Below are 85,779 nucleotides of genomic sequence, written 5' to 3'. Positions count from 1 at the left end.
ACGCCCCAGTCGATACCGATGGCCCGGCCGGTCTCCGGCAGGGCCTCGGTCACCGTGGGGACGACGAACGACGCGTACCAGTGGCCGAGGCTGTCCCGGTACACGCGCACCGAGGACGGAGGCTCGGGCAGGTCCCGCGACCACACCACCGTCAGGGCGATCCCGCCGGCCAGGTGCAGTCGGCCGTCCTTGAGGCGGAAGCCACGGGTCGTGTAGTTCAGCGACGGCGCGGCCTCGCGCTTCTTCTTCGGGCGCGGCATCCCGGCCCGCTGCCGCATCGGCAGCTTCGCCTTGATGTCCTTGAGCGCCTTCGCCCTCGACTTGGCGAAGTCCCGGATGATCTGCTGCTGCGGAACCGAAGCACCCTCACGCAGCCACGCCATCGAATGCCGGGCCCCGGTCAGCATCTTGTCGAGCTGCGCCGGACCACACGTCGACTTCGCCCCGGCGTCCTTGTTGAGCCGGTGGACCTTGCGGGACATCGCCACGCACTCGTTCCACACCCACCTGCACCGCCCCCACTCCGCTTCCAGAGCGGTACGGGCGGTGGACGACACACGCAGCCGGTAGGTGTACCGGGCGTGCCCGGCCACCGTCTCGGCCATCGCTGCTGTCGTCATGATCCGCAACCTAACAGCCCCCACTGACAACGAAAGAGAGCGCAGGTCAGAACAGATGCGCAGCGAACTCCGCCGCTCCGCGGCCCCGCCCCAAGGACCCATTCCTCCCCGCCCCAAAGGACGGGGCATCCTGGGAGAAATCAGGTGACCGAGCACACGAAGCACCCCGGGCAGCCCGGGAAGCCCCACCCCCGGCAGCCGGAACCACGGGAGATCCTTACCCGCCCGGACGGCACCCCGGTCGTCACGTACGTGCCCGGGGAGCGCGAGGGGCGGCCGTGGGCGGACCTGCTGGAGGTGGTGGGACCGGACCCGGTACCGCTGATCATGGCGGAGCTGTCCGGGTGGGTGGTGTCGGGCTCCGTGGAACTGGGAGGGGAACTCGTACGCCGGGGGGCGACCGTACTGCGGCACGCCCACACGATGCGCCTCGACCTCACCGGCGGGCACCCGGACCCGCGGGCGGGGGACGATCTGGCGCAGGGGCTGCGCGCCGTACCGTGCGACCTCGGACCCGAGGCGCTGTTCCCCGCCTGGCGGGCCGCCTTCCCGGCCGGTCACCCCGACCACGTGCCCGGCACCGACGCCGAGGCCATGGAGGCCATCCTGCTGCCGGTGATGGAGGGCAGCCGGCTCGGGCCGCTGCTGCCCTGCAGCCGCCTGGCCGTGGACGGAGCCGGGCGCGTCGTCGCGGGGGTCCTGGTCACCGGTCGCGACGGACTGCCCTGGATCGGCTCGGCCTTCCGCGATCCGGCGCAGCCCTACCCGGGCCTGGGCCGGGACCTGCTGCACTGCGCCCTGTCCGCGGCGGCCGGACCCGGACTCACCGCCGTGGGGCTGGCGGTGACGGCCACGAACCCGGCCGTACGGCTCTACCGTTCGCTCGGCTTCCGGATCACCAGGACCGCGCTCACGGTCATCGTGCCCTGACCCGGGGCGGGGACGGTCGGCGAGAAGGGCCCTGGGGGGTACGGGCCGGACGGCCGCCGCAGGACACCCGCACCCGTCCCCCGCCCGTCAGTCGCAGGCGCGCAGCGCGAAGGCCTCCAGGGCCAGGCTGCGGCCGGTGGTGCCCAGGGTGATCGCGGCGCCGCGGGTACGGGGCTGCCAGCCGGCGTTCTGGACGTGGGCGCGGCCCGCGACCGTGCCCCGGGCGGTGCGCAGTTCGAGGGCTTCCAGGCGCAGCGAGCGGCCGGTGGTGCCGACCTCCGCCGTGCCTCCGTCCGGTACGGCGACCCACGGCTGCCAGCCGATGTCCTGCACGTGCGCGCGTACCCACAGGCCGCCGGTGCCGGCCGGGGAGATCCGTACGGCCTCGACCGCGCGGCCCTGCCCGGTGGTGCCCGCGCCGGCCCCGTCGGCCGCACCGGCCGGCTGCCAGCCGGTGCCGCGCAGGTGGGCCTCGTACCGGAGGGTGCGGCCGGGCGGGACGGGGGTGCCCTCGGGATCGCCGCAGGCGTCCTGCCGGGGGACGTCGTTGAGCGCGACGACGGTGCGCTGGATCTCGCCCGCCGCCACCCCGGCGCCGTTCTGGTTGACGTCGTCGGTCATGACGATGTTGAACTGGTCCACGGCCGGGTGCTGCTGCCAGGGGCCCCTGAGGTGGCTGAGCAGCCGGGCGTTGAGGCCGTGGGCGAGGTGGAGCATGTAGGCGTCGGCGACCTCGCGCGGAACCACGCCGATCGCCGCGCCCCACTGGGCGAGGACGGCGCCGGGCACGGTGACGTCGGGGGTGACGATGCCGCTGAGCGCGAAGAGGCCCGGCGGGCGGGAGGCCTGCGGCCAGTTGAGGGCGTTGTCGTTGAGGGTGAGGGCCGAGGCGTACGTGCTCTCGGCGGCGCGGCCCCCGTCGAAGAGCGCGCCGAGGTAGTCGTACCAGCTCAGCGAGGCGTACGCGTAGCTGCCGCGGTCCTCGGCGACGGACCGCGGCCACAGCAGCCCGCTCTGGTCCGCGCGGCCGTCGGCCATCACGACGACGGTGCGGCCGGAATCGACGAACCGGCCGTACGGGGTGCGCGGGTCGTACGAGGCCGACGGGGCGACGCGGTCCCGGCCGAGCGCGTCCACGAGCAGGTCCGCGGCGGCGCCGCGGGCGGCGTCGAGTTCGCCGGGCGGGGCGGTGACGGACAGTTTGACGAGGACCACCTCGGCCGGGTGGGACCGTACCCAGTCGGCGAGTCCCGCGACCTCGCCGCGGCGGCCGTCGGCGTCGAAGAACAGCGCGCCGAGCGGGGAGCCGTGGTAGGTGTACCACCTGCCGTTCTCCTTGCAGAGCCGCAGGTCCAGGACCCGGCTGCCGCCGTCGAGCTGGTCGGTCAGCGAACCGCTCTGGGTGCGCGCCATGCTGGCCGCCACGGCCGGGTAGAGCCGCGCCACGTCGTAGGCGTCGCCCGAGGTGCACAGCCCGCTGCCGGGGCGGATGCTCCAGCTGGCGGCGTCGTGGCTGCCGGGCATGGCGATGGCGTTCAGCGGCCGGTCGCGGAGCCGGGCGGCCCGCTGGCCCATCCAGTGCTCCAGGTCGGTCTGGAGGGTCTGGGAGGGCTGGAGCAGCTGGACGGTGGCCCGGGCGGGCAGGGGCGCGGCTGCGGCCGGTCCCGCGGCGGCTCCGGCGCCGAGCGCCAGGGCGAGCGCCAGGACCAGGCGGCCGGCCGCCCGGGCCTGCGGCCGTAAGACGGGCGGGACGGGTCTCCTCATGGGGGCCTCCGGGCGGGGACGGGAACGGCGACGGACGGGCGGGCAACGACCCTGCCAGGAAGCCATGTACATGCCAATACGCCGAACCGGCCAACAGCGCGGCCTCCGCACCCGCCCCGGAGATCGGCCCGGAGCCCGGCGGGCGGCAGTTCATGACCGTCGACCACGGACAGCAGGACGTCCCTCCTTCCACCAGCACCCCGCGAGGGCTACTCGACGAGGTAGGAGAGGCCGTCCGCCACGTGGGGGCCGTGGCCGAAGGCTGCGCTCAGGGTGGTGAGGCGCTCGTAGGAAGCGGTGGTCAGGGCTGGCGCGGACTGGTTGAGCGCGCCGAGCAGGAAGCGGAAGGCGAGCTCCGGACAGACGGCGGTGGCGCACTCGCGCACTGCCGAGCGGGTGAGGCCGGCGGGGACCAGGAGCCGGGCCCGGCCGGAGCCCATGAGGCCGGTCAGCTCCAGGACTTCGGGGGCGAGGCTCCGGTGGGCGGGCGCGGCCCCGGCGGTCCCGTCGGGGAGGCACCGGGGCCGGTCCGTGCAGTCCCGCTGCGAGGCGCCGCGGGCGCGGGCCAGGGCCGTGACGGCCGCCAGGAGGCGTTCGAGCCAGGCCCGTTCGGCCCCTTCGATGTCCGGGGCCCCGCCGTAGACCGGTCCCGCGGCACGCCAGAGCGCGTGGAGCCGGTCCCCGTCGAGCCCGGAGTCCCGCAGCAGCAGCAGGTCCTCGACGACGAGGAGGACGGGCGTCGGGTCGCCCTCCTCACCGAGGTAGGCGCGGACGTGCGCGAGCTCGTCGGGCGCGGTGAGGCACCAGTCGGCGTGGAAGGAGGCGCCGAGCGCCGTGAGGCCGAAGTTGAAGGTGGTCCAGTCCTGCTGTGCTGCGGGGGCGTGCACGGCGCTGCTCCTGACGTGGTGGGGTGCCGCCGACGCGGCAGCGGGCACCCCGGAGGGCGGCGGCGGCCGGTGCCTGGACACCTGCCACCGCCGCCCGGACGGGGCGCCGGCTACGGGACCACCGGGTAGGCCGTCCTCACGTAGTAGCCGCCCGGCTTGGCGTGCTTGTCGGCGATGATGAGGATCTTGTACTTGTTGCTCGTCGTCGGATGGTAGACACCGCGATGATCGACATAGTCCCCCAGGGAGTCTCTTCCGTGCGCGCCGTCGAGCAGGATCTCTCTGGGGTAGCCGGGCTTGCCGGAGTCCTCGACGAACTTCTTGATCTTGCGGTAGTTCTTCTCGATCGCTTCGTTCACCACCTTCTGGGCGAGCTCCTGGCTCGACCAGCGGGAGTTGGGCGTCGGATAGCCGCTGCGCTGGGTCTTCTCCGCTGCCAGGCGCCGCATGTCGTCGATGTCGACGTCGACGTGGTGCCTGAGCGTGTGGGCGTTCTCCCCGAACTTCGCCGCGGCCCGCACCAGATCGCCGCAGTTGTGGACCAGGACGGGGGTCTGGCGCGCCAGCACGTAGTAGGAGTGCAGGCCGTTGACCGTCAGGTCGTACGCGGGCTGGAACTTCCGGCGGTGGAAGACCCCGGCGATCTTCGCGGTGCCGCCGGACGGGGTCCGCAGGGTGTCGCCGGGTTCCAGCTCCTCCGCGGCCGTCCACGCGCGGCGGTTCTCCGCCCAGAACGGGTGGTGGCCGGTCGCGGTGAGGGAGCCGCCGCCCGCCGCGGAGTCGAGGGTGATGTCGGTGAACTCGGTGTCGTCGGGGGTGTGGATGGTCGCGTCCACCCGGCGCGCGCCGGTGACGCCCGTGACGGGGTCCGTGGCCCGGACCACGTCCCCGGCCCTGACGGTGTCGATGGGGCGGGAGGTGCCGTCGCCCATGAGGACGGGGGTACCGGCGGGGAAGCTGTGCTTGCTCTCCCGGCAGACCAGGGCTTCGTCGATCTTCCTGCCGAAGAGCTTGAGCTTCTCCCACAGGTTCTCGGCCTTGCCGAACCAGGACTTGCCCTTGACCAGGAGCGCGCCCCAGCCCAGGATCGGCACGGCCGCGGCGCAGGACCACTTGGCGTCGCCGTACTTGCTCCCGTCACCGAGGAGGAAGCCCTCGAGGGCGTACACGCCGCAGTTGTAGCCGTCGGTGAGTTCGCCGAACACCGGGATCCCTCCGAGGCCGTCGGCCGCGAGGTGCGCGAACTCGAGCTTGAGCCGGAGGGCGTCCTCCTGTGACATCTGGGCGAGCCAGACGAGGGTCTGCCGGCTGGCCTCGCTGATGAAGTCGGCGGTGTAGCCGAGCCCGTCCTCGATGGCCTTCCTGAGGTCGCGGTACTTGCCGTGGGCCTTCTCCCACCAGGTCTTCTCGTTCTCGCGGGCCTGCTCGGCGAGGTAGGCCCCCAGGTGCTGGCGGTAGACGGCCGCGGCGGCCCTGGCGTCGGCGCCCGCGTTGACGGCGGACTGGCGGGCGGCGTCGGCGGCGGCGAACGCCTCGGCCGCGTAGCCGCGGGCCAGGCTCGCGCTGGCCTCGGCCCAGGCCGCGGAGGCGTTGGCATTGCTGACGCTGACCGCGGCCTGGCGCTCGGCGTCACGGGCGGTGGCGGCGTGCCGGGCGGCCTGCCGTGCGGAGGTCTCGGCCCGCACGGCCGAGGCGTCGGCGTCCTTGGCGTAGCCCGCGGCCTCGGCGGCGTACACCTTCGCCCGGTCGGCGTGCTCCTGGGCCTCCTGCGAGGCGTCCAGTGCGGTGGCTGCCGTGGTCAGAGCCTCGGAAGCCCGCTGCTGGGCGGCGGCGGCCACCTGGGCGGAGCCAGCGATGACGGTCTGGATCCGGGCCACGTGGGCGGTGTTGACCTCGTCGCGGCGGGCCGCCCGGTACTGCCCGGTCTCCACGAAGGCGCGCAGGGCGGCCGCCGGGCCCTCCAGCGCGATGTCGGCGTACGCCTTCACCTCGGGTCCGGCGTTCTCCGCCAGCGCGGCGGCAGTGGCCTGGTCGTCGCTGCGGCGGGCGGTGTGCTGGGTGGTGAGCAGGAAGTCGAGCAGGGCCCGGTAGCCGGTGGCGTTGAGGGCGGTGGCGGCGGCCCGCTTGACGGCGTCGCCGCCCGCCTCGGCGATGCGGGCGGCCTGGATCCGGTACTCGGGGGCCGCTGCCACGTGCTGGCCGTCCTTCAGGAAGGCGTGCACCGCGGCGGCGTCGCCCGCCAGTGCGGTCGCGGCCGCCTTGGCGACCGCCTCGTACGGCGAGTCCTCCTGGAGCCTGAGCGCCTGGTCGCGCTCGTCGCGCTCACTAGCGGCCCGCCAGCCCTCGCGGGCGTACTCCACGACGACCTCGTCGGGGGCGGCGAGGGCGCTCTCGGCCGCGGCGCGCGCCCAGGGTCCCTCGGTGCGGACGGCGGCGAGGGCCATCCTGCGTCCCGTGGCGGCGATCGCGGCGGGGTCGGCGTCCGGGCGGGCGGCGTCCTGGGCGAGCCGGAGGAACTCCGCGCGGAGCGCGTCGGAGTCCGCCGAGGCCTTCTGCTCGTCGGCCCGGGCCTTGTCGTGGGCGGCCTTGAGGTCCTTGGCCTGGTTGACGCTGTCGGCCTTGCGGGCCGCGAGCTCCGCGGCTTCGGCCCTGCGCGCCTCGTCGTGGATGCCCTTGGCCTTCTGTACGGCGGCGAAGGCCTCGTTGGCGCGCTGGAGTGCGGCGTCCGCGTGGGCCTTGGACTGCAGGGCCGCCTCCCGGGAGCCGGCCGCGTGCTCTCCGGCCTTCATGGCGGCGTCGGCGGCGTTGCGGGCGTGCCGGGCGGCGGAGCGGGCGGCGTCCCGGGCCTCGCGGGCCTGCCGGGCCGCGTCCGCGGCGTGGGCGGCGGCGGCGTTCGCGGCGCGGGTGGCCTCCGCCCCGTGCCGCCGGGCGGCGGCCGCTGCGGCGCGGGCCTGGGCGTTGGCCTCGTCCGCCTCGCCGTTGTAGCCGGCCGCCTCCTCGGCGGCCGCGGCGGCCGCGTCCGAGTTGGTGATGGAGGAGGCGGCGGCCCGGGCGGCGACGGCGGCCGCGTCGCCGGAGAGGGCCGCGCGCTCGGCGGCCGTGGCGGCGCCGTCGGCTGCGTCGGCGGCCTGCCGGGCGAAGGCGGCGAGCTTCTCGTCGCGGTCGCCCGCGGCGGCGTGGGTGAGGGCCTTCGTCGCGGCGTTCGCGGCCCCCGAGGCGGCGCGGGCCGCGGCTCCGGCGGCGGTCGCGGCGACCTGGGCCGCGGCGTTCGCGGCGCGGGCCGCGGCGACCGCGGACTGGGCCGCCTGGGCGGCGCGCCGGGTGGATTCGGCGGCCCGGCGGGCGGCTTCGGCGGCCCGGGCGGCGTCGTTCTTCGCGAGGGCGGCCTCCTGGCGGGCCCGCTCGGTCTCCTCCTTGGCCAGGCGGGCCAGCGCGACCGCCTTGTCGGCGGCCTCCTTGGCCGCCTTGCTCTCGCGTTCCGCCGCGTCCCCGGCCTCGTCGGCCTGCCGGGCGAGTTCCGTGACGGAGGCGTGCTCCTGGTCCTGCGCCCGTGCCACGTACTGACCGAAGGCGAGGAACTCGCGTACGTCGTCGATGGACCCGTTGAGGGCCGCGGTGGCGGCGGCACGGACCTTCGGGCCGCCTGCCGTCTCGAGCTGCGCCACGCGGACGCGTGCGTCGGAGTCGCGCTTCTTGAACTGGCCCTCGCTCAGGAAGGCGCGGACCGCTTCGATGTCGCCGTTCAGCGCCTGGTCGGCGGCCTCCTTGACGGTCCTGCCGCCCGCCTCTCCGATCCGGGCCGCCTCGACCCGCTGGTCCTGTGCCAGGGGGGCCTTCCAGCCCTCCTTCAAGAAGGCGTCGAGCTGTTCCGCCGAACCCTCCAGGGCCAGTTCCGCGGCCCTGCGGACGGCGGGGCCGGCCTCCGCGACGACCTGGAGGGCGGCCTCCCGGTCGTCGAGGTTCTCGGCCAGGGCGCGGCCCTTCTCGAGGAAGGCGCGTATGTCCGCGTCCGTACCGGTCAGGGCGGCGCCCGCGGCGGCCCGGACGGCCGGGCCGCCCGCCTTCCAGAAGGCGAAGGCCTGTCCCCGGTCGCTGGCCTGGGGGCCGGTCTCGGCGGCTGCCGGCGCCGCGGACACCAGTGTCGACAGGAGGGCGAGCGGCAGGGCCCCGCTGATCAGCAAGCGTGCCGCGGACCCCCTCCCCTGCCTGCGGTGCGGTGGGCCTGTTCTGTGACGCACGAGTTCTCCTGTCCGCTGCGACCCGCTCCTGCTGGGGCCGAGGTGCGTGAAACCCGGCGGTGCCGGGGTTAGGTGAGGACCCGTCAGGGACGGGCGGTCCGGTGGCGTGTCCCGCCGGGATCCGGCAGGGACGGCCCGGGGCTCCGCACGGGCGGGTGGGGGCGCGGGCGGGGCGGAAGCGGGCCGGGCCGGACCCTCCGGGGCCCGGCCAGCGGATCTTACGAGCCGGACCGCGCCAATTTCAACCGGAGTTGATTAGCAATCACCTTTGGTTGATAACTCGTCGGGAACTGGCTACCGTTCCCCTGCGGCGGGCCACGGCCCCGGGGGCCCCTGCCTCCGCGGTCGTCGGCACGGGCCCCTCACCGGGCGGTCCCCGCCCGCTCCCGCCCGGCTCCGCCCCGCACCCAGGACCCGCCGCCCCGCGGCGCCGCCTCCCGGCCGGGACACGGCACGAGCGCCCACCACGAACCCCACCCGCCCCCGCCGGGGCGGGCACGACGAAAGTGACCTTCATGGCATCGCGTACACGCCGGTGGCTCCCCGCCGCCGCCACCGCAGCGGTCTTCCTGGGGACCGCGACCCCCCTGGCCGCGGCCACCGGGGAACCGGGCGGGAGCCCCGGCGCCCCGCACGCCGTCGAGGACGGGACCTACCCCGGCAGCGACGACATCCTCGCCGACACCGGCGCGAAGCTGATCCGCGGCGACGGCGGGATCACGCACACCTCCTGCAACGACCCCTACCAGATCAAGGTCTGGGCCCGGGACCTCAAGCTCCCCGACGAGCGCATGTGCTTCGCCGCCCCCCGCGGCTCCGGCTTCCTCACGGTCTCGATCCCGGGCGCGTACCGGATCCAGACGTACGGCCGCGACGTCGAGGCGGGCATCTCCGTCAAGGGCGAGACCAAGGACCTGGAGATCCCCGGCAACACCAGCAAGGGCTTCGGGGAGGCGGGCGCCGACCCCTCCGCCGCCGTGCTGCTGCGCCTCCGGGTCACGGGGGTGACGGGCGACAAGCCGCCCGTCGGCATCCACCCCCCGGATGCGGAGGGCCTTGCCTTCAACACCAAGCTGGTGATGGGTGACGGCAGCCGCTCCTGCTCCGGCGCCCTCGTGGACCCGCAGTGGGTGCTCACCGCCAAGAGCTGCTTCGCCGAGGACCCCTCCGCACCCGGGACGGTGGCCGCGGGCGCCCCCAGGGACGCGACCACCGCGGTCGTCGGCAGGTCCGCGCTGTTCCTGCTCGGCGGCCACACCAGCGCCGTGGACCGGATCGTCCCCCACCCGGACCGCGACCTCGTGATGGCCCGCCTGGCCAAGCCCGCCGAACGCATCACCCCCGTCGCCCTGGCGACCGCGGCGCCGACGGCCGGCCAGGACCTGACCGTCGCGGGCTTCGGCCGCACCCGCACCACCTGGGTCCCCCAGACCCGCCACGAGGCCGTGTTCACCGCGGGCGAGGTGACCGCCGGCGGTTTCGCCCTCGCGGCCAAGTCCCCTGCCGACGCCACCGTCTGCAAGGGCGACGCCAGCGGGGCCGCGTTCCGCAAGGAGAACGGCGCATGGGTCCTGGCCGGGATCACCGGCACCGGCTGGCAGGGCGGCTGCCTCGGCACGCCGGCCTCCGAGACGCGCGGCGGCGCCTTCGGCACCCGCGTGGACGACGTCCGGGACTGGGTCCTGCGCGCCCGCACCCAGGGCACGGGCTGGCAGACCCAGGCCGTGGTGCGCTCCGGCTCCGGCACCTACCAGAGCACCCGTCTGGCCGACGGCTCCTGGACCCCGTTCGACGACGTACAGCAGCAGGCCCCCGTCCCCGGCGGGATCCGCACGACGGCGGCCGCCGGCATCAACGGCGACACGCACGTCCTCGCCGTCAGCAACGACGGCGGCCTCTTCCACACCGTCCGCAAGGCGGACGGCACCTGGACCGGCGCCGGTGACGTCTTCTCCGTCGCCAACCGGCTGGGCGGCCTCACGCACGTGAGCGCCGGCAGCGCCGGCCACGACCTGCACGTCGTCGCCGTCGCCGACGGCAAGGTCTTCCACACCGTCCGCAACTCCACCGGGCACTGGACCCCGTTCCGCGACGTGACCCGCACCCTCGGCACCGTGACGTCCGCGGCGACCGCCGTGGTCCGGGGCGAGCTCCAGGTCACCGCCGTGAGCGGCGGCAAGGCGTACCACACGATCCGGCAGACCAGCGGCAACTGGCTCGGCTGGGGCGACGTCGCCCAGGCTGCGGGCACGACGGGCCCCGTCACCTCCCTCGCCACGGTGGGCACCGGGGACGAGACCCACGTGGTCGTCGCCACCGACGGCGGCTCCCGCCAGTACCACGCGATCCGCCAGTTCGACGGCAGCTGGAGCCCGCTGACCGAGCTCAAGGACGTACTCGGCAGCACCACCGCCACCTCCGTCGCAGCCGCAGCCGTCGCCGGTGAGCTGCAGCTCGCCGTCACCACCGCCGACGGCAAGCTGCTCCACACCGTCCGCCACACCGACCGCACCTGGGCCGCCACCGGGGCCGTGGCGCTCCGGGGCCTTCCGGCCGCCCCGGGCCCCCTCGCCCTGACGGGCACCTGGAACGGCTGACGCGCAACGGGTGCCGTGCGGCCGCCGACGGCCGCACGGCACCTGCGCGTACCTGCTGCGAGACCCTCTGCGCCGGGTACGGCGTGCTGCCGACCGGTCTCAGTTCAGGTCGAGTCGGTGCGCGGGTCCACGGCCCAGTGGTCGGCCCGCAGGACGCGCCCGGCGAACGGCACGCCCTGCTCGCCCAGGAAGCGGGAGCCAGCGGCGCGGAAGATGCCGTTGGACGTGACGCCGGACCTTCGCCTCCATGCCTACGCGAGGCAGCGGTCCGCCCAGTTCGGCCCTCATCACCCGGTCGCACCGCATGCGGACGTCCCCACCGCAGGTCAGCCGCGCCACCGGGCCTCGACGGCCTGGTCGACGCGGAAGAGCGCACCGCACTCGGCGCAGTGGGCACTGCCGAAGACGTAGGTCAGACTGCTCGCGACGGCGTGCTGGCCGTCGGCGAGCGCACGGGCGTGGAGCCGCTTGCCGAGCCCTTCCAAGGAGGAGGGGTCCGCGGGCAGCAACTCCCTGCGGTCCCCCGCGTCCTTGTTCATGTAGAAGCCGTCAGCGGTCGTGAAACAGCCGTGTTCGCCGAACACCACGTAGATGTCGGCCCCGCATGCGGGGCAGGGGACTTCGTACTCCTCTTCGCTGAGCCCGTGCAGCTCCTCCCCCCACACCTCCTCCCCCTCGAACGCCAGCAGGGCTTCCAGCAGTTCCACGTACAGACCCGGACTGCCGGTCAGCGACGGATCGCGCAGTGCCCGCTCCGCCAGCCCGGTCAGCTCGGCGATCTGCGCGGCGTGGGCGTCCTCCGGACGGGGCGTCCCCTGGGGCCGGTCGATGCCGGCGACGATGGAAGCGGCCAGCAGCAGGGGCATGGCCCGGTCCGCGGCCGTCCACCGGCGGGCCATACCCGTGAGCGCGGGCAGGGCGGCGTAGCTCGCGGGGTAGACCGACCCCTGGTGGCACAGGCGGGACCAGAGCTCGCTCCACGCGGGATCCTGCGGATCGGGCCCGACCGCCTCCAGGAGACCTGGAACGTCTTCGGCGGTGCCGTAGGCATGGGTGAGCTGAGACCAGTCCGTCATACGGGTGACGCCGGGGTGGCGGGAGCGCCGGCCGTCAGGGCCGCGAGGTCCAGCGACCGCAGCATCGCGTCCCGGTCCGCCGGAACGTACTCCTGCCCGGCGGCGGCCGCGTCCAGCAGCTCCCGGATCTCGGCGGGCGTGAGGCTGCGCGCCTCGGCCGCGGCCAGCAGGGCGTCCGCCCGGGACCGGGGCAGTCCGCGCTCCGAGGCGATCAGGTCCTGGAGCGCCTCCGCGCGGACCGCGTAACGGCTCATTCCGCAGTCGAGGCCGTCGTCGTCGAGCTCGTCGGGGTACGGCGCGCGGGCCCAGGCGCCGTTCTCGTACCAGTACACGCAGCCCAGCTCCCAGCCTTCGAGCAGCTCCCGCAGGTGCGCGTACGGCAGCCAGTCCGGACCCTGCGCCAGCATGTCGATCGCGGGCTCGTGCCACTTCACGGCGCTGGACTCGTCCTCGCCGTAGAGCAGGTAGCGGCCCCCGCCGAGCTGCTGGAACGTCCACCAGGTGCAGCCGCGGTCGTCGAGGTGCAGGCCCCGGTCGTCGATCCAGCTGCCGGTACGCCGCCCGCCCCGGTCCTCCGCCGCGGCCGTGGCCTCCAGTACGGCGACCAGCGCCCACCGCGCCCACAGCACCTCGGCCGCCGGCAGGTCCTCCGGCCGCCCCGGCCTCCCGATCGCCATCCCGTCCCCCAGTCCGTCGAGCCCGTACGGCGTCCCGCATGATCGCCGGGTCTGATCGTAGACCAGCGCCGGGGGCCCCTCGCTGCCCGTCACCGGCGCCGGGCAGTCGGGGTGCGGTCCCCCACCGCGTTCAGGACCCGGAGGGCGGCGGGGAGGTGTGGGCCTGCCAGTCGGCCCGGCCGCCCTGGCCCAGGACGCCGGAGGGCGAGGCCAGGTCTTCGTGGGGGGCGGCGAGTTCACGGCGGGCGGCGCGGGCGACGAGCGCCGGGAAGAGCGGGCGCAGGGGCTGGCACCAGCGCAGCCACGGAGGGGCGTACACGGAGTGCGCGCGGCGTTCGATGCCGGTGGCGAGCCACTGGGCGACCTGCTCGGGGCTGTGGACGCGGCGGGCGAAGGCCGGCTGGTTGCGGCGCAGGGCGTGCAGGACGGGCTGGTCGTCCAGGCCGTTGATCATGTCGGTGCCCGTCCAGTGGAGGTAGGCGATGCCGACCCCCACCCCGGTGGGGACCGTCTCGTTGCGCAGGGCCTGGGCGAAGGACTCGACGCCGGCTTTGGAAGCGCAGTAGGCGCTCATCAGCGGCGCGGAGCCGAAGGCGGCGGTGGAGGCGATCTGCAGGAAATAGCCGCGGGTGCGGTGCAGCTGGGGCAGGAAGGCGCGGGCGGTGTTCGCGGATCCGGTGAGGTTCACGTCGATGACGCGCTGCCACAACTCCGCATCCGTACGCTCGAAGGGGCCTCCCACCGCGATCCCGGCGTTGGCCACCACGACGGCGGCCGGCCCCAGGCGGTCCTCGACGTGCCGGGCCGCCCGGCGCAGCGCGTCGACATCGGTCACGTCGGCCTCGAAGCAGGTGCTCTCGTGGGGCAGCAGCGCAGCGGTGCGGTGCAGGCGCTCGGCCTCACGCCCCAGCAGCGCCACGCGCATGCCCGCTCCGGACAGCTCCCGCGCCAGCGCCGCGCCGATGCCGCGCGCCGCCCCGGTGACGACCGCGACGCGTCCCCTCAGCGGCGAGCCGGGGTCCTTCGCTGTGCGCATGTCGCAACCCTCCGTACGGCAACCGGGACACCCGTCCATGGTCCGCGCACCCGGGCCCGTCCGCATCCGGCCCGGACCCGGGGGCCGCCGACGACGCCTGGCGATGACAGACGACATTGGCCGTATCTCGTCTGCCGTCCCGCGACCCGCAGAGGCTTAATGATGCTCCCGCGCCACGCACTGCGGGGGTGGTGGTGACGACACGGGGGGGGCCATGGACCACACAGGCGGCATCGGCGTACCGCCTCCCGGGCCTCCGCCGCAGCTTCCGCCCGGGCGCCCGTCCCAGCCGCCTCCTGAGCCTCCTCAGATACCGCCGATGCCGCTGCCTCCCCGGCGGGGAAGGCCGCTGGAACTCCGGGTCCAGCGGCAGATCCTGTGGGTGGGGGCGGCGGCCGTGCCGTTGCGCAACGTCAGTTGGGTCGAAGTGTTCAGGCTGAGGCCCGCCTGGGGCAGGGCCGGGGTCTACCTCCTGGTGTTGGCGGCCTTCGCCTTCCTGCTCTCCGACCGGCTCGGCTCCACGGACGGGGGCGGCGGCCCCGCTGCGGGCATCCTGGCCGTGATCACCCTGATCGTCGTCTGCGCCGTCCTGCTCTGGTCGAGGAAGCCGGTGCTGGTCGTCGAGCTGAACAGCGGTTCCCGGGTGGTTCTGACCCTGCCGGACATGGATCAACTGCGGGCGGTCGCCGGGCAGGTCGTGTACGCGATCGACCACCCGGAGTTCGAGTTCTCCGCGGTTCTGGAACAGCACAACACCACGAACAACTTCGGTTCCGTCGTCCACATGAACGGCGGCCGGGGAAACACGGGGATCAAACTGTGAGCGACACGTCGAACCACTGACCTGCGTGAGCGCGGCACGGTCCCCTGGGTGCGGGCGGGCGCCCGGTCACGGGGCGGGAGGGGAGGCCGGTTTGGCGCGCTGGGGGTGGAGGGTCTCGTGCCGGGCCAGCATCGCGGTGTACTCGGCGATCTTCCGGGCGCGCGTCTCGGGCCGCTTGACGGATTCGACCCGGTTGATGAGGGCGAAGCGGTTGGTCTTGGTGAGCACCTCGAACATGGCCTGTGCCGCCGGGTCGGCGGCGATCGCGGCCCGCAGGTCGTCCGGCACCTGCGCTTCGGACGAAGACGCGTAGGCCGCCGCCCACCGCCCGTCCGCCTTCGCGGCCTCCACAGCGGCCCGGCCCGCGGGGTGCATCAGGCCGGCCTCCTCCAGCCGGGCCACGTTGGCGACGTTGCGCCGGGACCACACGCTGCGGGGGCGGCGCGGGGTGAGCCGCCTCCAGGAGCTCTCCTCGTCGCGCTTGCGGGCCTGGCCGTCGATCCAGCCGAAGCACAGGGCCTCGTCGACCGCCTGCTCCCAGGTCAGCGTGGTGACGGTGCCGCCCTTCCTGGTCAGGGCGAGCCATACGCCGGGAGACGTGGTGTGGTGGGCCAGCAGCCAGGCGCGCAGCGCGGCGCCGTCGGCGACGATCAGCTCGTCCAGGTCGGTTCCGGTCATCCCGCAAGGGTACGGGCCGCCGCCTACCCCTTGGGCAGGCGCCGGCGCACCTCACACCCCTGTCGCTCCGGTGCCCGGCGGGGCGGTGCGGCTCACCACCACGGGCCGCAGTAGCTGCCCTCTCCGACGGCCCGGCCGCAGGCGCGGAAGCGGGTGTCGGGGTCGGGGCTGGTCGCGTGGGCGGGGGTCCACGGGGTCATGCCGGCCGTATGGATCTGGAACGGGCCGCACTGCGTCCAGCTGGCTCCGCCGTTGCGGGTCACATCCATCCAGTACTGGTCCCCCGGCTTGGTGTATCCGGCGATGCGGGTCCAGCCCTGCTGGACCCCGTCCAGGTTGCCGACCCGCAGCTCCACCCTGCGGCGGTTGAACGGGGAGGTGTAGCCGGTGTTCAGCGGGACGGTGTGGACGGTCCAGGCGCCGGTGGCCGAGGCCGGGTTGGGCCAGCTCTGGCAGTCCCCGGTGGAGGCCGCGGCCTGCGGGGCGGCGAGGACTCCGGACAGCGTGACCAGCGCGAGTCCGGACAGCAGGACGGTCCACCTGCGGCGCGCGGACGCGGCGGCCGGCTCTCGTACGGGAGAAGAAGACATGCGGGATCGGTCCTTCGGCTTGAGGAGGGGACGGGAAGGGTGCGGCAGGGGGTGCGGGAGGTACGGGGGTCAGAGGCCGCCGACGCCCGGGCCGCACATGGGGACGCCGGGGATGGGCTCCCAGTCGCCGCCGTACGTCACGGCGTTGGCGGGCAGCCAGCCCCAGCCGTTGCGGGAGAGGGCGGTGTCCGCCTGGGTGTAGAGCCAGTAGTTGTTGACCCCGGTGCCGTTCCTGGGGTTCATCACGCCCATGCGCTGGCACACGACCCAGTTCGTCCCCGCGTACAGGGTGCCGACGCTCTGCCGGCTGCCCACCGGGTCGAGGAGGACCGCGGAGTTGGTCCAGGTCGGGCAGGTGGAGGTGCGGAAGCGGCCGCCGAGGAAGTCGGTGACGACCGGGCCGTTCCAGCAGCTGCCGGCGGCGGCCCGGGCCGGGGCGGCGGGAGCGGCGGCGAGTCCGAGGGCGAGGAGGGCGGTCGCGGCGACGGCCGCCGGGCCCGTCACGCGGGCGGGCAGGAGAGCGGAGGTGCGGACGCGGCGGAACATGGGGGTGGCACCCCTTTCGGGTCGGTGGGCGGAGCGCCGGGGGCCCTGCCGGGCCGTCCGGTCGTACCGCCGGGACCGACAGCGTCGGGGAGGGTGCCCGCGGCCCTCAAACCGCTTCGCTCCACCCTTAAAACCCCAGTTCAGGGGAGGCTGCCCGCCAGCTGGGCGCCGAGCGGCGTGAGGGTGTGCACCACCGAGCAGCCGCTGCGGGTGGTCCGGGCGAGCCCGGCCTCCCGGAGGACCGTGGCGTGCTGGCTGGCGGCGGCGGCCGATACGCCGAGGCGCCGCGAGAGCTCCGTCGTCGTGCAGCCCAGGGCCAGGGCGTCGAGCGCGGCGGCGCGCGTCCGGCCCATGAGGGCCGCGAGCCGGTGCGCCTGGGGGTGGGGCGGCGCCGTCCCCGCGGGCTGCAGTACCTGCGCCGCGCCGCCTGCCCGCTGCGCCGGGTAGACCAGCACGGCCGGGCCCTCCGCCTGCGGCTCGGGCAGGAAGAGCTGCGGCCTGCCGCAGAAGAACGAGGCGGAGACGAGCAGCCCCCGGCCGCCGAGCCGGATCTCGGCCCGCGTCCAGCCGGGCAGCTCGAGGACGGGCGAGGACCACCGCACGGCCGGGTGCAGCTGTCCCAGGACCCGGTCGAGCCCGCCCTCCAGGAAGGCCCGCCCGGACAGGGCGTGCTCGGTGTCGGCGTGCCCGCGGATCCGGGACCAGTACGGCGCGACGGCCGCGGCGTGGGCGCCGGCCGTCAGCTGCGCCAGCCGGCGGCGTCCGTCCCGGCGCCCCTCCGCCAGGTCGGCCAGCCACCCGGGCGCCCCGGGGCGCCGGGCGGGGCCCAGCTCCTCGGCGAGCAGTTCGCGGGGCAGGGCCGTGAAGGCCTCCACGGCGGAGTCGAGGCCGTCCGCGGCGCCCACGGTGGAGAAGACGTCGACGGGCGGCCTGCGTACCGGGGCCAGCACCGCCAGTTCGGCCGTCTGCCGGTGCAGCAGCGGCCGCGTCGCGGCACGCCAGGGGTCGAGCAGGGCGGGGCGGTCGCGCAGTTGGAGGGCCTGGAGCGCGAAGACGGTCTCGGCGAGCGGGCCCAGCGTGGGGACCAGGCGGACGCGGGCCAGGTCCTCGGCGGTCAGGTGTACGCGCGGCACGACAGCTCCTCCCCGGCCTTCGGCGGCCGCGGCTCGACCCGGCGGTACGGCGGGGCGACCCGTCGGATCCGGCCCGCCCACCAGCACCTTTTAAGGCGGGGTCGAACAGCATCGCAGGACGGCCCCCGATCGAACAAGCTTTCCCCGCCGGCCGGTCGGAGGCCGGATGCGAAGCAGTACGCAGCAGACGGCACACAGCACACACAGCAGGGGGAACCAACCCTGAAGTCGACCAGGAGCAGGTTCATGCGGGCCGCCACCTCGATGGCGGTCGTCGTCGCGGGCGCAGGTCTGAGCGTGGCGGTCACCGCACCGGCCGCCCAGGCGTGCGTCATCGACCCGGACACCAGCCAGTGCATCCCGAACATCCCGTACGCGAAGACGCTCAACCACCAGGCGCAGGGGCAGCACCAGGGCCACTACTGCGGCCCGGCCTCCACCCGGATCGCCCTGACCGTGCGCGGCCGCTACCCGAGCCAGGAGCACCTCGCCGACGGCAACAACCTCAAGACGGACATCTACAACGGTACGAACAGTTCCTGGGACGTGCGCCGCGTACTGAACGCGCAGGCCGGCACCACCTGGTACGACGCGAAGGTGCGCAGCGGCCCGAACGCCACCTACGGCCACTACAACCAGGCGGACTGGGCCGCGCTCCTGAAGTCGGACGTGCGCTTCGACATCAACCGCGGCTACGCCCTGGTCGTCAACGTGGTCGGCTCCGCCTCCACCGGCTCGGGCACCCGCTCGTACCCGAACGGCCACTACCTGACGGTCGTCGGCTACGACAACTACGGAAGCCGGGCCTACGTGGTGGACACCGGCTACCACGACGGCCGCAGGGACGCGGACGGGTTCGGGTACTCCGCGTACTGGATCGACACGGCGAAGCTGGCCGCCTGGAGCTACAACAGGGGCTACGCGGCCTGAGCCCCGCGCTGCGCCCGGGCCCGGTGCCCGGGCGCAGCGGTGGCGGGTGCGCCTGCGCCGTACGTGCCGGCGGTCCGGGTGTCAGGCCTCGCGCGCGCCCTCGTACATGGCGGCGACGAGGTCCGCGTACGTGCGCTCGACGACGGGGCGCTTCACCTTGAGGCTGGGGGTGAGCTCGCCGTGTTCGACGTCGAGGTCGCGGGGCAGGACGGTGAACTTCTTGACGGTCTGCCAGCGCTGGAGGCCGCCGTTGACCTCCTGGACGAAGCCGTCGACGAGTGCGTGGACCTCCGGGGAGGTGACGACGTCGGCGTACGTGCGTCCGGCGAGGCCGTTCGAGGCGGCCCAGGGCATGATCACGCTCTCGTCGAGGGTGACGAGGGCGGTGCAGTAGTTGCGGCCGTTGCCGATGACGAGCATGTTGGAGGCGAAGGGGCAGGCGGCCTTGAAGCGGCCCTCGATCTCGCTGGGGGCCACGTACTTGCCGCCGGAGGTCTTGAAGAGGTCCTTCTTGCGGTCCGTGATCCGGACGTAGCCGTCGCCGTCTACCTCGCCGATGTCCCCGGTCCGCAGCCAGCCGTCGTCCTCCAGCACTTCGGCCGTCGCCTCGGGGAGGTTGTGGTAGCCGCGCATGACGCCGGGGCCGCGGACGAGGACCTCGCCGTCCCCGGCGATGCGGATCTCGGTGCCGGGCAGGGGTTTGCCGACCGTGCCCACGCGGCAGTCCTCGGCCGGGTTCACGGTGCACGCGGCGCTGGTCTCGGTGAGGCCGTAGCCCTCGAGCACGTTGACGCCGGCGCCCGCGAAGAAGTAGCCGATGTCGGGGGCGAGCGCCGCGCTGCCGGAGGCGCTGCCGCGCAGTGCCCCGCCGAAGGCCGCCCTGATCTTTCCGTAGACCAGCCGGTCGGCGACGGCGTGCCGCGCCCTGAGGGACAGGGGCGGCCTGCGCCGCCCCGGGGCCGCCCGCTGCTCCTGCGCGGTCCGGGCGTACTCGCGGGCGACCCCGGCCGCCCACAGGAAGATCCGGTACTTGACCCCGCCCTCGGCGCGCGCCCGGGCGGCGATGCCGTTGTAGACCTTCTCGAACACGCGGGGGGCGGAGGCCATGATGGTCGGCCGGACCACGGGGAGGTTGGCGACGATGCGGTCGATGCGGCCGTCCACGGCCATGACGTGGCCGGACTGCACCTGCCCGGAGATGAGGGCCTTGCCGAAGACGTGGGACAGCGGGAGCCACAGGAACTGCACGTCGTCGGGGAGCACGAGTCCCGTGGCCTCCTGGGCGACCCCCTGGTACGACCAGCAGTCGTGCACCAGGCGCACGCCCTTGGGGCGCCCGGTGGTGCCCGAGGTGTAGATCAGGGTGGCCAGCTGCTCGGGGGCGATCGCCCGGACCGCCTCCTCTACGGCGCCGGGGTGCCCGGCCAGGTGGGCGGCGCCGCGCCGCTCCAGTTCGGCGAGGGTGAGCACCTCCAGGCCCTCGGCGGCCGGCGCGTCCGGCGCCGGATCGAAGAGGACCGCGTACTCCAGTCCCGGCAGGTCCTTCTTGTGCGCCACGACCTTGGCCAGCTGCCCGGCGTCCTCGACGAAGACCGCGCGGCTGCCGGAGTCGGCGAGGATGTACGCCGTCTCCTCGCCGTTGGTGCTCGGGTAGACGGCCGTCGCCGCCACTGCCGCGCACATCGCGCCCATGTCGGCGAGGATCCACTCCACCCGCGTCGAGGAGATGATCGCGACCCGCTCCTCGGTCCGCAGGCCCAGGTTCAGCAGTCCGGCCGCGACCGCCTTCACCCGCTCGGCGGTCTGCGCCCAGGTCAGCGACCGCCACTCCTCGGCCCCGCCCTCCCCGGCCCCGTCCCCGACGGGGGCGGGGTAGCGGTACGCCTCCCGGTCGGGGGTGGCGGCGGCGCGCGACAGGAACAGGTGCGCCACGGACGGCGGCCGGTCCTCGAGCAGGTGCTGTGCAGAAGTCACGTCGGCCTCCGGGCCCCAGGGCAGCCGCCGCACACGGGCGAACTGGCGGGTAACTTGCGGACGTTCCCGAGGCTAGGGCCCGTACCCGCCACTGCGTAAGGGAGTTGACCGATGATTACGGCGGCGCGGGGGGCGCCGCGGCCTCATCCGGCCGGGGCGAGGGGGCCTCCGTAGCGGACGGGCAGGGTGGTCAGGCCGCGGGCGCGGAGGGAGGGGCGCCAGGGGGCGGGGGCGGGCGGAGCGGCTGCTTCGAGGTGCGGGTAGCGGGCGAGCAGGGCGGCGAGGGCGATCTCGGTCTCGGCGCGGGCCAGCGGGGCGCCCAGGCAGTAGTGGATGCCGTGGCCCAGTGCCAGGTGGCCGCCGGTGTCGCGGTCGAAGTCGAGGGTGTCGGGGCGGGGGAAGCGGGCGGGGTCGCGGTTGGCGGCGGCGAGGGAGAGCAGTACGGTCTCGCCGGCGGGGACGGTGACGCCGGCGATGGTGACGTCCTCGGTGGGGAAGCGGCGGACGGCGAGGGCCGCGGGGCCCTCGTAGCGGGCGAACTCCTCGACGGCGGCCGGGATCCGGGCGGGGTCCCTGCGGAGCAGGGCCAGCTGTCCGGGCTGCTGCAGGAGGGCGTGGACGGCGTTGCCGATCAGGTGCACCGTGTTCTCGTAGCCGGCGAACAGGACGAGGAAGGCGACCGAGGTCAGTTCGTCCTCGCTCAGCCGGTCGCCGTCGGCTTCGCGGACCGCGGTGAGGTCAGACAGGAGGTCGTCGGCGGGCCGTTCGCGCTTGTGGGCGATGAGCTCCGCGAGGAAGCCCAGCATGGCGGCGACCGCCCCGCGGGCGTCCTGCGGGCGCGCCGGGTCCGGGGAGACCAGGGCGTCGGTCCAGGACCGGAAGTCCCGGCGGCGGTCCTCCGGGACGCCGAGGACCTCGCAGATGACGGTGATGGGCAGCGGGGCGGCGTACGCGGTCAGCAGGTCGGCGGTGCCCGCCGGGCCGAGCCGGTCGAGGAGGCGCTCGGCCGTCGCGCGGATCGGCAGGCGCAGCTGCTCGACGCGGCGCGGGGTGAAGGCGCGGCCGACGAGCCTGCGGATGCGGGTGTGGTCGGGCGGGTCCATGTTGAGCAGGTTGGCGTCGAGCGCCGGAGGCAGTGACAGGCCGCGGTAGTTGCCCTCCGCGGCGTGCGACTTGTCCAGCGAGAGCCGGGGGTCGGCGAGGGCTGCGCGTACGTCGGCGTAGCGGGTCACCAGCCAGGCCGGCATCCCGTCGGTGCCCGATATCCGGCAGACGGGCGCCTCGGTGCGCAGGCGGTCGTAGACGGCGTAGGGGTCGGCGGCCAGTTGCTGGTGGAGGTCCATGCGGCCGACCCTAAGGGAACGTCAGAGACCGCTGTCGGCGGCCGGGGGCGGCGGGCGGGACCAGCCGGGTGCGGCCGGACCCCGCGCCGACCCCCACCCGCGCCACACCGCACCGCACCGCACCGCCACAATTTCGAAGAGTTCTTTCAAATCGACCTGCGCTTTACCACACGTTGACCGCAGAAAAATCCCGCAAAACCGCTGATCGCACATCAGATAACCGTCGGGTAACTTACCGGTTAAGAATTGAAGATCGCGAATTTATCTGCGTAAGGTTCGGGGCCATTTCGATCAAGTGAAGAAGGATCCCCATGCCCACTCCGCCGATAAGGCAAAGAAGCGGTGTGTCCTATCGGCGCACACTCACGGCCGGCCTGGCCGCGGTCCTCGGACTCGCCACCCTGCCCTCGCTGGTGCCCGCGGCCACCGCCGACGGTCCCGCCGCCCCGGCGAAGACCGGTACCGCCGTCGCGCTCGAGAAGGCGCGCGCGACGGGCGAGCGCGTGGAGATCGTCAGCGAGCGCAGCGAGACCGCCGAGGTGTTCGCGAACCCCGACGGCACCCTCACCGAGGACCGGCACTTCCTCCCGGTCCGCGTGCGGCAGGGCGGCAAGCTGGTCGACGTCGACACCACCCTGCGCACGGAAGGTGACGGCTCCGTCTCCCCCCGGGCCACGGCCATGGACGTGACCTTCTCCGGCGGCGGCACCGGCCCGATGGCCACCCTGGTCGAGGACGGCCGCAGCTTCTCGCTGTCCTGGCCGGACCCGCTGCCCGCCCCCGTGCTCGACGGCGACGTGGCGACGTACCGCGAGGTGCTGCCCGGGGTCGACCTCCGGCTCAAGGCGGGCGTCGACGGGTTCCAGCAGCTGCTCGTCGTGAAGTCCGCGAAGGCCGCGAAGAACCCCCGGCTCGCCCAGGTGCGCTACGGGCTGGACGCCGAGGGCGTCGAGGTGTCGGCCGACGAGCACGGCAACCTGACCGCCGTCGACCCCTCCGGGGCCGAGGTCTTCGCCGGGCCCACGCCCCAGATGTGGGACAGCTCCAGCGCCACCGCCGACTCCCCGCTGGCCCCCCGCAAGCCCGGCGCGGCCGCGGGCGAGGCGACCGACACCGAGGACCCGGCCTTTGACCCGGCCCTCGGCGCCAACGACGCCGCGATGAAGACCGAGGTCACCGACTCGGCCCTGGCCATCACGCCCGACCGCGCCCTGCTGACGGACCCCGACACCGAGTACCCCGTCTACATCGACCCGTGGGTGTCCGGCAGCCGCGAGGCCTGGGTCCGCGTCTACAAGCGGTACCCGGACACGGCGTACATGGGCGACGAGACGGTCGCGCGCGTCGGCTACGAGTCCGACACCGGCGGGCTCTCGCGGTCCTTCTTCCAGATGAACTCCAAGAACCTCTGGGACACCAACAAGCAGATCGTCAAGTCGACTTTCCGGATCAAGAACACCTGGTCCTGGTCCTGCTCGGCCCGCGCGGTCGAGCTGTGGGACACCGGCCGGATCGCCTCCACCACCACGTGGAACAACCAGCCGGGCTGGATCAAGAAGCTCGCCTCGGTCAACGCGGCGAAGGGCTGGTCCGCCGACTGCCCGGCCGGCGACCTGGAGTTCGACACCACCTCCATGGCCAAGGAGGCGGCCGCGAAGAAGTGGGCCGACATGACGGTGGGCCTGCGCTCGGCGTCGGAGACGGACACCTTCGGCTGGAAGAAGTTCGACCCGGCTACCGCGGTGCTGTCCACCGAGTACAACACCCCGCCCGCGCTCCCCACCGGCATGCAGAGCACCCCGGCGCCGAACGCGTCCGGCTACATCGGCAAGACCAACGCGGCCACCGGCATCCACCTGCGCGCGAAGATCACCGACGGTGACGGCGGCAACCTCAAGGCCCGCTTCCGCCTCCAGCCCGCGGGCGGCACCGCCACCGAGGGCGTCGTGGACGTGGCCAGCGGCGCGGTCGCCGACTGGCGGATCCCCGGCACCCCGGCGGACGGCGCCTACACCTGGCAGGTACGCGCGGAGGACGCCCACGGCGCCACCGCGTGGACCACGGCGGCGGCGTTCACCCTCAAGCAGACGGCGCCGGTGGCGCCCACCGTCGCGGTCGACCCGGCCACCGGCCTCGCCACCTTCTCCGTGGACGGCCCCACCGGCGGCGCGCACATCGCCTCGTACCGCTTCGGGGTCAACGCCGACCAGCCCACGCAGCGGGTGACCGCCTTCCAGGGCCGGGCCACCGTCCTGCTCCCGAAGCTCCCCGAGGGCCGCTACACCGTGAAGGCGTACGCCACCGACCTGGCGGGCAACGACTCCGAGGCCGCCGACAGCAGCGGCGTGCTGTGGGAGAGCGGCCTCGCCGCCACCTCCCTCGCGGACGCGGCGACCACGTCGGGCAACCAGCTGCTGGCCGTGGCCGGCGGCAGGGTCTGGCACGGTATGACGGGCGCCGGGATGAACGACACCACCGCCACCGTGGGCGAACTGGCCGACGTACGCCAGGTCGCCTCCGCCGCGACCGGCGCCGACCTCCAGGTCCTGGCCGTCAGCGGCGAGCAGCTCCACCACGCCGTCCGGGCCGAGAACGGCTCGTGGCAGCGCTGGGGCACGGTGACCGCGGCCGGAGCGGCCGGACCGCTGCCCGGCGTCCAGCGGGTGGCGGCCGCCGCCAACGGCACCGCGCTCGTCGTGGCCGCCGTCGCCGGGGACAAGGTGTACACGACCGTCCGCGCCGCCGACGGCAGCTGGTCGGCCTGGACCGCGGTCGCCGGTACGCCCGCGGGCATCGAACAGCTCGCCGTGGCCCAGGCGGGCGGGGCGTCCCACCTCGTCACGCTGGCGGGCGGGCAGCTCGCCCAGTTCGCCCAGGCCGCCGGGGGTGCGTGGCAGCCGGTGGCCCTGACCCCGGCCGGAGGCCCGCTGACCGGCGTGTCCTCGCTCGCCATGGCCGGGACGGGCACCGAGCTGCAGCTCGCGGCCACCGTCGAGGGCCGCGTCCACCACATCATGCGGTCCACCGCCGGCGCCTGGGGCGCCTGGGGTGACGTGACCGCACAGGTCGGCGACCTGGGCCGGGTCCACACCCTGCTCGCCACGCCGGTCACCGGCGGGTTCCGGCTGACGGCCGTGACCGACGACGCGATCAGCCAGACCACCCGGGCGGCCAACGGCACCTGGACCCCGTGGAAGGGCATCTACCAGCCCTGACACGGCCTCCGGTACGGGTCCGGTGCCGCCCCTGCGCCGGCAGGGGCGGCACCGGCGGGCCGCGCACGCCCTGCGCGACGTACACAGGCCTCCGTGTGCGCACGCGGGTCTGCGCGTGCGTACGCGCACCCGCCCGCGCCTCCGTACCCGCGGGGTTGCGCGTACCCGACGGCTTCACGCCCCCGTAAGGCCGTGCGGAAACACGTTTTTGACGGTCTTTCACGCCGATTGCACACAAGGGCAGTTCAGGAATCACCCGGGGAATTGTTAAGTGGATCACCATTTCCCCAAAGGAACCTCTGCAGCTTTACCCCCGCTTTAAATCCGCTTTACTCTCATCGCGGCTCCGATCCATCCGATCAGCCGAATTCCACACGAGAGAGCGCGGAGACAGGCGTGACCCATTCGACGAATCATCCGTCGAGAGAGCCCCATTGGAGCTCACTGGACGTGTGGCGCTGGCCGAGACCGGTGCGCCGTTCCGTCCAGGGCCTGGCCGCCGTCATCAGCGGCGCCCTGCTGGCCACCGCGGTCCCGGCCGGCGCGGCCGTCGCCGCCGGCAGCGACTTCACCGTGCGCGGCCTCCAGGGCGAGCGGCTGGTCGACGGCAAGCCCGTGAAGGCCAAGAAGCCGCCGGTGAGCGAGACCACCCGGCGCGCGCTCAAGGCCGCGCCCGCAGCCGACTGGCCCGACGCCGCGGCCAAGACCGTCGACCTGCCGCCCGCCGAGCCGGCGAAGTCGGCCAAGACGGCGAAGACCGCAAAGACCGCTGCCACCGCCCGGTCCGGGCGCGCCGCGGCGGCCCCGGTCCGCACCGAGGTCGGCGGCCTTCCCCTCACCCTCACGCCCCGGGGCGCCGCCGGCGCGAAGGACGGCGCCGACCGGCTCACCGTAGAGGTGAAGCCCCAGGCCGCCGCCGCGAAGGCGGGCGTCAACGGGGTCCTGATGACCCTGAAGCCCGCCGCCGCCGGGGCCCCGGTTCCCGAGCGGGTCTCGCTCGGACTCGACTACTCCGCCTTCGCTGGCGCTTACGGCGCCGACTGGGGTTCGCGCCTGCGCCTGGTCCGCCTGCCGGGCTGCGCGCTGACCACCCCGGACAAGCCGGAGTGCCGTACGGCCACCCCGCTGGCCGCATCCGGCAACGACGACGCGCAGCAGCGCCTGACCGGCGAGGTCACCCTCCGCCCGGAGTCCGCGAAGACGGCCGCAGCAGCCCGGACGCTGGCCGCCCCGGCGCCGGTGGTCCTGGCCGCCGAGGCCGCCGCGGGAGGCGACAAGGGCGACTACGCCGCCACCCCCCTGGCCCCCAGCGGCGCCTGGCAGGCCGGCGGCTCCAGCGGCGACTTCACCTGGTCGTACGTGTTCGACGTGCCCGACGTACCCGGCGACCTGTCCCCCGACCTGGGCCTGGCCTACTCCGCGCAGAGCGTGGACGGCCGGACCGCGGCCACCAACAACCAGCCCTCCCAGGTCGGCGACGGCTGGGAGATGGCCTCGGGCGGCTTCATCGACCGCCGCTACCAGCCCTGTGCGGAGGTGCCCGGCTCCGGCGTCACGCACAAGGACCTCAAGGGCGACCTCTGCGAGGCCTCGGACAATGCGGTCCTGACCCTCAACGGCAGCACCACCGAGCTGGTCCGCGACGACGACACCGGCGTGTGGAAGCCCGCCAAGGACGACGGCTCCAAGGTCGAGCTGCTCACCGGCGCCGACAACGGCGACGCCGACGGCAGGCACTGGAAGCTGACCTCCGTCGACGGCACCCAGTTCTTCTTCGGACTGAACAAGCTGCCCGGCTGGACCAGCGGCAAGGACACCACCGAGTCCGCCTGGACCGTCCCCCTGTACGGCAAGACCGGCGGCGGCAGGCAGCACGCCTGGCGCTGGCAGCTCGACCAGGTCGTCGACACGCACGGCAACGCCATGGCGTACTTCTACACGAAGGAGGCCAACCGCTACGGCGCCCTCGGCAAGCCCGCGGGCGTGGGCTACACCCGCGGCGGCCACCTCTCGCGCATCGAGTACGGCCACCGGGCCGGCGCCGTCTACGGCGCCCCCGCACCGGCCAAGGTCACCTTCGACACGGCCGAGCGCTGCCTGCCCGGGGCCGACTGCTCGGATGCGAAGTTCACCAAGGCCAACGCCAAGAACTGGCCCGACGTCCCGGTGGACCAGTACTGCGCCCCCGGCGCCGAGTGCAAGGACCAGCTGTCCCCGACGTTCTGGACCCGCAAGCGCATCACCGGCGTCAGCACCCACGTGCTGACCGGCGGCGCGTACAAGCCCGTCGACCACTGGGGCATGGAGCACTCCTTCCCCTCCAGCGGCGACGGCACCGCGGCCGCGCTGTGGCTCCAGTCGGTCAAGCACACCGGCAGGGCGGGCGGCTCCCTGGAGCTGCCCGAGATCACCTTCGGCGGCCAGCAGCTGGCCAACCGCGTCGACGGCCAGGACGGCCTGGCGCCGTTCGTCCGCTACCGCCTGAACTCCATCACCACCGAGACCGGCGGCCAGATCGGCGTCGGCTACTCCGCCCCGGAGTGCTCGGTCACCTCCACCCCCAAGGTCCTGCCGGCGGCGGACGACGCCAACACGCTGCGCTGTTTCCCGGTCAACTGGTACGCCCCCGGGCAGCCGATCGGCACCGACGGCCGGCCCAAGCCCCTCAAGGACTGGTTCCACAAGTACGTCGTCACCCAGATCCTGGAGACGGACCTGGTCGGCGGCGCACCCGCGGCGACCACCAGCTACGAGTACGTCGGCGCTCCCGCCTGGCGCTACGACACCTCCGAGTTCTCCCGTGACGTGGAGCGCACCTGGAACCAGTGGCGCGGCTACGGCAAGGTCCGCACCCGCGGGGGCGGCGGCAGCGACGCCAGGACCCTCTCCGAGGACGTGTTCTTCCGCGGGATGCACGGCGACAGGCTGCTCGCCGGCGGCACCCGCAGCGTCCAGGTCGCCGACTCGGAGGGCAACGCCCTCACCGACCACGACGCGTTCGCGGGGCTGACCCGCGAGGAGCTCACCTACAACGGCGACGGCGGCGCCCTGATCTCCGCCGAGACCACCGAACCGCAGGTCACGGCCGCGAGCGCGACCCGCCAGCGGACCGGCACCGTCCCGCTCACCGCCCAGACGGTCAACGTGGCCGCGGAGGCCACCCGCACGGCCGTCGAGGGCGGCACCTGGCGCCGTACCAGGACCACGACGTCCTACGACGGGTACGGCCTGCCCGTGCAGGTCGACGACCAGGGCGACACCGGCACCACCGCGGACGACCTGTGCACCCGCACCGAGTACGCCCGCAACCCCGCGATCCACCTGCTGGACCAGGTCAGCCGCGAGGAGACCGTGTCCGTCGCGTGCGGTGCCGAGGCCAAGCGCCCCGAGCACGTCGTCGCCGACGACCGCACCCACTACGACGGGAAGGGCTTCGGCGCCGCCCCGGTCAAGGGCGACCCGACCCGCGCCGAGGAGCTCGCCTCCTACGAGGGCGGGCAGCCCCGCTACGTGAGCGCGGGCACCGAGGTCTTCGACGTCTACGGGCGCAGCACCGAGCAGGTCGACCCGCTCGGCGGGAAGACCACCACCGCGTACACCCCGGCGACCGGCGAGGCCCCCACCAAGGTCACGACCACCAACGCGCTGGGGCACACCGAGACCGACGTCCAGGACCCGACCCGCGGCCTGACCACCACGGAGACCGACGCCAACGGCCGGCAGGTCCACCACGAGTACGACCCGCTGGGCCGCCTGGTCCGGGCCTGGGAGCCCGGCCGCGGCAAGGAGCTGGCACCGGACTACGAGTACGCCTACCTGATCCGCCGCGACGGCCCCGCCGTCACGACGAGCAGGTCCCTCCAGGACAACGGCAAGTACACGGTCGTCAACGAGTTCTTCGACGGCCTGCTGCGCCCGCGCCAGACCCAGGCCACCCGCTCCGACCTCGGCGAGAGCGCCCAGGCGGCCGCCGGGCGCGTCGTGACCGACACGGTCTACGACTCGCGCGGTCTGGTGGTCAAGGAGTCGGGCCCGTTCCTCAACGGCACCGACCCGAACACCGTCCTGCTGTCCGCACCGGACAACCAGATCATCCGGCAGAGCAGCTACCTGTACGACGGGGCGGGCCGCCAGACGGCCGCGCTGTTCTCCAGCCTGGGCAGCGAGAAGTGGCGCACCACCACCGCGCACGGCGGTGACCGCGTCCACACCGTCCCGCCGGCCGGCGACACCGTCACCACCCGCATCAGCGACGGCCGGGGACGGCTGACCGAACTGCGCCAGTACAAGGCCCGTACGGCCACGGGCGAGTTCGACGCCACCCGCTACGGCTACACGCCCGGCGGCGAACTGGCCTCGGTGCACGACGCCGAGGGCAACCGGTGGACCTTCGAGTACGACCTGCGCGGCCGCAAGGTGAAGGACTCCGACCCGGACCGCGGGCCCACCTCCTACACCTACGACGACGCCGACCAGCTGCTCACGTCGACCGACGCGCGCGAGAAGACCGTCGCGACGGTCTACGACGCGCTGGGCCGCCCCGTCTCCACCCACGAGGGGTCCCCGGCCGGCACGAAGCTGGCGGAGTGGACGTACGACACCCTCGCCAAGGGCGAGCTGAGCGAGGCCAAGCGCTTCACCGGCGGCCAGGCGTACGTGCAGTCGGTCCTCGGCTACGACGGCGCCGGGCGCCCCACCGGCTCCCGGGTCACCGTCCCGCAGTCCGAGGGGAAGCTGGCCGGCACCTACGAGTTCACCGGCACCTACACCGCCACCGGGGAGGTCGCAACCAGCGAGCTGCCCGCGGCGGGCGGACTGCCGGCCGAGAAGCTGACGCACGGCTACAACGCCACCGGCCTGCCCAGCACCCTCAAGGGCGCGGCCGACTACGTCACCACCTCCAAGCACACCCCCTTCGGTGAGCTGCAGCAGTACCAGCAGGGTGCGGCCGGCAAGCGCCTGGTGCACACCAACGTCTTCGACGACTCCACCCGGCGGGTCAACAAGTCCTACCTGGACCGCGAGGTGAGCCCCGGCGCGCTGTCGGAGACGGACTACTCCTACGACCCGGCGGGCAACGTCACGAAGATCAGCGAGCTGCGGGAGGGCAAGACCCGCGACACGCAGTGCTTCGCCTTCGACCACCTGCGCCGCATGACGAGCGCGTGGACCGCCAAGACCGACTGCTCCGGCGCCCCGTCGCTGACCACCGTCGGCGGTGTGGACCCGTACTGGCACTCCTACGCCTACGACAAGACGGGCAACCGGGTCTCCGACACCCGGCACGCCACCGTCGCCGGGGGCAAGGACGACAAGCGCACCCACACCTACCCGGCCGCGGGGTCGGCGCAGCGGCACACGCTGAGCCGGACCGAGGTCGACGGCCCCGCCGGGCAGCGCACCGACACGTACGCCTACGACAAGTCCGGGAACACCACGTCCCGGAAGATCGGAGCCACGGAGCAGAAGTTCGAGTGGGACGCCGAGGGCAACCTGACCAAGGTCACCGAAGGCGCCAAGACCACCGAGTACCTGTACAACGCCAACGGCGAGCGGCTGCTGCGCAGGGACCCCACGGGGACCACCCTGTACCTGGGCGGCACCGAGCTGACCGTGGCCAGGGCCGACGGGAAGCTGTCGGGCACCCGCAGCTACGACCACGGGGACGGCACCGTCGCGGTGCGCAGCTCCGCGGGGCAGCTGACGTACCTGTCCGCCGACCACCACAACACCAACACCCTCGCGGTCGCCGCCGACGGCGCGATGACGGCGACGCGCCGCACCCTCACGCTGTTCGGTGAGGAGCGGGGCGCCCGGCCCGCGGCCTGGCCCGACCAGAAGGGCTTCGTCGGCGGCACCGTCGACGCCTCCACGGGGCTCACCCAGCTGGGCGCGCGCACGTACGACGCGGCCACCGGCCGCTTCCTGTCCGTGGACCCGCAGCTCGACGTGTCCGACCCGCAGTCCATGAACGGGTACGCGTACGCGAACAACAACCCGGTCAGCATGACGGACCCGGACGGCGAGGCCTTCTGGATCCCGGCCATCATCGCCGCCCGCATCGCCTACCAGCTGTGGAAGGCGAAGCAGGCCGCCGAGCGCATCAAGAAGCTCAAGCAGCTCAAGGAGCTCGCGGACCGGCTGAAGAAGGAGGAGGCCGCGCGGAAGAAGGCGGCCGAGGCCAAGAAGGCCGCCGAGGCCAAGAAGAAGGCCGACGACGCGGCCAAGGCCAAGAAGGCCCAGGACGCCGCCAAGGCGAAGAAGGCGGCCGAGGCCCGCAAGAAGGCCGCGCAGAAGCCGCCGAAGAAGCAGCCGCCGCGCAAGGTCGTCCAGGCCAAGAAGAGCCCGGCGGTCAAGAAGGCCGCGGCGCCGAAGAAGGCGATCACCGCGAAGCCGCCGCGCAAGGCCATCACGGCCGCGCCGAAGCGCAAGGAGCTCACGGCGGCGCGGAAGCCGGACTTCGTGGCCGACGCGAAGGGCAACGTCGTGCCGATGAACCGCAACCGGCTGGAGCGGGGGCTGCAGAACCTGCCCGGTTCCAACCCGACGGCGACGAAGTCGGCGGGCATGCAGTACACGCTCCCCGACGGGAACCTGGTCCGCATCATGCAGCCCACCCAGCACGCCGGGCTGCGCGCCTCCTTCACCAGCGGCAACCACGCGCCGGTGAGCCCCTTCACGGGCAAGACGCCCAGTCCGCCGAAGGGCTTCAAGGGCAAGGCCAAGGCGTGGGTCATGGAGCGGACACACATCTCGCTCTGGTAGCGGAGCGGGACGCTCCCCCCACAATGGTGGCGCCGAGCCACCGCACGAGGGTGGCGCACGTCCTGCGGGACGTGCGCCGCCCGGCACCGACACCTCTGCAAGGGATGTACCGATGACCGTTGAGCACCTGCCGGGAAAGCTGGTCGTGGAGGTGGGTGAGCGCCAGGCCTGGCCCTTCCTCACCTTCCTCGACACCGGGAGCGACCCGGAGCGCGAGGTGCGGCTCTACCTGGACACCGTATGGCGGGTCACGGAGCCCGGGGACCCGGACACGGACACGGACCCGTCCGCGGACCCGGAGAACCCGCTCCCGGAACTGGCCCGTCTGAACAACCGGTACGTGGAGACGGCCGTCCAGCACGCCGACGACTCCCTGGACATCACGTTCGACAACGACCTGACCCTGCGCATCTCGGGCGAACCCACCGAGACCACGGCGGGCGAGGCCTGGTGGCTCTCCCCGTGGCTCAGGGAGCCTGAGGGCCGGTAGGCCGGCCCTTCCGGATCCCGGCGGCGGGAGGCCGGGCCGCAGCAGCTGCGGCCCGGCCTCGCCGGCGTGCCGGATCAGTCCTGGCGGCTGGTGACCTCGACCAGGTGCATCCCGAACTGGGTCTTCACCGGTCCCTGGACCTCGCCCACCGGGGCGGAGAAGACGACGCGGTCGAACTCGGGGACCATCTGGCCCGGGCCGAACGAGCCGAGGCTGCCGCCGTCGCGGGCGGAGGGGCACGAGGAGTGCTTCTTGGCGAGCTCGGCGAAGTCGGCGCCGCCCTCGATCTGCTCCTTCAGCTGGAGCGCTTCGCTCTCGGTCTTCACCAGGATGTGCCGTGCGCTGGCGCTGGGCATGGGTGGAATCCTTCCGTGGGAAACGTGGAAACGTGGAAACGACGCAACGTCGCAACGTCGCAAACAAAAGGCCATCTTCGCACCCCGCCCGGGCCGCGGGGACGGGGTACGGGTGCGTCGAAACCGTTGACAGGAGTTGAACGCAGACCCAGTCTGAGAGCGCTCTCATGTGCAAGAGGTCCCCTCCGGACCCGCCTCGCCCCCCACGCTAGGAGGAAGAGAGTGTTCCGAATATCCAGAGTGCTGGCCTTCGGTGTCGCGGCCCTGTCCGCCGGTGCCGGCGTGCTGCTCTTCGGGCCGCCGCCGTCCGCCGGGGCCGTGCCGGCCACCATCCCTCTCACTATCAGGAACAACTCGGGCCGCAGCGAGCCCGTGTACCTCTACAACATCGGCACCCAGCTCTCGACGGGCCGGCAGGGCTGGGCCGACGCGAGCGGCACCTTCCACCCCTGGCCCGCGGGCGGGAACCCGCCCACCCCCGCGCCCGACGCGTCGATCGCCGGTCCCGCCCACGGGCAGACCAGGACGATCCGCATGCCCAAGTTCTCCGGGCGCGTCTACTTCTCCGTCGGGCGCAAGCTCGTCTTCCGGCTCACCACCGGCGGCCTGGTGCAGCCCGCCGTGCAGAACCCCTCCGACCCCAACCACGACATCCTGTTCAACTGGTCCGAGTACACGCTCAACGACGCCGGCCTGTGGATCAACAGCACCCAGGTCGACATGTTCTCGGCCCCCTACGCGGTGGGCGCGAAGGGGCCCGGCGGCGCGGTCCGGACCACCGGACGGCTCAAGGCCGGCGGGTACCAGGCCGTCTTCGCCGGGCTGCGGTCGGCCGGCTGGGGAGGCCTGGTCCGCAGCCGCGCCGACGGCACGCCGCTGCGGGCGCTGTCCCCCGGCCACGGGGTCCAGACGGGCGCCATCCCGTCCGGGGCGATGAACGACTACATCAACCGCGTCTGGAGCAGGTACGCCTCCTCCACCCTCACCGTGACGCCGTTCGCGAACCAGCCCGGCCCCCGGTACTACGGCCGCGTCTCGGGCAACGCCATGAACTTCACCAACGGCTCGGGGGCGGTGGTCACCAGCTTCCAGAAGCCCGACTCCGACAGCGTCTTCGGCTGCTACAAACTCCTCGACGCACCCAACGACACCGTCCGCGGGCCGATCTCGCGCACCCTGTGCGCGGGCTTCAACCGCTCGACGCTCCTGACCAACCCGAACCAGCCCGACGCGAACGGCGCCGCCTTCTACCGCGACCCCGTCACCAACCACTACTCCCGCGTCATCCACGCGCAGATGGCCGACGGCAAGGCGTACGGCTTCGCCTTCGACGACGTGGGCGCCCACGAGTCCCTGGTCCACGAGGGCGACCCCCAGGAGGCCTACATGACCCTCGACCCCTTCAACTGACCCCCCAACCGGCCCCTTCAGCCGACCCGCCGGCCGCGGCCGGTCACACCTCCGCGGCCGGTCCCGCCTCCGGGACCGGCCGCACCCGCGGGCCGGGTCACGCCTTGAGGGCCCGGCCCGCCACCGCCAGGGTCAGGCGGCGCGGGGCGAGCGCGGAGGCCGCGGCCGAGAGCCGGTTGCCGAGGCCGACGACGATGCTGGGCGGCGTGCGGTCGCGCTCCAGCGCCCGGCGGGTCGCCGTGACGACCTGCTCGGGGGTGGCCATCCGCCCGACGGCGGCGTCCCGGCTGCCGACCACGTCGAAGAACTCGGTGCGGACCGGTCCGGGCGAGACGGCGAGCACCCGCAGCGGGGAGGCGCGCGTCTCGTACGCCACGGCCTCGGTGAAGTTCAGGACGAACGCCTTCGTCGCCCCGTACACCGCCATCGCCGGGGTCGGCTGGTAGGCGGCCGCGCTGGCGACGGTGACCAGGGCGCCCCGGCCGTCGGCCACCAGGTCCGGCAGGAACTGCCGGGTCAGCTCGGTCAGCGCGGTCACGTTGAGCTGGATCATCTCGCCGATCCGGGCGGGGTCCTGGTCGGCGAACGGGCCGTGGCTGCCGAAGCCCGCGTTGTTGACCAGGGTCTGCACCCGCAGTCCGCGCCCGTCGAGCTCCGCGTGCAGGGCGGCGGCGGCGCCGGGGAGGGCCAGGTCGGCGGCGACCGCGTGGGCCTCGACCCCGTACCGGTCCCGGAGGTCCGCCGCCAGCTCCTCCAGCCGCTCGGCGCGGCGGGCCACGAGGACGACGTCCGCGCCGCGCCCGGCCCACTGGCGCGCGAACTCGACGCCCAGGCCGGCGCTGGCCCCGGTGATCAGGGCTGTGGTTCCGCGGTATGTCATAGACATGGTCGGCACTCCGTTCCGGCGGTTCGGCCGATGGGTGAAGGACGGTAACGTGAATGTAGACAGAGCAAACATTGTTGTCAATGACAACATCGAACGAGGGGAGGCCGCCTTGGCCGACGCCGGTGCGCCCTACCACCACGGCAACCTGCGGGAAGCCCTGCTGGCCCGGGCGGAATCCGTCCTCGCGACGGCGGGGGCGGACAGCCTGTCCCTGCGGGCCCTCGCCCGGGACCTCGGCGTCAGCCACGCCGCGCCGGGGCGGCACTTCCGCGACCGGCAGGCGCTGCTCGACGCGCTCGCCGTGGGCGGGTTCCGCCGCCTCAACGACGCCCTGCGGACCGCCGTCGACGAGCCCGGCCCCGTCACCGCCCGCCTCGCCGGGATGGGGCGCGCCTACGTCGACTTCGCCGTGGCGAACGCCCCGCTGCTGAGCCTGATGTTCACCGCCAAGCACGCCGACGACTCCAGCGCGGAACTCCGCGAGCTCGGGCACCGCAGCCTGGACATCGCGGCCGGGCTCGTCGCCCTCGCACAGGAGGAGGGCGTCGTACGGGCGGGCCCGCCGGAGCGCCTCGCCCAGGTCGCCTTCTCCACCGTGCACGGCCTCGCGGCCCTGGCGGTGGGCTCCCTCCTGGACGAGACCCCCCTCACCGAAGCCACCGACCTCGCCCTCGACGTCCTGCTCGCCGGGCTCGCGGCCCCCGGCGGCGGTGCGGCCCCGGCCGGGGGCTCCTGACGGAGGGCGGCGGGGGCGGCCTCTGGGGCATGGGGCCGGGGCGCTGCGCACCGGCGGCGGGGTGTTTCCGCCGGTGCCGCGCAGCGCCCCGGCAGCAGCCACAGTCGATCACGGCGGACGGCTGCCGTTCCAGGCAGTTCCACCTGCAGAAGTACGGCTGGCGTACTTCTGCCGGATCCGGACACCCGCCACCGCCCGCGGCGCGGCCGCGATCCGACGGCTCCAAAAAATGAGTCACTCTGACAATTAATCCTCGCTAGCATCGCGTCCCATGAGCAACCGCCTGAGAAACCTCGCCACCGAGAACGAGGACATCGCCGCCGCCGGCGCCTACACCACCCCCGCGGGCATCCGGGTCTCCATCGCCGCCGCCCTCGCCGCGGCCCGCTCCGGGACCGTCTCCCACTCCCCCGCCTTCGCGCCCGCGCCGACCGGCCCCTTCACCGGCAGGCCCGAGGTCACCGGCGAGGACAGCATGAGCGCCGCCCGCCGGCTCACCGACGCGGGCGCCGAGCACCTCGCCGTCCTCAACTTCGCCTCGGCCCGGAACCCCGGGGGCGGATACCTGCGCGGGGCCAAGGCGCAGGAGGAGGACCTGTGCCGCACCGCCCTGCTGTACGCGTGCCTGCTCGAGGCCCCCGACTACTACGCCGCCCACCGGGCGTCCGCCGACCTCGCCTACAGCCACCGGGTGATCTTCTCCCCGCAGGTGCCGGTGATCCGCGACAGCTCGCGCGCCCTGCTCGAACAGCCCTACCGGGTCTCCTTCCTGACCTCCCCCGCCCCCAACGCCGGCCAGCTGGCCCGGCATTCGGCGGGAGGAGCCAAGGTGGACGTCAGGGACACGCTGACCGAACGCGCCCGCCGCGTGCTCGGCGCGGCCGCCCACCACGGGGTGCGCGAGCTCGTCCTCGGCGCCTGGGGCTGCGGGGTGTTCGGCAACGACCCGGCGGAGGTGGCGGACGCGTTCGCCGCGGCCCTGCACAGCCACGGCGCGCCCTTCACCCGGGTCACCTTCGCCGTCTGGGACCGCTCGGACGACTCCCCCAACCGCGCGGCCTTCCGCGCCGGGTTCGCCGGCTGAGGACGCCCGGCGCCCCCGGCGACGCGCACGGCTCCGCAGGCCCGCAGCGAGCCGCCCGGTCGAGCCGCACCGCCGGACGGCCTCCCGGGTTCCGGTCGGCCGGTCCGGGTATGCCCTGCCCGGGGAACCCCGCGGACGGGCGGGGGCGGGAGGGGGCCGTGATGGGGCGCGGGAGCGCGGACAAGGGCTGTCTGGGGATCGGGCTGGTCTTCCTGCCCTTCGCCCTCGGGCTCGGGTACGTGCTGGTGGTGGGGGCATGGCGGTTCGTGCGGTTCCTGTGGACCACGGGCGGGCCGCGGCTCGCCGAAGGCGATCCGGCCACGTGGGGCGGCCTCGGTGCCGCGGTCCTCCTCGGCGCGGTGGTCGCCCTCGTCTACTGGCACGCCGGCCGCGACGGCGGACCGCATCCGGTGCGGGGCCGGGCCGTCTACCGGGGGGAGGACTGGCACTGGGAGGCCGATCCCCTCGAGTACCCGCCCGAGGAGCGATGGCCGGGTACCGACCGCAGGCGTCCGCCCCCTTCGTAGTCCGGTCGTCCCCACCCGACGGCGTCCCTCACGATCCGGCCACAGGCGACGGCCGGAGCGCAGCGGCGGAGCACGGCGGCGAGTCCGGAGGCGACCGCCGCCGGGCCGAAGTCCCGGACGACCCGAGGGGGGTTCGGAGCGTCTCCCCTGCCGAAAGCAGCCCGCACCCCCCTTCCGCGGAGGACCGGACGCCGCCGGTCCGGCCGGGTCCCGGGGCGGGTGCGGTGGAACGTCGTCGACCTGCTGCGGGCCGGGCGCGGGCCCGGTGCCCGGCGCGGCGCGCAGGGTGAGAGGTACCGCATGGCCCTGCTCCCCGCCGGTTTCGGCGTCCTGACCCACGGGTTCGCCGCCGACCCGTACCGCTACTTCGCCGGGCTGCGGGAGGAGGCGCCGGTGCACTACGAGGCCGCCGTGCCGGCACCCACGTCATCGAGCACGCCGGGCGCCTCCTCGCCCTCTGCGAGGCCAACCTCCCCTTCGAACTCACCCCCGAACTCGACACCGTCGGCGCCCACGACTTCGACGGCAGGCTCCGCACCGCCATGACCGCCCACCCCAAGGAGGACCCCCGCACCGGAGAGCTGCACTTCTTCGGGTCCTCCCCCTTCCCCCCGTACCTCACCTACCACGTCGCCGACGCCAAGGGCGAGATCACCTACACCGCCGACATCCCCGGCGCCACCGCCTCGCTCAAGCACGACTTCGCCCTCACCCGCCACCACGTCGTCTTCATCGAGGGCAGCGTCACCTTCGACCCCGCGGAGCACTCCGGCATCCCGTACGGCTGGGACGACGACCACCCCGCCCGCATCGGCATCATGCCCCGCACCCCCGAAGGCGCCGCCCGCACCCGCTGGTTCAGCATCGAACCGGGCAGCATGCTCCACGTCGGCAACGCCTACGAGGACGGGCAGGGCCGCATCGTCCTCGAAGGCCCCACCGTCGACCGCACCGGCTTCCACCTCTCCTGGAACTGGTGGGTCGGCGCCCCCGGCCGCGGCAGCGAGCCCAACGCCCGGTCCTACACCCGCCGCTGGACCGTCGACCCCGCCACCGGCGCCGCCGACGAGCAGATCATCGACGACCTCGCGGTCGAGTTCCCCACCCTCAACGAGGACTACCTCGGCTCCGAGCACCGCTACCAGTACGCCGTCTCCTTCCCCGACGAGCAGGGCTACGGCGGCTACGGCATCGTCAAGTACGACCGCCGGACCGGAGCGCGGCGCATCCGCCAGACCGGCGACGCCCGGCTGCGGAGCGAGGCCGTGTTCGTCCCCGCCGCGGGCGCCACGGCCGAGGACGACGGCTACCTCCTGACGGTCGTCTCCGACCTCAAGCAGGACGCCTCGCAGCTCCTCGTCCTCGGCGCGTCGGACCTCGACCGCGTCGCGACCGTCCACCTCCCCCGCCGCGTCACCGCCGGCATCCACGGCTCCTGGATCCCGGACGAGGCACTGGACGGCCACCGGGGCTGACACCCCGGCAGAGACTTCCCAACAGTCCGCACGCCCCGGGGGCGCCGGTACGCACACCCGTACCGGCGCCCCCGGCCCCCGCCCCTTCGTACCCCCGAAGGACCATGTGATGCACACCGCCACCACCACCGCCCCTCCGTCCGCAGCACCGGCCGGTCCGGCCCCCACCGCGCGCGAGGTGGACAACCGCGCGGCCTACGCGGGCTTCGGACTCGCGTACGTCCTCGGGCACGGCTCCGCCGCGCTCTCCCACGGCGACACCCCCCTCCTGCCCCTGCCCGGCTGGCTGCCGCCGGCCCTGCTCGGCGCCGGGCTCCTCGCGGGCACCGTGCTCGCCACCACCGCCGCGCTACGCGCCCAGCAGGGGGCGCCCGCCGCAGACGTCCTGTCCGGGAAGCTGCTCGGAGCGGCCTGGGTGGCCGCGTTCGCCGCGCTGTTCCTCGCCGTCACCGGACTCACGTCCGTCTTCGACGCACCGGAGCTCGGGGAGGTCCTGTGGCCCGCCGGCTCCGGCTTCGTCGTCGGACTGCTCTACCTCGCCGAGGGCTCGGCGCGCCGCAACGTCCTCGCTACGTCCTCGGGGTCTGGCTCGCCCTGGTCTCCACCGCCGCCCTGTCCCTCCAGACCCCCGGCCCGCTCTGGGTACTGGCCGCGGCAGGAGGCGGCGCCTACGCCCTGGCCACCCCCCTCGAGCACTTCCGCCTGCGCAGAAGCGCGGCCGCGGCGATTTCTGGCTAAGTCGTACCTTCACGGTCCAGGCACGACATGTGCACGCCATCTCCACCCTAGGGTGAGGCCCGATCAGCCGCTCGGACATCCCACCGACCAGCCGGCACCGACCGTGCCCGGCACCAGGACTGGAGTGAAACGGATCATGAATCCCCGCCACCTGTGGAAGCGCCTCACCGCCGCATTCGTCCGCCGCGGCACCGGCGCCGCCCTGAGCGCCCTCGCGCTCGTCGCCGCCTTCGTCCTCGCGGGCACCGCCGCGGGCACGACGAGCGCCGCCGCCCAGCCGGCCGCCGTCCAGCCGGCGGGCGCCGCCGCCACCGGCCAGTGGGCCTGCGCGGGCGCCGCGATACCGAGCGGTTGGGTCCTCACCGCCTGGAACGCGCACGGCTGCAGCGGCTGGGGCTCCTGGTACCAGCAGCCTGCCGCGGACGGGCTCTGGACCTGCAGCGGCTCCCCGATCGTCTCGGGGTACGTCATCACCAACTACAACAAGCTCGGCTGCAACGGCGCCGGCGGCTGGCTGCACAACCTCGTCAAGGACGGCATCTGGACCTGCGGCGGCTCCCCGATCATCGCGGGCTACGTCGTGACCGGCTACCAGCTCATCGGCTGCAACGGGGTCGGCGCCTGGTACCACCAGCTCCCCAAGGTGGGCCTCCTCACCTGCCCCAACTCTCCCGTCCCGCCCGGCTGGGTCGCGAACACCTACTGGAAGAACGGCTGCAGCGGCCACGGCGGCTTCTACCTCGCCCGCGCCTGATCCCGCGACCCCCACCACCCCCGCCCCCGCGGCAGGACCCGCGTACCGGACGGCTCCCGGCCCCCCGTTCCCCCGCTGCCGGGCGCCGTCCGGTGCCGTCGGAGCCCCCTGCGGCCTGAGGGGAACAACCGGCAGCACAGGGGATCCGACGCAAGGAAACTACCGCCGGACCGGCCGCGGGCGCGGCTCACCAGGGGTGTATCCGGACCGCCGACCCCGGGTGTACGACCGGCCTGCAACCAGGGGTGTACGCCCCGGTGCACCGGCCGGCGAACCGGCCCGCCCGCCCAGCCGTCCCCCTACGCTCTGCTCATGACGATCACAGGGGGACGGCCGGGCGCCGCGCGGGCGCTGCTGCCGCACGTGGCAGACGCGGTGTACGCGGTGGGCTCGCTCGGGATCTCGGCCACCATGCTGCGCAACTGGCCCGACCCCCACGGGTACTGGCGCGACACGGACCTCTGGGCGTACGTCCTGCTCGCCGCCGTGTACCTGCCCCTGGCCGTACGGCGCCGCTTCCCGCTCGCGGTGCTGGCCTGCGTCGCGTCCTGCGTGCTCTGCTACTTCACCCTCGCCTACTACCACCCCGTCGCCGTCTGCGGGCTGGGGCTGGCCTGCTACACCGTGGCCGCCCACCGGGGGCGCCGGACCTCGGTTCCGGTCGCCGTACTGTCCTGGCTGGTCCTGCTGTGGGGCACCCGGCTCGCCGAACCGGGCATCGGTGCGCTGAGCGTCGCCTTCGTCACCGCCACCGCCGCCGTGACCTGGGTGACCGGCGACGTCTCGCGGCGGTTCAAGAAGCGCGGGGAGCACCTCGCCGCCCTGACCCGGCAGCTCCGGGCGGAGCAGGAGGCGAAGACCCGGCGGGCCGTCGCCGACGAGTGCATGAGGATCGCCCGCGAGCTGCACGACGTGATCGCCCACCACGTGTCCGTCATCTCCCTCCAGTCCGGCCTGGCCGACTACGTGTTCACCACCGACCAGGACACCGCGCGCGCCGCCCTGCGCACCATCAACGGCAGTGCCCGCGAGGCCGGAGACGAGATGCGCCGCATGCTCGCGGTCCTGCGCCAGGGGGTCGAGCACGCCGAAGGGCCCGCGGGCGGGGCCGACACCGCGCTGCACGGCACGGCCCGGCTCGGCGAGCTCGCCGCCCGCGTCACCGCGGCGGGCGTGCCCGTCCGCATCACCGGCGACCGGCCTCCCCCGGACCTCCCGGCGGGCGTCGACGCGTGCGTCTACCGGATCGTCCAGGAGGCGCTGACCAACGTCCTCAAGCACGCGCCCGGGGCGCACGCGACCGTCGCCGTCACCCACGGCGGCGGAACCCTGCGGGTGCGCGTCACCGACGACGGCCCCGGCGCCCGCGTTCCCGCCCAGCGGGACGCACCAGGGCACGGCTTGATCGGCATGCGGGAGCGGGCGACAATCTACGGAGGCACCGTCAGGACCGGGAACCGCCCCGCCGGGGGCTTCGAAGTCGACCTGACCCTGCCCGCACCGCACGACGGCTGACCTGCCGCCCGGCCGGTACGACCGGGTACCACCCGGCCAGCCGGCGCACTGTCCACGGTCCGAGGGTCCAGGTCCTCCAGGGGGATACCCGCATGCCCACCGTCCTCGTCGCCGACGACCAGGTCCTCGTCCGCTCGGGCGTCGTCGCCCTGCTGCGCGCCGCGCCCGGCATCACCGTCGTCGGCGAGGCGGACAGCGGGGAGGCGGCCGTGGCCCGCGCCGCCGAACTCGGCCCGGACATCGTCCTGATGGACGTCCGGATGCCCGGCATGGGCGGCATCGCCGCCACCGCCGAGATCCTCGGACGGGCGCCCCGACCCACCCCGAAGGTCATCATGCTGACCACCTTCGACCTGGACGTCCACGTCTACGACGCCCTGCGCGCCGGCGCCAGCGGGTACCTCCTCAAGGACACCCCGCCGGAGCGCCTGATCTCCGCGATCCTGACCGTCCACGCGGGCGAGACCCTCCTGAGCCCCAGCGCGCTCCGGCAGCTCGTCACGGCATGCGCCGCCCCCGCCCCCCGCTCCCCCGCCTCGGACCTGGCCGTCCTCACCCCCCGCGAGACGGAGGTGCTCGCCCTGGTCGGGTCGGGCCTGTCGAACGCCGACATCGCCGCCCGGCTGTTCCTGAGCCCCGCGACGATCAAGACCCACGTGCACCGCTGCATGAGCAAACTGGCCCTCACCAGCCGGGCCCAGGCCGTGGTCCTCGCCTACGAGGCCGGACTCGTCACCTCCTGAGCCCGCACGGCCCGCGCGTACCCGGCCGCGCTTCGGCCGGAGTCGACCGCCGGAGTCGACCGCCGGACTCGCGCACGGGGAGGAGGACGGGCACCGCGGGCCCCCGCCGCCAGGGCGGTCGTTAAATCAGATGTGCGTGCGGCGCAGGGTTGTTAGGTTCTCCGTGTGCCGAAGCTGAATCAGATCATCGCAGTCGAAAAGGGCGTCAAGTCGAAGGCCCTCCAGGAGCTCACCCAGGCCCACCAGGACGTGCAGAAGCCCGCTCTGCTGGCCGGCATCTCCCGGACCTACCAGCCCAAGGACGAGGAGGGCGAGCAGCTGCCGCCCGAGTCCACGCGGGTGCAGGTCAAGGCCGAGGACGCGCTGCGGGCGACCGCCGGGACCCTGACGCGGCTCTTCGACGTGACCGCGACGAAGGACTGGGCGAACCGGTCCGCGGTCGCGGACGTGGTGGTCGACGGTGCGGTGCTGCTGCCCCAGGTGCCCGTCCCGTACCTGCTGTTCCTGGAGAAGCAGCTCACCGACCTGCACACCTTCGTGCGCAAGCTGCCGGTGCTCGACGCCTCCGAGTCGTGGAGCCCGGACCCGTCGACGGACGCGTGGAAGACGGACCCGGTGCGGACCATCCGCACGAAGAAGGTCCCGCGCAACCACGTGAAGGCCGAGGCCACGGAGAAGCACCCGGCGCAGGTCGAGGTGTACTACGAGGACGTGCCGGTCGGCTACTGGACCACCGTGAAGTTCTCCGGCGCGCTGCCCGCCCGGCGGGTCAACGAGCTCCTGGACCGGGTCGAGAAGCTCCAGCAGGCCGTCAAGTTCGCCCGTGAGGAGGCGAACAACACCGAGGTCACCGACCAGCGGGTCGGCGACGCGGTCTTCGGCTACCTCTTCGGGTAGCCCCCTTCTACGCCCTCCGTCGCGAGCGGGGGGTGCGCGATGAGCGCAAGCTGAAACTGATGTTGAAGCTGATCAAGGGGTGTCAGTTGGGGGTTCGAATCCCTCCCCCCGCACCACGTGCGGGGGTGGCCCAAGCCCGGCAGAGGCGGCCCCGTGAAACTCAGATTCTCGCTCCAGTCTCAGTATTCGCCGCCGAACACCGGATCGACCGGGCGCGGGCGAACATCGACGGATGGGGGTTCAAGTCCCCCCGGCGCCTCTCCCGCGGCGCTGTAGTTCAAAGGCAGAACACGTCGGTCTCAATATGACCCGCGGTCCTTAAACGCCGCCGGTGTGCGCAATTGGGTGGCAAGCAGGGGCCCGGGAGCTGGACATGCTCCCGGGCCCCGTCACGTTTCCGGCCTGCCGCCCGCCGGGGGATCCCCAGTGTGGGAGCGCTCTCAGCCGACAGCCCGTACCGGCGTTAGGCTGTACCCGATCCGGCGACGGCGGGTGTCCGCAGCACCCGTGGTGTGTCGCCGGCCCCGTAGAGGAGGAGCGACCGCCTTGCCCGAGCAGTCCCCCGGGTCCCGGCCCACCCTGGAAGCCGTCGCGGCGCGTGCGGGAGTGTCCCGGGCCACCGCCTCGCGGGTCGTCAACGGGGGCGACGGGGTACGCAAGCCGCTGGTCGACAAGGTGCTCCGGGCCGTGGACGAGCTCGGGTACGTACCGAACCACGCGGCCCGGACGCTGGTCACCCGGCGGACGGGCGCGGTGGCCGTGATCATCGCGGAGCCGGAGGTGCGGATCTTCTCGGACCCCTTCTTCTCCCAGCAGATCCGGGGCATCAGCAAGGAGCTGACCGCCCACGACACCCAGCTCGTCCTGCTGCTGGTGGAGGGGCCGGGGGACTTCGACCGGATCACGCGGTACCTGTCGGGCGGCCACGTGGACGGCGCACTGACCTTCTCCCTGCACACCGACGACCCGCTGCCCGCGATCACCCGCCGGGCGGGGATCCCCACCGTGTTCGGGGGCCGGCCGGGCTGGACCCCGGCCCCCGGCGAGCGGCCCGTGTCGTACGTGGACGCCGACAACCGGGGCGGGGCCCGGGCCGCCGTGCAGTACCTGCGCGACCTCGGGCGGGAGCGGATCGCGCACATCGGCGGGCCGCTCGACCAGACCTCGGCGGTGGACCGCCTCGACGGCTACCGCGACGTGCTGCTCGACACCGATCCCACGCTCGTCGCGGAGGGCGCCTTCACCGTGGAGAGCGGGGCCCGGGCGATGGCGGAGCTGCTGGAGCGGCGGCCGGACCTGGACGCGGTGTTCGTCGCCAACGACCTGATGGCCTCGGGGGCGCTGCGGGTGCTGCGGGAGCGCGGGATCGCGGTGCCGGAGCAGGTGGCGGTCGTCGGTTTCGACGATATGGACCCGGTGGCCAGGGAGACCGATCCGCCGCTGACCACGGTCCGGCAGGACATCGAGGGGCAGGGCCGGCTGATGGCACGGCTGCTGCTGCGCAGCCTCGACCGTACGGGCCCGGGGGGCGGTACGGCGCCGGACTCGGTGATCACCCCGACCACGCTGGTCCGGCGGGACTCGGCCTGAGGGGCTCCCGGCGAACACGCGTACGGCGGGTCCCCCGCTCAGGGGAGCCGGGGACCCGCCGCGCCGGTCCTGCCCGTGCGGCCGGATCATCCCCCTGAGGAGGACGGGGAGGATCCGGCGGCGGGGCTACTCGTACGGGATCCTCAGGACGGCCGCGTCGGTGCCCGTCTGGACCCGGGACGTGCCGTTGCCCAGGGCGTTCCAGATCTCCAGGCGGACGGTGCCGTTGCGCAGTTCGCCCAGGCTGCCGGTGACGGCCTGCGTGCCGGCGGCCTGCGTGTACTCCTCCCAGCCCGGGACCGGGTCGGTGGCGAAGTAGCGGAAGGTCTCGGTGCGTTCGAAGGTGCCGTCGCCGGTGAGGTCGTAGCTGACCCGGACCTGCGGGGCGAGCGCGACCGTGGTGCCCGCGTCCACCCGCAGGCGGAACGCGGTCGCGGCCCCGGCGGCGAGCCTGCCGCTGACCTGCCTCGCCTCGTAGACCGTCGGCCGGTACGGGGTGCCGTCCCGGTTGACCCCGTCGGCGGAGGCGAGGGTGTCCGCGCCAGCCGGGTCGGTGGTGGCGGTGGTGAGGACGCCGCCGGACGTGAGGCGGAAGGTGTTGCCGGTGGACGGGCCGGGCTCCTCCGGGTCGGGGTTGCCCGTACCGGTGCCGGTGGCCGTCGAACGGGCCGGTACGGACAGGGTCTTGCCGTCCGAGAAGGTCACCGTGCGGGTGGTGGAGCCGTGGTTGTGGGCGGCGTAGGTGCGGGTGCCGTTCCTGGTGAAGGCGACGGCGGTGGGCAGGTCGGCGCTGACCGTCATGTCCGGTGCGCCGAGGGTGTCGAGGGTGGTGATCCAGTGGTAGGTGTGCGCCTTGGACTCGCCCTGCTCGGGGGTGTAGTTGCCGTTCGCGCCGTCCCACTTGGCCTTGGCGGCGGCGGGGGCGGCCAGGGCCTCGAACTCCCAGAGGAGGTCGCGCCACTCCTGGGCGGGCCCGCCGTTCTCGCGCTCCATCTCGGCGATGTTGCGCTTGATCGCGGCCTTCTCGCGGGCCAGGTGGAAGGAACCGCCCGTCACGGGGAGGACGTTGATGCCGTGGATCTCCTCGGGGTTGGCGGTCCACCAGGTGGAGTAGGCGGCGCCGCTGCCCCAGACCATGCCGACCGTGCCGTACCGGTAGGAGGCGGGGAAGACCTGTTCGTCCGCGTCGAACCAGTACTGGGTGATGGCCTCGGACTCCGTCGTCAGCAGGTAGCTGCCGAGGTCGCGCAGCGAGGTGTCGCCCGTCGCCGCGCCCCAGAGCACCAGGGCGGCGCTGAGGTTGACGGACTCCGAGGAGGACTCCTGGTTGTTGCCCGCGGCGAAGCCCTGGTGGCCGGAGGCCCAGCTGTGGCCCGCGTACACGTCGAACCCGCGCAGGAAGGGGTACGCCGCGTCGGTGCGGCTGGGGTTGGCCGTATCGCGGATGAGCTGCTTGACCATCGCGCCCCAGGCCGGGTCGGCGGCCCAGGCCGGGTCGTACTGGGCGATGACCGCCGCCGCGTAGACGTAGTAGCCGTAGTGGAAGTGGTGGTCGTTGAGTTCGGTGTCGCTGCCGTACGAGGCCGGGTAGCCGGTGAGGGTCTTCCAGTCCCGGTCGTAGCTGAACCCGCTCGCCCCGCCCGCCGTGAACCACTCCTGGAGGCGGCCCTTCATCAGGCCGAGGAGCTTGTCGCGGGTCGCGCTCTGGCCGATCTGGTCGGCGACGGGCACCAGTTGGGCGAGGCGGCCGAGCGCCTTGCCGGTCCAGTAGGTGTCGGAGGCGCCGGAGAACGGGTCGGCGGCGTTCGCGACCTCGTTGAGGTACCCGGTCAGCCGGGCCCGGTCGACGCCGCCGGCGGCCGGCAGGGCGGGCAGTACGCCGCTGTTCTTCTGGCTCGTGGTGAAGGAGGCGGACTCGCGCACCTTCATGGTGCCGCGCGGGGAGACGTACGTGTAGGGGGTCAGCGGGTCGGTGGTGTGCAGCCACTGGTGGCGGTAGAGGGCCTGGAGCGTGCCGCGCTCGGTGCCCTCCCTGGCCTCGGTGGTCAGGGTGTAGGTCGCCCGGATGCTGCCGCCGGTGCTCTGCCAGGCCACCTGTGAGCCGGTGACGAAGCTGAAGGCGTACTTGCGGTAGGTCGCGAGCGCGTCCGTGGAGGGCAGGACGGCGAGCGAGAAGTAGTCCCGGCCGCCGAGCCCGGCGGTGATCGCGGTGCCGGAGACGTTCCAGTCGGCGCCGGTCGGGGCGAAGAGGGCGTAGTGGTGGCCCGCGACCGTGATGCCGAGGACGTTGCCCTGGTCCGCGAAGACCGTGGGCGCGGACGCGGTCGTGATGCGGGCGTCGCCGCCGGAGCCCTTGGCGTACACGAAGGGCATGCCGTGTCCGATGGTGGCCCGGAAGGTGCGGGTGCCGTCGGCCCAGTACGGGGTGACGGTCCAGTCCGACCAGGCGTCGGCCTTGGTGTCGGGGGAGTTCAGGCCGCTGAGGCCGACGGTCAGGTCGGCCTTGTGGGCGTACTCGTACTGCCGGCCGTCCCCGACGATCGCGGGGGCGGTCGGGTAGCCCACCTCCAGCCCGGAGGCCTTGGCCTGGTAGGTGAGGGGGTGGCCGTACATGGGGGTGGAGTACGGGTTGTCCCCGTAGCGCTGGTAGGCGAGCGAGGTCCACCAGTCGTTGGTCGGGACCGGCTTGCCGCGGGCGGCTTCGGTGAGCTTCGGCGTGACGGGCGCGCCGGTGTTCGTCGTGGGCCCGGACGTGCCGGCGGGCCGGGTGTCGCTGTAACTGCCCGCGCCCGCGGGGACGGTGGCGGCGGCCGCGGGGGTGGCGGCGGAGCCCAGGCAGGCGGCGGCCAGGGCTAGGGACAGGGCCGTCGCCGCTGCTGGTCTGGAGAGGGAGGCTTGCACGAAACAGCACCTCGATCACATGGGGTGGGGGGAGAGAGCGCGTTCGAGAGCGCTCTCAACTGTCAGGGAACGTAAAACTCCTGAAACATCGGTGTCAAGGGATCCGGCTACCAGGGGGAGTTGGCGCGCGGGGCACTCTGTTACTCATTCGAGTCTTGACGGGGGCCAGACGGTAGGGGACGCTCCAGAACCACGTACTGAGAGCGCTCTCAGAGTGCTTGGTCAGCCCGAAGTCGAAGTCAAGGGAGGCTTCCATGCCCAACGCCCGAGCCGCCAGGAGAACCACCGCCCGCCTGGGGGCGGTCGTGCTCACCGGGGCCCTCCTCGCCGCCTGCGGATCGAGCACCTCGCCGGACTCCTCCGACGGCGCGGGCGGCAAGATCACGCTCACGGTCGACCTCTTCGGATCCTTCGGCTACAAGGAGGCCGGGCTCTACGAGGAGTACCAGAAGCTCCACCCCGGCGTGACGATCAAGCAGAGCGACACCCAGGACGAGGCCGACTACTGGAAGTCCCTCCAGACCCGGCTCGCGGGCGGCGGCGGCCTCGCGGACGTGCAGGGCATCGAGGTGGGCCGGATCGCGTCCGTCACCCAGCAGCAGTCCGACAAGTTCCAGGACTTGAACGCATTCGGGGCGGGCAAGCTCAAGAGCCAGTTCGCCGAGGCCAAGTGGTCGGCGGCCACCACGAAGGACGGGAAGGTCCTCGGCCTCGGCACGGACGTGGGCCCCGAGGCCATGTGCTACCGCACCGACCTCTTCGAGCAGGCCGGCCTGCCCACCGACCGCGAGGAGCTCGCCAAGAGGTGGTCCACCTGGGACGGGTACCTGGCGCTGGGCAAGGAGTACAAGAAGAAGGCACCCGCGAAGAGCGCCTGGCTCGACAGCATCGGATCCCTCTACGGGGTCATGATCGGCCAGGAGGAGGAGCGGTACTACGACGCCTCCGGCACGCTGGTCTACGAGACGAACCCCGCGGTCAAGACGGCCTGGGACACCTCGGTGAAGGCCGCCGAGGCCGGTCTGAGCGCCAAGCTCGACCAGTGGTCGCCGCAGTGGAACCAGGCCTTCGCCGCCGGTTCCTTCGCCACCATCCCGTGCCCCGCCTGGATGCTCGGCTACATCAAGGGCCAGGCCGGGGACGCGGGCAGCGGCAAGTGGGACATCGCCAAACTGCCCGGGGGCGCGGGCAACTGGGGCGGCGCCTACCTCTCCGTCCCGCGGGCGGCCAAGCACAAGGAGGAGGCGTACAAGCTGATCGAGTGGCTCACCGCGCCCGAGCAGCAGGCGAAGGTCTTCCAGAAGCAGGGCAACTTCCCCTCCTCCACCGGCGCGATCGCGAAGATCGCGGGCGCCGAGGACCCGTACTTCTCCGGCGCCCCCATCGGCCGCATCTTCGGTGACGCGGCCAAGGAGTCCCCGGTGCAGGTGCTGGGCGTGCACGACCAGAACGTGATGCAGCAGCTGACGAACGCGCTGAGCGAGGTCGAGCGCAAGGGGGTCTCCTCGGAGGCGGCGTGGGAGACGGCCAGGAAGGGCGTGGCCAACGTGATCGGCTGATCCCGGCGGCGGGGCCGGCCGGCCTCCCCGCAGGGCCGGCCCCGCGCCCCCTCCCCCGGCTCCCTCCCACCCCCTCCCCCCTCCCGTCCCGATCCCGAAGGGCCGCATCGTGTCCGCCACCTCCCCCGCGAAGTCCGGCCCCCGCCCGGCCGCGCAAGGGTCCGGAGCCGGGTCCGGTCCCGGATCCGGCTCCCGGTCCGGTCCGGGCCGCGGTCCGGCCGCCGCCCTCCGGCGCTCCTGGCGCAAGGCCTCCCCGTACGCCTACATCGCCCCGTTCTTCACCCTGTTCCTCGCCTTCGGCCTCTTCCCGCTGCTCTACACGGCGTTCGTCTCCCTCTACCGCGTCGAGCTGCAGACCAGCGGCGAGATGGAGTGGCGCGGCCTCGCCAACTACACCGCGCTCTTCCGCGACGACTACTTCTGGATCTCGCTGCGCAACACGTTCACCATCGGCGTGCTCTCCACCGTGCCGCAGCTCGCGATGGCCCTGGGCCTGGCCCACCTGCTCAACTACCGCCTGCGGGGGCGTACGTTCCTCAGGACCGCGATCCTGCTCCCGTACGCGACCTCCGTGGCCGCCGCCACCCTCGTCTTCGCGCAGCTCTTCGGCCGCGACTTCGGGCTGATCAACTACGTGCTCGGGCTCGTCGGCATCCACCCGGTGGACTGGCAGACGGGTACGGTCGCCTCGCAGATCGCCGTGTCGACGATCGTGATCTGGCGCTGGACCGGCTACAACGCGCTGATCTACCTGGCCGGCATGCAGTCGATCCCCCAGGAGCTGTACGAGGCCGCGCGGATGGACGGGGCCTCGCGCTGGCGGCAGTTCGTGCACGTGACCCTGCCCGGACTGCGGCCGACCATCGTCTTCACCGTCATCATCTCGACCATCGGCGCCACCCAGCTCTTCGGCGAGCCCCTGCTGTTCGAGGGGTCCGTATCCGGCGGCATCTCGCACCAGTACCAGACGCTCGGCCTGTACATGTACGAGCAGGGCTGGGGGTTCTTCCACCTGGGCCGGGCCGCGGCCATCGCCTGGGTGATGTTCGTCCTGATCGTGCTGCTCGTCGGGGCCAACGCCCTGATCGCGCGCCGTCGCGCCCGCAAGGAGGCCCACCGATGACCGCGCTCGACAACCGCCCCCGGCCTCGGGAGCGCACCGGCGGACTCCCCCGCTCGCGCCGGCGCGGCGGGGCCGGGGCCGCGGCCACGGGCGGCTGGCTCGCCTACCTCGTCCTCGGACTGGCCGTGCTGGTCTCGGCGTTCCCCTTCTACTGGACGATCGTCGCGGCCAGCCGCTCCAACGCGGACCTGGCGCAGGTCCCGCCGAGCCTGCTGCCCGGCCCGAACCTGGTCAGGAACTTCGAGGCGGTCCTCGAAGAGGCCGACATCGGCAAGGCGCTGCTCAACTCCCTGATCGTCTCCGGGTCCATCACCGTGGGCACGGTGCTCTCCTGCACGCTGGCCGGGTTCGCCTTCGCCAAGCTGCGGTTCCGGGGCCGGGGCGCGCTGCTCACGCTGACGATCGGGACGATGATGATCCCGCCGCAGCTCGGCGTGATCCCGCTGTTCATGCTGATCGCCGAACTCCAGTGGGTGAACCAGCTCCAGGCGGTCGTCCTGCCGGGCCTGGTGTCGGCGTTCGGGGTGTTCTTCATGCGGCAGTACCTGGTCCAGTCCCTGCCGGACGAGCTGATCGAGGCCGCCCGCATGGACGGCGCCTCCACGGCCCGCATCTTCTGGTCGATCGTGGTCCCGATCGCGCGGCCCGGGATGGCCGTACTGGGACTGCTCACCTTCATGACGGCGTGGAACGACTTCTTCTGGCCGGTCATCGCCCTGTCCTCGCAGGAGCCGACCGTGCAGGTCGCACTGCGCCAGCTCGGCGGCGGCTACGTCAACGACCAGTCGGTCGTCATGGCCGGCACCCTGCTCGGCACGCTGCCGGTCCTGCTCGTCTTCGGCCTCCTGGGCCGGCAGATCGTCGGCGGCATCATGCAGGGGGCCGTGAAGGGCTGACCCCGGCCCCCTGCCGCTCCTGTCCTCTCCTCCCCAGCGCCCTCCCCTGGCCCTGCCCTGCCCTGCCCTGCCCTTCTTCCTTTTCCCGTTTCCTGGAGGTCCGCTCATGACCACTGTCGACGCCCGCCCGGCGAGCACCCCGGACACCCGTCCCGAGAGCCCGGCGGGACTCCGCTTCCCCGCCGGATTCCGCTGGGGGACCGCCACCGCCGCCTACCAGATCGAGGGCGGGGCCGCCGAGAACGGCCGCACGCCCTCCATCTGGGACACCTTCAGCCGTACGCCCGGCAAGGTCCGCAACGGCGACACCGGCGATATCGCCGCCGACCACCTGCACCGGATGCCGGACGACGTGAGGCTCATGAAGGAGCTCGGCGTCACGGACTACCGCTTCTCCGTCTCCTGGCCCCGGGTCCAGCCCACCGGTCGCGGCCCGGCCGTGGAACTGGGGCTGGACTTCTACCGCCGCCTGGTGGACGAGCTGCTGGCGCACGGCATCCGCCCGGTCGCGACGCTCTACCACTGGGACCTCCCGCAGGAACTGGAGGACGCGGGGGGCTGGCCGGAGCGGGACACCGCCCACCGGTTCGCGGACTACGCGGACCTGGTGGCCCGCGCGCTGGGCGACCGCGTGACGACCTGGACCACGCTGAACGAGCCCTGGTGCGGGGCGTTCCTCGGGTACGGGAACGGGGTGCACGCCCCGGGCCGCACCAGCAACCTCGCCGCGCTGCGCGCCGCCCACCACTTCAACCTGGCGCACGGCGGCGCGGCGCGCGTCCTGCGCGAGCGCCTCCCGGCCTCCGCCGAGATCTCCCTGACCCTGAACCTCCAGGCCCTGCGCCCCCTGACCGACTCCGCGGCCGACCGCGACGCCGTACGCCGGATCGACGCCGTGGCGAACCGCGTCTTCATCGACCCGGTCTTCCACGGGCGGCTGCCTCAGGACCTGGTGGAGGACACGGCGGGGGTGACGGACTGGTCGTTCGTCCGCGACGGCGACCTGGCGCTCGCGTCCACCCCGATCGACTCGCTCGGCATCAACTACTACTCGCCCAGCGTGGTGTCGGCCGGTTCCTCGGCGTCCCCCGCCCCCTGGGGCGGCGCCGAGGAGCACGTGGCGTTCACGCCGGCGGCGGGCCCGCGTACGGCGATGGACTGGCCGGTGGACGCGAACGGCCTGTACGAGCTGCTCACCCGGCTGCGCGACGAACTCCCGCACGTCCCGCTCCTGGTGACGGAGAACGGGGCGGCGTACGAGGACTACGCCGACCCGGAGGGGCAGGTACACGACCCGGAGCGGGTGGCGTACCTCGACGCGCACCTGACGGCCGTCCACCGGGCGATCCAGGACGGCGTGGACGTCCGCGGCTACTTCCTGTGGAGCCTGCTGGACAACTTCGAGTGGGCGTACGGCTACAGCAAGCGCTTCGGCATCGTCCACGTGGACTTCGCCTCCCAGCGCCGCACGATGAAGGACAGCGCCCGGTGGTACGCGCAGGTGATCGCCCGGAACGGGCTGGCACAGGCCTGAGGGTGCGGGCCTGACTGCGTGGAACATGCCGGCGACAGGATGTACCCCCGTATCACCCTGTCGCCGGCAGTCTGCGGGCCCCGCGGGAGCGGGGCGGCTGGAACGCGCTCAGAGGCTGGCTCTCTCCTTGGACTCACTGCCTTCGATGGGCAGAACGCTACCCACGCTTCACTCTTTTGTAAATCAGAAATCTCGCTCGTTTTCTGCCTATGAGCAGGTCGGTGCATATGCGTGCGTTGCAATGAGCGGGTGTGCCAACGCAACGGCCTCCGGGTGTGCACCATGCCCCGTCGGATGGATGACGGTGAACCCCCGGCGGCCTTGGAGGGGCGTACGGGCATGCGGCATCATGGCGGGGCAGGCCCTTTTCGGGCATGCGGCGGCCCCATGTCGTGGGGCCGGGTTCTTCGGGAACCAGATGGATCCGCCCCCTGGCAGGGGCGGTACTGCCCGGTCGTTTCGACCGGGTTCGTCACCGGGTGGGCTGGATACCCGTCCGGTGGTGGCAGGCGGCGGCCGTGTCGAGGTGCTGGATACACCGGGACACCGCGCCGTGGGGTGGCCCTGGAAGGGGCCACCCCACACTACGGGGCGGGCGGCATCGGGCCCCCTCGCGGTGGGAGGGCTGCGCGTCCGGCCGTCATGCGGAGAGCGCCTCCCGGTGGCGGGGGGCCCGGCTCCGGTTCAGTACGGCGTACTGCCGGGAGACGCGGGCGACGGCCCGGGTGCCGGAGTTGAGTACGGGCATCAGGACGGCGGCGCCCTCGGCGCGGGGTTCGCGGTCCGCGCCGCCGGCGGCTGCGCGGGCCCGCGCCCCGATGGCGGAGTCGATCATCTCGGCGGCGGCCATGGCCCAGGCGGTGTCCTCGGGCTCCCCCGCGTCGAGGGCGCGCAGGCGGGCCGCCTCCATGAGCGCGGGGTCCACGTACGGTGACAGCGACAGGAGTTGGTCGTGGATGTCCGTCTCCCGGTCGAAGATCCGGCGTTCGAGCGGTACCCGCCAGGCGGCGGGGCGGCCCGCGGCCCGGCCGGGCGTCCTGAGCCCGTGCCAGAGCGGCCCCAGCCGCCGGTAGGTCCGCCAGTCGCCCAGCAGGGCTTCCAGGCGCTCGCCCTGCGGCAGGAGGAACCCGACCGTCGTCAGTACGGCGCCGAAGCTGGCGAGCGGCGGGGCCACGTCCGTACTGAGGGAGTCCAGGTCGCCCCCTGCCCAGCGGGCGGTGATCGCGAGCGCCTTGAGCAGGCCGAAGGCGGTGCTCAGGGAGAAGCCGGCGACGAGCGTGAGGAGGCCGGCCCTGAGCCAGCCGTCGACCACCCGCGACCAGCGCCAGCACATGGCCGGCACCACGATCCCGAGCACGATGTGCCAGGTCAGGTACACGACGAGCGTCTCGCGGATGAAGGGCGTGGTGGCGTAGTACGTGTCGAAGTCGCGCAGGCGCTCGTCGGGGGCCTCGCCGAGGGCGAAGGAGCCGCAGATCATCAGGATGACGGCGGCGCACACGGAGAACCACACGCGGGCGCGGCGCTGGACGGCCGGGCCGAGGCCGTCGCGCCAGTACACGAGCAGGACCATGGCGCAGGTGTTGAAGGTGCTGATCAGGGCGTAGACGAGGGGTGCGCTGAAGTTCGCGATGCCGGTGGCGCGGTTCACGGCGGTGATCGTGGGCGGTGCGGCGAAGACGAAGCCGAGGCAGGCCATCAGGATCAGGCCCGAGACGGCGCGCACCATCGGTTCGCGCCAACGCCGCAGCAGCGTGGGCACCTTGGACAGGAAGGCGGTGCCGAGGGCCGCTGCGGGTACGTAGTAGTCGGTGCCGTGCATCAGCCGTCCGCACCGAGCGAGGCCTGGATGCGCGCGGCGGGCCCTTCGAGGACGCGCGGGGGTCCGCCGTCCTCCACGAGGTGGCGGAAGTGCCGTCCGAAGCGGCGGCCGAAGTCCTCGGCCTCCGCCTCGTCCTCGTCCCCGTCCGCCGTCGCGGTGCGCGCCGCCACGATGCGTACGGCCTCGTCGAGTTGGCTTTCCGTCAGCTCCTCGCCGATCAGGCGGGTCGCGACGTGGCCGCCCAGGGCGTGGCTGCCGCAGTGCCCGCGCATCATGTGCCAGATCTCGTGGCCGAGGATGACCAGGCTGTGGAACGCGCTGGTGGACCGTACGACCACGATGACGTCCTCGGTCTCCCGGTCGAGCCACAGGCCCGAGACGGGTCCGATGCCGGCGGGCAGGTCGCGGCGGAAGATGCGGACCGGGCGGCCGCGCAGGACCGTGAGGTGTGCGGCGAGGCGGGCGATGAGCACGTCGATGTCGCCGGGCGCCGGTTCGCCCAGCCCCGCGTCCAGCTCCCTGCACAGGCCGGCCATCTCCTGCTCCAGCACGTACAGGCGCCGTCGGCTCCTGATCCCCACCCGTGTCTCCTCAGCCGCGCGCAGTTGCGGCGCAGCGCTCGTCCCGAAATCCCCCGCGGCCCCGCGTCCGTGCGCGGGCCGCCTGCCACACTCCCTCAGTCGAGGTCGAGGTCGTCCATCAGCGCCTTCATGGCCGCCAGGGTCTGCGTGAGCTTGAGCTCGTCGGCTCCGCCCCGGAAGGCGACCCGCCTGAGCTTGTACTGCTCCTGCAGATCCGCGAGGGACTGCGTCTGCTCGGTCTCCAGGCGCTCCCGGAGCGCGCGGTCGAGCGCCTGGGAGGGGGTGGCCGTGAGGAAGCCGCGGGGTACTCCGAAGAAGTCCTCGATCAGGGCCGCGTGTTCCAGTTTCGGCGTCTTGCGGCCGTTGAGGATCTCTCCGATCCACTGGGGGGTGACGCCGGCGGCCTGTCCGATCTCCGCCCGCGAGAACTGGGCGCCGTCGGCGCGCCGCCGGGTCTGGCGGAGGAACTCGAGCCGCTCTGCGACCTGTTGGAGGAAGTCCGGCCGCGGCAGCGGCCGGCGGCTCAGCCCCGCGCGCACCACGTTGACCGCCAGGCCGGTGCTCAGGGAGAGGGGTACCGGGTCGAGGACTGCGTTCCAGTCGAGGCCGGCCGCTTCGATGAGCTCTTCGAGGAGCGCGAGGCTCTTCAGATGGGGCTCGCCCCCGTCGATCACGGTGTCTCCTGACGATGCGTTCGGCGCCTGACGTCCGGCGGTACCGGAGCGCAGTGCCGACCGGTGCGCCTACTAGATCAGAACAACGATCGATTCCACAACTGAAACGATCGCGTCACCGATGGCCGAAAGCAAACTCCGGCCGCGCGCCTGCGCACCCGCTCCGCCTCCGACAACAGGGCTGCTGACAGAGCCTTTTCCGCGGCGTGCGCAGTGCCGCGGACCTCCGGCGGCCTGATGCGCCCCCTACCGCGGGGCAACGATCGATTCACCGCACGGATCGCTCACTGCCGTGCTCCTGACGCGGCCCGCCCGTCCCGATCCGCGGGACGCTGACTTCCTCCCGTACGGGGCCGACTGCGTACGGCCCGCCGGGCAGCTCCTAGGCGGCGACGACCCCGGTGTTCTGGCAGGCGGTCAGGAGCCAGCGGCCGTCGGCTTGCTTCGAGACCACGTAGAGCGGGGCGCCCTCGCTCTCCTCGCCCGGGGTCGCGTACCGCTGACGGACCTTGACCGCTGCGACGTCAGGCCGGATGAAGAGCACATGGACCACCTCGTAGGTGACCTTGCCGTCCCAGCCCGCCGCAGGGAGGACCTTGCGGGTGAACTCCGCGATCTCGTCGAGACCGATGAGCACCTTGCCGTGGGCCGTCGTCCAGACCGCGTCCGGGTGGAAGAGGGCGAGGAACTCCTCGGGGTCCTTGTTCTGCTGGGCGTGCTCGACGGTGGCGACGAGCCGGCCGATCGCTTCGATGTCTGCCTCGTGGGAGGTCGATTCCGTGGTCATGCGGATGAGCATCACACCTCAAGCGCGGTTGAGGTCAACCGTGTCCGGGCGGGCGGCGCCGACCTCGATCCTGTTCTCGTCGAGGCCGTTGACGATCCTCAGGCAGCCGCCGACGAACACGAACTCCACCGCGACGCCTCCTGCCGCAAGGTCGCGCTCCGCGGGACGCCGTTCGAGGAGCCCGACCTCCCTCAGCACTCGGCCGACGAACGGTTCGAGGCGGTCATCGGCGTGTGACCACCGCGGGGTGTGCACGGAGCAGGACCTCCACCCGGGCGAGGTCACGGAAGCGCGCGCGATATAGGTCAGGGGTTGTCCTAAACCGGCCGTAGGGTCTTCGCATCGTGAGGGACCGGACGAGGGGACGAGAGCGATGAAGCACACTGCGCCCGAGGGTTACACGAGCGTTGCGCCGTGGGTGGTCACCGATGACACGGGGGCGCTGCTCGATTTCGTCGCCGCCGCGTTCGACGGCGAGGAGATCGCGCGGGTGGCGGTCGAGGACGGCACCATCGGCCACGGCGAGATCCGGGTCGGCGACACGGTGGTGCTGGCCTTCGACCGGCGGCCCGACTGGCCGGTGATGCCCGCGCTGCTGCGGGTCTACGTCCCGGACGCGGACGCCGCCATGGCCGCAGCCGTGGCGCACGGGGCGCGGGTGGTGACCGGGGTGGCCGACAGTGCGTGGGGGGACCGCGGCGGGCGGGTGCGGGATCCGTTCGGCAACGTCTGGTGGGTGGTCAGCCGGGTCGAGGAGGTGGCACCGGACGCGGCCTGGGAGCGCATGTACGAGCCGAAGTACGCGGAGGCGATGCGCACGGCCCAGGAGACGCTGGACGCCGAGCTGAGCGGCCGGGAGTCGGGGACCGCGAGCGCGCCGAAGCGCCCGGGGGGCTGAGGTCGGCCCGCCGGTGCGCTGAGGCCGGGTGCGCTGAGGGCCCGGCCCGCCGGTGGCGGCTGCGTACGGCGGGGCTGCGGGCCGCCGGGGCCGCGTACGGGGGGCCGGCGGGTCACACTCACCCTGGCGGCCCAGTTCCGTGTTGCGGGCGGCGGGCTGCGGGTGCAGGATCGAGACAGGCCCCGGCCGTGACTCTCCCCCCCAGTCACGACCGGGGCCGATCACGTACGGCGTGCAGGCCCCGGACCCCGGGTGCCGCCGCCCGGTACGGGGGCCCGGCGGGCCGGGGTGCGTACCGTCGTCAGCGGACCTCGATGCCGATGAGGCAGGTGTCGTCGTCGGTGTCGGACGCGCTGTACGTGAGGACGCTGTCCAGCCGCTTCTCCAGGGTGTCGGCCGGTCGCGAGGCCACGGCGAGGAGCTGGGTGAGGGAGTCGGTGACGGCGATGTCCCTGCGCTCGACGAGGCCGTCCGTGTACATGAGGAGGGTGTCCCCGGCTTCGAGCTGCACCTCCTCCTCCTCGTAGGCCGCCTCCGGCAGCGCACCGAGCATCAGTCCGCTGCTCAGGGGGAAGGGCTGGGCCCCGGCTCCCCGGACGAGGACGGGCGGCAGGTGGCCCGCCCGGGCCCACTGCAGGGTACGGGTACCGGGGTCGAAGAGGCCGCAGACGGCGGTGCCGGTGAGGTTGCTGGTGAGGTGGAAGGCGACCTGGTTGAGCCAGGCGAGGAGCTGCGCCGGCCCGGCGCCGGTGACGGCGAGGCCGCGCAGGGCGTTGCGCAGGACGACCATGCCGGTGGCGGCCTCGATGCCGTGTCCGGCGACGTCGCCCACGCTGAGGAGCACCTTGCCGTTGGGCAGGACGGCGGAGTCGTACCAGTCCCCGCCCACCAGGGACTCGGATTCGGCGGGCCGGTAGCGCACCGCGACCCGGATGCCGGGCACGTCGAGGGGTGCGGGGGCCGGGGGCATGATGGCCTGCTGCAGCTGGAGGGCGAGGCGGTTGCGGTCGGCGGATTCCGCCTCGGTGTCGGCGAGCTGGTCGCGGGTGGCGGCGAGGGCGACCTCGGTCCAGTGCTGGGAGGAGATGTCCTGGCAGGCTCCGCGTACCGCGTAGAGGCGCTGCTGGTGGTCCAGTACGGGTTCGGCGACCATCCGGATGTGCCGGGTGATGCCGTCGGGCCGCTGGAGGCGGAAGTCCACGGAGGATTCGCGCCGGCTGTGGAGGACGGTGCGCAGGAACCGCCCGATGGAGTTGACGTCGTGGGCGTGCGCGTGGGCGGCGAGGTCCTCGAGGGGGACGGGGGTGGCGGTCATCGGGAGTCCGAAGAGGGCGAACAGCTGCTCGTTCCAGCTGATCTCCTTGGTGTGCACGTTCTGTTCGAAGCCGCCGACCCGGCCGAGGCGCTGCGCGTGCTGGAGGAGGTTGGCGAGCCGTGCCCTCTCGTCCTCGATCTTCCAGATGAGGAGGAGCGCGGAGCCGTGCCGGGTGATGCGCACGTCGGCGACGGTGGTGAGGGGGACCTCGCCGACGAAGGTGGTCAGGGCGGTGCGCCGGGCCTGGCAGGGCTCGCCGGTGGCGTAGGTCCGCTCCAGCTTCTCGAAGAGGCCGCCGTCCTCGGCTGCGGCCGGGTAGATCTCGAGGAAGGGGCGACCGGTGACCACGGAGCGGGCGCGGCCGGCCGGGTCGACGAAGCTGTCGTTGACGTGGTGGATGCGGAAGTCGGCGAGTCGGCCGTCGGCGTCGAGGACGGGGGCGAGGACGAGGACCGTGTCGTCGAGGTGGCCGGCGAGGTCGGTGAGTTCGGCCAGGGCGGCGTGGTGGCCGGCGCCGGAGGGGTCGGGGGCCTGGTACCGGGGCTGCTCTTCGAGGGTGTGGGCGCACAGTTCGGCCAGCGCCTCCAGCTGGCGGACGACCTGGACGGGCTGCGGGGGCAGCGGCTCGGGCCAGGCGATCTCCAGGACCCCGTGGATACGGCCGCCCGTACCGGCCGGGACGACGACGCGGCCGCCGTGGGGGTGGCGGCGCCTCCCTATGGTCGCCAGGCCGGCCTGGGAGAGGCTGCCGACGAGGGAGAGCTCGCGGTGGGTGAGGGCGAGCCGGGCGCAGGTGGCGACCTCGGGCGGTACGTAGCGCCAGCGCTCGGCGTCCTCCGCCGAGAAGCCCGCCTGGCCCGCCAGGGTGAGGGAGGAGTCCGCCCCGGTGACCCAGATGGCGACGCCGTGGGCGCCGAGGGGGGCGAGCGCGTTCTCGAGGAGGGCTGCGGCGACGGCCGGGGTGTCGTCGGCCGCCAGGGCGCGGCTCTCCGCGGCCCGCAGCCGGACGGCGGGCGGCGCGGCGGAGTCCGGTTCGGCGACGGCCGTCTCGATGAACTCCTTTACGACGTCGCTGACGCGGTCGCGCGCGGCCTGGTTGACGACGTCGACGGCGAGGGCGAGCAGGCTGCTGCCGGACTGTTCGGCGAGTTTGGCGAGCTGGCGCGCCGCCTCGGCGGGCCCGCAGCCGAGGCGTCCGATGAGGATGCCCTTCGCGAGCTCGACGAGGGCCCGGCCGTCGGCGGCCGACTGCGCGGCGAGTGCCTCCTCGCGGAGCCGCTCGACGGTGGCGGCGAGGCGGCCGGCCTCCGGCCCCGCGGAGGGGTCCGGGCCGGCGGGCGCGTACGGGCCGGGGGGCACGTCCCGGGTTTCGGTACGGCCAGGGGGCCGGCCGTGCAGGGCGGCCGTGCCCTCCTCGGCCGCCGTGGCGTTCACGACTGCCGTACCCTCCTCGGCCGCCGTGGCGTCCACGGCCGACGTGTCCTCCTCCGTCGCCGCAGCAGTCGCTGCTGCCGTTCCGTACGCGGCGGCCGTGACCTCCTCCGTGAAGATCTCGTCTCCCGCGCGGGCGGGGGCGGCCGGGGTCCGGGTCGGTTCGTGTTCCTGAGGAATGGTGTCCACCGTGTGTGTCGCTCTTCTCCGTAGGGTCGCCGGGGGCGTCAGGCCGGGGTCGTGCCTGAGGTGCCCCGGGCCGGCAGCCACCGGCGGAGGCGGGCGACGAGTTCGTTGGCGTCGACGGGCTTGGTGACGTAGTCGTTCGCCCCGGACGCGAGGCTCTTCTCGCGGTCCCCCGGCATGGCCTTCGCCGTGACCGAGATGATCGGCAGCGCGCTGTACTCGGGCATGCTCCTGATCTCCGCCGTGGCCGCGTAGCCGTCCAGCTCCGGCATCATCACGTCCATCAGGACCAGGTCGATGCCCGGGTTGTCGACCAGGGTCTCGATGCCGCTGCGGCCGTTCTCGGCGTGGAGCACCTGCATCCCGTGCAGTTCCAGGATCCCGCTGATGGCGTACAGGTTGCGCGGGTCGTCGTCGACGACGAGCACGGAGCGGCCGGCGAGGCCCGCGTCCACGACGGCGTGCTCGGGGACGGCCGCGCCGCTGCCGGCGTGCACGAGCGTGGGGACGTCCCCGGGGCGGTCCGCCGACAGGTGCAGGGCGATGCGCTCGCGGAGCTCGTCCAGGCTGACGAGCACCTCCAGCGGCAGCACGGCGGCGCGCTCGGCGACCGCCGCCTGCTGCTCGCCCGTCATGCGCCGGTTGTCGTGGGCGAGGACCGGCAGCGAGGCCAGCGCGCCGTCCCCGGCGAGTGCGTCGAGGAAGCGCAGGCCCTCCCCGTCCGGTCCGAGTTCGAGGACCACGCAGTGGAAGGAGGCCTGCGCGAGGGCGTCCGCCGCGTCCGCCGCGGTCACGGCGGTCACGACCTCGGCCCGGTCGGCGGGCGCCGTGACCGCCCGGCCCGCGGTCAGGTCCCCGGCCGCGCTCTCGGCGACCAGGCTGAGCAGGCCGTTGCTGCGCTGCTCGATCACCAGGATGCGCCGGGGGTGCCGCTCCCCTTCGAGTGCGGGCTGGGCGGCACCGCCGTACGGCTGCTGGGCCTCGGAATCGGCGGACTCCGCGCTCCGGAGGGCCGTACCGCCCTCGGGGACCCCCGACACGGGGAGGTAGAGCGTGAAGACGGAACCCCTGCCGACCTCGCTGCGGGCGGTGACGGCACCGCCGAGCAGGCGGGCGATCTCCCGGGTGATGGACAGGCCCAGGCCCGTGCCCCCGTACTTGCGGCTCGTGGTGCCGTCGGCCTGCTGGAACGCGGCGAAGATGGCTTCCAGCTGCTGTTCGGCGATTCCGATGCCGGTGTCGAGGACGCGGAAGGCGACCACGGACCCGGCCTGCGCCAGCTCGTCGGGCAGCTCCGCCGAGGCCGCCGGTTCGATCTTGACGTCCACGCGGCCGTGTTCGGTGAACTTGACGGCGTTGGAGAGCAGGTTGCGCAGGATCTGCTGGAGCCGGGCGTCGTCGGTGAGGAGGTCCACCGGCACGCCGGGGGCGCTGGTGATCTCGAACTCGAGGCCCTTCTGGCTGGTCAGCGGCCGGAAGGAGGCCTCCAGGTAGTCGAGGAGCTGCTTGAGGGAGACCCGCTCCAGGTTCACGTCCATCTTGCCCGCCTCGACCTTCGACAGGTCGAGGATGTCGTTGATCAGCTGGAGGAGGTCGGAGCCCGCCGAGTGGATGATGCCCGCGTACTCGACCTGCTTGGGGGTGAGGTTGCGGCTCGGGTTCTGGGCGAGCAGCTGGGCCAGGATGAGCAGGCTGTTGAGCGGGGTGCGCAGTTCGTGGCTCATGTTCGCCAGGAACTCGGACTTGTACTTGGAGGCCCGCGACAACTGCTGCGCCCGGTCCTCCAGTTCCTGCCGGGCCTGCTCGATCTCCAGGTTCTTGGCCTCGATATCGCTGTTCTGGCTGGCGAGGAGGGCGGCCTTCTCCTCCAGCTCGTCGTTGGAGCGGCGGAGTTCGTCCTGCTGGACCTGGAGCTCCTCGGAGCGGGCCTGGAGCTCGGCCGTGAGCCGCTGCGACTCGTCGAGGAGCTCGTCGGTACGGGCGTTGGCGACGATCGTGTTGACGTTGACGCCGACGGTCTCCATCAGCCGGCCCAGGAAGTCGCGGTGCACGGGGGTGAAGGGGGCGAAGGACGCGAGCTCGATGACGCCCAGGACCTGGTCCTCGACGATGATCGGCAGGACGATCAGGTGGCTCGGCGAGGCCTGGCCGAGCCCGGACGAGATCAGGTAGCCGGACGGCACGTTGTCGGTGGTCAGGATGCGGCGGCTGCGCGCCGCCTGCCCCACCAGGGTCTCGCCGTGCCGCACGCGCGTGGCGGCGGGGCTCTCCACGGGCCGCCCGAAGGAGCCGATCAGGGTGAGCCAGGCCTCGCCGCCGACCTCCTCGCCGAGGTAGAAGGCGCCGTAGCTGGCGTCGACGAGGGGCGTGAGCTCGTCCATGACGAGTTCGGCGACGACGGCGAGGTCGCGGTGGCCCTGCATCAGGCCGGAGATCTGCGCGAGGTTGGACTTGAGCCAGTCCTGCTCCTGGTTCGCGCGCGTGGTCTCGCGGAGCGAGCCGACCATGGAGTTGATGTTGTCCTTGAGTTCGGCGACCTCGCCGGAGGCGTCGACGGTGATCGAGCGGGTCAGGTCGCCCTCGGCGACCGCGCTGGCGACCTCGGCGATGGCACGGACCTGCCGGGTCAGGTTCCCGGCCAGCTCGTTGACGTTCTCGGTCAGCCGCTTCCAGGTGCCGGAGACCCCTTCCACCTCGGCCTGGCCGCCGAGCCGGCCCTCGCTGCCGACCTCGCGGGCGACGCGGGTGACCTCGGCGGCGAAGGAGGAGAGCTGGTCGACCATCGTGTTGATGGTGGTCTTGAGCTCCAGGATCTCGCCCCGGGCGTCCACGTCGATCTTCTTCGACAGGTCGCCGTTGGCGACGGCGGTGGTGACGAGGGCGATGTTGCGGACCTGGCCGGTGAGGTTGTTCGCCATGGAGTTGACGTTGTCGGTGAGGTCCTTCCACGTGCCCGCCACATTGGGGACCCTGGCCTGGCCGCCGAGGCGGCCCTCGGTGCCGACCTCGCGGGCCACGCGCGTCACCTCGTCGGCGAACGCGGACAGCGTGTCGACCATGGTGTTGATCACTCCGGCCAGCGCGGCGACCTCGCCCTTCGCCTCCACCGTGATCTTCTGCGACAGGTCGCCGCGGGCCACCGCCGTCGCCACCTGGGCGATGGAGCGGACCTGCCCGGTCAGGTTCGACGCCATCACGTTGACGTTGTCGGTGAGGTCCTTCCAGGTCCCCGACACCCCGCGGACGGTGGCCTGGCCGCCGAGGTTGCCCTCGGTGCCGACCTCGCGGGCCACGCGGGTGACCTCGTCGGCGAACGCGGACAGCTGGTCGACCATCGTGTTGATGGTCTCCTTCAGCTCCAGGATCTCGCCGCGGGCGTCCACCCGGATCTTCTGCGTCAGATCGCCCTGGGCGACCGCGGTGGTGACCTCGGCGATCGAGCGGACCTGGGCGGTCAGGTTGTCCGCCATGAAGTTCACGGAGTCGGTCAGGTCGCGCCAGGTACCGGAGACGCCCTTGACGTCCGCCTGGCCGCCGAGCCTGCCGTCCGTACCGACCTCGCGGGCCACGCGCGTGACCTCGTCGGCGAACGCGGACAGCTGGTCGACCATCGTGTTGATGGTGGTCTTGAGCTCCAGGATCTCGCCCCGCGCGTCCACGCGGACCTTCTGGGAGAGGTCGCCCAGGGCCACGGCGGTCGCGACCTGGGCGATGGAGCGTACCTGGGAGGTCAGGTTCCCGGCCATGAAGTTCACGGAGTCGGTCAGGTCGCGCCAGGTACCGGAGACCCCCTTGACGTCCGCCTGACCGCCGAGGATGCCCTCGGTCCCCACCTCACGGGCCATGCGGGTGACCTCGCCCGCGAAGGCGGAGAGCTGGTCGACCATGGTGTTGATGGTGTTCTTCAGCTCCAGGATCTCCCCGCGGGCGTCCACGGCGATCTTCTGGGAGAGGTCGCCCTTGGCGACCGCGGTGGTCACCTGGGCGATGTTGCGGACCTGGTCGGTGAGGTTGCCCGCCATGAAGTTCACCGAATCGGTGAGGTCGCGCCACACGCCCGCGACCCCCGGCACCTCGGCCTGGCCCCCGAGCCGCCCCTCGCTGCCGACCTCGCGGGCCACGCGGGTGACCTCCGCGGCGAAGGAGGACAGCTGGTCCACCATCGTGTTGACGGTGTCCTTCAGCTCCAGGATCTCGCCCCGGGCGGCGACGTCGATCTTCTGCGAGAGGTCGCCGCGCGCGACCGCGGTGGCCACCTGGGCGATATCGCGGACCTGGGTGGTGAGGTTGCCCGCCATGGCGTTCACGGAGTCCGTGAGGTCCGCCCAGGTGCCCGACACCCCCGGGACCTCGGCCTGACCGCCGAGCGTGCCCTCGGTGCCGACCTCGCGGGCGACCCGGGTCACCTCCGAGGTGAACAGCGACAGCTGGTCCACCATCCCGTTGAAGACCGTGGCGATCTCCCCGAGGAGGCCGTCGGACTCGTCCGGCAGCCGCGTGCCGAAGTCCCCGTCGCGTACGGCCGTCAGCCCGGCCAGGAGCTGTCGCAGCTCCGGCTCGCCGACCGCCCCCGCCCCTGTTGCCTGCGCGCGCGACGAATCAGCCACCCTGGCCATCGGTCACCATCTCTCACTCTGCCCTTGGCACGCCACCAAGCCTTCTGGCGTCCCTGCCCCAGTCCACCACATCTATACCTGCCCCGAGGGACACAAACGAACTTGCGTTCGCTTTTCGCCGTTGAGTACCTCGCACGTACCGGGGCCGGTGGGCCGGCGGACACGGCCCCGCGGGACCGGCGCGCCGGCAGCTCGGCGTCGCGGGCGGCGTCTGCCCCGATTCCGCGGAACCAAACCACCCCCCGCTCACGCACTGCCGAAACCGCCCGTTCGAGGGCCGGTGGTGAGCGTCGCCACCACGGTCTTGCCGCCGTGGTGGACGTCCACGTGCGTCGTCGCGAGCTGGTTGACCAGACGCCACCCGAAACCGCCCGGGGAGTCCGGCGCCCAGGTCTGGATCCTGGGCGGTTCGGCCGAGCCGTCGGACACCTCCACGGTGACCGTGCCGGGCCGGACGGTGATCTGGAAGGCGGTGGCGCCCCCGGCGTGGCGGGTGGCGTTGGAGATCATCTCGGACACGACGGTCAGGACGTTGTCCACGTCGACCGGGGCCACGTCGAAGCCCTCCAGGACACTGCGGGCGGCCTCCCTGCCCGCGGCGCAGCTGAACCCCCCGTGCAGGGGGTCCGGCAGAATCCGCGACGAAAGGGTCCGCTCTTCCATGTGGCGCGATTGCCCCCGCTTCCCGTCCGGTAACCGGCGGGCCGCATTCCGGCGTACGCGCGGGGCAGGCCTGGGCGGCCCTGCCTGCCCGCCGAACCGGTCCGTCCGGCCGCGGGGGGCCGGTCCGGCGGTCCCCGGCCGTCAGGGCGCCGCGACGAGGCCGTCCGCGAGGAACTCGTCCACGTGCTTGTCCGCCCTGCGGTCGAAGTCGGCGTACTTCGCCTCCCGCCTGGCGCCGGTGACCGCCTCGCCGACCAGGAGGTTCCCCTCGGCGTCGATGCGCTGCGGCCGCTCCTCCGCGTCCAGGAGCAGGCCCACGGTGGAGCGGGAGAATCCGCAGTAGTAGGCGATGCCCTCGCTCAGGTTGGTTTCGAGGGTGGTCTGCATGGTCTCCGCGAGGGGGTCGTCGGAGGTCGCCCCGGCCAGGCCCAGCCACAGCATCCGCTTGCCCGCCAGGCGGGGCCTGCTGCGGCCGTAGGCGAACCCGTAGTTCCACACACGGTCGATCCACCCCTTGAGGACGGCGGGCACGCTCATCCAGTACACCGGGAAGACGGCGACGACGAGCTCGGCGTCGAGGATCCGCCGCATGTGGGCGTGCGTCTCGTCCGAGTACGGCTTCTCGCGGTTGCCCCAGTCCGGCTGGTCCTGCTCGTTCATCCGCGGGTCGAACCCCTCGGCGTGCAGGTCGAGGAGGTCGACGCGGTACCCGGCGGCCTCCAGCCGGGCCGCCGAGCGGCGGGCGGTGTGGGCGGTGAGGGAGTCGCCGCGGTGGTGCGCGAGGACCACGAGGGCCGTCTTCGCCGCGCGGCCGTCGTCGCGGTGGCTGCTGCCGGCGGTGCTGGCGGGGCTGTGCTGCGGCACGGTGTCTCCTGAGGGCTCGTCCTGTGCAGTGGTTCCAGTACAGCCGCAGCGCCGTAGATGATCCATGGGAGAAACTCTCCGTGGCATAGGAGATCGTCTACGATTCCCTTGTGGATCCTCTGAGTTCACTCCTGAACGGCATCCGGGCCGAGGGCTCGGTCGTCAGCCACGCCGTCCTCACGGCGCCCTGGAGCATCACCTTCGCCGACGCCGCCCCGCTCACCCTGGTCAGCGTGCTGCGCGGCGGCGGCACGCTGCTGCTGTCCGACGGCACCGCGCGGGCGGTCGCCGCGGGCGACACGGCGATCGTCCGGGGCCCCGCACGGTTCCGCCTCGCGGACCGGCCCGCCACCGTCGACCGCCCCCACACCGCGTACGAGGTCAACTGCTTCACCGGGGACGCCCCGTGCGGGGGCCGGGAGCTCGGCGGCATCCACTGGGGCACCGGCCCGGAGGGGGCCACCGCCCTGATCATGGGCGCCTACCGCGCCTCCGGACACCGGCACGAACGGCTCCTGCGCGCCCTGCCGCCCGTCCTCGTCATCACCGAGGACGCCGAGACCTGCGCCTGGCTGGAGAACTCGGCCGCCGACGCCGCCCGGCTCTCCGCGGGCTCCCAGGCGCTGATGGACCGGCTCCTCGACTGGGCCCTGGTCTGCACGCTGCGCACCTGGTTCGACCGGGCGGGCGCCGACGCGCCCGGCTGGTACCGGGGCCTCGCCGACCCGGTCCTCGCACCCGCCCTGCACGCCTTCCACGGGCGCCCCGCCGACAGCTGGACGGTCGCCTCGCTGGCCGCCCAGTCCGGTGTCTCCCGGGCCCTGTTCGCCCGGCGCTTCACGGAACTGATGGGCCGCCCGCCCCTCGCCTACCTCACCGAGTGCCGCATGGACGACGCCGAGGCCCTGCTGTCCGAGACCGACCTCAGCATCGCCCAGATCGCCAAGTCCGTGGGCTACGCGGACGCGTTCGGCTTCAGCGCCGCCTTCAAACGCCACAAGGGCGTCAGCCCGAGCACCTTCCGCACCACGGCGGCCTGAGGACCGGCCGCGGCGGGCGGTGCACACGGGAACTCCCCTTGCTGGTGTGCGATCCCGGGTTCGGGGCAGGCGCGTCTCTGAATGCCCGACGTCCGACGAGGAGGAAGCACGTCATGACCGCATCCGAGCAGTCCGCCCCGTACACCGTCCCCGGCCTGCACCGGCAGGACGCCCAGCAGGTCACGGACCTCCTGCGGGGCCGGCTGCACGCCCTGAACGATCTGGCGCTCACGCTCAAGCACGTCCATTGGAACGTCGTCGGCCCGCACTTCATCGCCGTCCACGAGATGCTGGACCCGCAGGTGGACGCCGTCCGCGAGATGGCCGACACCACCGCGGAGCGGATCGCCGCACTGGGCGGCGTGCCCGTGGGCACCCCGGGCGTCCTGGTCGCCGAGCGGACCTGGGACGACTACGACGTGGGCCGTGCCGACGCGGTCGCCCACCTGGGCGCCCTCGACCTGGTGTACACGGGGGTCATCGAGGACCACCGGCTCGCGATGAAGGCCACCGACGAACTGGACCTGGTCACACAGGACATGCTGATCGGGCAGCTGGCGAAGCTGGAGCAGTTCCAGTGGTTCGTACGGGCGCACCTGGAGAGCGGGGGCGGCCGGCTGAGCACCGAGGGGGCGCACACCCTCCAGCAGGCGGCCGGGCAGGCCTCCCAGGCCCCGGACCCCTCCTGACCCCGCCCGGTTCCCGCCCCGGCAGCCGCTGCCGGGGCGGGCAGTCACCCGGTCACCTGGTCACCCGGTCTTCCTGCGGTCGTACGCCATCGTCGAGAGCGATGCCGCCAGGCCGGTGAAGAAGAGGATCTGCGGCACGCCCCGCTCCGTCCACGGGACCTGGGATATCAGCACCGCGCACAGCAGGGTCAGCGCAGCCTGTGCCACCACGATCCGGGCCCAGCGGCCCCGGCGTACGAGCGAGCGGACGGTGAGCTGCACCCCGGTGGGCATCCGGCGGTAGCGCAGCAGGGCTCCGAAGCCCCAGACCGCCGCCATGACCGCCAGGACCCAGAGGCGGTTGCCGAGCGGTACGGGCAGCTCGCGCAGGACGGGGTCCTTGGAGGTGGCGAAGAGGTCGGCCATCGTCCCCGCAGCCGCGAGGCAGACCAGCGCGAGCCACCGCGTCCCCCGCAGCAGGCGGTACGCGGCCCGGTCGAGGCCGCTGTGCAGCATCGGGGACTGCGGCGCGCCCGCCAGGCCCGCGGAGTATATCTCGGCGGCGCGGGCGGCGGTGACGTCCGGGCCGCTGGCCACCGCGTCGGTGTACATGGCCCGGGCCGCCACCGGCACCTCCTCGCCGCGCAGCCGGTGCTGCTCCACCCAGCGGGCCGCGGCCGTCTTGAGCCCGGAGAAGGAGAAGGCGTACGGGTCGTCGCCGGGGCGGGTCAGCGGGCGGGGGAAGGCCACGGCCCGCGGGTCCCCCTCGCGGGCCGCCCTGTCGATGGCTGGGCACCTTCGGCGTCTGGGACTACCTCCTCACCTCCGCCCCGACACCGCTCCAGGGGATCCGGGACGCCGCGCACTACGTCGCCACGATCAGCGACGCGTGGACCGAGCGCCTTCTGGTCGCGGACGACGGCGAGCACGTCACCGTGAGCCACGCGAACGGCGCCGAGCTCGCGTACGACACGGCGTCCTCGATCCGCTCGTTCGGCCTCGGCATCATCCAGCAGCGGATCGGGGAGGCGATGCGGCGCACCCTCGTCCCCGTCCACGTCGCACTGGCCGCCGAGGCCCCCCGCAGCCACCGGGCCTGGTCGAGCTGTACGGCACCGGGGCCGTCGAGTTCGGCGCACCGATCAGCTCGATCACCTTCCGCTCCGCCGAGCTGCGGGTGCCCTACCCGCACGCCCAGCCGGGGCTGTCGGCCCTGCTGCGGACCCATGCCGAGCGCTACCTGGACCAGGCCGTCCCGCTGTACAGCTGGATCGACGAGTTCCGGCTCGCCCTCGGGGCGGAGGGCCCCGCCGGCCCCGCCCTGCGCACGGTGGCGCAGCGCATGGCGATCAGCACCCGTACCCTCCAACGGCGGCTGGAAGCCGCCGGGACCACGTGGAGCGCGGAGCTCGAGGCCGCGCGCCGCACCCGGGTCCTGCGGATGCTCCGCACGACCGACCTGACGCTCACCTCGGTCGCGCAGCAGGGCGGCTACACCGATGTCCGCGCGATGCGGCGGGCGATCCGCCGGTGGACCGGGCACACCAGCACCGACCTGCGCCGGGCAGCGGCCGGGGGCCGGGAAGAGCCCGGGGCCCGTTCCTGAACCCGCCGCGGGGCACCGCTGCTACCAGTTCCACCCCTGGTAGCCGTTCGAGAACGCCGTCCAGCTGCACGTGTGCAGGCGCAGGCCGTTGGCGGCGCTGTAGTCCAGGCACTTTCCGGTGGCTATGTTCCTCAGCGACGCCCACTGCGTCCGGCCGTCGGCGCTCCGCGCGGCGTCCTTGACCTCCCACTGCTGGTAGCCGTTGGCATAGCTGGCGTCACTGCATCCGTGCGCCCGCAGCCCGTACGCGGCGCTGTCGTCCAGGCAACGCCCCATGTCCTTCAGGTTGCGGAGCTCCTTGTCGAGGGTGAGGGAGTTCGCGGCGAACGGTCCGGCGGTGTTCAGCGTCGCGGGGTCGATCCTCGTCAGGCCGGGGACGGGGGTCTCGTCCACCGTGGCCGCCGCCGCGCCGGGGGCGGCTGCGAGGGCCGCGATCATCGCGACGGTCGCGGCGAGGGCGTAGGTCTTGCGCATGGGGTCGACCTCCTAGGTGAAGGCTGCTGCCGGTCGTGCCCGTGCACATCCCGCGTCTCCCGCGGAATGCGCACGGCCCGTATCGGTGGTCGTGTAGAGGTACCTGGGCTTCGTACGGGGGGGGCGGGCGGCCGCGGCCCACGGCTGCGCGCCCGGTCTCTGCGGCCCCCACGAGGACAGCCCTGACGTTAGGGCTCGGGGGCCGGTCGGCCGAGGGTCGCGCGCGCCGCGGACAGGGCCCTACGCGACACGACACGCGCCGCGGTCCACGCGCCCGGCCGGGCGCGGCAGAGGTCAGCAGAGCCTGCGGTACGGCGCGTCCGGGATGTACGCGCGCCACTGCCCGGCGGTCATGTACCGGCCCGTCCGGCTGCACACCGCTGCGGCGAGGTGCTCCGGGGCGAGGTCCAGGGCGTGCCTGCCGCTGCCGGACAGCGTGTGCAGGACGGCCCCGTCGAAGGCCAGGGCTTCGACGGGGCGGCCGCTCAGGTCCAGCGGTCCGCCCAGGCGGATCCGGGCGGGTACGTCCCAGAGCTGGACGGTGTCGCCGCCCACCGTGGCGGCGAGCAGTTTCGCGTCGGAGGAGAAGGCGAGCCGTCCCAGGCTGCGGCCGAAGGCGGGGGCGCCGAGGACCACGCTGCTGGGCATGGTGGCCAGGAGGGAGCCGTCGGCGCCGTCGCGGAGTTCGACGAAGCCGGACTCCTTGGATACGGCCAGGAGGCGGCCGTCGGGTGAGAAGGCGAGGTCCAGGGCGGCCTCCGTGCCGAACAGGCGCTCGCGTGCGGTGCCGGTACGGGTGTCCAGGGCCTGGCCCGAGGTGGTGACGAGGAGGCTGCCGTCCGGGCTGAACCGGCCGTATCCGGCGTACCCGTCGAGGCCCTTGAAGCGGCGCAGCTCCCGGCCCCGGGCCACGTCCCAGACGTACAGGGTGCCGCCGTCGCCCGTGGGGACGCCCGCGAGCCTCACCTGGGCGGCGAGGAAGCGCCCGTCAGGGGAGAGGGACAGGGCCTCCACGAGGTGGTTCTCGGCGATGGGGAAGCTGCGCAGCTCGCGCCCGCGCCCGGTGTCGCGTACGGCGACCCGGATGCGGGTGGCCGGGGTGAGGTCGGTGTAGGCCAGGATCCGGCCGCGTGCGGAGAGCGCGCTGCGGTGGACGTCGCCCTCCTGCGCCTCGACGGCGTGCTGGGGTATCCGCGGCCCCAGGGGCTTGCCCGTCCGCAGGTCCGTCAGGGTGAGCATGCTGTCGAACCGGCCCTCGCGCAGCACGGCAACCGTGCCGTCGGGGGATACCGCGGCGGTGCTGAGGCCGTTGTTCGTCGGGGGCCCGGCGGACAGGGCGCGGGCCAGGTCGAGGGTGTGCACCGTGTCCTCCCCGAAGCGCAGGTAGCGCAGGGAGCGGGTCTTCTCGTCGAGGGCCGTCGCATCGAAGTACGTGGGGCGGTTCGCGTACTTGATGCCCCGTCCGCGGACGGTGACCAGCGGTCCTTCGTCCGTCGTGCCGTCGTGTGCGGCGGGGGTCCACACCTCGATGTCGCCCGCCTCGTTCTCGCGGACCATGTAGCGGCCGTGGGAGCTGAAGACCAGGCTGTCGTCGCCGTGGGGGACGCGGCCCGCCGGGCGGAGCGCGACCAGGTCGAAGACCTCGGCCGTGCTGCCGGACACGGCCGCCATGCGGCTGCCGTCGGAGCTGAACCGGAACATGCCCGTACTGCAGCCCCGGGCACCGGGGTCCGCACCGCTCCCCAGGGCGGCGTCCCCCGGCGCGCTGTAGACCTGCCGCAGCCCGCCGCCGGGCTCGATCCGCCAGACACCGAAGGAGTCCCCCGGGGTGCAGCGGACGAGGTGCCGGCCGTCGGGGCTGACCGCGCCGGTGAAGTCCGGGAGGATCGTTCGGCCCGCGGAGTCCAGCAGCCGGGACTCCTGTCCGGACTGCCGGTCCCTCGGGCCGAGGACGACCTGGCCGCGGTTGTCGAGCCCGGACACCGACCAGCCGCCCGGCGGGGTGAACGGCGCTCCGGCGGGCCGGCCGCCGCGGGTGTGGACGACCTGCACCGTGCCGTCGGGCCTGCGGACGACCAGGAGGCGGCCGTCGGGGCTGCTCGCCGCCTCCCATCCGCCGGCCGTCGTACCCGCGTCGAGTGCCAGGAGGGTGCGCCCCCGCTCGGCTGCGGACAGGCCGGTGACCGTACTGCCGGACGGCACGCTGGTCAGCAGGCTCAGGCCGCTGGGCGCGAGGATCCGGCGCGCCTCGTCGCCGTCGATGAAGGGCGGCAGCCGCACGACCTCGGACTCGAGCTGGGTGGCGGCCGAGGCGAGGGCGGCACGGGCCTCGGGGACGCGGGCGATGCGCCAGGCGGCGAGTCCGAGCAGGCGGGCGGTCTGCGGGTCGGCGCCGCGCAGGCTCTCCGCGGCCTGGGCGACGGCGCGCGCCGTCGCCTCCGCCTTGCGGCGCTCCGCCTCGCGGTTCTCCACGTAGGCCAGTCCGCCGGCGAGCAGGGCGAGGACGGTGGCGCCGGCGAGGCCGTAGAGCAGGCGGCGGCGGTTGCGGGCGCCGCGGGCGGCGTGCGCGCGGGCCGCCTCCAGGCAGGCCGACTCCGGCGGATTGGGGCGCAGCCACGGGGAGGTTCCGGGCTCCAGCCAGTCCCGCAGCCTGCGCAGTTCGCTGCCCTGCGGCAGGTCGTCGGTCCTGCGGCCGTCCGCCTCCCACTGGAGGGTCGCGTGCGTCAGGCGCAGCCGGGTCGCGATGCCCGCCCGGTCGGCCTGCACCCAGTCGTGCAGCCGCCGCCAGGCGGGCGGCAGGGCGGCGCTGACCGGCTGGACGGCGCCGTCGGCTGCGAGGGTGAGGGCGCCGCAGGCGTGCAGGGCCCCGGTGGCCCGGGCCACGGCCCGCCGCTCGCTGTCCGGCCTGCCCTCGAACAGCTCGGCCGGGCCCGCGGTGCGTACGGAGTCCTGCGAGCCGTCGGGGGCTCCGCCGGGTACGACGAGCCGCAGCAGCAGCTCACGGGCGGCGAGCTGGGCGTCGGCGGGCAGGGTGGTGAAGGCCGATTCGGCGCGTTCGCCGAGCGGCGGCACGGTGTCGGCCGCCGGGGTGGCGGGCGCGGCGTCGGCGGATGCCGCCCCGGCGGCCAGCAGCCCGGCGTCCCGGGAGCGGCCGGCTTCCCCGCCCCGGCCGCCGTCCCCGGAGCGTCCGGTGTCCCCGTCCGGTCCGCCGTCCCCGCCCGTCGCGGTGTCCTCGCCGAGCAGGCTGAGAAGCAGGTCCCGCGCGGTGGGCCGTACCCGGGGGTCCTTGGCGAGGGCCGTGGCCACGAGGGGGCGCAGGGCGGGGGGCAGGGCGGACAGGTCGGGGTCCACGGAGGTGGTCCGGTAGGCCACCTCGCCCAGGTTCTCCCCGCGGAAGGGCTCGGATCCGGTGGCCGCGTAGAGGACGACGGCCGCCCAGGCGAAGATGTCGGCGGCCCCGGTGGCCCGCCGGCCGGCCAGTACCTCGGGGGCCATGTAGCCGAGGGTGCCCAGCACGGCACCGGTCGCCGTGAGCGACATGTCGGGGGCGCGGGCGATGCCGAAGTCGATGATGCGCGGCCCGTCCGGGCCCATGAGCACGTTGCCGGGCTTGAGGTCCCGGTGGATCACGCCCGCGCCGTGGATGGCGGTCAGGGCCGTGGCCATGCCGGTGGCCAGCCGCAGCAGCAGGTCCTCGCGTAACGTCCCGCCGCTGCGTACGGACGCGGCCAGGGTCGGCCCGGGGATGTACTCGCTGACGATGTGGGGCACGTCCCCGTCCGCGGACACCGCGAGGATCCGGGCCGTGCAGAAGGGCGCCACCCGCCGGGCCGCACCGGCCTCGCGCCCGAACCTCTCGCGCACGAACGGTTCGGCGGATGCGTGGAGCACCTTCAGCGCCACGCGGGCTCCGGCGCCGTCGTAGGCCTCGTACACGACCCCCTGGCCGCCCGCGCCCAGCCGCGCCGCGAGCCAGTAGCCGCCGATCCGCTCGGGATCCTCCGGTAACAGCGCCGTACCCAACGGTGCCCCCTCCGTCGCCGTGCCGCAGATGGTACTGCGCGGACCACCGGCGTTCGAGGGGCCGGGCCAGGCCGGGGAGCGGGGACAGCGGGCGGCCCGGGCAGTCGTCTGCCCGGGCCGCCCCTCAGCGCGTCCTTCTCAGCGCGTCCTTCTCAGCGCGTCCTTCTCAATAGGCCGTCCTCAGCCCGCGTTCCTCAGGAACACCGAGGTGAGCGGTGCGGTGTGGGTGGAGTCGACGCCCCCACCCGCCCTGAAGTCGGCGGTCTCGCGGCCGCTCCAGTCGGCGATCGGGCTGCCGCCCTGCGTCAGGTGCTGGAAGCGGGAGGGGTCGCCGGGCGCGGAGCCGAACTGGTAGACGGGCTGTTCGTCGGCCGGAATCCTGCCGTACGGCAGGTAGTCCGTGTACGGGCCGCCCTTGGTGAGCTGCTTGGACAGGCTGTTGTTGACGAAGACGTTCTGCGGGCCGGAGGAGCCGGACCACTTGAGCGCCTTGGCGCCTGCGGCCCACCAGATCGGGTACCAGGTGCCGGACTCGACCTCGCCGCCCTCGCCGCCGCAGCGGGCGGTGCAGTTGCCCGAGTAGTGCTCGTACGGCACGCGCACGGTGTTGTTCTCGAAGAGGTTGCGGCGCTCCCAGCCGCCGTGCAGGTTCAGGTCGGAGTCGAAGTCGTTGCCGTAGACGACGTTGTTGGAGGCCGACCACTGGAAGGTGAAGTGCCGCAGGTTGCGGGTGGTGTTGAAGGCGTACAGGGAGTCCCAGACGCGGCTGCCGCGGAAGTAGCCGTTGCCGCCCTTGCCCTTGTTCCAGGCGCCGTCGAGGTGGTTGCGCTCGAACTGGAGGTTCTTGGCGACCTCGGTGACGATCGGGTGCGACCCGGTCATCTCCGCGCGCACGCCACGGGCCCAGGAGTCGGCGGCCCACTTGAAGACCAGGCCGTGCATGGCGTACGCCGGGGCCAGGTTGCCGTAGTTGTGCCGGGCCTGCTCCGGGGTCATCCCGGGCATGTCCTGGGTGAAGGAGAAGTTCTCGAACCCGACGCCGACCACCATCTTCAGCGGGGTGACCTTGCTGGGGTAGACGGTGCCGTCGATCGCGGCGGAGCCGTCCGAGGTGGAGTCCACCGGGAGGTCGAACTCCAGCGGCTTGTCCAGGGTCAGCGTGCGGTTCGCCGCGTCGACGGAGCTGATGCGGAAGACCTGCTGGCGCATGTGCAGGTTCTCGAACCGGCCCTCGTCCGTGGCGCTCTGCAGGGCGTAGAACTTGCGGCTGTTCGCGGCGCCCACCCACACGTGGCCGCCGAGGGGGAAGCGGGCCGGGTCGGCCTTGGCGTCGAGGTGGACGACGCGGTCGCCCTCCTTGGCGGAGAAGCCCGGCGCGGCCGCGGAGGTCCGCAGCTTCACGCCCGAGGCCCAGTGCTGGTTGACCGAGCCCTCGAAGAGGTCCTTGCGGTTGGCGGGGGCCGCGGCCAGCTCGTCCGCGTACCGGGGGGCGACCTCGCGGGTCGAGACGCGGAACAGGCCGCGGCCGGGCCAGATCCAGCCGCCCTTGCCGGTGTCCGCGCCCGAACCGTAGGACATGGCGTCCTGGTCCCAGCGGCTGCCGTCGGAGGTGAGGGTGTCGTACTTGGTGCTGTCGTCGGGGCGGAACACGATCCGGGTGCCGCCGGGCCGGGCGGGGTCGCCGCCCTGGCCGCGGATGGTCAGGTAGCTGGCGTCCACGGAGATCTGGCGGCTGACGTTCAGCTTTCCGGCGGGCAGGGTGATCAGCGACAGCCGCTCGAACTGCGCGGCGCCCCCGCACCGGGTGCGGATGTCGTCGATGGCCCGCTGGAGGCCGGCGGAGTCGTCGGCCTCGTCGTCCGGCTTGACGCCGTAGGTGCCGTCGAGCTCCTCCGGGGTGATGCGGCAGGCCTCGTCACCGGTGTACTGCGCCTCGCCGGGCAGCGGGCTGCCGCCGCGGTATCCGGCGGCCGACCAGTTCGGCATGCCGGGCAGCTGCGCCTTGCGGTTGTAGGCGCTCAGGATCTGCGAGGGCGGGTTCGGGTTCGCGGCGGCCTCGGCGGTGTACCGGTGGCGGCCGATGGTCTCGATGGCGCGGTGGGTGGAGCCGCCGAGGGGCAGCTCGTAGAAGTCGACGGCGACGTAGTTGGGGGTCTTGCGGGCGGCCGGACCGCAGATGTTCAGGGCCCGGTCGACCAGGGAGTCGCCGTTGTCGATGGCGGCGGTGATGACGGTGGGGACGTCGCGGAACTGGTTCATCACGAACAGCCGGTTGAAGCCGGGCTCCTGCCGCGTGAGCGGGATCTCGTCCCAGCGGGTGTAGCAGTCCTTGTTGCCCGCGAGGCCGCCCATGCTCCAGTAGTTCTCGACCGTCCAGTCGCGCTGGAGGCGGACTCCGACCTCGGGGAGGTCACTGCTGTCCGAGAAGACCAGCAGCCGCTTGCCCAGGCCCTTCATCTGCGAGAGCGTCGGCCAGCCGTGGGTGGCCACCTTCTGCTCGACGGGGTCGAAGACCAGGTCCTTCAGGCCGGGTATGGCGGCCATCTCGCGGGCCATCTTCGCCCGGTCGGCGACCCTGTCCTCGATGAAGACGGTGACGACAGCGTCCGCGTCCCCCTGCAGGAACGTGACGATGTCGGCCAGTCCGTCCTGGAAGACCCGGTTGCCGCCGACCACGCAGGTGCCGTGGCACATGCGCAGCGGGTCCCCGGGCTCGCCGTCGTCGTAGACGTCCAGCATCATGCCGCGGACGCCCTCCTTGAGCTGGGTGGCCATGCTGCGGGACTGGTTGGGGAAGGAGTAGCCGTCGCCGTAGGAGTTGAAGGCGTTGTGGGAGGTGAGGAACGTCGCCTGGTCGAGACGCGGGTCGGCCGGCGGGGTGTACTCCTCCAGCACCAGGTCGGTCAGGCGCCAGCGGCCGCGGCCGGAGTCGGCGTCGGCGCGGGTGCTGAGGGCGAGCTGGACCCCGCTGTTGGTCTTGCCGCCCGCGGTGGTGGAGGAGGTGAGGTACAGGTCGGCGCCGGACGTCTTCAGCAGGTAGGTGTCGGCCTGGACCTGGTCGAACTCCCAGGTCGTACCGTCGGCGCCGCACAGCTTCAGGACGGCGAGCGTGCCGTCGAGGCCGATGCAGTAGGCGCCGTTGACGTTGCTCTTGAGGTAGTACGAGGAGCCGGTCGCGGCCTCGAACCACCACTGCTGCCCGTGCCGGCCGCCGTACGTGAACTGGAGGATCTTGCGGCCCTCCTCCATGTCCCCGGCCTCGGCGTCCACGGCGAGACCGTTCAGGGCGTTCTGGATCTGGACCGGCCCGAGCCGGTTCGGCGGCCCGGGGGCGGCGACCGCTGTCCCCGGGAGTACGGACGCGATCAGCGCGGCCGTGAGCCCGGCCACGGCTGCGAAGACCAGCCGCATACCGCGGCGATCTCTGTTGAACATGGGAGGAGGCACTCTCTCTCGGGGACGGCGGGGGTACGGACGCCGACCCCACCCAACCCGACCCTGCGGCAGCGGAACAGGCAGTTCCACCGGCAGAACTAGGGCCCGGCACTTCTGCCGGTCCCCGGGCGGGGCCCGGCTCGCCAGGCTCTTTCCATACCCGAACCGGACGGAAATCCCCCAAACCGGGAACGAGCACACCAGTCGTAGCCGCCGATCGGGCGGTCCGCGCGGGCCCGGTGTCCGCTGTGCACCGGGTCCGCGCGGCCGCCCCGCTGTCAGGAGACGGTGATGAAACGGGCGGTGCTCGGCACGCCCTGGGCGTCCAGGGCGAAGAGCATGTACGTGCCCGGCAGGACCACGCCCTTGTCGGCCGGGAGGGACACCGTGTACGCGCCGGTGCCCACGGGTGCCGAGACGAGGGGCACGCGCCGCTGGTCGTTGTCCGTGGAGTGGGTCGCGGCCGCGGCCCGCATCAGGACGAAGGAGGCGACCGGGCCCCCGGTGGTGACGGTCAGCGCGCTGCCGGCCGTGGCGCGCGGCGGGACGCCGCCGGTGATCACGGGCCGCGGTTTGGGCGAGCCGTCGGCGTGGAGCAGGTACGGCGGGGTGAACACGGCCCCGTCGGGGTGGTTGGTGGCGCAGTCCCCGCACAGGCCTCCCCCGCCGGAGAAGACCCGCCCGTCGGGCAGCAGGTTCGCCACGCTGTGGTAGTTGCGCGGTACGGCCATGGTGGCGAGCGGGCTGAAGGTCCCGGTCGCCGGGTCCCACAGCTCGGGGGTCAGCACCGAGGTGGCGTCGCTGAAGGGCACGGGGTAGGCCTGTCCGCCGAAGACGGCGACCTTCCCGTCGGGCAGCACCACGCTGTTGCCGAAGGCACGGGCGTGGCGCATGTCGCCCGTACGCGCGGCCCGGACCGCGGTGCCGTCGACGGTGACGGTGTACGCGCGCCGGGTGGCGGGCGCGTTCTCGTACGCGGGTGAGCCGCCGAGGGTGAGCAGCTTCCCGGTGTCGTACGCGACGGCGTTGCCGGTCATCGCGTCCTGGCTGTCGGCGCGGGGGCCGGCCGGGGTGATGCTGCCGCTGCCCGTGGTCGTGATCCAGTTCATCTGCCGGCTCGGTCCGAGCTGGAGCACCCTGCCGCCCGAAGTCCCGTACAGCCACATGTGGTTGTCGGCGCGGTAGGCGCCGGCCGGGTCGGCCGTCAGGGCCGGGGCGGCGGGGACGCCGGGCAGGGAGCGCCAGGTGCGGGTGTCCGGGGACCAGACCTCGCCGCCCTTGTCGCCCGCGGCCCCGCTCCAGGAGCCGCCCAGGACGAAGGCCTCGCCGGTGGAGAGCAGGGTCATGGCCTGGTAGCCGCGGGCGGTGTTCATGCGGGTGGTCGTGGACCAGGCGTCGGCGGCCGGGTCGTAGATGCTCGCCTTGTCGGCGTTGCTGCCGCCGGTGACCAGGACCCGGCCGTCGGCGAGCATGGCTATCCCCGGGCAGAACATGTCGTGGCCGGTGTTGTCGATGCGGCGCTGGGTGACCCGGCCGGTCCTGAGGTCCAGGACGGCCGTCTGGGTGTAGCCGCTGCTGCCGCCGAAGCGGTCGACGGCGTACGCCGACCAGGCGAGGAGCTTGTCGCCGGGCAGGACGGCGGTGGCGACGGGCACCAGGGGGAAGCCGGTGATCCGGTCCCAGGAGCCGTGGACGGCCGGGGAGGCCGGTCCGCTCAGGCGGATCTCGGCGGCGGAGGCCCAGGGTCCGCGGCCGCCGGCCTCACCGGTCACGGTCAGGCGGACGTAGCGGGCGTCCACGGTACGGGTGAACGTCGCGGTCTTCACGGTGTCGTCGTCGCGCCAGGTGCCCGCGGCGACCGGGGCGCCGAAGGCGGCGCCGTCGGTGCTGGTGGTGACGGTGTACGCGCCCGCGCGCCCGTTGGGGCCGTTGGTGCGGGGCTGGTAGACGAGGGCGGAGACGGCCGCCGTGCGGTGCATGTCTACGGTGAGGGTGTGCGGCAGCGGGGCCGGGGTGCCGGACCACCTGCTGTGCCAGATCGTGGCCGGGTCGCCGTCCAGGACGTGCGCGGCACGGCCGTCCTCCGAGGCGGTCTCCTCGTCGCTCGCCGCGGCCGTCCAGCCGGTGCGGGGCAGGTCGACGGTGGCGGCCGGGGTGCCGGGGTCGCCGAGCAGGTTGAGCTCCGCGGCGGAGGTCCACGGGCCGCGGTTGCCGGCCTCGGTGACGGCGGTGAGCCGGACGAAGCGGGCGCCCTGCGGGGCGAATCCGAGGGTCTTGGCGGAGGCGTCGTCCGCGAGGGTGCCGGTGGCGACCGGGCTCCCCCAGTCCTGCCCGTCGGCGCTCAGGTGGATGCGGTACTCGCCGACCCGCCCGTTGGCCCCGCCGGAGCGGGGCTGGTACACGAGCGCCGAGACGACCGCGGTGCGGTGCATGTCGAGGGTGAGGGTGTGCGGCAGCGGGGCCGGGGTGCCCGTCCACCTGCTGTGCCAGATCGTGGCGGCGCTGCCGTCGAGGACGTTCGCGGCGCGGCCGTTCTCGCCGGCGGTCTCCTCGTCGCTGGCCGCGGCGGTCCACCCGGTCCGGTCGAGGACGGGGGCGGTCGGCTCCATCGCGTTCGCCGGGGCCACCCGGTGGTGCGGCGACTGCTGCGCCGGCTGCTGCGCGAAGGCCCCGGCCGCCGGCGGGGGACCCGGGCGGCTGCCGCCCGGCCCGGTGCCCGCCACGCCGAGCCAGGGGGTGGCGCCGACGAGCAGCGAACCGAGGGCCAGGGCGATGAGCCAGGGCGAGCGGCGTAACGCGCGGGTGAGGGCGCGTATGCGTCGGTGCTGCAACCGAACCTCCTGGAGGGACTGGCTGACCGGACGGACGGGTGCCCGCGGACGGCGGTCCGCGGACGGCGGTCCGCGGACGGCAACGGCCCCCAGAACAGCAGCCGGTACAGATCACCTCAACCGGATGGCAGCGGAGTGGCAGGGTAGTTGGCCGGATCGGGGCGAGGTGTGCCGCGTTGTCTCCGTACGCGCGCCCCGCACGCGCCCTTCACCCCGCGCCCCGCGGCGCTGCGGCGCGCACCGGCCCGGCCCCGCGCGCCTCTGGGGGCCGGCGGGCGGGGGCCGCCACTATCGGTGCATGACACCGCGAGAGGAAGCGGGCCCCTCCGGCCCGCAGGGCCTGCCGCCGCTTCCGGAGGACTGGGAGCGCTGCCTGGCCGTGGCCGCGCATCCGGACGACATCGAGTACGGGGCGGCCTCGGCCGTCGCCCGCTGGACCGCCCAGGGGAAGCGGGTGACGTACCTGCTGGCCACCCGCGGGGAGGCGGGCATCGACGGGATGCCGCCCGCCGCGGCCGGGCCGCTGCGCGAGGCGGAGGAGCGGGCCGGGGCCCGTGAAGTCGGCGTGGACACGGTCGAGTTCCTCGACCACCGCGACGGCGTGGTCGAGTACGGGATCGGCCTGCGGCGCGACATCGTGCGCGCGATCCGGCGACACCGGCCCGAGGTGGTGGTGACGGGAGCCTTCACCGTCCGCATGATCGCCGGAGTCACCAACCAGGCCGACCACCGGGCCGTGGGCCTCGCGGCCCTGGACGCCGCGCGGGACGCGGGCAACCGCTGGATCTTCCCCGAGCTGGCCGACGAGGGCCTCGAACCCTGGGGCGGCGTCCGCTTCGTCTGCGCCGCCGGCCCCGAGCGCCCCACCCACGCCGTCGACGTCACCGGGGAACCGCTGGAGCGCGGCATCGCCTCGCTGTCCGCCCACGTCGAGTACACCAGGGGGCTGGGGGCAGGGAGCTTCGAACCCCGGCCGTTCCTGACCTGGGCGGCGCGGATGGGCGGTCCCGCGCTCGGGGTCGAGGCGGCGGTGCTCTTCGACGTGCACCAGCTGGCGTTCGAGGGGAAGCCGCCCTGGGAGCAGTAGTCTCGCGGTGCGGCCGGGGTGGCCGCCGCCGCTAGGCGGTTTCGACGCCGAAGGTCGAGACGGTGCCGTCCTCGCGGGTCAGGGTGACCGGCCCGAAGGTGACGACGACGAAGGAGTCGCCGGACGGCGCCCTGTAGTACCCGGTCGCCCCGGTGACCCGTACGGCCAGGGCCGCGAGCGTCGACGCGGTCTGCTCGTCGGCGTCGGCCCGGGGCCCGGCGAGGCCCGGGTGCCCGTTGGCCTGCGCCCAGTCCCGGAACCGCCGGGCGTCGCGGCTCATCCCGGGTAGGACGCCCTTGTTGGCCCAGGCCCAGAGCCAGGAGCCCGAGGCGGGGCTGAAGCTGCCGAGGAGCTGGGCGGGCGCGGTCGCGGTCCTGTCGGGGAAGGTCCAGGTGATGGTGCCGGCCTCCTGGTCGAGGTCCCAGCGGTCGGCCGATCCCAGGCCCCAGGACATGTGGGCGTGGCCCAACCGCTCGATCATGTCCTCGCCCTGGAGCAGCAGCGTGCCCAGATCGGCCGGCTCATCGCCCTGACCGGCGCTCTTGGATTTTTTGTCCCGTTTGAAGATCCCCATGCCTGGAGTCTGCCAGACCCCGGCGGCCCGTCGGCGGACCCGCTCCACGGGCGGCCGGGAGCGGGCCGGTGCGGGCCGCCCCTTCCGCGCGGTGGACGCCGTAGCCGATCATGGACCGGCACGGAGGGCCGCTATCGGGGGGTACGGGAGTGGAGCGGATCGGACAGGGGCGCGAGGCGGAGGTGTTCGCGCTGGACGGGACCCGGGTGCTGCGGAGGTTCCGGGACGGGCGGGAACCCGCCGCCGACGAGGCGCGGCTGCTGGAGTGGCTGGCCGGGCAGGGGTACCCGGTGCCCCGGGTGCACGGGGCCGAGGGCCCGGACCTGGTCATGGAGCGGCTGCACGGGCCGACCATGGCCGAGGCGCTGCGCCGCCGGCCGTGGCGGGCGCCGGCCTACGGCGCGCTGCTGGGCCGGCTGCACCGGGACCTGCACGCCCTCCCGGACCCCGGCTGGCTGCCCCGGCTCCCGGGCGGCGGGGACGGCTCCCGCGTCCTGCACCTCGACCTGCACCCGGAGAACGTGGTCCTCACGGACCGCGGGCCGCGGGTCATCGACTGGACCACCTGCCGCACGGGCCCCGCCCCGCTCGATGCGGCGATGACCGTCGTCATCCTCCGCGGACTCGTGCTGCGCCGCCACGAGCGCCTGCTGATCGCAGCCTTCCTGCGGTCGATGGGCCGCACCTGCGGGACCGACTGGCGCGCCGGGATGCCCGCGGCCGTCCGGCGGCAGCTGGACGACCCCCACCTCACCGCAGCCGAGAGGGGTCTGGTGGACGCGCTCCGGCGGCGCCACCCCTGAGGCCCGTACCGGTACGGGCCCCCGTACCGGTACGGGGGCCCGTACGGCCCCTCCTCCGGCCCGCACCTGCGCGGCGCCGGACGCCGCGGTACGTGCGGCCGGGGTCCGGCCGGGCGCCGTGCCGCCGCCGGAGCTCAGGTGGCCGCGGCCCGCTCCGGCAGGCCCGCGACGGCTCCGCGGTCCTCCGCCCCCCGCCGCCCGCCGGGTGCGGGACCGTCGGGGGCGGGGCCGCCGGTGCCGCTGCGGTGGGCGCGTTCGATGGCCTGGCCCCAGTAGGTGCCCGCGACCATGAGGGACGCGCCCAGGGCGGCGAGGAGGGTGAAGCGCTCGCCCGCCAGGCCGATGCCGACGGCCGCGGCCCAGACGGGCTCGGTGCCCAGCAGGAGGCTGGCCCGGCCGGCCGAGGTCCGCTGGATGGCCCAGGTCTGGGCGAGGAAGGCGAACACGCTGCAGAACAGGGCCAGATAGAGGAGCTGGCTCCACGTGGCGGCCGACGCGTGGGCCAGGGTCGGCAGTTCCCCCGCGGCGGGCACCAGGCACAGGACCGCTCCCACGGTCATCTGTACGGACGTCAGCTGCACGGCGCGCACCGGGCGCCCGGCGGTGAGCCGGCCCACGAGCACGACGTGCCCGGCCCGGACCACGGCGGCGGCCAGGATCAGCAGGTCGCCGGCCCCGGGGGCGCGCAGGCCGTGACCGGCCGTCAGCAGGGCCACGGCCGCCACGCACAGGCCCGCCGCCAGGTAGAAGCGGGGCGGCAGCCCGCCGCGGCCGCCCGCGCGGTCCAGCAGCGGGGTGATGACGAGGGTCAGGCTGATCAGCAGGCCCGCGTTCGCGGCGCTGGTGCGCGCCACCCCGTACGTCTCCAGCACCAGGACGGCCGCCTGGGTCACGCCCAGGACCGCGCCCACCCCGATCTCCTCGCGGGTCCAGGGCGCGCCCTTCCCGCGGGCCGCCACCAGGACGGGGGGCAGCATCGCCAGTGCGGAGAGCAGGTAGCGGGCGAAGAGCACCACCAGGACCGGGAGGACGCCGGTGGCCGACTTCGCGGTGAGGTAGCTGGACCCCCAGACGAGGGCGACGAGCAGGAGCACCAGATCGGTGCGGCGGGTTGTGGGCATGCGGCCACCATGCCCGACCAGCACATTGAAGCCAAGAGCCAACTAGTCAATCGATCTTTTAGCAGCACTACACTGTCGGGATGGACGAGAGGCAGCTGCGGGTCCTGCGGGAAGTGGGCGAACTGGGCAGCGTCACCGCCGCCGCCGAGGCGCTGAGGGTCACCCCCTCCGCGGTCTCGCAGCAGCTGCGGCTGCTCCAGCGCACGATCCCCGTACCCCTCACCGAGCGCGACGGCAGGCGGCTCGTGCTCACGCCCGCCGGGCAGGCGCTGGCCGGCGCCGCCGTCGAGGTCGAGGTCGCCCTGGCGAGGGCCCGCCGCAGCGTCGACGCGTTCCTCGGCCACACCGGCGGCACGGTGTCGGTGGCCGCCTTCCACAGCGCGGCCTCGGCCTTCGGGCCCCGCCTGCTGCGCGCGTTCAGCGCCCCCGCGGCGCCCCGGATCGCCCTCACCGACCAGGACGTCCCCCAGAGCGAGTTCCCGCGGCTGACCCGCTCGTACGACATCGTCCTCGCCCACCGCCTCGACCACGCCCCGCCGTGGCCGGGGTCCGTGACGGTGACGCCCCTGCTCCACGAGCCCCTCGACGTCGCGCTCCCCGCCGGGCACCCCCTGGCGGCGAAGGCCGGACTGACGGCCGCCGACGTGTCCGACGAGCCGTGGATCACCACCCACGACGGCTTCCCGCTCCTGGCCACCATCGAGGCCATCGCCGCCGCGGCCGGACGCCACCTGCACCTGGCGCACCGCATCAACGAGTTCGCCGTGGCGGCCGAACTCGTCGCGGCAGGCGGCGGCATCGCCCTCCTCCCCCGCTGGACCGCCCGCCCGCACCCGCAGGTCGCGCTCAGACCCCTGACCGGCGTCCACGCCCGCCGCCACATCGACGCCCTCCACCGCCCCGAGCGCACGGCGCGTGCGGCCGTACAAACCGTCCTCACGGAACTGCGGGCCACCGCCGCCGCCATCAGCAGCCCGCCCTGACCTCGCGGCGCATGGCCCCGGGGCGGTGCCTGAGCCCCCGCCCCGGCGGCCTCCTCCGCTCGGAGGATTTCCGGCCTCGGCGGAACGGCCTCCATAGGCCCGCAGGACGGCGAATGGCGCGTCCACGTCACCCTGCCGACGGCCTGACCCCCGCCGGGTGAACCGGCGCAGGGGGGGGGGGGGGCCGGCAGCCGGCGACGACGGGGGGGGGTGCCCCGGGTGGGGGTGGGAGTTTCTCCACAATGTCCGCATCAAAAAAGT

57 protein-coding genes and 3 pseudogenes are annotated in these 85,779 nt (G+C 73.6%); 29 read left to right on the top strand and 31 right to left on the bottom strand.

Features of this window, described 5'->3' with window-relative positions; all coding sequences use genetic code 11:
• Window positions 1-620, bottom strand: a 620-nt coding sequence (locus ACZ7JZ_RS14450; protein ID WP_470938074.1) for an RNA-guided endonuclease InsQ/TnpB family protein, incomplete at its 3' end; no start/stop codon positions are given.
• A 144-nt stretch (window positions 621-764) separates the two neighbouring features.
• On the opposite strand from ACZ7JZ_RS14450, the gene ACZ7JZ_RS14445 reads away from it, so the two are divergent.
• The gene (locus ACZ7JZ_RS14445) at window positions 765-1,550 is read left to right on the top strand and encodes a GNAT family N-acetyltransferase (RefSeq protein ID WP_470938071.1); all 786 of its coding nucleotides are present in this window, start codon (window positions 765-767) and stop codon (window positions 1,548-1,550) included.
• 87 nt (window positions 1,551-1,637) lie between these two features.
• On the opposite strand, the gene ACZ7JZ_RS14440 is transcribed toward ACZ7JZ_RS14445, so the two are convergent.
• The 3 genes from ACZ7JZ_RS14440 to ACZ7JZ_RS14430 all read right to left on the bottom strand — a co-directional run bounded on the left by ACZ7JZ_RS14440 (window position 1,638) and on the right by ACZ7JZ_RS14430 (window position 8,382).
• Window positions 1,638-3,314: a hypothetical protein gene (locus ACZ7JZ_RS14440; RefSeq protein WP_470938068.1), complete on the bottom strand. Its 1,677-nt coding sequence runs from the start codon at window positions 3,312-3,314 to the stop codon at window positions 1,638-1,640.
• Window positions 3,315-3,523: 209 nt separating this feature from the next.
• Window positions 3,524-4,201, bottom strand: a complete 678-nt coding sequence (locus tag ACZ7JZ_RS14435) for a hypothetical protein (RefSeq protein ID WP_470938065.1) — start codon at window positions 4,199-4,201, stop codon at window positions 3,524-3,526.
• Window positions 4,202-4,311: 110 nt separating this feature from the next.
• Window positions 4,312-8,382: a polymorphic toxin-type HINT domain-containing protein gene (locus ACZ7JZ_RS14430; RefSeq protein WP_470938062.1), complete on the bottom strand. Its 4,071-nt coding sequence runs from the start codon at window positions 8,380-8,382 to the stop codon at window positions 4,312-4,314.
• Window positions 8,383-8,954: 572 nt separating this feature from the next.
• Between ACZ7JZ_RS14430 and ACZ7JZ_RS14425 the strand changes: the two genes are divergently transcribed.
• The gene (locus ACZ7JZ_RS14425) at window positions 8,955-11,036 is read left to right on the top strand and encodes a trypsin-like serine protease (protein WP_470938059.1); all 2,082 of its coding nucleotides are present in this window, start codon (window positions 8,955-8,957) and stop codon (window positions 11,034-11,036) included.
• Window positions 11,037-11,362: 326 nt separating this feature from the next.
• Here ACZ7JZ_RS14425 and ACZ7JZ_RS14420 read toward each other — a convergent pair whose 3' ends face one another.
• The 3 genes from ACZ7JZ_RS14420 to ACZ7JZ_RS14410 form a co-directional block, all read right to left on the bottom strand.
• Complete coding sequence (locus tag ACZ7JZ_RS14420; protein ID WP_470938056.1) at window positions 11,363-12,112, bottom strand: hypothetical protein; 750 nt, start codon at window positions 12,110-12,112, stop codon at window positions 11,363-11,365.
• A complete protein-coding gene (locus tag ACZ7JZ_RS14415) occupies window positions 12,109-12,789 on the bottom strand; it encodes a hypothetical protein (protein WP_470938053.1) in 681 nt (226 codons plus the stop codon). Before ACZ7JZ_RS14415 ends, ACZ7JZ_RS14420 begins: the two co-directional genes overlap by 4 nt.
• Before the next feature lie 130 nt (window positions 12,790-12,919).
• Window positions 12,920-13,825 (bottom strand): SDR family oxidoreductase, encoded by a 906-nt coding sequence (locus ACZ7JZ_RS14410; protein ID WP_470938050.1) that lies wholly within the window; start codon window positions 13,823-13,825, stop codon window positions 12,920-12,922.
• Between the two features lie 319 nt (window positions 13,826-14,144).
• Between ACZ7JZ_RS14410 and ACZ7JZ_RS14405 the strand changes: the two genes are divergently transcribed.
• Window positions 14,145-14,648: a DUF6232 family protein gene (locus ACZ7JZ_RS14405; RefSeq protein WP_470938047.1), complete on the top strand. Its 504-nt coding sequence runs from the start codon at window positions 14,145-14,147 to the stop codon at window positions 14,646-14,648.
• A 66-nt stretch (window positions 14,649-14,714) separates the two neighbouring features.
• On the opposite strand, the gene ACZ7JZ_RS14400 is transcribed toward ACZ7JZ_RS14405, so the two are convergent.
• From ACZ7JZ_RS14400 to ACZ7JZ_RS14385, 4 genes are all read right to left on the bottom strand, one after another.
• Window positions 14,715-15,326 carry a YdeI/OmpD-associated family protein gene (locus tag ACZ7JZ_RS14400; protein WP_470938044.1) on the bottom strand — a complete coding sequence of 204 codons (612 nt, stop codon included), beginning with the start codon at window positions 15,324-15,326 and terminating at the stop codon, window positions 14,715-14,717.
• A gap of 92 nt (window positions 15,327-15,418) precedes the next feature.
• Complete coding sequence (locus ACZ7JZ_RS14395; protein WP_470938042.1) at window positions 15,419-15,916, bottom strand: hypothetical protein; 498 nt, start codon at window positions 15,914-15,916, stop codon at window positions 15,419-15,421.
• Between the two features lie 69 nt (window positions 15,917-15,985).
• Window positions 15,986-16,462 (bottom strand): hypothetical protein, encoded by a 477-nt coding sequence (locus tag ACZ7JZ_RS14390; protein ID WP_470938039.1) that lies wholly within the window; start codon window positions 16,460-16,462, stop codon window positions 15,986-15,988.
• Between the two features lie 140 nt (window positions 16,463-16,602).
• The gene (locus ACZ7JZ_RS14385) at window positions 16,603-17,595 is read right to left on the bottom strand and encodes a helix-turn-helix domain-containing protein (RefSeq protein ID WP_470938037.1); all 993 of its coding nucleotides are present in this window, start codon (window positions 17,593-17,595) and stop codon (window positions 16,603-16,605) included.
• Between the two features lie 246 nt (window positions 17,596-17,841).
• Between ACZ7JZ_RS14385 and ACZ7JZ_RS14380 the strand changes: the two genes are divergently transcribed.
• Window positions 17,842-18,525, top strand: coding sequence for a C39 family peptidase (locus tag ACZ7JZ_RS14380; protein WP_470938035.1), 684 nt, complete (start codon window positions 17,842-17,844; stop codon window positions 18,523-18,525).
• 81 nt (window positions 18,526-18,606) lie between these two features.
• Here ACZ7JZ_RS14380 and ACZ7JZ_RS14375 read toward each other — a convergent pair whose 3' ends face one another.
• Complete coding sequence (locus ACZ7JZ_RS14375) at window positions 18,607-20,499, bottom strand: AMP-dependent synthetase/ligase (protein WP_470938033.1); 1,893 nt, start codon at window positions 20,497-20,499, stop codon at window positions 18,607-18,609.
• Window positions 20,500-20,642: 143 nt separating this feature from the next.
• Entirely contained in the window at window positions 20,643-21,842 is a 1,200-nt protein-coding gene (locus ACZ7JZ_RS14370) for a cytochrome P450 family protein (RefSeq protein WP_470938030.1), read from the bottom strand.
• Window positions 21,843-22,186: 344 nt separating this feature from the next.
• Between ACZ7JZ_RS14370 and ACZ7JZ_RS14365 the strand changes: the two genes are divergently transcribed.
• From ACZ7JZ_RS14365 to ACZ7JZ_RS14355, 3 genes are all read left to right on the top strand, one after another.
• Window positions 22,187-25,057: a hypothetical protein gene (locus ACZ7JZ_RS14365; RefSeq protein ID WP_470938027.1), complete on the top strand. Its 2,871-nt coding sequence runs from the start codon at window positions 22,187-22,189 to the stop codon at window positions 25,055-25,057.
• A gap of 471 nt (window positions 25,058-25,528) precedes the next feature.
• Window positions 25,529-31,822, top strand: a complete 6,294-nt coding sequence (locus tag ACZ7JZ_RS14360) for an RHS repeat-associated core domain-containing protein (RefSeq protein ID WP_470938024.1) — start codon at window positions 25,529-25,531, stop codon at window positions 31,820-31,822.
• A 112-nt stretch (window positions 31,823-31,934) separates the two neighbouring features.
• Entirely contained in the window at window positions 31,935-32,312 is a 378-nt protein-coding gene (locus ACZ7JZ_RS14355; RefSeq protein WP_470938021.1) for a hypothetical protein, read from the top strand.
• A gap of 74 nt (window positions 32,313-32,386) precedes the next feature.
• On the opposite strand, the gene ACZ7JZ_RS14350 is transcribed toward ACZ7JZ_RS14355, so the two are convergent.
• Window positions 32,387-32,668, bottom strand: coding sequence for a peptidylprolyl isomerase (locus tag ACZ7JZ_RS14350; RefSeq protein ID WP_470938019.1), 282 nt, complete (start codon window positions 32,666-32,668; stop codon window positions 32,387-32,389).
• Window positions 32,669-32,932: 264 nt separating this feature from the next.
• On the opposite strand from ACZ7JZ_RS14350, the gene ACZ7JZ_RS14345 reads away from it, so the two are divergent.
• The gene (locus ACZ7JZ_RS14345; protein ID WP_470938105.1) at window positions 32,933-34,078 is read left to right on the top strand and encodes a glycoside hydrolase family 64 protein; all 1,146 of its coding nucleotides are present in this window, start codon (window positions 32,933-32,935) and stop codon (window positions 34,076-34,078) included.
• 97 nt (window positions 34,079-34,175) lie between these two features.
• Here ACZ7JZ_RS14345 and ACZ7JZ_RS14340 read toward each other — a convergent pair whose 3' ends face one another.
• Window positions 34,176-34,964 carry an SDR family NAD(P)-dependent oxidoreductase gene (locus ACZ7JZ_RS14340; RefSeq protein WP_470938016.1) on the bottom strand — a complete coding sequence of 263 codons (789 nt, stop codon included), beginning with the start codon at window positions 34,962-34,964 and terminating at the stop codon, window positions 34,176-34,178.
• Between the two features lie 109 nt (window positions 34,965-35,073).
• On the opposite strand from ACZ7JZ_RS14340, the gene ACZ7JZ_RS14335 reads away from it, so the two are divergent.
• From ACZ7JZ_RS14335 to ACZ7JZ_RS14290, 10 genes and pseudogenes are all read left to right on the top strand, one after another.
• Window positions 35,074-35,700 carry a TetR/AcrR family transcriptional regulator gene (locus tag ACZ7JZ_RS14335; RefSeq protein ID WP_470938013.1) on the top strand — a complete coding sequence of 209 codons (627 nt, stop codon included), beginning with the start codon at window positions 35,074-35,076 and terminating at the stop codon, window positions 35,698-35,700.
• Window positions 35,701-35,971: 271 nt separating this feature from the next.
• Window positions 35,972-36,784: a TIGR02452 family protein gene (locus ACZ7JZ_RS14330; protein ID WP_470938010.1), complete on the top strand. Its 813-nt coding sequence runs from the start codon at window positions 35,972-35,974 to the stop codon at window positions 36,782-36,784.
• 161 nt (window positions 36,785-36,945) lie between these two features.
• Window positions 36,946-37,311 (top strand): hypothetical protein, encoded by a 366-nt coding sequence (locus tag ACZ7JZ_RS14325; RefSeq protein WP_470938007.1) that lies wholly within the window; start codon window positions 36,946-36,948, stop codon window positions 37,309-37,311.
• Between the two features lie 422 nt (window positions 37,312-37,733).
• Window positions 37,734-38,786 (top strand): annotated as a pseudogene (locus ACZ7JZ_RS14320) (carotenoid oxygenase family protein); the annotation flags it as partial.
• Window positions 38,787-38,895: 109 nt separating this feature from the next.
• Window positions 38,896-40,278 (top strand): hypothetical protein, encoded by a 1,383-nt coding sequence (locus ACZ7JZ_RS14315; protein ID WP_470938004.1) that lies wholly within the window; start codon window positions 38,896-38,898, stop codon window positions 40,276-40,278.
• 312 nt (window positions 40,279-40,590) lie between these two features.
• Window positions 40,591-41,793: a sensor histidine kinase gene (locus ACZ7JZ_RS14310; RefSeq protein ID WP_470938001.1), complete on the top strand. Its 1,203-nt coding sequence runs from the start codon at window positions 40,591-40,593 to the stop codon at window positions 41,791-41,793.
• A 92-nt stretch (window positions 41,794-41,885) separates the two neighbouring features.
• Window positions 41,886-42,536, top strand: coding sequence for a response regulator (locus ACZ7JZ_RS14305; RefSeq protein WP_470937998.1), 651 nt, complete (start codon window positions 41,886-41,888; stop codon window positions 42,534-42,536).
• A gap of 165 nt (window positions 42,537-42,701) precedes the next feature.
• Complete coding sequence (locus tag ACZ7JZ_RS14300; RefSeq protein WP_470937995.1) at window positions 42,702-43,433, top strand: DUF7873 family protein; 732 nt, start codon at window positions 42,702-42,704, stop codon at window positions 43,431-43,433.
• 25 nt (window positions 43,434-43,458) lie between these two features.
• Window positions 43,459-43,549: pseudogene (locus ACZ7JZ_RS14295) on the top strand.
• Between the two features lie 430 nt (window positions 43,550-43,979).
• The gene (locus ACZ7JZ_RS14290; protein ID WP_470937992.1) at window positions 43,980-45,023 is read left to right on the top strand and encodes a LacI family DNA-binding transcriptional regulator; all 1,044 of its coding nucleotides are present in this window, start codon (window positions 43,980-43,982) and stop codon (window positions 45,021-45,023) included.
• Window positions 45,024-45,149: 126 nt separating this feature from the next.
• Here ACZ7JZ_RS14290 and ACZ7JZ_RS14285 read toward each other — a convergent pair whose 3' ends face one another.
• Window positions 45,150-47,924, bottom strand: a complete 2,775-nt coding sequence (locus ACZ7JZ_RS14285) for a glycosyl hydrolase (protein WP_470937989.1) — start codon at window positions 47,922-47,924, stop codon at window positions 45,150-45,152.
• A gap of 254 nt (window positions 47,925-48,178) precedes the next feature.
• On the opposite strand from ACZ7JZ_RS14285, the gene ACZ7JZ_RS14280 reads away from it, so the two are divergent.
• The 4 genes from ACZ7JZ_RS14280 (at window position 48,179) to ACZ7JZ_RS14265 (ending at window position 53,036) form a co-directional block, all read left to right on the top strand.
• Window positions 48,179-49,483, top strand: coding sequence for an ABC transporter substrate-binding protein (locus ACZ7JZ_RS14280; protein WP_470937986.1), 1,305 nt, complete (start codon window positions 48,179-48,181; stop codon window positions 49,481-49,483).
• A gap of 109 nt (window positions 49,484-49,592) precedes the next feature.
• Complete coding sequence (locus tag ACZ7JZ_RS14275) at window positions 49,593-50,606, top strand: carbohydrate ABC transporter permease (RefSeq protein ID WP_470937983.1); 1,014 nt, start codon at window positions 49,593-49,595, stop codon at window positions 50,604-50,606.
• The gene (locus ACZ7JZ_RS14270; RefSeq protein ID WP_470937980.1) at window positions 50,603-51,502 is read left to right on the top strand and encodes a carbohydrate ABC transporter permease; all 900 of its coding nucleotides are present in this window, start codon (window positions 50,603-50,605) and stop codon (window positions 51,500-51,502) included. Before ACZ7JZ_RS14275 ends, ACZ7JZ_RS14270 begins: the two co-directional genes overlap by 4 nt.
• 106 nt (window positions 51,503-51,608) lie before the next feature.
• A complete protein-coding gene (locus ACZ7JZ_RS14265) occupies window positions 51,609-53,036 on the top strand; it encodes a GH1 family beta-glucosidase (protein WP_470937978.1) in 1,428 nt (475 codons plus the stop codon).
• A 640-nt stretch (window positions 53,037-53,676) separates the two neighbouring features.
• Here the strand turns inward: ACZ7JZ_RS14265 and ACZ7JZ_RS14260 are convergent.
• The 4 genes from ACZ7JZ_RS14260 to ACZ7JZ_RS14245 all read right to left on the bottom strand — a co-directional run bounded on the left by ACZ7JZ_RS14260 (window position 53,677) and on the right by ACZ7JZ_RS14245 (window position 56,900).
• Entirely contained in the window at window positions 53,677-54,858 is a 1,182-nt protein-coding gene (locus tag ACZ7JZ_RS14260; protein ID WP_470937975.1) for an MAB_1171c family putative transporter, read from the bottom strand.
• The gene (locus ACZ7JZ_RS14255; RefSeq protein WP_470937972.1) at window positions 54,858-55,439 is read right to left on the bottom strand and encodes a toxin-antitoxin system, toxin component; all 582 of its coding nucleotides are present in this window, start codon (window positions 55,437-55,439) and stop codon (window positions 54,858-54,860) included. The genes ACZ7JZ_RS14260 and ACZ7JZ_RS14255 overlap by 1 nt, the downstream gene beginning before the upstream one ends.
• A 95-nt stretch (window positions 55,440-55,534) precedes the next feature.
• On the bottom strand, window positions 55,535-56,113 hold the full coding sequence (locus ACZ7JZ_RS14250; protein WP_470937969.1) for a helix-turn-helix domain-containing protein: 579 nt from the start codon (window positions 56,111-56,113) through the stop codon (window positions 55,535-55,537).
• Between the two features lie 382 nt (window positions 56,114-56,495).
• Window positions 56,496-56,900: an SgcJ/EcaC family oxidoreductase gene (locus ACZ7JZ_RS14245; protein ID WP_470937966.1), complete on the bottom strand. Its 405-nt coding sequence runs from the start codon at window positions 56,898-56,900 to the stop codon at window positions 56,496-56,498.
• A gap of 373 nt (window positions 56,901-57,273) precedes the next feature.
• Here ACZ7JZ_RS14245 and ACZ7JZ_RS14240 point away from each other — a divergent pair, with 373 nt between their 5' ends.
• Entirely contained in the window at window positions 57,274-57,798 is a 525-nt protein-coding gene (locus ACZ7JZ_RS14240) for a VOC family protein (RefSeq protein ID WP_470937963.1), read from the top strand.
• A gap of 301 nt (window positions 57,799-58,099) precedes the next feature.
• On the opposite strand, the gene ACZ7JZ_RS14235 is transcribed toward ACZ7JZ_RS14240, so the two are convergent.
• The 4 genes from ACZ7JZ_RS14235 to ACZ7JZ_RS14220 all read right to left on the bottom strand — a co-directional run bounded on the left by ACZ7JZ_RS14235 (window position 58,100) and on the right by ACZ7JZ_RS14220 (window position 66,873).
• Window positions 58,100-60,547: a SpoIIE family protein phosphatase gene (locus ACZ7JZ_RS14235; protein ID WP_470938102.1), complete on the bottom strand. Its 2,448-nt coding sequence runs from the start codon at window positions 60,545-60,547 to the stop codon at window positions 58,100-58,102.
• 224 nt (window positions 60,548-60,771) lie between these two features.
• Window positions 60,772-65,337, bottom strand: a complete 4,566-nt coding sequence (locus ACZ7JZ_RS14230) for a HAMP domain-containing protein (protein ID WP_470937960.1) — start codon at window positions 65,335-65,337, stop codon at window positions 60,772-60,774.
• Between the two features lie 255 nt (window positions 65,338-65,592).
• Complete coding sequence (locus ACZ7JZ_RS14225) at window positions 65,593-66,009, bottom strand: ATP-binding protein (RefSeq protein WP_470937957.1); 417 nt, start codon at window positions 66,007-66,009, stop codon at window positions 65,593-65,595.
• Between the two features lie 141 nt (window positions 66,010-66,150).
• Window positions 66,151-66,873 (bottom strand): NAD(P)H oxidoreductase, encoded by a 723-nt coding sequence (locus ACZ7JZ_RS14220; protein WP_470937954.1) that lies wholly within the window; start codon window positions 66,871-66,873, stop codon window positions 66,151-66,153.
• Between the two features lie 110 nt (window positions 66,874-66,983).
• Between ACZ7JZ_RS14220 and ACZ7JZ_RS14215 the strand changes: the two genes are divergently transcribed.
• Window positions 66,984-67,913 (top strand): AraC family transcriptional regulator, encoded by a 930-nt coding sequence (locus ACZ7JZ_RS14215; RefSeq protein WP_470937951.1) that lies wholly within the window; start codon window positions 66,984-66,986, stop codon window positions 67,911-67,913.
• A 113-nt stretch (window positions 67,914-68,026) separates the two neighbouring features.
• The gene (locus tag ACZ7JZ_RS14210; RefSeq protein WP_470937948.1) at window positions 68,027-68,602 is read left to right on the top strand and encodes a Dps family protein; all 576 of its coding nucleotides are present in this window, start codon (window positions 68,027-68,029) and stop codon (window positions 68,600-68,602) included.
• A 60-nt stretch (window positions 68,603-68,662) separates the two neighbouring features.
• Here the strand turns inward: ACZ7JZ_RS14210 and ACZ7JZ_RS14205 are convergent.
• A pseudogene (locus tag ACZ7JZ_RS14205) lies at window positions 68,663-69,373 on the bottom strand (hypothetical protein); the annotation flags it as partial.
• A 385-nt stretch (window positions 69,374-69,758) separates the two neighbouring features.
• Between ACZ7JZ_RS14205 and ACZ7JZ_RS14200 the strand changes: the two are divergent.
• Window positions 69,759-70,187, top strand: coding sequence for a helix-turn-helix domain-containing protein (locus ACZ7JZ_RS14200; protein WP_470937945.1), 429 nt, complete (start codon window positions 69,759-69,761; stop codon window positions 70,185-70,187).
• A gap of 21 nt (window positions 70,188-70,208) precedes the next feature.
• Here the strand turns inward: ACZ7JZ_RS14200 and ACZ7JZ_RS14195 are convergent, their stop codons facing one another.
• From ACZ7JZ_RS14195 to ACZ7JZ_RS14180, 4 genes are all read right to left on the bottom strand, one after another.
• Complete coding sequence (locus tag ACZ7JZ_RS14195; RefSeq protein WP_470937942.1) at window positions 70,209-70,661, bottom strand: RICIN domain-containing protein; 453 nt, start codon at window positions 70,659-70,661, stop codon at window positions 70,209-70,211.
• 294 nt (window positions 70,662-70,955) lie between these two features.
• Window positions 70,956-74,684, bottom strand: coding sequence for a protein kinase domain-containing protein (locus ACZ7JZ_RS14190; protein ID WP_470937939.1), 3,729 nt, complete (start codon window positions 74,682-74,684; stop codon window positions 70,956-70,958).
• A gap of 180 nt (window positions 74,685-74,864) precedes the next feature.
• Entirely contained in the window at window positions 74,865-78,119 is a 3,255-nt protein-coding gene (locus ACZ7JZ_RS14185) for an RICIN domain-containing protein (protein ID WP_470937936.1), read from the bottom strand.
• A gap of 278 nt (window positions 78,120-78,397) precedes the next feature.
• A complete protein-coding gene (locus ACZ7JZ_RS14180) occupies window positions 78,398-80,950 on the bottom strand; it encodes a discoidin domain-containing protein (RefSeq protein WP_470937933.1) in 2,553 nt (850 codons plus the stop codon).
• Between the two features lie 298 nt (window positions 80,951-81,248).
• On the opposite strand from ACZ7JZ_RS14180, the gene ACZ7JZ_RS14175 reads away from it, so the two are divergent.
• Complete coding sequence (locus tag ACZ7JZ_RS14175; protein ID WP_470937930.1) at window positions 81,249-82,037, top strand: PIG-L deacetylase family protein; 789 nt, start codon at window positions 81,249-81,251, stop codon at window positions 82,035-82,037.
• Window positions 82,038-82,068: 31 nt separating this feature from the next.
• Here the strand turns inward: ACZ7JZ_RS14175 and ACZ7JZ_RS14170 are convergent, their stop codons facing one another.
• A complete protein-coding gene (locus tag ACZ7JZ_RS14170) occupies window positions 82,069-82,611 on the bottom strand; it encodes a DUF6882 domain-containing protein (RefSeq protein ID WP_470937927.1) in 543 nt (180 codons plus the stop codon).
• A gap of 149 nt (window positions 82,612-82,760) precedes the next feature.
• On the opposite strand from ACZ7JZ_RS14170, the gene ACZ7JZ_RS14165 reads away from it, so the two are divergent.
• A complete protein-coding gene (locus tag ACZ7JZ_RS14165; RefSeq protein ID WP_470937924.1) occupies window positions 82,761-83,414 on the top strand; it encodes a phosphotransferase in 654 nt (217 codons plus the stop codon).
• A gap of 134 nt (window positions 83,415-83,548) precedes the next feature.
• Here the strand turns inward: ACZ7JZ_RS14165 and ACZ7JZ_RS14160 are convergent, their stop codons facing one another.
• Window positions 83,549-84,535, bottom strand: coding sequence for a DMT family transporter (locus ACZ7JZ_RS14160; RefSeq protein WP_470937921.1), 987 nt, complete (start codon window positions 84,533-84,535; stop codon window positions 83,549-83,551).
• An 80-nt stretch (window positions 84,536-84,615) separates the two neighbouring features.
• Here ACZ7JZ_RS14160 and ACZ7JZ_RS14155 point away from each other — a divergent pair, with 80 nt between their 5' ends.
• Window positions 84,616-85,518, top strand: a complete 903-nt coding sequence (locus ACZ7JZ_RS14155) for a LysR family transcriptional regulator (RefSeq protein WP_470937918.1) — start codon at window positions 84,616-84,618, stop codon at window positions 85,516-85,518.
• The last annotated feature ends 261 nt before the right edge of the window (window positions 85,519-85,779 follow it).

This window comes from Streptomyces sp. NPDC038213 (genome assembly GCF_055600495.1).
Note: the sequence above shows the minus strand (reverse complement) of the source record. Positions and strands in the feature narration are given on the sequence as shown.

Excerpts from the sequence above, each read along its gene's own strand:
- ACZ7JZ_RS14440 (WP_470938068.1), bottom strand. The coding sequence starts at position 3,314 with ATGAGGAGACCCGTCCCGCCCGTCTTACGGCCGCAGGCCCGGGCGGCC.
- ACZ7JZ_RS14425 (WP_470938059.1), top strand. The coding sequence starts at position 8,955 with ATGGCATCGCGTACACGCCGGTGGCTCCCCGCCGCCGCCACCGCAGCG.
- ACZ7JZ_RS14420 (WP_470938056.1), bottom strand. The coding sequence starts at position 12,112 with ATGACGGACTGGTCTCAGCTCACCCATGCCTACGGCACCGCCGAAGAC.
- ACZ7JZ_RS14415 (WP_470938053.1), bottom strand. The coding sequence starts at position 12,789 with ATGGCGATCGGGAGGCCGGGGCGGCCGGAGGACCTGCCGGCGGCCGAG.
- ACZ7JZ_RS14410 (WP_470938050.1), bottom strand. The coding sequence starts at position 13,825 with ATGCGCACAGCGAAGGACCCCGGCTCGCCGCTGAGGGGACGCGTCGCG.
- ACZ7JZ_RS14405 (WP_470938047.1), top strand. The coding sequence starts at position 14,145 with ATGCCGCTGCCTCCCCGGCGGGGAAGGCCGCTGGAACTCCGGGTCCAG.
- ACZ7JZ_RS14400 (WP_470938044.1), bottom strand. The coding sequence starts at position 15,326 with ATGACCGGAACCGACCTGGACGAGCTGATCGTCGCCGACGGCGCCGCG.
- ACZ7JZ_RS14395 (WP_470938042.1), bottom strand. The coding sequence starts at position 15,916 with ATGTCTTCTTCTCCCGTACGAGAGCCGGCCGCCGCGTCCGCGCGCCGC.
- ACZ7JZ_RS14390 (WP_470938039.1), bottom strand. The coding sequence starts at position 16,462 with ATGTTCCGCCGCGTCCGCACCTCCGCTCTCCTGCCCGCCCGCGTGACG.
- ACZ7JZ_RS14380 (WP_470938035.1), top strand. The coding sequence starts at position 17,842 with ATGCGGGCCGCCACCTCGATGGCGGTCGTCGTCGCGGGCGCAGGTCTG.
- ACZ7JZ_RS14370 (WP_470938030.1), bottom strand. The coding sequence starts at position 21,842 with ATGGACCTCCACCAGCAACTGGCCGCCGACCCCTACGCCGTCTACGAC.
- ACZ7JZ_RS14355 (WP_470938021.1), top strand. The coding sequence starts at position 31,935 with ATGACCGTTGAGCACCTGCCGGGAAAGCTGGTCGTGGAGGTGGGTGAG.
- ACZ7JZ_RS14350 (WP_470938019.1), bottom strand. The coding sequence starts at position 32,668 with ATGCCCAGCGCCAGCGCACGGCACATCCTGGTGAAGACCGAGAGCGAA.
- ACZ7JZ_RS14340 (WP_470938016.1), bottom strand. The coding sequence starts at position 34,964 with ATGTCTATGACATACCGCGGAACCACAGCCCTGATCACCGGGGCCAGC.
- ACZ7JZ_RS14330 (WP_470938010.1), top strand. The coding sequence starts at position 35,972 with ATGAGCAACCGCCTGAGAAACCTCGCCACCGAGAACGAGGACATCGCC.
- ACZ7JZ_RS14325 (WP_470938007.1), top strand. The coding sequence starts at position 36,946 with ATGGGGCGCGGGAGCGCGGACAAGGGCTGTCTGGGGATCGGGCTGGTC.
- ACZ7JZ_RS14315 (WP_470938004.1), top strand. The coding sequence starts at position 38,896 with ATGCACACCGCCACCACCACCGCCCCTCCGTCCGCAGCACCGGCCGGT.
- ACZ7JZ_RS14310 (WP_470938001.1), top strand. The coding sequence starts at position 40,591 with ATGACGATCACAGGGGGACGGCCGGGCGCCGCGCGGGCGCTGCTGCCG.
- ACZ7JZ_RS14305 (WP_470937998.1), top strand. The coding sequence starts at position 41,886 with ATGCCCACCGTCCTCGTCGCCGACGACCAGGTCCTCGTCCGCTCGGGC.
- ACZ7JZ_RS14280 (WP_470937986.1), top strand. The coding sequence starts at position 48,179 with ATGCCCAACGCCCGAGCCGCCAGGAGAACCACCGCCCGCCTGGGGGCG.
- ACZ7JZ_RS14270 (WP_470937980.1), top strand. The coding sequence starts at position 50,603 with ATGACCGCGCTCGACAACCGCCCCCGGCCTCGGGAGCGCACCGGCGGA.
- ACZ7JZ_RS14265 (WP_470937978.1), top strand. The coding sequence starts at position 51,609 with ATGACCACTGTCGACGCCCGCCCGGCGAGCACCCCGGACACCCGTCCC.
- ACZ7JZ_RS14260 (WP_470937975.1), bottom strand. The coding sequence starts at position 54,858 with ATGCACGGCACCGACTACTACGTACCCGCAGCGGCCCTCGGCACCGCC.
- ACZ7JZ_RS14245 (WP_470937966.1), bottom strand. The coding sequence starts at position 56,900 with ATGACCACGGAATCGACCTCCCACGAGGCAGACATCGAAGCGATCGGC.
- ACZ7JZ_RS14240 (WP_470937963.1), top strand. The coding sequence starts at position 57,274 with ATGAAGCACACTGCGCCCGAGGGTTACACGAGCGTTGCGCCGTGGGTG.
- ACZ7JZ_RS14225 (WP_470937957.1), bottom strand. The coding sequence starts at position 66,009 with ATGGAAGAGCGGACCCTTTCGTCGCGGATTCTGCCGGACCCCCTGCAC.
- ACZ7JZ_RS14210 (WP_470937948.1), top strand. The coding sequence starts at position 68,027 with ATGACCGCATCCGAGCAGTCCGCCCCGTACACCGTCCCCGGCCTGCAC.
- ACZ7JZ_RS14195 (WP_470937942.1), bottom strand. The coding sequence starts at position 70,661 with ATGCGCAAGACCTACGCCCTCGCCGCGACCGTCGCGATGATCGCGGCC.
- ACZ7JZ_RS14185 (WP_470937936.1), bottom strand. The coding sequence starts at position 78,119 with ATGTTCAACAGAGATCGCCGCGGTATGCGGCTGGTCTTCGCAGCCGTG.
- ACZ7JZ_RS14175 (WP_470937930.1), top strand. The coding sequence starts at position 81,249 with ATGACACCGCGAGAGGAAGCGGGCCCCTCCGGCCCGCAGGGCCTGCCG.
- ACZ7JZ_RS14170 (WP_470937927.1), bottom strand. The coding sequence starts at position 82,611 with ATGGGGATCTTCAAACGGGACAAAAAATCCAAGAGCGCCGGTCAGGGC.
- ACZ7JZ_RS14160 (WP_470937921.1), bottom strand. The coding sequence starts at position 84,535 with ATGCCCACAACCCGCCGCACCGATCTGGTGCTCCTGCTCGTCGCCCTC.
- ACZ7JZ_RS14155 (WP_470937918.1), top strand. The coding sequence starts at position 84,616 with ATGGACGAGAGGCAGCTGCGGGTCCTGCGGGAAGTGGGCGAACTGGGC.